This is a genomic window from Pseudomonas salicis (assembly GCF_057128705.1).
The window spans coordinates 113,467-225,204 of sequence record NZ_JBSKHU010000006.1 but is presented as its reverse complement, the minus strand read 5'-3'; the positions used below and the strand labels follow the sequence as shown (position 1 = coordinate 225,204).

Annotated in this window: 109 protein-coding genes, 1 other RNA gene and 1 pseudogene (1 of these 111 only partly in view); 61 read left to right on the top strand and 50 right to left on the bottom strand. The window is 60.2% G+C overall.

Going from position 1 to position 111,738, the window contains the following annotated elements; genetic code table 11:
• Positions 1-15 precede the first annotated feature (15 nt).
• The gene (locus ACWKWE_RS22475; protein ID WP_483851741.1) at positions 16-1,941 is read left to right on the top strand and encodes an acetyl-CoA hydrolase/transferase C-terminal domain-containing protein; all 1,926 of its coding nucleotides are present in this window, start codon (positions 16-18) and stop codon (positions 1,939-1,941) included.
• Between the two features lie 161 nt (positions 1,942-2,102).
• Here ACWKWE_RS22475 and ACWKWE_RS22470 read toward each other — a convergent pair whose 3' ends face one another.
• The 4 genes from ACWKWE_RS22470 to rep all read right to left on the bottom strand — a co-directional run bounded on the left by ACWKWE_RS22470 (position 2,103) and on the right by rep (position 6,771).
• Positions 2,103-2,918, bottom strand: coding sequence for a sulfite exporter TauE/SafE family protein (locus ACWKWE_RS22470; protein WP_483851740.1), 816 nt, complete (start codon positions 2,916-2,918; stop codon positions 2,103-2,105).
• Positions 2,919-3,119: 201 nt separating this feature from the next.
• Positions 3,120-4,004 carry an MBL fold metallo-hydrolase gene (locus ACWKWE_RS22465; protein ID WP_483851739.1) on the bottom strand — a complete coding sequence of 295 codons (885 nt, stop codon included), beginning with the start codon at positions 4,002-4,004 and terminating at the stop codon, positions 3,120-3,122.
• Positions 4,005-4,152: 148 nt separating this feature from the next.
• Positions 4,153-4,722: a xanthine phosphoribosyltransferase gene (locus tag ACWKWE_RS22460; protein WP_483851738.1), complete on the bottom strand. Its 570-nt coding sequence runs from the start codon at positions 4,720-4,722 to the stop codon at positions 4,153-4,155.
• A 39-nt stretch (positions 4,723-4,761) separates the two neighbouring features.
• Positions 4,762-6,771: a DNA helicase Rep gene (gene rep, locus ACWKWE_RS22455; RefSeq protein ID WP_483851737.1), complete on the bottom strand. Its 2,010-nt coding sequence runs from the start codon at positions 6,769-6,771 to the stop codon at positions 4,762-4,764.
• A gap of 202 nt (positions 6,772-6,973) precedes the next feature.
• Between rep and ACWKWE_RS22450 the strand changes: the two genes are divergently transcribed.
• Positions 6,974-8,641: a putative bifunctional diguanylate cyclase/phosphodiesterase gene (locus ACWKWE_RS22450; RefSeq protein WP_483851736.1), complete on the top strand. Its 1,668-nt coding sequence runs from the start codon at positions 6,974-6,976 to the stop codon at positions 8,639-8,641.
• Between the two features lie 166 nt (positions 8,642-8,807).
• Here ACWKWE_RS22450 and ACWKWE_RS22445 read toward each other — a convergent pair whose 3' ends face one another.
• Positions 8,808-10,190: a NorM family multidrug efflux MATE transporter gene (locus ACWKWE_RS22445; RefSeq protein ID WP_483851735.1), complete on the bottom strand. Its 1,383-nt coding sequence runs from the start codon at positions 10,188-10,190 to the stop codon at positions 8,808-8,810.
• A gap of 166 nt (positions 10,191-10,356) precedes the next feature.
• Between ACWKWE_RS22445 and ACWKWE_RS22440 the strand changes: the two genes are divergently transcribed.
• The 3 genes and pseudogenes from ACWKWE_RS22440 (at position 10,357) to ACWKWE_RS22430 (ending at position 13,662) form a co-directional block, all read left to right on the top strand.
• On the top strand, positions 10,357-11,277 hold the full coding sequence (locus tag ACWKWE_RS22440; RefSeq protein ID WP_483851734.1) for a LysR substrate-binding domain-containing protein: 921 nt from the start codon (positions 10,357-10,359) through the stop codon (positions 11,275-11,277).
• A gap of 408 nt (positions 11,278-11,685) precedes the next feature.
• Positions 11,686-12,807: pseudogene (locus tag ACWKWE_RS22435) on the top strand (Cache 3/Cache 2 fusion domain-containing protein); the annotation flags it as partial.
• Positions 12,802-13,662, top strand: coding sequence for a methyl-accepting chemotaxis protein (locus ACWKWE_RS22430; RefSeq protein ID WP_444860716.1), 861 nt, complete (start codon positions 12,802-12,804; stop codon positions 13,660-13,662). The pseudogene ACWKWE_RS22435 and the gene ACWKWE_RS22430, both read left to right, overlap by 6 nt.
• Before the next feature lie 132 nt (positions 13,663-13,794).
• On the opposite strand, the gene ACWKWE_RS22425 is transcribed toward ACWKWE_RS22430, so the two are convergent.
• Together ACWKWE_RS22425 and ACWKWE_RS22420 are read right to left on the bottom strand one after the other, a co-directional pair.
• Positions 13,795-15,288 (bottom strand): YifB family Mg chelatase-like AAA ATPase, encoded by a 1,494-nt coding sequence (locus ACWKWE_RS22425; protein ID WP_483851733.1) that lies wholly within the window; start codon positions 15,286-15,288, stop codon positions 13,795-13,797.
• Positions 15,289-15,460: 172 nt separating this feature from the next.
• Positions 15,461-15,724: an accessory factor UbiK family protein gene (locus ACWKWE_RS22420; RefSeq protein ID WP_166594082.1), complete on the bottom strand. Its 264-nt coding sequence runs from the start codon at positions 15,722-15,724 to the stop codon at positions 15,461-15,463.
• A gap of 413 nt (positions 15,725-16,137) precedes the next feature.
• Between ACWKWE_RS22420 and glnK the strand changes: the two genes are divergently transcribed.
• The 4 genes from glnK (at position 16,138) to sutA (ending at position 18,951) form a co-directional block, all read left to right on the top strand.
• A complete protein-coding gene (gene glnK, locus ACWKWE_RS22415) occupies positions 16,138-16,476 on the top strand; it encodes a P-II family nitrogen regulator (protein WP_002555808.1) in 339 nt (112 codons plus the stop codon).
• Positions 16,477-16,510: 34 nt separating this feature from the next.
• Complete coding sequence (locus ACWKWE_RS22410) at positions 16,511-17,857, top strand: ammonium transporter (RefSeq protein ID WP_166594083.1); 1,347 nt, start codon at positions 16,511-16,513, stop codon at positions 17,855-17,857.
• A gap of 239 nt (positions 17,858-18,096) precedes the next feature.
• Positions 18,097-18,528, top strand: coding sequence for a secondary thiamine-phosphate synthase enzyme YjbQ (locus ACWKWE_RS22405; RefSeq protein ID WP_483851732.1), 432 nt, complete (start codon positions 18,097-18,099; stop codon positions 18,526-18,528).
• Positions 18,529-18,621: 93 nt separating this feature from the next.
• Positions 18,622-18,951, top strand: coding sequence for a transcriptional regulator SutA (gene sutA / locus ACWKWE_RS22400; RefSeq protein ID WP_166594085.1), 330 nt, complete (start codon positions 18,622-18,624; stop codon positions 18,949-18,951).
• 150 nt (positions 18,952-19,101) lie between these two features.
• Here the strand turns inward: sutA and ACWKWE_RS22395 are convergent, their stop codons facing one another.
• The 6 genes from ACWKWE_RS22395 to lptM are packed head-to-tail and all read right to left on the bottom strand — an operon-like array spanning position 19,102 to position 23,698.
• Positions 19,102-19,797, bottom strand: coding sequence for an HAD family hydrolase (locus ACWKWE_RS22395; RefSeq protein WP_483851731.1), 696 nt, complete (start codon positions 19,795-19,797; stop codon positions 19,102-19,104).
• Positions 19,794-20,690, bottom strand: coding sequence for a tyrosine recombinase XerC (gene xerC / locus ACWKWE_RS22390; RefSeq protein WP_483851730.1), 897 nt, complete (start codon positions 20,688-20,690; stop codon positions 19,794-19,796). Before xerC ends, ACWKWE_RS22395 begins: the two co-directional genes overlap by 4 nt.
• A gap of 2 nt (positions 20,691-20,692) precedes the next feature.
• Positions 20,693-21,427: a DUF484 family protein gene (locus ACWKWE_RS22385; protein WP_483851729.1), complete on the bottom strand. Its 735-nt coding sequence runs from the start codon at positions 21,425-21,427 to the stop codon at positions 20,693-20,695.
• A 13-nt stretch (positions 21,428-21,440) separates the two neighbouring features.
• Positions 21,441-22,271, bottom strand: coding sequence for a diaminopimelate epimerase (gene dapF, locus ACWKWE_RS22380; protein WP_401145634.1), 831 nt, complete (start codon positions 22,269-22,271; stop codon positions 21,441-21,443).
• A gap of 5 nt (positions 22,272-22,276) precedes the next feature.
• A complete protein-coding gene (gene lysA / locus ACWKWE_RS22375; RefSeq protein ID WP_483851728.1) occupies positions 22,277-23,524 on the bottom strand; it encodes a diaminopimelate decarboxylase in 1,248 nt (415 codons plus the stop codon).
• Between the two features lie 9 nt (positions 23,525-23,533).
• Positions 23,534-23,698 (bottom strand): LPS translocon maturation chaperone LptM, encoded by a 165-nt coding sequence (lptM, locus tag ACWKWE_RS22370; RefSeq protein ID WP_166594091.1) that lies wholly within the window; start codon positions 23,696-23,698, stop codon positions 23,534-23,536.
• 238 nt (positions 23,699-23,936) lie between these two features.
• Here lptM and cyaY point away from each other — a divergent pair, with 238 nt between their 5' ends.
• Complete coding sequence (cyaY, locus tag ACWKWE_RS22365; RefSeq protein WP_483851727.1) at positions 23,937-24,296, top strand: iron donor protein CyaY; 360 nt, start codon at positions 23,937-23,939, stop codon at positions 24,294-24,296.
• Positions 24,293-24,511: a DUF1289 domain-containing protein gene (locus ACWKWE_RS22360; RefSeq protein WP_483851726.1), complete on the top strand. Its 219-nt coding sequence runs from the start codon at positions 24,293-24,295 to the stop codon at positions 24,509-24,511. Before cyaY ends, ACWKWE_RS22360 begins: the two co-directional genes overlap by 4 nt.
• A 332-nt stretch (positions 24,512-24,843) precedes the next feature.
• Here ACWKWE_RS22360 and ACWKWE_RS22355 read toward each other — a convergent pair whose 3' ends face one another.
• From ACWKWE_RS22355 to ACWKWE_RS22345, 3 genes are all read right to left on the bottom strand, one after another.
• The gene (locus ACWKWE_RS22355) at positions 24,844-27,693 is read right to left on the bottom strand and encodes a class I adenylate cyclase (protein WP_483851725.1); all 2,850 of its coding nucleotides are present in this window, start codon (positions 27,691-27,693) and stop codon (positions 24,844-24,846) included.
• Between the two features lie 184 nt (positions 27,694-27,877).
• The gene (locus ACWKWE_RS22350; RefSeq protein WP_166594095.1) at positions 27,878-28,126 is read right to left on the bottom strand and encodes a TIGR02647 family protein; all 249 of its coding nucleotides are present in this window, start codon (positions 28,124-28,126) and stop codon (positions 27,878-27,880) included.
• Positions 28,127-28,490: 364 nt separating this feature from the next.
• Entirely contained in the window at positions 28,491-28,781 is a 291-nt protein-coding gene (locus tag ACWKWE_RS22345) for a hypothetical protein (protein WP_341960780.1), read from the bottom strand.
• Positions 28,782-28,963: 182 nt separating this feature from the next.
• Between ACWKWE_RS22345 and ACWKWE_RS22340 the strand changes: the two genes are divergently transcribed.
• On the top strand, positions 28,964-29,632 hold the full coding sequence (locus tag ACWKWE_RS22340; RefSeq protein ID WP_483851724.1) for a glutathione S-transferase family protein: 669 nt from the start codon (positions 28,964-28,966) through the stop codon (positions 29,630-29,632).
• Between the two features lie 62 nt (positions 29,633-29,694).
• Here the strand turns inward: ACWKWE_RS22340 and argH are convergent, their stop codons facing one another.
• Entirely contained in the window at positions 29,695-31,089 is a 1,395-nt protein-coding gene (gene argH, locus ACWKWE_RS22335) for an argininosuccinate lyase (RefSeq protein ID WP_483851723.1), read from the bottom strand.
• 126 nt (positions 31,090-31,215) lie between these two features.
• On the opposite strand from argH, the gene ACWKWE_RS22330 reads away from it, so the two are divergent.
• The 8 genes from ACWKWE_RS22330 to rsd all read left to right on the top strand — a co-directional run bounded on the left by ACWKWE_RS22330 (position 31,216) and on the right by rsd (position 38,886).
• Positions 31,216-32,298 carry a sensor histidine kinase gene (locus ACWKWE_RS22330; RefSeq protein WP_483851722.1) on the top strand — a complete coding sequence of 361 codons (1,083 nt, stop codon included), beginning with the start codon at positions 31,216-31,218 and terminating at the stop codon, positions 32,296-32,298.
• The gene (locus ACWKWE_RS22325) at positions 32,295-33,041 is read left to right on the top strand and encodes a LytR/AlgR family response regulator transcription factor (protein ID WP_074754601.1); all 747 of its coding nucleotides are present in this window, start codon (positions 32,295-32,297) and stop codon (positions 33,039-33,041) included. Before ACWKWE_RS22330 ends, ACWKWE_RS22325 begins: the two co-directional genes overlap by 4 nt.
• A gap of 278 nt (positions 33,042-33,319) precedes the next feature.
• Positions 33,320-34,261, top strand: coding sequence for a hydroxymethylbilane synthase (hemC, locus tag ACWKWE_RS22320; RefSeq protein WP_483851721.1), 942 nt, complete (start codon positions 33,320-33,322; stop codon positions 34,259-34,261).
• Complete coding sequence (locus ACWKWE_RS22315; RefSeq protein ID WP_166594101.1) at positions 34,258-35,031, top strand: uroporphyrinogen-III synthase; 774 nt, start codon at positions 34,258-34,260, stop codon at positions 35,029-35,031. The genes hemC and ACWKWE_RS22315 overlap by 4 nt, the downstream gene beginning before the upstream one ends.
• 51 nt (positions 35,032-35,082) lie before the next feature.
• Positions 35,083-36,225: a uroporphyrinogen-III C-methyltransferase gene (locus ACWKWE_RS22310; protein ID WP_483851720.1), complete on the top strand. Its 1,143-nt coding sequence runs from the start codon at positions 35,083-35,085 to the stop codon at positions 36,223-36,225.
• Positions 36,222-37,469: a heme biosynthesis HemY N-terminal domain-containing protein gene (locus ACWKWE_RS22305; RefSeq protein ID WP_483851719.1), complete on the top strand. Its 1,248-nt coding sequence runs from the start codon at positions 36,222-36,224 to the stop codon at positions 37,467-37,469. The genes ACWKWE_RS22310 and ACWKWE_RS22305 overlap by 4 nt, the downstream gene beginning before the upstream one ends.
• A 247-nt stretch (positions 37,470-37,716) precedes the next feature.
• On the top strand, positions 37,717-38,244 hold the full coding sequence (locus tag ACWKWE_RS22300; protein WP_483851718.1) for a disulfide bond formation protein B: 528 nt from the start codon (positions 37,717-37,719) through the stop codon (positions 38,242-38,244).
• Positions 38,245-38,427: 183 nt separating this feature from the next.
• A complete protein-coding gene (rsd, locus tag ACWKWE_RS22295; RefSeq protein ID WP_166594283.1) occupies positions 38,428-38,886 on the top strand; it encodes a sigma D regulator in 459 nt (152 codons plus the stop codon).
• A gap of 57 nt (positions 38,887-38,943) precedes the next feature.
• On the opposite strand, the gene ACWKWE_RS22290 is transcribed toward rsd, so the two are convergent.
• Positions 38,944-39,621, bottom strand: coding sequence for an FKBP-type peptidyl-prolyl cis-trans isomerase (locus ACWKWE_RS22290; RefSeq protein ID WP_166594105.1), 678 nt, complete (start codon positions 39,619-39,621; stop codon positions 38,944-38,946).
• Positions 39,622-39,801: 180 nt separating this feature from the next.
• Between ACWKWE_RS22290 and ACWKWE_RS22285 the strand changes: the two genes are divergently transcribed.
• On the top strand, positions 39,802-40,923 hold the full coding sequence (locus ACWKWE_RS22285; protein WP_483851717.1) for an AlgP family protein: 1,122 nt from the start codon (positions 39,802-39,804) through the stop codon (positions 40,921-40,923).
• Here the strand turns inward: ACWKWE_RS22285 and ACWKWE_RS22280 are convergent.
• Positions 40,920-41,387, bottom strand: coding sequence for a TIGR02444 family protein (locus ACWKWE_RS22280; protein ID WP_166594107.1), 468 nt, complete (start codon positions 41,385-41,387; stop codon positions 40,920-40,922). The two genes, ACWKWE_RS22285 and ACWKWE_RS22280, sit on opposite strands and share 4 nt — an antisense overlap.
• 46 nt (positions 41,388-41,433) lie before the next feature.
• Between ACWKWE_RS22280 and ACWKWE_RS22275 the strand changes: the two genes are divergently transcribed.
• The 3 genes from ACWKWE_RS22275 (at position 41,434) to ACWKWE_RS22265 (ending at position 44,695) form a co-directional block, all read left to right on the top strand.
• The gene (locus ACWKWE_RS22275; protein WP_166594108.1) at positions 41,434-43,344 is read left to right on the top strand and encodes an ATP-binding cassette domain-containing protein; all 1,911 of its coding nucleotides are present in this window, start codon (positions 41,434-41,436) and stop codon (positions 43,342-43,344) included.
• Positions 43,344-43,949 carry a mechanosensitive ion channel family protein gene (locus ACWKWE_RS22270; protein ID WP_166594109.1) on the top strand — a complete coding sequence of 202 codons (606 nt, stop codon included), beginning with the start codon at positions 43,344-43,346 and terminating at the stop codon, positions 43,947-43,949. Before ACWKWE_RS22275 ends, ACWKWE_RS22270 begins: the two co-directional genes overlap by 1 nt.
• Before the next feature lie 119 nt (positions 43,950-44,068).
• A complete protein-coding gene (locus ACWKWE_RS22265) occupies positions 44,069-44,695 on the top strand; it encodes a LysE family transporter (protein ID WP_401145683.1) in 627 nt (208 codons plus the stop codon).
• A gap of 133 nt (positions 44,696-44,828) precedes the next feature.
• Here the strand turns inward: ACWKWE_RS22265 and ACWKWE_RS22260 are convergent, their stop codons facing one another.
• From ACWKWE_RS22260 to ACWKWE_RS22245, 4 genes are read right to left on the bottom strand one after another with little or no spacing between them, the layout of a single operon-like run.
• The gene (locus ACWKWE_RS22260; RefSeq protein ID WP_483851900.1) at positions 44,829-45,572 is read right to left on the bottom strand and encodes a penicillin-binding protein activator LpoB; all 744 of its coding nucleotides are present in this window, start codon (positions 45,570-45,572) and stop codon (positions 44,829-44,831) included.
• A gap of 2 nt (positions 45,573-45,574) precedes the next feature.
• Positions 45,575-46,165 carry a penicillin-binding protein activator LpoB gene (lpoB, locus tag ACWKWE_RS22255; protein ID WP_483851716.1) on the bottom strand — a complete coding sequence of 197 codons (591 nt, stop codon included), beginning with the start codon at positions 46,163-46,165 and terminating at the stop codon, positions 45,575-45,577.
• Between the two features lie 35 nt (positions 46,166-46,200).
• Positions 46,201-46,572 carry a YcfL family putative periplasmic lipoprotein gene (locus ACWKWE_RS22250; RefSeq protein ID WP_166594112.1) on the bottom strand — a complete coding sequence of 124 codons (372 nt, stop codon included), beginning with the start codon at positions 46,570-46,572 and terminating at the stop codon, positions 46,201-46,203.
• A gap of 13 nt (positions 46,573-46,585) precedes the next feature.
• Positions 46,586-47,989 carry a COG3014 family protein gene (locus ACWKWE_RS22245; RefSeq protein WP_483851715.1) on the bottom strand — a complete coding sequence of 468 codons (1,404 nt, stop codon included), beginning with the start codon at positions 47,987-47,989 and terminating at the stop codon, positions 46,586-46,588.
• A 15-nt stretch (positions 47,990-48,004) separates the two neighbouring features.
• Here ACWKWE_RS22245 and ACWKWE_RS22240 point away from each other — a divergent pair, with 15 nt between their 5' ends.
• From ACWKWE_RS22240 to ACWKWE_RS22230, 3 genes are all read left to right on the top strand, one after another.
• Complete coding sequence (locus tag ACWKWE_RS22240; RefSeq protein ID WP_483851714.1) at positions 48,005-48,259, top strand: hypothetical protein; 255 nt, start codon at positions 48,005-48,007, stop codon at positions 48,257-48,259.
• 78 nt (positions 48,260-48,337) lie between these two features.
• A complete protein-coding gene (locus ACWKWE_RS22235) occupies positions 48,338-50,233 on the top strand; it encodes an FTR1 family protein (RefSeq protein ID WP_483851713.1) in 1,896 nt (631 codons plus the stop codon).
• 36 nt (positions 50,234-50,269) lie between these two features.
• On the top strand, positions 50,270-50,737 hold the full coding sequence (locus tag ACWKWE_RS22230) for a YaiI/YqxD family protein (RefSeq protein WP_166594116.1): 468 nt from the start codon (positions 50,270-50,272) through the stop codon (positions 50,735-50,737).
• A 265-nt stretch (positions 50,738-51,002) separates the two neighbouring features.
• Here the strand turns inward: ACWKWE_RS22230 and elbB are convergent, their stop codons facing one another.
• Complete coding sequence (gene elbB, locus ACWKWE_RS22225; RefSeq protein ID WP_166594117.1) at positions 51,003-51,680, bottom strand: isoprenoid biosynthesis glyoxalase ElbB; 678 nt, start codon at positions 51,678-51,680, stop codon at positions 51,003-51,005.
• A 188-nt stretch (positions 51,681-51,868) separates the two neighbouring features.
• On the opposite strand from elbB, the gene ACWKWE_RS22220 reads away from it, so the two are divergent.
• Entirely contained in the window at positions 51,869-53,107 is a 1,239-nt protein-coding gene (locus ACWKWE_RS22220) for a sterol desaturase family protein (protein WP_483851712.1), read from the top strand.
• Here the strand turns inward: ACWKWE_RS22220 and ACWKWE_RS22215 are convergent.
• The gene (locus ACWKWE_RS22215) at positions 53,085-53,708 is read right to left on the bottom strand and encodes a DedA family protein (protein WP_256665079.1); all 624 of its coding nucleotides are present in this window, start codon (positions 53,706-53,708) and stop codon (positions 53,085-53,087) included. The two genes, ACWKWE_RS22220 and ACWKWE_RS22215, sit on opposite strands and share 23 nt — an antisense overlap.
• A 343-nt stretch (positions 53,709-54,051) precedes the next feature.
• On the opposite strand from ACWKWE_RS22215, the gene ppk1 reads away from it, so the two are divergent.
• Complete coding sequence (gene ppk1 / locus ACWKWE_RS22210; protein WP_166594119.1) at positions 54,052-56,274, top strand: polyphosphate kinase 1; 2,223 nt, start codon at positions 54,052-54,054, stop codon at positions 56,272-56,274.
• On the opposite strand, the gene ppx is transcribed toward ppk1, so the two are convergent.
• From ppx to ACWKWE_RS22185, 5 genes are all read right to left on the bottom strand, one after another.
• On the bottom strand, positions 56,261-57,763 hold the full coding sequence (ppx, locus tag ACWKWE_RS22205; RefSeq protein WP_166594120.1) for an exopolyphosphatase: 1,503 nt from the start codon (positions 57,761-57,763) through the stop codon (positions 56,261-56,263). The genes ppk1 and ppx overlap by 14 nt on opposite strands.
• A 262-nt stretch (positions 57,764-58,025) precedes the next feature.
• A complete protein-coding gene (locus ACWKWE_RS22200; RefSeq protein ID WP_166594121.1) occupies positions 58,026-58,760 on the bottom strand; it encodes an amino acid ABC transporter ATP-binding protein in 735 nt (244 codons plus the stop codon).
• Complete coding sequence (locus ACWKWE_RS22195) at positions 58,747-59,397, bottom strand: amino acid ABC transporter permease (RefSeq protein WP_178115704.1); 651 nt, start codon at positions 59,395-59,397, stop codon at positions 58,747-58,749. The genes ACWKWE_RS22200 and ACWKWE_RS22195 overlap by 14 nt, the downstream gene beginning before the upstream one ends.
• Entirely contained in the window at positions 59,394-60,059 is a 666-nt protein-coding gene (locus tag ACWKWE_RS22190; RefSeq protein WP_166594123.1) for an amino acid ABC transporter permease, read from the bottom strand. Before ACWKWE_RS22190 ends, ACWKWE_RS22195 begins: the two co-directional genes overlap by 4 nt.
• A gap of 40 nt (positions 60,060-60,099) precedes the next feature.
• Positions 60,100-60,885 (bottom strand): transporter substrate-binding domain-containing protein, encoded by a 786-nt coding sequence (locus ACWKWE_RS22185; protein ID WP_166594124.1) that lies wholly within the window; start codon positions 60,883-60,885, stop codon positions 60,100-60,102.
• Between the two features lie 266 nt (positions 60,886-61,151).
• Between ACWKWE_RS22185 and ACWKWE_RS22180 the strand changes: the two genes are divergently transcribed.
• From ACWKWE_RS22180 to ACWKWE_RS22140, 9 genes are all read left to right on the top strand, one after another.
• The gene (locus ACWKWE_RS22180; protein ID WP_166594125.1) at positions 61,152-61,856 is read left to right on the top strand and encodes a FadR/GntR family transcriptional regulator; all 705 of its coding nucleotides are present in this window, start codon (positions 61,152-61,154) and stop codon (positions 61,854-61,856) included.
• A 306-nt stretch (positions 61,857-62,162) separates the two neighbouring features.
• The gene (trxA, locus tag ACWKWE_RS22175) at positions 62,163-62,492 is read left to right on the top strand and encodes a thioredoxin TrxA (RefSeq protein ID WP_166594126.1); all 330 of its coding nucleotides are present in this window, start codon (positions 62,163-62,165) and stop codon (positions 62,490-62,492) included.
• A gap of 227 nt (positions 62,493-62,719) precedes the next feature.
• Positions 62,720-63,979 (top strand): transcription termination factor Rho, encoded by a 1,260-nt coding sequence (rho, locus tag ACWKWE_RS22170; protein ID WP_110948772.1) that lies wholly within the window; start codon positions 62,720-62,722, stop codon positions 63,977-63,979.
• 101 nt (positions 63,980-64,080) lie between these two features.
• Positions 64,081-66,045 carry an acyltransferase family protein gene (locus ACWKWE_RS22165; RefSeq protein ID WP_483851711.1) on the top strand — a complete coding sequence of 655 codons (1,965 nt, stop codon included), beginning with the start codon at positions 64,081-64,083 and terminating at the stop codon, positions 66,043-66,045.
• 73 nt (positions 66,046-66,118) lie between these two features.
• Entirely contained in the window at positions 66,119-67,585 is a 1,467-nt protein-coding gene (gene ubiD, locus ACWKWE_RS22160) for a 4-hydroxy-3-polyprenylbenzoate decarboxylase (protein ID WP_166594128.1), read from the top strand.
• Positions 67,585-68,553 carry a CDP-6-deoxy-delta-3,4-glucoseen reductase gene (locus ACWKWE_RS22155; RefSeq protein WP_341960741.1) on the top strand — a complete coding sequence of 323 codons (969 nt, stop codon included), beginning with the start codon at positions 67,585-67,587 and terminating at the stop codon, positions 68,551-68,553. Before ubiD ends, ACWKWE_RS22155 begins: the two co-directional genes overlap by 1 nt.
• Positions 68,554-68,740: 187 nt before the next feature.
• Positions 68,741-69,415: a gamma-glutamylcyclotransferase gene (locus tag ACWKWE_RS22150; RefSeq protein WP_483851710.1), complete on the top strand. Its 675-nt coding sequence runs from the start codon at positions 68,741-68,743 to the stop codon at positions 69,413-69,415.
• Positions 69,416-69,490: 75 nt separating this feature from the next.
• Complete coding sequence (gene relB / locus ACWKWE_RS22145; protein ID WP_483851709.1) at positions 69,491-69,685, top strand: type II toxin-antitoxin system RelB family antitoxin; 195 nt, start codon at positions 69,491-69,493, stop codon at positions 69,683-69,685.
• Entirely contained in the window at positions 69,675-69,944 is a 270-nt protein-coding gene (locus ACWKWE_RS22140) for a type II toxin-antitoxin system RelE/ParE family toxin (RefSeq protein WP_483851708.1), read from the top strand. The genes relB and ACWKWE_RS22140 overlap by 11 nt, the downstream gene beginning before the upstream one ends.
• 53 nt (positions 69,945-69,997) lie before the next feature.
• Here ACWKWE_RS22140 and glpT read toward each other — a convergent pair whose 3' ends face one another.
• Complete coding sequence (gene glpT, locus ACWKWE_RS22135) at positions 69,998-71,347, bottom strand: glycerol-3-phosphate transporter (protein ID WP_166594132.1); 1,350 nt, start codon at positions 71,345-71,347, stop codon at positions 69,998-70,000.
• Positions 71,348-71,612: 265 nt separating this feature from the next.
• On the opposite strand from glpT, the gene ACWKWE_RS22130 reads away from it, so the two are divergent.
• The gene (locus ACWKWE_RS22130) at positions 71,613-72,011 is read left to right on the top strand and encodes a TonB family protein (RefSeq protein ID WP_483851707.1); all 399 of its coding nucleotides are present in this window, start codon (positions 71,613-71,615) and stop codon (positions 72,009-72,011) included.
• Positions 72,008-72,658 (top strand): energy transducer TonB, encoded by a 651-nt coding sequence (locus ACWKWE_RS22125; protein ID WP_483851706.1) that lies wholly within the window; start codon positions 72,008-72,010, stop codon positions 72,656-72,658. The genes ACWKWE_RS22130 and ACWKWE_RS22125 overlap by 4 nt, the downstream gene beginning before the upstream one ends.
• A 45-nt stretch (positions 72,659-72,703) precedes the next feature.
• Here ACWKWE_RS22125 and ACWKWE_RS22120 read toward each other — a convergent pair whose 3' ends face one another.
• Positions 72,704-73,681 (bottom strand): NADPH:quinone oxidoreductase family protein, encoded by a 978-nt coding sequence (locus ACWKWE_RS22120; protein ID WP_483851705.1) that lies wholly within the window; start codon positions 73,679-73,681, stop codon positions 72,704-72,706.
• Positions 73,682-73,816: 135 nt separating this feature from the next.
• Here ACWKWE_RS22120 and ACWKWE_RS22115 point away from each other — a divergent pair, with 135 nt between their 5' ends.
• The gene (locus ACWKWE_RS22115; protein WP_166594136.1) at positions 73,817-74,224 is read left to right on the top strand and encodes a flagellar basal body-associated FliL family protein; all 408 of its coding nucleotides are present in this window, start codon (positions 73,817-73,819) and stop codon (positions 74,222-74,224) included.
• A gap of 126 nt (positions 74,225-74,350) precedes the next feature.
• On the opposite strand, the gene ACWKWE_RS22110 is transcribed toward ACWKWE_RS22115, so the two are convergent.
• The gene (locus tag ACWKWE_RS22110) at positions 74,351-74,800 is read right to left on the bottom strand and encodes an EVE domain-containing protein (RefSeq protein ID WP_166594137.1); all 450 of its coding nucleotides are present in this window, start codon (positions 74,798-74,800) and stop codon (positions 74,351-74,353) included.
• A gap of 195 nt (positions 74,801-74,995) precedes the next feature.
• On the opposite strand from ACWKWE_RS22110, the gene ACWKWE_RS22105 reads away from it, so the two are divergent.
• Positions 74,996-75,145, top strand: a complete 150-nt coding sequence (locus tag ACWKWE_RS22105; RefSeq protein WP_166594138.1) for a hypothetical protein — start codon at positions 74,996-74,998, stop codon at positions 75,143-75,145.
• Between the two features lie 126 nt (positions 75,146-75,271).
• Here the strand turns inward: ACWKWE_RS22105 and ACWKWE_RS22100 are convergent, their stop codons facing one another.
• The 4 genes from ACWKWE_RS22100 to ACWKWE_RS22085 all read right to left on the bottom strand — a co-directional run bounded on the left by ACWKWE_RS22100 (position 75,272) and on the right by ACWKWE_RS22085 (position 76,741).
• Positions 75,272-75,898: a 5-formyltetrahydrofolate cyclo-ligase gene (locus ACWKWE_RS22100; protein ID WP_341960727.1), complete on the bottom strand. Its 627-nt coding sequence runs from the start codon at positions 75,896-75,898 to the stop codon at positions 75,272-75,274.
• Between the two features lie 109 nt (positions 75,899-76,007).
• Positions 76,008-76,186: non-coding RNA, 6S RNA (gene ssrS, locus ACWKWE_RS22095), on the bottom strand.
• A 31-nt stretch (positions 76,187-76,217) separates the two neighbouring features.
• The gene (locus ACWKWE_RS22090) at positions 76,218-76,535 is read right to left on the bottom strand and encodes a cell division protein ZapA (RefSeq protein WP_166594140.1); all 318 of its coding nucleotides are present in this window, start codon (positions 76,533-76,535) and stop codon (positions 76,218-76,220) included.
• Entirely contained in the window at positions 76,532-76,741 is a 210-nt protein-coding gene (locus ACWKWE_RS22085) for a TIGR02449 family protein (RefSeq protein ID WP_062379587.1), read from the bottom strand. The genes ACWKWE_RS22090 and ACWKWE_RS22085 overlap by 4 nt, the downstream gene beginning before the upstream one ends.
• Positions 76,742-76,891: 150 nt before the next feature.
• On the opposite strand from ACWKWE_RS22085, the gene ACWKWE_RS22080 reads away from it, so the two are divergent.
• The 8 genes from ACWKWE_RS22080 to gcvH all read left to right on the top strand — a co-directional run bounded on the left by ACWKWE_RS22080 (position 76,892) and on the right by gcvH (position 86,073).
• Positions 76,892-77,443, top strand: coding sequence for a YecA/YgfB family protein (locus ACWKWE_RS22080; RefSeq protein WP_166594141.1), 552 nt, complete (start codon positions 76,892-76,894; stop codon positions 77,441-77,443).
• 77 nt (positions 77,444-77,520) lie between these two features.
• Entirely contained in the window at positions 77,521-78,855 is a 1,335-nt protein-coding gene (gene pepP / locus ACWKWE_RS22075; RefSeq protein WP_341960723.1) for a Xaa-Pro aminopeptidase, read from the top strand.
• Entirely contained in the window at positions 78,852-80,039 is a 1,188-nt protein-coding gene (gene ubiH / locus ACWKWE_RS22070) for a 2-octaprenyl-6-methoxyphenyl hydroxylase (protein WP_483851704.1), read from the top strand. The genes pepP and ubiH overlap by 4 nt, the downstream gene beginning before the upstream one ends.
• A gap of 71 nt (positions 80,040-80,110) precedes the next feature.
• The gene (locus tag ACWKWE_RS22065; protein WP_483851703.1) at positions 80,111-81,331 is read left to right on the top strand and encodes a 2-octaprenyl-3-methyl-6-methoxy-1,4-benzoquinol hydroxylase; all 1,221 of its coding nucleotides are present in this window, start codon (positions 80,111-80,113) and stop codon (positions 81,329-81,331) included.
• A gap of 249 nt (positions 81,332-81,580) precedes the next feature.
• On the top strand, positions 81,581-82,582 hold the full coding sequence (locus ACWKWE_RS22060; RefSeq protein ID WP_483851702.1) for an extracellular solute-binding protein: 1,002 nt from the start codon (positions 81,581-81,583) through the stop codon (positions 82,580-82,582).
• Positions 82,583-82,764: 182 nt separating this feature from the next.
• Positions 82,765-84,381 carry an ABC transporter permease gene (locus ACWKWE_RS22055; RefSeq protein ID WP_483851701.1) on the top strand — a complete coding sequence of 539 codons (1,617 nt, stop codon included), beginning with the start codon at positions 82,765-82,767 and terminating at the stop codon, positions 84,379-84,381.
• Between the two features lie 155 nt (positions 84,382-84,536).
• Positions 84,537-85,619: a glycine cleavage system aminomethyltransferase GcvT gene (gcvT, locus tag ACWKWE_RS22050; RefSeq protein ID WP_166594147.1), complete on the top strand. Its 1,083-nt coding sequence runs from the start codon at positions 84,537-84,539 to the stop codon at positions 85,617-85,619.
• Positions 85,620-85,689: 70 nt separating this feature from the next.
• The gene (gene gcvH / locus ACWKWE_RS22045; protein WP_166594148.1) at positions 85,690-86,073 is read left to right on the top strand and encodes a glycine cleavage system protein GcvH; all 384 of its coding nucleotides are present in this window, start codon (positions 85,690-85,692) and stop codon (positions 86,071-86,073) included.
• Positions 86,074-86,145: 72 nt separating this feature from the next.
• Here gcvH and ACWKWE_RS22040 read toward each other — a convergent pair whose 3' ends face one another.
• The 4 genes from ACWKWE_RS22040 to ACWKWE_RS22025 form a co-directional block, all read right to left on the bottom strand.
• Positions 86,146-86,463, bottom strand: coding sequence for a DUF2388 domain-containing protein (locus tag ACWKWE_RS22040; RefSeq protein WP_166594149.1), 318 nt, complete (start codon positions 86,461-86,463; stop codon positions 86,146-86,148).
• A gap of 123 nt (positions 86,464-86,586) precedes the next feature.
• Positions 86,587-87,033: an NfeD family protein gene (locus tag ACWKWE_RS22035; protein WP_483851700.1), complete on the bottom strand. Its 447-nt coding sequence runs from the start codon at positions 87,031-87,033 to the stop codon at positions 86,587-86,589.
• Between the two features lie 3 nt (positions 87,034-87,036).
• Complete coding sequence (locus tag ACWKWE_RS22030) at positions 87,037-87,990, bottom strand: SPFH domain-containing protein (protein ID WP_166594151.1); 954 nt, start codon at positions 87,988-87,990, stop codon at positions 87,037-87,039.
• Positions 87,991-88,101: 111 nt separating this feature from the next.
• Positions 88,102-88,995: a LysR substrate-binding domain-containing protein gene (locus ACWKWE_RS22025; protein ID WP_483851699.1), complete on the bottom strand. Its 894-nt coding sequence runs from the start codon at positions 88,993-88,995 to the stop codon at positions 88,102-88,104.
• A gap of 162 nt (positions 88,996-89,157) precedes the next feature.
• Here ACWKWE_RS22025 and ACWKWE_RS22020 point away from each other — a divergent pair, with 162 nt between their 5' ends.
• Together ACWKWE_RS22020 and ACWKWE_RS22015 are read left to right on the top strand one after the other, a co-directional pair.
• Positions 89,158-89,928: a glucose 1-dehydrogenase gene (locus ACWKWE_RS22020; protein ID WP_483851698.1), complete on the top strand. Its 771-nt coding sequence runs from the start codon at positions 89,158-89,160 to the stop codon at positions 89,926-89,928.
• A 14-nt stretch (positions 89,929-89,942) separates the two neighbouring features.
• Positions 89,943-90,992, top strand: a complete 1,050-nt coding sequence (locus tag ACWKWE_RS22015; RefSeq protein ID WP_483851697.1) for an L-idonate 5-dehydrogenase — start codon at positions 89,943-89,945, stop codon at positions 90,990-90,992.
• A gap of 120 nt (positions 90,993-91,112) precedes the next feature.
• Here ACWKWE_RS22015 and tfpB read toward each other — a convergent pair whose 3' ends face one another.
• Positions 91,113-92,897: a type IV pilus assembly ATPase TfpB gene (gene tfpB / locus ACWKWE_RS22010; protein ID WP_483851696.1), complete on the bottom strand. Its 1,785-nt coding sequence runs from the start codon at positions 92,895-92,897 to the stop codon at positions 91,113-91,115.
• A 112-nt stretch (positions 92,898-93,009) separates the two neighbouring features.
• The gene (locus ACWKWE_RS22005) at positions 93,010-93,354 is read right to left on the bottom strand and encodes a hypothetical protein (protein ID WP_166594156.1); all 345 of its coding nucleotides are present in this window, start codon (positions 93,352-93,354) and stop codon (positions 93,010-93,012) included.
• A gap of 151 nt (positions 93,355-93,505) precedes the next feature.
• On the opposite strand from ACWKWE_RS22005, the gene ACWKWE_RS22000 reads away from it, so the two are divergent.
• Positions 93,506-93,976: an Lrp/AsnC family transcriptional regulator gene (locus tag ACWKWE_RS22000; protein WP_166594157.1), complete on the top strand. Its 471-nt coding sequence runs from the start codon at positions 93,506-93,508 to the stop codon at positions 93,974-93,976.
• 127 nt (positions 93,977-94,103) lie between these two features.
• On the opposite strand, the gene ACWKWE_RS21995 is transcribed toward ACWKWE_RS22000, so the two are convergent.
• Positions 94,104-95,471: a CYTH domain-containing protein gene (locus ACWKWE_RS21995; protein WP_483851695.1), complete on the bottom strand. Its 1,368-nt coding sequence runs from the start codon at positions 95,469-95,471 to the stop codon at positions 94,104-94,106.
• 184 nt (positions 95,472-95,655) lie between these two features.
• Here ACWKWE_RS21995 and argE point away from each other — a divergent pair, with 184 nt between their 5' ends.
• Both argE and argA read left to right on the top strand, forming a co-directional pair.
• Positions 95,656-96,804, top strand: coding sequence for an acetylornithine deacetylase (gene argE, locus ACWKWE_RS21990; protein ID WP_401145768.1), 1,149 nt, complete (start codon positions 95,656-95,658; stop codon positions 96,802-96,804).
• 129 nt (positions 96,805-96,933) lie between these two features.
• Positions 96,934-98,232, top strand: coding sequence for an amino-acid N-acetyltransferase (argA, locus tag ACWKWE_RS21985; protein ID WP_166594160.1), 1,299 nt, complete (start codon positions 96,934-96,936; stop codon positions 98,230-98,232).
• 123 nt (positions 98,233-98,355) lie between these two features.
• Here argA and gshA read toward each other — a convergent pair whose 3' ends face one another.
• From gshA to ACWKWE_RS21970, 3 genes are all read right to left on the bottom strand, one after another.
• Positions 98,356-99,942: a glutamate--cysteine ligase gene (gene gshA / locus ACWKWE_RS21980; protein WP_341960702.1), complete on the bottom strand. Its 1,587-nt coding sequence runs from the start codon at positions 99,940-99,942 to the stop codon at positions 98,356-98,358.
• A gap of 210 nt (positions 99,943-100,152) precedes the next feature.
• Positions 100,153-100,539, bottom strand: coding sequence for a PaaI family thioesterase (locus ACWKWE_RS21975; protein WP_166594162.1), 387 nt, complete (start codon positions 100,537-100,539; stop codon positions 100,153-100,155).
• Positions 100,539-102,863 (bottom strand): Tex family protein, encoded by a 2,325-nt coding sequence (locus ACWKWE_RS21970; protein WP_483851694.1) that lies wholly within the window; start codon positions 102,861-102,863, stop codon positions 100,539-100,541. Before ACWKWE_RS21970 ends, ACWKWE_RS21975 begins: the two co-directional genes overlap by 1 nt.
• 279 nt (positions 102,864-103,142) lie before the next feature.
• Here ACWKWE_RS21970 and ompR point away from each other — a divergent pair, with 279 nt between their 5' ends.
• The 3 genes from ompR (at position 103,143) to ACWKWE_RS21955 (ending at position 106,044) form a co-directional block, all read left to right on the top strand.
• Positions 103,143-103,883: an osmolarity response regulator transcription factor OmpR gene (gene ompR / locus ACWKWE_RS21965; protein ID WP_166594164.1), complete on the top strand. Its 741-nt coding sequence runs from the start codon at positions 103,143-103,145 to the stop codon at positions 103,881-103,883.
• Positions 103,884-104,048: 165 nt separating this feature from the next.
• Complete coding sequence (locus tag ACWKWE_RS21960; RefSeq protein WP_166594165.1) at positions 104,049-105,362, top strand: ATP-binding protein; 1,314 nt, start codon at positions 104,049-104,051, stop codon at positions 105,360-105,362.
• A gap of 151 nt (positions 105,363-105,513) precedes the next feature.
• Complete coding sequence (locus ACWKWE_RS21955) at positions 105,514-106,044, top strand: hypothetical protein (RefSeq protein ID WP_483851693.1); 531 nt, start codon at positions 105,514-105,516, stop codon at positions 106,042-106,044.
• 188 nt (positions 106,045-106,232) lie between these two features.
• Here the strand turns inward: ACWKWE_RS21955 and rimK are convergent, their stop codons facing one another.
• Positions 106,233-107,138, bottom strand: coding sequence for a 30S ribosomal protein S6--L-glutamate ligase (gene rimK, locus ACWKWE_RS21950; RefSeq protein WP_093465889.1), 906 nt, complete (start codon positions 107,136-107,138; stop codon positions 106,233-106,235).
• Positions 107,135-107,617, bottom strand: a complete 483-nt coding sequence (rimB, locus tag ACWKWE_RS21945) for a retropepsin-like aspartic endopeptidase RimB (RefSeq protein ID WP_166594166.1) — start codon at positions 107,615-107,617, stop codon at positions 107,135-107,137. The genes rimK and rimB overlap by 4 nt, the downstream gene beginning before the upstream one ends.
• Positions 107,618-107,878: 261 nt before the next feature.
• On the opposite strand from rimB, the gene ACWKWE_RS21940 reads away from it, so the two are divergent.
• Entirely contained in the window at positions 107,879-108,280 is a 402-nt protein-coding gene (locus tag ACWKWE_RS21940) for an RNA-binding S4 domain-containing protein (protein WP_166594167.1), read from the top strand.
• Positions 108,281-108,355: 75 nt separating this feature from the next.
• Here the strand turns inward: ACWKWE_RS21940 and ACWKWE_RS21935 are convergent, their stop codons facing one another.
• On the bottom strand, positions 108,356-109,165 hold the full coding sequence (locus ACWKWE_RS21935) for a phosphatase PAP2 family protein (protein ID WP_166594168.1): 810 nt from the start codon (positions 109,163-109,165) through the stop codon (positions 108,356-108,358).
• 99 nt (positions 109,166-109,264) lie between these two features.
• On the opposite strand from ACWKWE_RS21935, the gene hslO reads away from it, so the two are divergent.
• A complete protein-coding gene (hslO, locus tag ACWKWE_RS21930; protein ID WP_166594169.1) occupies positions 109,265-110,167 on the top strand; it encodes an Hsp33 family molecular chaperone HslO in 903 nt (300 codons plus the stop codon).
• Positions 110,168-110,370: 203 nt separating this feature from the next.
• Positions 110,371-111,738 carry the 5' portion of a phosphoenolpyruvate carboxykinase gene (locus ACWKWE_RS21925; RefSeq protein ID WP_483851692.1) on the top strand. The gene runs 174 nt beyond the window's last position, so the window shows 1,368 of its 1,542 coding nt (coding positions 1-1,368); its start codon is at positions 110,371-110,373; its stop codon lies beyond the right edge, outside the window.

Genomic DNA, 111,738 nt, shown 5'->3' with positions numbered 1-111,738 from the left:
ACCAGGAGAGGCCGGATGCCGCATTCCTGCTCGATCGAGCAAGCCGTCGATCACGTGTTGGCCGAGCTGCCGACGCACATTCGCATGGGGATGCCCTTGGGGCTGGGGAAGCCCAATCGCTTCGCCAACGCGCTGTATGCCCGCATTAAATCCCTGCCGGACCGGCAACTGACGATTTACACCGCGCTGTGTCTGGGGGGCCCCAAGGCGGGCGATGGTTTGCAGGGACGTTTTCTTGAGCCTTTTCTGGAGCGCGTGTTCGGCGATTACCCCGAGCTGGATTTCCTCGCCGATCTGCACAAAAGCAGCCTGCCGCCGAACGTCCAGGTCGAGCAGTTTTTCATGCAGCCGGGCAGTCTGCTGGGCAGTGCGCAGGCGCAGCAGGACTACGTCAGCAGCAACTACAGCCACGCCGCGCGGGACATCAACGCCAGCGGCTTGAACCTCATTGCGCAATTGATCGCCCACGACCCCGCGCGCCCTGAGCACATGAGCCTCAGCTGCAACCCGGACATTACCCTCGACCTCTTGCGGATGCTGGAAAAGCGCCGCGCCGCAGGGGAAACCATTCTGGTGCTGGGTCATGTGCATGTCGATCTCCCCTATATGCCGGGCAGCGCCGAGGTCAGTGCTGACACATTTGACCTGCTGATCGAACACGAAGAGCGCAGCACGCTGTTCTCGACACCGAACATGCCAGTGGGCGTTCAGGATCACTTTATCGGCCTGTATGCCAGCACGTTGGTGCGCGATGGCGGCACGTTGCAGATCGGCATCGGTTCGATGGGCGACGCATTGACCGCAGCCTTGCTGGCGCGGCAGGCCAACAACGAAACCTATCGCGCGTGCCTCGCCGAGCTGGACGGCATTTCCACTTGGAGGCCGTTGATCGAGGCCGAAGGCGGGGTCATGCCGTTTGCGGCCGGTCTGTACGGCTGCAGCGAAATGCTGGTTAACGGCCTGTTGGTCTTGCTCGACGCGGGCATCATTCGGCGCAAGGTCTATCCCACTGTCGAACTGCAGACGCTGGCCAACGAGGGCGAGCTGGACGAATCAATCCATGAGAATGGCGTGCTGATTCACGGCGGCTTTTTTCTGGGACCGCGCAGTTTTTATGAGCGCCTGCGCGAGTTTTCGCCCGCGCAGATGGCGCAGATCGACATGACGGCGATCAGCTACATCAACGAGCTGTACGGCAATGAGACCCTGAAGCGCCTGCAACGGCGGGATGCGCGGTTCATCAACAGCGCGTTCACCGTGACGCTGTTGGGTGCTGCGGTCTCCGATCAACTGGAGGACGGTCGCGTCGTCAGCGGCGTCGGCGGCCAGTACAACTTTGTCGCTCAGGCCCATGCGCTGGAGGATGCGCGTTCGATCCTGATCCTGCGCAGCTGGCGAGAATCCGGCGGCGAGGTCAGCTCCAATATCGTCTGGGAGTACGGCCACACCACCATTCCCCGACATCTGCGGGACGTTGTCATCACCGAATACGGCATTGCGGATTTGCGCGGCAAGACTGACGCGGCTGTGATCGAAGCGTTGCTCAACATTACTGATTCACGCTTTCAGCCTGCGCTGATCGATCAGGCGCAGAAGGCCGGAAAGCTGCCGAAGGGCTTTCGTCTCGACCCGCTGTTTACCCAAAACACGCCGGAGCGCTTGAAAGACATTCGCGACCGTTTCCCGGCGTTGTTCGTCGAATACCCGCTGGGCAGTGATTTCAGTGCTGAAGAGCGTGATTTGCTGCGGGCGCTGAACTGGTTGAAGAGCAAGTTCAAGCTCACGGAGATTATCGAATTGGGCAAGGCGACCCTTGAGGCGCCGGAGCCGAAGGCGTTTCCTGAACACCTGCGGCGCATGGGGCTGGATGATCCACAAGGGCTGCGGGAGGAGCTGTATCAGCGGCTGTTGCTGGCGGGGTTGCAGGCGACGGTTGGTTAGCTATCCGACGTCACATGCGATCCTCCTGTAGGAGTGAGCTTGCTCGCGATAACGCGTGGTCTGGCGCTTATTCAGTGACTGACACACCGCAATCGCGAGCAAGCTCACTCCTACATGAAGTTGCGTCAGGCGCGATAGCTAAGTGCATTCCTGCAGGGGCGTTAAGCGACAGACTTGATGATCAACAACGCCGCCGCGCAGAACCCGCTGATCGCGAACAGCTGTTGCAAGCGGGGCCCTGCCAGAAATCCTGCCACCTGCCGCCCCGCCATCAACCCAACCACGGCGCCTATCGCAAACGGCAGGCCGACGGCCCAATGCATCGCGCCAGTGACGCTGGCCGTGATGACACTGCCGGTGGAGACCAGCGCGATAACGGCCAGTGAGGTCGCGACGATGCTTTTCAGGTTCAGGTCGGTGTAGCGGGTCAGTGCCGGGACGATCACGAAACCGCCGCCGACGCCCAACAGTCCCGAGAGCAAACCGGACAGCATCCCGGTGATCGCCAGAAAGCGGGCGCAGGGCAGGGTCCAGCGCAGACGGCCTTCGAGGGGGTTGAGCACGCAAGGCAGAAACGCCGCGCGTTCGGCAGGCTTCCCGTGGTGCAGTTCAAGCGTGGCCTTTCTGAAAATACGCCCGCAGGCGTACAGCAACACCAGCGAGAACCCAAGCGCCAGGGGCGTGTTGGGCAGACGATGCGCGAGCCACAACCCGACCGGCGAAAGGCAGATGCCGATCCCGGCGATGAACAACGCTGCGCGATACCGCACGATGCCCTGACGCAACCCAAGCAACGCGCCCACCGCTGCCGCCAGGCCAACCGCCAACAGCCCGACCGGCGCGGCTTCAACCATCGTCAGACCCAGACCAAACACCAGCAACGGCACCGCAAGAATGCCACCGCCCGCACCTGTCAGCGCGAGTACCGCTCCAATGACCGTACCGAGGCCGGCTCCGATCAGTTCGTGTTCATTCATCTGGGAAAAGCGCCTTCTAGCAGGTCCCGACGGGAGCGAATCTGTGGTGAGGGTTCAGCGCTGGGTGCACCGAACGGAGATTTCCTGTGGGAGCGAATTTATTCGCGAGACGTACGTACAGTCGATAGGGATTTGCCGACTGCACCGGCCTTTCGCGAATGAATTCGCTCCTACAGGTCAGGGTTGCGAGCGCATCAGCACTCACAACGCATTGATCGGCACTTTCAGATACCGCATGCCGTTGTCTTCCGGCTCCGGCAGGTGGCCGCCGCGCATGTTGATCTGCACCGATGGCAGGATCAGCACGGGCATGTCGAGGGTGGCGTCGCGGGTTTCTCGCATCTGCACGAACGCGTCTTCGTCGATGCCTTCGCGGATGTGAATGTTGTTGGCACGCTGCTCGGCGACGGTGGTCATGTACATCAACTCGCGCCCGTTGGGCAGGTAGTCGTGGCACATGAACAGCCGTGTTTGCGGCGGCAGGGTGAGGATCTTGCCAATTGAACGGTAAAGCATGCGCGCATCGGCGCCGGGGAAGTCGCAACGCGCCGTGCCGTAATCCGGCATGAACAGCGTGTCGCCGACAAACGCCACCGTCTCGCCATTCACTTCGATCAGGTAGGTCATGCACGCAGGCGTGTGGCCGGGGGTGTGCATTGCTCGGGCCTGCAGGGTGCCGATCTGGAAATGCGCGTCATCCTCCAGCAGCCGGTCAAACTGGCTGCCGTCGCGGGCGAACTCGCCTTTGGCGTTGAACAGCGTGCCGAAGACTTTCTGCACGCGGGTGATGTGGCTGCCGATGGCGACCGTCCCACCCAGCTGTTCCTTCAAGTACGCCGCTGCGGAGACATGATCGGCGTGGACGTGGGTTTCCAGAATCCACTCCACCGAGACGCCCAGTTCACGCACGCGGGCGATCAGCTTGTCCGCCGACTCGGTCTTGGTGCGCCCGGATTTGTGATCGTAATCCAGCACGCTGTCGATTAGCGCGGCCTTGAGGGTCGAGCGGTCCACGACCAGGTAGCTGATGGTCCAGGTGTGCGGATCGAAGAACGCTTCTACGCTCAGCTTTTCACCGATGTTCATGCTTCTCTCCGTTTGTTGGCAGCTACCTGTAGGAGTGAGCTTGCTCGCGATCAAGGTGTGCCAGTTGATGAAGACGTGTCTGGTAAACCGGAATCGCGAGCAAGCTCACTCCTACAATGACTAATGCATGCCGCCCATGGGCCAGTGTTTAGACGAACGTCACCACGCCGCCGTTCAGCGATTTCACCCGTGCCAATGACTCTACACGATAGCCCTGCGCGTCCAGCTCCGCGCGGCCACCCTGGAAGGACTTCTCGATCACGATGCCCAAACCGGCCACGGTCGCGCCAGCCTGTTTGATGATCGAAATCAGCGCCTGGGAGGCTTTTCCGTTGGCCAAAAAGTCATCGATGATCAGCACGCGGTCGCTGCTGTTCAGGTGCCGGGTGGAAATGGCGATGGTGCTTTCGGTCTGCTTGGTGAACGAGTAAACCGTCGCCGAGAACAGGTTTTCGGTCAGGGTCAGCGACTGGTGCTTGCGCGCGAAGATCACCGGAATGCCCAGTTTCAGACCGGTCATCACCGCCGGGGCGATGCCCGATGCTTCAATGGTGACGATCTTGGTAATGCCCGAATCGGCAAACAACGTGGCGAACTCGTCACCGATCTGCTGCATCAGGACCGGGTCGATCTGATGGTTCAGAAACGCGTCGACCTTCAGGACCTGGTCGGAAAGTACGATGCCTTCCTCGCGAATTTTCTTGTGCAGTGCTTCCACGTTGCTGTTCCTCAGGGCGCAAATGCGCGAAATGTCGGTTTATCTTTTCAGCATGGCGCGAATGTCCGCCAATGCCGTATTGCCGCGAACGGCTTTCACTTCGGTCGGTGTGTCGTCGTTGCCTTCCCAGGCCAGATCATCCGGGGGCAGTTCGTCGAGGAATCGGCTGGGCAGGCAGTCGATGATCTCGCCGTATTGCTTGCGCTTGGCCGCGAAGGTGAACGCCAGCGTCTGACGGGCGCGGGTGATGCCCACGTAGGCCAGACGGCGCTCTTCCTCGATGGTGTCGGCCTCGATGCTGGAGCGGTGCGGGAGGATTTCCTCTTCCATGCCCATGATGAACACGTAAGGAAATTCCAGACCCTTGGAGGCGTGCAGCGTCATCATTTGCACGCCTTCGGCGCCGTCCTCTTCTTCCTGCTGACGTTCGAGCATGTCGCGCAAGACCAGCTTGCCGATGGCCTCTTCGATGGTCATGCCGCCTTCTTCGTCTTTCTCCAGCGTGTTCTTCAACGCTTCGATCAGGAACCACACGTTGCCCATGCGGTAATCGGCGGCCTTGTCGCTGGAGCTGTTCTGACGAATCCAGTTCTCGTAATCGATGTCCATGACCATGCTGCGCAGGGCCGCAATCGGGTCTTGGGTCGCGCACTGCTGGCGCACGCCGTCCATCCAGTGCTTGAAGCGCTTGAGGCGGTCGGTGAAGCGACTGTCCAGATGTTCGCCCAGACCGATTTCGTCAGTGGCGGCGTACATCGACACTTTGCGCTCAGTGGAGTAGTTGCCGAGCTTTTCCAGCGTGGTCGAGCCGATCTCCCGGCGCGGCACGTTGATCACGCGCAGGAAAGCGTTGTCGTCATCCGGGTTCACCAGCAGGCGGAAATAGGCCATCAGGTCTTTCACTTCCTGACGCCCGAAGAAGCTGTTGCCGCCCGAAAGGCGATACGGAATCTGGTGGTGTTGAAGCTTCAGCTCGATGAGCTTGGCCTGATAGTTACCGCGATAGAGGATCGCGAAATCGCTGTAAGGCCGGTCGGTGCGCAAGTGCAAACTGAGAATCTCAACCGCCACGCGCTCGGCTTCGGCGTCTTCGTTCTTGCAGCGGATGACGCGGATTTCGTCGCCGTGACCCATCTCGCTCCACAGCTGTTTTTCGAACGCGTGGGGGTTGTTGGCGATCAGCACGTTGGCGCAGCGCAGAATGCGGCTCGTGGAGCGGTAGTTCTGCTCCAGCATCACCACTTTCAGCGACGGGTAATCGTCCTTGAGCAGCATCAGGTTTTCCGGCCGCGCGCCGCGCCAGGCGTAAATCGACTGGTCGTCGTCGCCCACCACGGTGAACTGGCAGCGGGTGCCGATGAGCATCTTCACCAGCAGATACTGACTGGCGTTGGTGTCCTGGTATTCGTCCACCAACAGGTAACGGACCTTGTGCTGCCACTTTTCGAGGATGTCGGCGTGTTCCTGGAACAGCTTCACCGGCAGCAGGATCAGGTCGTTGAAGTCCACCGCGTTGTACGCCTTGAGCGTGCGCTGGTAGTGGGTGTAGACGATGGCGGCGGTCTGCTCCTTGGGGTTGCGCGAGTTGGTCAGGGCCTCCGCAGGGAGGATCAGGTCGTTTTTCCAGGAATCGATCATGTTCTTGATCTCGTCGACGCCGTCGTCGCCCGAGTATTCCTTCTGCATGATGTCGGTCATCAGCGCCTTGACGTCGGTCTCGTCGAAGATCGAGAAACCCGGCTTGTATCCCATGCGCGCATGTTCCTTGCGGATGATGTTCAAGCCCAGGTTGTGGAACGTCGAAACCGTAAGGCCACGTCCTTCACCGGCTCGCAGCAGGGTGCCGACCCGCTCTTTCATTTCTCGCGCCGCCTTGTTGGTAAAGGTCATGGCGACGATGTACTGCGCACGGATGCCACAGTTCTGAATGAGGTGAGCGATCTTGCGGGTGATCACGCTGGTCTTGCCGGAGCCAGCACCGGCGAGCACCAAAAGAGGGCCGCCGACGTAGTTCACGGCTTCTTGTTGCCGGGGATTGAGTCGGGACATGAGGAAAAGGGGATCGCTTGCAAAATGGGCGGGCATTTTAACAGGGTCGAAGGATTGTGCAGCGACCGTCCGACACTGTGATGCGTCACGCTATCTATATTTCGCCGTTTTGTTACATTTGCGCAGCACGCGATGAATCAACGCGTTTGACGCCCCTCGTTTGAATGGGCGCCGATGTCTTTTGTTTGTGTGGGGAGCTAGCTTGTCTACGCCTGTCGAACCCTTGCGTTTGCTGCTTCTGGCGGACACGCCGGAATGGCCAGCGATATTGCGCGAGTGCCTGGCCCCCTTGGGGGAAGCCGTTTTTCTCGACTGCGCGTCGAGCTGGGACGCTATTGGCCAGCCTGATGACCCCTCGCATTCTTTTATCCTCTTCACCACCCCCGCCTTGCAGCCTGCGGCCGGTCAGTGCAGTTGGCCGACGGTGCTGTTGCTCGATGTCGAACCTGATACTGACCCTGTGGGCGTCAGTGATTGGTTGATTCGTGAAGCCCTGAATACCCAAAGCCTGCGCCGCTGCCTGCGTCATGTGCGCGAACGGGGGCTGCTGGAAAACACCCTGCAACGTCTCGCTGAGCAAGACCCGCTGACTGGCATCGCCAACCGTCAGGGGTTTCAGACGTTGCTCGCGGCGCGCCTGGTCGAGTTCGATGGGCGAGGGCTGGCGCTGGGACATCTGGACCTCGACAATTTCCGTCGAGCCAACGACGCGCTGGGCCATCAGGCCGGGGACCGCTTGATTCTGCAGGTCGTGGCGCGGATGAAGAGCCAGCTCGAAGCCTGCGATCAACTGGCCCGTCTGGGCAGCGATGAATTCGCCCTCTTGATCGATACCCGCCGTGCGCCGGATCGCGCTGAATGGATGGCCGAGCGCATCACCGAAGCGCTGTCCGAGCCTTACTGGGTCGATGGCGAAAGCCTGCTGATCGGTTGCAGCCTCGGGATCGCCCATGCCCGCGCTGACGCCGGGGCTGATCCGCTGATGTGGCATGCGCACATCGCGATGCAGCAGGCCAAAGGCATTCAGGGCTGCACCTTCCACGTCTTCAACGAACGCATCAATCGCAACGCTCGCAGCCTCGCCGATCTGGAAAGCGAGCTGCGCCGGGCGTTGCGGCGTGACGAGCTGGAGCTGCATTACCAGCCGCGTCTGTGCCTGAGTACCGGGAAAATCCTCGGCCTTGAAGCCCTCGTGCGTTGGCGCCATGCCGAGCGCGGGCTGTTGCCGCCCAGCGAATTCGTGCCATTGGCCGAGCAGAGCGGGTTGATCGTGCCTCTGGGCTACTGGGTGATTTCCCGCGCCTTACGCGACATGCAGACGCTGCGGGAAAAAGGCCTGCCGCCGCTGCACATGGCGATCAATCTGTCGTTCCGCCAGTTCCAGGACAATCAGCTGCTGCCGACCCTCGACCGCCTGATCAGTGATCGCGGCGTGGATGCGCAGTGGCTGGAGTTCGAACTGACTGAAACTGCGGTCATGCGCCGTAGCGATCTGGTGAAGCAGACCATGGATGCGCTGGGACGCTTGGGCGTGCGGTTCTCGCTGGACGACTTCGGCACCGGCTTTTCATCATTCGTGCACCTCAACAGCCTGCCGATCACGTTGCTCAAGATCGACAAGAGCTTCGTGGGCGAGATGGAGCAGCGCGAGGAAAACCGCAAGCTGGTGCACGCCATGATCAATCTGGCGCACAACCTGAGTCTGGAAGTGGTGGCGGAAGGGGTCGAGACGCCGGAGCAATTGGCGTTGCTGCGCAGCTTTGGTTGCGATCAGGCGCAGGGGTATCTCATCAGCCACCCGCTCGCGCTGCCGGAATTGCTGGATTACCTGATGTTCGATCAAAAAGGGCGGGTGGCGCAGGGGCTGTGAAGTGCCCCCGACCTTACCTGTAGGAGCGCGCTTGCCGACGGTGGCGGTTTCACGCTTCATCTGTAGGAGTGAGCTTGCTCGCGATGGCGGTGTGTCAGGCACTGATAACGTGACAGACACGTCGCCATCGCGAGCAAGCTCACTCCTACAGAAGCCGGGGTGTGTGTCAGCCCATCACCACAACGCCCGTCGCTTCTTTACGCAGCAGCTTGGCGACCTTGTGTTCGAAGGCGTAGGTCAGTGCGACTGCCGAACACAGCAACCCGACCGCCAAGCCCCACCACACACCTTCCGCCCCTTGATTCGCGAGAAAACCCAAGCCCCACGCCAAGGGTGCGCCGACGACCCAATAGCTGGCCAAACCGATGAGAAACGTTGTCTTGGCATCCTTGAAGCCGCGAATGGCGCCCATCGCGATGGTCTGCGTGCCGTCGAGAATCTCGAACCACGCGGCAATCGCCAATAGCTTCACGGCCAGTTCGACGACGTCCTGATATTTCGGGTCGTTCAGGTCCACGAACAGCCCGATCACCAAGTGCGGCGCCACCCAGAACAGAACCCCGAACGCCAGCATCAGCAGCCCTCCGAAGGTGATGCCCACGCGCCCGGCTGTACGCGCCTGCAGCAGATTGCCGCCGCCGTAATGCAGGCCGATGCGCATCGTCACCGCGTAGGAAATCCCGACGGGAATCATGAATGCCATCGACACCGACTGCAGCGCGATCTGGTGCGCCGCCATCTGCGTGCTGCCCATCGCGCCCATGCAGAAGGCTGCGAAGGTGAACAGTCCGACTTCCACCGCGTAGGTGCCGCCAATCGGCAGGCCCAGCCGCCACAACTCTTTGAGGCTGGCGCGCGACAGGCTCATCAGGCCTACGTGTAAAGGGTACGCGGCGTACACCTTGTGGTAACGAATGTGCAGCCAGAGTGCCAGCGCCATGCTGTTGGTGACGATGGCGGTGACCAATCCGATCCCCATCAAGCCCCAGTGTGGCAAACCGAACAGGCCGTGAATGAAGGCGTAGTTGAGACCGAAGTTGGCCGCGACCCCGACCAGACTCACCACCATCACCGGCGTCGCACGGCCCAACGCGCTGGTGAACCCGCGCAACGCCATGAAACTCAGCAGGCCCGGCAGCGCCAGCGGCAAGGTCAGCAGGAATTGGCTGGCCATGTGAACGTTGGCTTCGGCCTGGCCGAAGTGCAGCAAAATCGGCGTCAGGTTCCAGAGAATCAGCGCGGCGACCAGCGCCATGCCCCATGCGAGCCAGAGGCCTGCTTGAGTCAGCCGGGTCGCGCCGAGATCATCATTGGCGCCTTTGCGAATCGACACCAGCGTGCCCACCGCGGCCATCACGCCCACGCAGAAAAACGAAACGAAGTTATAGCTCGCCGCCCCCAGCCCACCGCCCGCGAGAGACTCCGGGCCGAGCTTGCCCATCATCACCGTGTCGGTGAAGACCATCAGCATGTGCGCCATCTGCGACGCGATCAGCGGCCCGGCCACGCGCAGGATGATCCACAGTTCTTTGAAGGCTTTCTGTTGCATGTTCGCGGCGCTCGGGAGGGGTGAGGCATTGATGAGCAGGTCATTGTCGTGATTCGAGGCGTAATGCACAAAGGGATAAATACGATCATTGGCATGAGTAAAACTCATCCTGACGATTTTGCAGTACAGTGCCGAGATCGCCATCACGCCAAGAGGAATGAGCCCGATGCCTCGTAGTCTTCCGCCTTTGTATGCGCTCCGTGCATTTGAAGCTGCAGCGCGGCACAGCTCATTTACCCGCGCCGCCGAAGAACTGTCGATCACACAAAGCGCGGTCAGTCGGCACATTCACACCCTTGAGCAGCACTTTGCCTGCCGATTGTTTCGCCGCAACGGGCGCAATCTGCAACTGACTGAAGCGGCTCGGGAGCTGTTGCCGGGGGTTCGTGAAGGGTTCTCGGCACTGGAGCGCGCGTGCAGTGCGCTGATGGCCGAAGAGGGTATTTTGCGCATGAAAGCACCCTCGACGCTGACCATGCGCTGGTTGCTGGCGCGGCTCAGCCGGTTTCGTCATTTGCAGGTGGGCAATGAGGTGCAACTGACGAGCGCGTGGATGGACATCGATAACGTCGATTTCGCTCAGGAGCCGTTTGACTGCGCGGTGTTGCTGAGTCGTGGGCATTTCCCCCCGGAATGGGAGGCGACCTATCTGTTTCCGGAACTGTTGATTCCGGTGGGATCGCCCAGCCTGCTTGATGACGTGCCTTGGGATGTTGCGCGACTGGCCAGCGCCGAATTGCTGCACCCCACGCCGGATCGCCGGGATTGGCGCAGTTGGCTTGAGCGCATGGGTTTGTCGGATCAGGTCTCGCTCAAGGGCGGGCAGGTGTTCGACACGCTGGAGCTGGGGATGATCGCGGCGGCGCGGGGATATGGGGTGTCGATGGGCGACCTGCTGATGGTGGCCGAAGACGTTCTCCAAGGCCGGCTCAGTCTTCCGTGGCGTACGGCGGTGGTCAGCGGCGAGAACTACTACCTCGTCTGGCCCAAAACCCGCCCGGGGGGAGAGCGGTTGCGCCGCCTGAGCGATTTCCTCCAGGGCGAGGTGCAGGCGATGGAATTGCCGGATGTGACGATATTGGAGTAGCTATTGCCGGTTTTGCTTTTGGCCGCAGGCCTTAGGAGTGCCGGGGGCGATGCGGTCTGGCTTTTGGTCCTGGCCGAAGGCCGTGGGAGTTGGCTTGCCTACGATCTGGCGCGTAGCGGCAGTAAAGGCGAGGTCTGAGGTGTGTCAGGCATATTGAGTCTTCAGGTATTGCTACTGCTTTGCAGCAGATCGCAGGCAAGCCAGCTCCCACGGCCTGCGGCCAGAAGCGGCTGTCCGTTGCCTTCCGTCCTAAGACCCCGTGTAGGACTCAAGTATTTTCGGTGTCAGCCGAAGGTGTTATTACAGAGCCGACAACAATCGATCGGCCTATCGATACCCTCTATTAGAAATCAGCCCGAACGGTACACCTGAGGTCAGGACGATCCGGTCGTTTGGCAAGGAGTTTTCATGCCTCAACCCCGTGCCCGCATTGCCTCGCAGCTTGGCATCGCCCTGGCCGTCATCCTGGCGGTCGTCATCAGCGGCAGTACCCTGTTCGCCCTGCGTTCGCTGGATTCGGCGAACCTCGTTATCCGCGAAGAGCATATGGGCAGCGAAGCGCGGTTGTTGGCCGATCAGCTCAATACGTTCCACAGCACTTTGCGTGACAGCACTCAACGTTTGAGCGGGCTGTTCGAGAAGCGCTTCAGTGGCGGCCTGACGTTGCAGCCCGAGCAACAAATCACCGTTGCCGGGGTACAAACGCCTGCGCTCCTGCTCAATGGCAACCCGCTGAACAATGACTTCGCCGAAGTCGACGACTTCAAGAAAATGACGGCAGGCGTCGCGACAGTCTTCGTGCGCAACGGCGACGACTTCATCCGGGTCAGCACCTCATTGAACAAGCAGGACGGTTCCCGCGCCATCGGCACCGTGCTGGACCACAAACACCCGGCGTACGAAAAATTGCTCGCTGGGCAGAGTTACGTGGGTCGCGCGCTGTTGTTTGACCGGCTGTACATGACCCAATACACCCCTGTGCGGGACGCGGGCGGCAAGGTCATCGCCGTGCTGTTTGTGGGTTTCGATTACACCGACGCGCAGAAGTCGCAGTTCGACAACCTCAAAAGCTTCCGCATCGGCTCGACCGGCTCGTTGGCCCTGCTCGACGAACAGAATAAATGGCTGGTGCCGCCTGCGGGCGTGAAGGATCTGGATCAGGCGAGCAAAACCTTGGCCGAATTCGTCAAAACCCCGAACAAAGGCCGTTTCTGGCAAGACGCAGGGGATGATTTCTACACGGTCGCGGAGCCGTTCTCCGGTGGACCATGGGTCGTGCTCGCCACCATGCCTAAAGCGGAAATCAGCGCCGTGACCTGGAGCGTGGGCACTCAACTCGCCATCGGCAGCCTGTTGGCGATGCTGATCGCAGTTGGCTCGGCGATCTGGCTGTTGCGCAGCAAATTGCAGCCGCTGTCGGACCTTGTGAATCAGGCCGAAGCCCTCGGCGCCGGTGACCTGAGCGCGCGCCTGAATATTACGCGCCACGACGAAATCGGCCAATTGGCCAGCAGCTTCAACCAGATGGGCCAGGCGCTGGAAACCATGGTCTCGCACATTCGTATCGCGGCCCAAGAAGTCAGCGGTCGAGCGCAGGCCTTGTCCGGCCTGTCGGGCGGCGCGTATGAAGGCATGGAGCAACAGTCCGGTGAGATCACCAGCATGGCGGGGGCCGTCGAAGAGTTCAGCGCCACGGCCCTGACCATCGCCGACAACATGGGCAACACCGAGCGTCTGGCCCAGGGCAACGCCCAGCAAACCCGCATCGGTCGCGCCTCGATGGAAGAAGCCTCGGCGTCCCTTGAGCAGATCGCCGGGTCGCTCGGCAGCACCGCCGCCGTGATCGACACCCTTGGTCAGCGTTCGCAGGAAATCGGCGGCATCGTCAGTGTCATCACCTCCATCGCCGAGCAGACCAACCTGCTTGCCCTCAACGCCGCCATTGAGGCTGCGCGGGCAGGGGAGCAAGGTCGCGGGTTCGCGGTGGTCGCTGATGAAGTGCGTAATCTCGCCTCTCGCACCCGTCAGGCCACAGACGAAATCTCCGGCATGATCGCCAGCATCCAGCAGGAAACCGGCAACGCCATCAGCACCATGGAACAGGGCAATACGCTGATGCAGGAAGGCCTGTCGCGTAACGCCAAAGTGGCCGCCGCACTGGCCCATATCGACGAGCAAAGCCGCTCTGCGGGCGAGCAATTCGCGTCGATCACCACCGCGACCCAAGAGCAAAGCAACACCGCGACGCTACTCAGTGCCAATTTGCAGAGCATCGCCCTCGCCAACAGCGAACAGCGCGAAGTGGTGTCGAACCTGGCGGTGACGGCGCAGGAGTTGAATGCGCTGGCGGCGGATCTGCGCAAGGAAGTGGATCGGTTTCGGTAAGGATGAGCAGGTCTAACAGCCTACGCCGATCCCCTGTAGCAGTCCGGCTTGCCGGCGGCATCGATCTCAAATAGGCCACCGCCGGCAAGCCGGACTGCTACGGCCTGAGGCCAGAATCAAAAGCTTGAACGCTCATCCCGACGACGGCCGGTACTGCAACGCTTCGGCAATATGGCTTCTGGAAATCGCCTCGACCCGCTCTAGATCCGCCAGCGTGCGCGCGACTTTCAGCAGTCGATGGGCCGAACGAAGTGACAGGCTCAAGCGCTCGCACGCGGTTTCGAGCCAGTCTTCGTCTTCTGGCAGCAAGGCGCAGTGTTGGCGTAAGGCGGGAAGGTCAAGGAAGGCGTTGGCGCAGCCTTGGCGCTTTTGCTGACGGTCGCGAGCTTCGGAGACCAGCCGTGCGGCGCTGGCACTGCTTTCGCCGGTTTGAGCGGTGGCGGCCAGCGACGTCGCTTCGCGGGCGACGGTCAGGTGCAGGTCGATGCGATCCAGCAACGGCCCGGACAGCTTGTTGCGATAACGCTGAATCTGATCGGTGGAGCAGCGGCAACGCCCGGTCGGCTCGCCGTGATAGCCGCACGGGCAAGGGTTCATGGCGGCGACCAATTGAAAGCGCGCCGGAAAGCGCACACGATCCCGGGCGCGGGAAATCACGATATGGCCGGACTCCAGCGGCTCACGCAGCACCTCCAGCACGCGCCGATCAAACTCGGGCAATTCATCGAGAAACAGCACGCCGTGGTGAGCCAACGTGATTTCGCCGGGTTGCGGACGACTACCACCGCCAACCAGCGCTGGCCCGGACGCCGAATGATGGGGTTGTCGAAACGGCCGCTGGGGCCAACTGGTGAGGGGCGCATGACTGGCCACCGATTGAATCGCTGCGACCTCCAGCGCCTCACGCTCGTCCAGCGGTGGCAAAAGACCGGGAAGACGACTCGCCAGCAGGGTTTTGCCCGTCCCCGGCGGACCGCTGAACAGCAGGTTATGCGCCCCGGCAGCGGCGACCAGCAACGCACGTTTGGCGGCGGGCTGGCCCTGAACCTCGCTCAAGTCCGGATAAGGCTGGGTTTGCAGAATCAGGCCGTTGGATTTATACGGCGCAATCGGGGTATGGCCGTTGAGGTGAGACACCAATTCCAACAGATGACTGACCGCAATTACCTTCAAACCCGACGCCAGACACGCCTCTTCAGCGTTCACCGCCGGGACGATCAGCGTATGCCCCGCCTCCCGCGCCGCCAACGCCGCAGGCAACACACCCTGCACCGGACGTATCGCGCCCGACAGCGCCAGCTCGCCCAGACATTCCACGCCATCGAGGGCCAGCGTGGGTAGCTGCCCACTTGCCGCCAGCAAGCCCAATGCAATCGCCAGATCGAAACGCCCGCCGTCTTTCGGCAGATCGGCGGGCGCCAGATTCAACGTGATCCGCCGCGCCGGAAAGTCCAGTCGACAATTCAGAATCGCCGAACGTACCCGATCCTTACTTTCCCTCACCGCCCCCTCCGGCAACCCCACCAGCGTCAACGCCGGCAGGCCGTTGGCGAGATGAGTTTCGACGGTCACCGCAGGGGCTTCGACCCCGACTTGAGCGCGGCTGAGAACGATGGCGAGGGACATGACTGATCCTTGAAGGCAGCACCGCTTCCTGCGGCGTGCTGAAGGATAGTCAGGGGAGTGGGGTGAGGGAGGGGGTAAGTTCTACGGGGTATTTCCGCAGATCGTCTCAGGACATAAAGCCAATCAGGCAAACGATCGTGCCCCTGAGCGGGGCACCGGGAGGGCGAATGGTTTATTCCTTCGGCTGCCCCGCCAACTGCGCTTCCATCTCTGCCATCTTCGCTTCCAGTGCCTCAAGACGGGCACGGGTTCGGGCCAGGACGACCATCTGGCTGTCGAATTCTTCCCGGCTGACCAGATCCAGTTTGCTGAAGCCGCTTTGCAGCAGGGCTTTGAACTGGGTCTCGAATTCGTTGCGGGGCAGTGGGGTCTCGCCGTTGAACAACCGCGAGGCGTGGCCGCTCAGGGCATCTAGAAAGGCTTTTGGCGGGAGCATCTTCGTCTTCCGGAATCAGAGGGGCGGCAGTGTATCACGCAGCGTCTATAGTCATTTCACGCTGGCGCGTTGCACGCTTTTCGAGCATTTGGTCGTGCACGTTCGCACTGTTGTTGTGCGGCGGGATTGAGTGATGGCGATCTGAAGTCGCGTGGAGTGAGCTGAGGGGCCGTAATTCGCGGGTTTTCACGAGATGGCAAGGTTTCTGCTTAGTGGCATATGACCCATGCACTGATGCAGTCGCTGTGACGAATGCAGTGCGGCAGGCGGAGCGGGGAAGTGTTTCGTCAGAAGCGGTTTTCTGGAGTTGACCTGTTTCGGGCCAACGACGCGTTACAAAGCCAGACACTGCGCTTAGACTTGAGACGGGTTTGTTTTCCTGGGGCAAGTCCACCAATTCGGGAGAAAGTTTCATGAAGCTAGTCACTGCCATCATCAAGCCGTTCAAGCTGGACGACGTACGCGAGTCGTTGTCGGAAATCGGCGTGCAGGGCATCACGGTAACTGAAGTCAAAGGCTTCGGACGTCAGAAAGGCCACACCGAGCTGTATCGCGGTGCGGAATACGTTGTCGACTTCCTTCCCAAGGTGAAGATCGACGTTGCGATCGATGACAAGGATCTGGACCGCGTTATCGAAGCGATAACCAAAGCGGCCAACACCGGCAAGATCGGTGACGGAAAGATCTTCGTGGTCAATCTGGAACAGGCTATTCGCATCCGTACCGGCGAAACCGATACCGACGCAATCTAAGCCGCCAAACCCCAACGCCCCAGGAGAAAACAATATGACTCTGCGTCAATTCGCAGGGCTAGGAGCCCTGTTGTCCCTCGTAACCCCTGGCTTGGCCATGGCGGCAGACGAAGTGGCAGCCCCCGCAGCACCTGTACTCAACTCAGGCGACACCGCCTGGATGCTGACGTCTACCGCGCTCGTACTGTTCATGACCGTTCCCGGTCTGGCACTGTTCTACGGCGGCATGGTTCGTCAGAAAAACGTGCTTTCCGTGATGATGCAGTGCTTCGCCATCACCGGCCTGATCAGCATCCTGTGGTGCATCTACGGTTACAGCCTGGCCTTCGACACCACGGGAATGGAAGCCAACGTCATCAATTTCAACTCCTTCGTCGGCGGTCTGTCGAAGGCGTTCCTGGCGGGCATCACGCCTGCCAGCATCACCGGTGCGACGGCGCTGTTTCCTGAAGCCGTGTTCGTCACCTTCCAGATGACCTTCGCCATCATCACCCCGGCTCTGATCGTCGGTGCCTTCGCAGAACGCATGAAGTTCTCCGCGATGCTGATCTTCATGGCCATCTGGTTCACCCTGGTCTATGCGCCCATCGCGCACATGGTCTGGAGTGGCGTGGGTGGTCTGCTGTGGGACTGGGGCGTTCTCGACTTCGCGGGCGGCACCGTTGTTCACATCAACGCCGGTGTGGCTGGCCTGGTAGCGTGCCTGGTACTGGGCAAACGCAAAGGCTTCCCGACCACCCCAATGGCTCCGCACAACCTGGGTTACACCCTGGTCGGCGCAGCAATGCTGTGGGTAGGCTGGTTCGGCTTCAACGCAGGCTCGGCTGCTGCAGCCAACGGCACTGCCGGTATGGCGATGCTGGTCACTCAGATCGCAACCGCCGCCGCTGCACTGGGCTGGATGTTCGCCGAGTGGCTGACCCACGGTAAGCCAAGCGCACTGGGCATCGCCTCGGGCGTGGTTGCCGGTCTGGTTGCCATCACCCCGGCGGCCGGTACTGTCGGCCCAATGGGCGGCCTGATCATCGGTCTGGCGGCGGGCGTGGTCTGCTTCTTCTGCGCCACCACCCTGAAACGCAAACTGGGCTACGACGATTCGCTGGATGCCTTCGGCGTTCACGGTATCGGCGGTATCCTCGGCGCGATCTTGACCGGTGTCTTTGCAGCCCCTTCGCTGGGCGGCTTCGGCACTGTGACTGACATCGCGGCACAAGTCTGGATTCAGTGCAAAGGCGTTGGTTTCACGATCATCTACACCGCGATCGTGACCTTCATCATCCTCAAGGTGCTGGACGCTGTCATGGGTCTGCGTGTCACTGAGGAAGAAGAAGCGGTCGGCCTCGACCTCGCGCAACACAACGAGCGTGGCTACAACCTGTAATCACGACTCTGAAAAAAATGCCCGGGTTTCCGGGCATTTTTTTGCCTGGCGTTTGTCGATAGGCAAGACCGCTGACGAGTGATGCGCGAAGCCTGTTCCGGCCCCGTTTCAGGGCGTCCTTTGCAATGTTTGCAACGGCTTGCAGTTCCGGGCTTTCGGCTTACAAAAAACGTCACTCATTACGCGCTTTGTTTTTTTTTCCAGCGCGTTAGAATGCGCGCCGAAGGGCGGAGAACGGTATGTGGCAACAGACCAGAATCACGCTGCGGGCCAGGCCTCGCGGATTCCATCTGGTAACCGACGAGATCGTGGCAGGGCTTCCCTGGCTGCGTGAATGCCGAGTGGGCCTGCTGCATGTGTGGCTGCAACATACGTCGGCCTCGTTGACCATCAACGAGAACGCCGACCCGGCGGTGCGCCGTGACTTCGAGCGTTTTTTCAACCGGCTCATTCCGCAGGATCAGGCTGGTTTTGAACACGACGACGAAGGACCCGACGACCTGCCCGCGCACTTCAAAGCCAGTTTGCTAGGCTGCCAGCTGACCCTCCCGATAACGGATGGACGGTTGGCACTCGGGACTTGGCAAGGTGTTTATTTAGGAGAGCATCGCGATTCAGGCGGTGCGCGTAAAGTCCTCGCAACCCTTCAGGGCGAGCCGTACGACCGCTGAGGGTTGGCGGTGGTTGAATTTTTTCTGGCTGTCTTAGAAATTATGTGCAGCTGGGCTATAACTAATCTGCTTTCGCAAGTCATGAGGTAGAACATGAGCGACGACGACAACGACGATCTGGTTGAAGACGGTCTGGAAGACGAGGATGACGGTGAGGAGCTTGCAGCTGCTCCCGAAGACGACGGCTCCGAGATAGACGACAGTCCTGAAGCGGCGGCCACCCCCACCAAAGGCAAGGCCAAGGCTGCGGTCTCGGTCGATGAGCTGCCTAGCGTTGAGGCCAAGAACAAAGAGCGTGATGCTCTGGCTCGCGCGATGGAAGAGTTCCTCGCCCGTGGCGGCAAGGTGCAGGAAGTGGAGGCCAACGTGGTCGCCGATCCGCCCAAGAAGCCTGACAACAAGTACGGTAGCCGCCCTATCTAAAGGGTGTCAGATACCTGCTGAAAAAAGCCCGCTGTCGCTGCGGGCTTTTTTTTTGGCTGGGGTTTGACCTGGAATACTTACTCTGATGCCCTGCGGGCCTGATCGCGATCAGGCCCGCAGGGCATCAGAGTAAGAATCTCCAGCCAAGCGTCACCCCCAACGCGCCAGAACCCCAGGCAAATCCGTCAAGCTCCTGATCTCCGCATCCGGCAATTTGTCGGCCTCCCACGCCTTGCCACTCGGGTTGTACCAGATGGCGCGCAAGCCAGCCTGCTGGGCGCCTGCGATGTCGTCGCCGGGGTGATCCCCAACATGCGCGGCATGGGCGGCTTCGGACTTTCCGCGTTTCAGCGCTTCGAGAAATGGCGCTGGGTCGGGTTTGCCGATGCCCAGGTCTTCCGCGCACAGCGCGAACGCGAAATAATCGGCCAGCCCCAGTCGGCGCACGTCGGCGTTGCCGTTGGTGACCACACCCAAAGTGTAGGACTTGGTCAGAATCTCCAGCGTTGGCACTACCTCCGGGAAGATGTCCAGCTTGTGCCGCCCTTGAAGGAACACTTCGAAACTCTGCTCGGCCAGGTCTTCGGCTTCGGCATGGCCGTAACCGGCATCCTCCAGCGCGTGAAACAACACGCGACGGCGCAATGCACTGATGCGGTGCTTGAAGCTCGGATCAGCCTCGACCAGCCGTGAACGAATCTCCCACAGGTGCTCGACCGGCACCGGGCCCAGTTTCGGGGCGTTCTCGGCCAGCCAATCCCGCAACATGGCCTCCGCGCTCACGATAGCCGGTGCGGTTTCCCACAGGGTGTCGTCCAGGTCGAAGGTGATCAGCTTGATGCTCATTCGGAAGAATCCTTGCGTTTGGCCCTTGGATGGGCGCTGTCGTACACCGTCGCCAGGTGCTGGAAATCCAGGTGGGTGTAGATCTGAGTCGTTGTGATGTCGGCGTGGCCGAGCAATTCCTGTACGCCACGCAGGTCTTGAGAGGACTCCAGCAAGTGGCTGGCGAACGAGTGCCGCAGCATGTGCGGGTGCAGATTCTGCCCCAACTCGCGCTCACCTGCCGCCTTGACCCGCAGCTGAATCGACCGCGGCCCGAGGCGTCGGCCCTGTTGGCTGATGAACACAGCATCGTCTTTGGGATTGGCCAACTCGCGTTGTTTCAGCCATGCCTCCAGCGCCTGGCGGGCTTTGCGGCCCACGGGCAACACGCGGGTCTTACTGCCCTTGCCAAGCACTTCGACCAGCCCATCGGCCAAGTCGAGTTGGGCGCAGTTCAGCCCTGTCAGCTCAGAGAGGCGCAGCCCTGACGAGTAAAACAGTTCGAGGATTGCATGGTCGCGGCGGGCGAGAAATTCGTCCTCAACGCCGCCTTCCAGCAGCTGCAAGGCGCGGTCGGCGTCCAGCGTCTTCGGTAACCGGCGTTCGCCTTTGGGTGGCGACAAGCCGTTGGCCGGGTCGTGCTCGCACAGGCCTTCGCGATTGAGGTAGTGATAGAAGCCGCGCACCGCCGACAGGAGTCGGGCAATGCTGCGCGATGACTGACCGTCCTGATGCAGACGCGCAACGAGGCTGCGCATGGACTGAACGTCCAAAGCTTTCCAGCTCTCGATGCGTTGTTTTTCACAGAACCCAAGCACTTTGCTCAAGTCACGACGATAGGCTTCCAGCGTGTGGCCCGACACTTGACGCTCACTGCGCAGGTGCGTGCAGTAAGCGTCCAGCTGCCGTTCCATGACTAGCGAACCGAGCGCAGGGCGTTGGTGAAACGCGGCAGCAGGCGGCTCAGCACATCGGCGATGTAAGTGAGAAACAGCGTGCCCACCGAGCTTTTGTAGTGCTGCGGATCGCGGCTGCCGATGGCCAGAACGCCGTGCAGGCCCTGATGGTTCAGCGCGACGATGGCGGTAGAGCCGACCTCCTTGCTCTGCTCGGCGCCAAACAGAAACTCCAGCTCATGCTCGCGTAACGCGCCGCACACTGTCTTGCCGCCAGAGATCAGGCCGCCGATGGCTTTTTGCGCTTCGGCACTGCTGACCCAGCGGCCCACGGTCATCGGGTTGTCGCTGAACAGAATCAGGCTCACGAAGGGCACTTGGAATTCCTGACGCAGGCTGTCTTCTACAGCGATGACAATCTCTTCCAGGCTGGTGGCGTCCATGAGGTCGAGGATCAGGCGACGGGTCTTCTCGAACAGACGGTCGTTGTCCCGCGCGACGTCCATCAGCTGCGACAGGCGATGGCGCATCTCGATATTGCGTTCACGCAGAAGTTTGAGCTGGCGCTCGACCAGCGAAACGGTATCGCCGCGCTGGTGAGGGATGCGCATCGCGGTGAGCAAATCGTCGTGCTCGGCGAAGAAGTCCGGATGTTGTTGCAGCCAGGCCGCAACGGCCTCGGCTTCAAGGGCAGGCACTTTGGTATCGGCAGGTTCGCCGGGCGTGTCGGTTGAAGTCTGAGGCAAATCGGTCATCGGATACTCTCACTCATAGACGTACTTGGCCTTCGTAGACCCGGACGGCCGGGCCGGTCATCACGACCGGATGACCCGGACCCGCCCACTCGATGGACAGACGCCCACCTGGCAGATCGATCAGCAGTGGCGAATCCATCCAACCCTGGCTGATGGCGGCGACGGCAGCGGCACATGCGCCGGTGCCACACGCCTGGGTTTCGCCCGCGCCACGTTCCCACACGCGCAATTGTGCACGCTGGCGATCGACAACGTGGAGGAAGCCCACGTTCACCCGCGCCGGGAAGCGCGGATGGTGCTCGATTTTCGGACCGAGGCTGTGAACCGGCGCATTGTTAATGTCGTACACCCGGAGCACGGCGTGGGGATTGCCCATCGACACGGCGGCCAGTTCAACGCTCTCGCCCTCGACATCCAATGTGTAACTGAGTGCCTGTTGCGGCGCCTCGAAGGGGATGTCCGCAGGGACCAGACGCGGTGCGCCCATGTCGACGCTGATCTGGCCGTCGTTACGGATGTCCAGCTCGATGATGCCGCCTTTGGTCTCGACGCGGATCTGCTTTTTGGCCGTCAGGCGCTTGTCCAGCACGAAGCGGGCAAAACAGCGCGCGCCGTTGCCACACTGTTCGACTTCAGAGCCGTCGGAGTTGAAAATCCGATAGCGAAAGTCCACGTCGGGGTTGCTCGGCGCTTCAACCAACAGCAGTTGATCGAAACCGATGCCGGTGTGCCGGTCGCCCCATTGCTTGGCGTGCTTGGGCAGAATGTGCGCGTGCTGGCTCACGAGGTCCAGCACCATGAAATCGTTGCCCAGGCCATGCATCTTGGTAAAACGCAGCAGCATGGGGATTACTCCGGCAGCAGGCTTTCGCCGGCATACAGCTCAGTCACGGTTTCACGACGACGCACTTCGAACGCCTGATCGCCATCGACCAACACCTCGGCGGTGCGGCCGCGCGTGTTGTAGTTGGAGCTCATGACAAAGCCATAGGCGCCTGCGGAATGCACGGTCAGCAGATCGCCTTCGGCCAGTGCCAGTTCGCGCTCTTTGGCGAGGAAGTCACCGGTCTCGCAGATTGGGCCGACGATGTCGTAGCTGCGCGCAGCGCCGTCGCGGGGCTGGACGGCCTTCACGTCCATCCAGGCTTGATACAGCGCTGGGCGGATCAGGTCGTTCATCGCCGCGTCGACGATGGCGAAGTCTTTGTGTTCGGTGTGCTTGAGGTATTCGATGCGGGTCAGCAACACGCCAGCGTTGGCGACGATGAAACGGCCCGGTTCGAACATCAGCGCCAGGTCGCGACCGGCGATGCGTTCACGCACGGCCTTGATGTAATCGCCCGCCAGTGGCGGCTCTTCATCGCGGTAACGCACGCCCAGACCACCGCCCAGATCAAGATGGCGCAGATGAACACCGCAATCGCTCAGGCGATCAACCAGATCCAGCAGGCGATCCAGCGCATCGACGAACGGGGAAAGCGTGGTGAGTTGAGAGCCGATGTGGCAATCGACGCCGATCACTTCCAGGTTCGGCAACTGCGCGGCGCGAATGTAAACGTCTTCGGCGTCAGCGATGGCGATGCCGAATTTGTTTTCTTTCAGGCCGGTGGAAATGTACGGGTGGGTGCCCGCATCGACGTCCGGGTTGACGCGCAGGGACACCGGGGCGCGTTTGCCCATCTCGGCGGCCACGATCTGCAGGCGTTCGAGCTCGTCGGTGGATTCGACGTTGAAGCAATGCACGCCAACTTCGAGTGCGCGGCGCATGTCGTCACGGGTCTTGCCGACGCCGGAGAACACGATCTTGTCCGCCTGGCCACCTGCGGCCAGAACACGCTCCAGCTCGCCACGGGACACAATGTCGAAACCGGCGCCGAGGCGCGCCAGGACATTGAGTACACCCAGGTTGGAGTTGGCCTTGACCGCGAAGCAGACCAGGTGCGGCATGCCGCTCAACGCGTCGGCGTAAGCGCGGTACTGGGCCTCGATGTGGGCTCGGGAGTAGACATAGGTCGGCGTGCCGAAACGCTCGGCAATGGCAGACAATGCAACTCCTTCCGCGAACAGCTCACCGTCGCGGTAGTTGAAGGCGTCCATGGTCAATCCCTAGTAGGTCGAGGTCTGATGCTTGTGCGAGTGCGATGAGGTCTCGCTGCCAGGCGCATTGGACGTTTCGCCATCGGGCAGGTACAGCGGACCTTTTTGACCGCAGGCAGAGACCAGGCACGCAACAGCGAGGAGCGCGGCCAGGGAGGAAATCAGGCGCTTCATGGCGAAATCCTTTGTATAAGCATTAATTGCGCCCGAGTATACCGACCACCCGACAGATTGCCTATGCGCCACGGCTCCCGTCCGGCGGGGCTTTGACGCAACTGCCGGATATGTTGGCGATGGTCGCGCATTTTTTGGCGCGTCGACCTGCAAATGGGCGGGTATGCTTTGCAATTGGCTGGAAGCGACCGTATCTTGCGTCGCTGCGCCGTCCGTAGACACTTTCGAGGTTCCTGCAATGAGTTTGACCGAAGCCCGCTTTCACGACCTGGTCGATGCGACCCAAGAAAAGCTCGAAGACATCTTTGACGAGAGCGATCTGGACCTGGACCTTGAGAGTTCGGCCGGCGTGTTGACCGTCAAATTCGAGAACGGCACGCAATTCATCATCAGTCGCCAGGAGCCGCTGCGTCAGTTGTGGTTGGCGGCGCCTGCCGGTGGTTTCCACTTCGATTACGACGAAGAAGCAAAACGTTGGGTCTGCGACAAGAGTGAAGAGCTGTTGGGCGAGATGCTTCATCGTCTGGCGTTGAAGCAGGCCGGTGTCGAGATCGAGTTCGGCGATGTTGACGGTCATGAAGACGGAAACCGCCAGTGACCAACGCTGCACCTGCCAAAGCACCCAAGCCGTTGTTCAGCAACGTCAGCCCTGCCGTACCGTCGCCCTGCATCAGCGTTTGCCGGCTCGATGAGCAGAAGGTCTGTACCGGCTGTCATCGCCATGTCGAAGACATCCGCGAATGGCGTGCGGCGACGGATGAGCGCAGACGCGAGATTGTGAGTCAGGCCAATCAACGCCGGGCTCAATGCTGATTCAAGGTTGAAGCCGAACGGCCGCGGGAGCGAACTGGCTCCAGATTGGGCGTTACAGCCGATACGTCTCCGCCGCCTGATCTACCTTCGCGAATGAATTCGCTCCCACAGGATTCGCAGGCACCTCAAATCTCCGGCCTGCGACAGGTGCCATCTGTGGGAGCGAATTCGCAGGCACCTCAATTCTTCGCTCTGCCACCGGAGCCATCTGTGGGAGCGAATTTATTCGCGATTCGCCAGTACAGCCGATACATCTCTGTGGTCGGTCTACTTTCCCGAATAAATCCTCTCCCACAGGGGTCAGCGTTCCCGGATATCGACGCCCTGGCCGCTCACGCCTCTTCCATCGCATCATTCAGTGACTTCTCAAGCTCGGCCTTGTACCGAAGGAATAGAATCGTCTGCCCCCGCGTATCCGCCAGAATTCCCGACAAATCCAGGTCTGTGATGTAGCAGCGGTAGCGTTGCGGCTCCCGGCGCTGATCGAGAATCTGCCGCGCCACGACGCTGAACAGTTGCTCACCAAACTCCAGCTCCGAAAACTCCATGCCGTCGCAATACAGCGTGACGCTCACCTGACCCGGTGACGCCTCTTCGACGATGGCCTGCACGTCGTAAAACGGCTTGTCGGTGGACATGACCGGCCCCAGCCGTTGCTCGATGCGCCGCGCCCGACCCGCGCCATCCGGCATCACGCGGTAATACAGGGTTTCCAGGTTTTGCGGCTCAAGCGGGTTGTCCAACGGTAACAGCGCACCACGCCGAAACATCAGCGATTGCAGAAAACGTTGCAGCGGCACCAGCAGGCTTGGCTCGTCGTGATACGGCAAACGCTGATGCCACAGCGCGTTGTGCTCATCCAGCACGTACAGGTCCGCGTTGGGTTCGTTGATCCGGTAGAACACTTGAATGCATTCCGGCTGACCATGGGGAATGATCAGCGAGAGGTCACTGTCATTCAGCGCCTGCGGGTCCAGATGAATCGGGCTGTAAGCGGGCAGCTCTTCGCCGAGGTATTCGTAGAGCGCGGGCAGGTCATGGAGCGTGACATGGGCGACCTGGCCGGGCTTCATCTCCATGACGCAGTAGTGGTGCTCCACCTGAATCAGATAGCGATGATTCAACCCGCGAGCCAACAGCAGTTGCGCCGTCTGAATCAACTCTTCGACCCGTTGGGCGATGGCGGGCGCGCGGTTGTGGCAGAAGCAGCGCACGCTGATCACCGGTTTTGGCAACGTCGCGGGCAGGTTGTTGAGCAAGTCGGTCATGCAATCCAGCAACGCATCGGGCCCGTCGAATCGATTGACCAACACTTCGTTCCAGCTGTTGAGCGTGATCTGGTCGAAGGTCAGCACCAGGTTCTCCCGGACCCCGGCGTAACTCAGGGAGTCGGTCCGCTCGGTGGTCATCAGGATGTTCAGGTCCTTGTGGTGTTTGAGCGGATCGACGCCAACGTTCACCAGCAGCAGGATTTCGCTCGGCACGCTGGGGCGCAGCAGCACGTCTTCGGCCACCGTGCCCAGCGGCATGGGGATGCTGTGCTGCAGCGCGCCCTGGAGGTTGAACAGCTCGAACTCGGTCAGGTCGCTGCTGCCGGGGTGCAAGGCCAGGCGGGTGCTGCTGTCGATCACGTTATTGCGGTGGCACCACGCGAGCAGCTCCAGCAACTCGCGGCTGCGCTTGATCGGCGCGAAAGATTCCCACTCGTGGGCGCCAAGATTGCCGTTGTACAGGCCCCACTGATATTTGCCAGGCTCGCGTTTGTTCGGCGACTGCACCAGCGTCAGCGTGTCTTCGGCCAGGTCCGGCGAAATCCCGGGATTGATGAATTCGACCTTGCCCGCCTTGCGTTCAAACGCGGCGTACAGCCGACGACCCAGGATGTTGAGGTCGCGTTTGTTGATCGAGTTAACCGTGTTTTGCTCGCGGGCAAATTGGGTCAGGAAGCGGTAGCTGTAATTCAGCTCGCTGACCAATGCGCGGCGTTCGCTGGCCACCTGACGCACCTTCCACTGGCTGCGGCTATCGAGCAACGCCAGTTGGCGCTCATCCCACTTCCATTCTTTCGCCAGACGCTCCAGCAACAGACGCTGCCAGCTCGTGGTGCGCTGGCGGGGCAAGCCGGTGAGCTTCTTGTTCACTTTCAGGTACAGGCTGCGGCGCACCAGTTCGAGTCGCTCCGGTTCGCCTCGGGCCAGCAGATATTCCTCAATCCGGCGATACACCATCATGTACGGGTCAAGCTCGTCGAGGTCCACGCGATTGGCGAACACCTCTTTTTTCAGGCGCATGCTCAAGCACTGCACCTGTGGGTGCTCACTGGCGTAGGCCTCAGTCAGCAGCAGCTTGAGGACGGACTTGTAGGGCGATTCGATCCCTTTGAACAGCTGCCAGAGGCCTGCGCCGAGGAATTCCCCCGGCGGGATGTGGGACAGGTTGCCAAGGTCCAGCACTTCATCCTCCCGGATGAAACGTTTGGACAGCAGCGTGTGGGTGTATTCCGCGTAGCGCGTTTCTTCGTAGACCGGCACCAACCACCAGATGGGGGTGCGCCCGGCCAGCCAGATCGCAGTGCGGTAGAACTCGTCGAGCAACAGGTAATGCTGAGTCGTTCCGCAATCCTCGCCACTGAGCTGCGCATCGCGCTCGCCGAGCACGAAGCGTTCAGGGTCGATCAGGAAAAAATGCGCTTCTGCCCCCATCGTGGCGGCCCAGACTTCCAGCGCGTGGCACTTTTTGCGCAGCTCCAGAATGTCTTCGGGCGAGAGGTTCGTGTCGTGGCAGATCCACACGTCCATGTCGCTGTCGTCAGCCTGCGCCAGTGTGCCCAGGCTGCCCATCAGGAAAATGCCGTGGATCGGCTGCGGCGGGTTGCCTCGGCGGGGCTTGTAGGAAAACGAGCGCGTCAGCCGTTGCGCTTCGGCGAGGGCCTGGGCGTCCGGTTCGTAATGTGAAACCCCGGCCGGGGTTGCGCCGGAAACGTAGCCAGGCAACAGCGGATGGTTGACGTGGAAAAACAGCGGCAGCAGCGCCAAAACTGATTGTTGGCGGGTGGACAGCCCTTCGTTGGCGCGGCCGAGCCGCCCTTCGTTGAGGGTCAGAAATCGGTTGCGCAACTGGCTGAGGACCTTACGGTCGATGCCCTCATCCAGATCGGGGCGGATCTCGAAACTACGGGTCATCGTGACTCAAGGCCGACGAACGGCACTGCTGGGGAACAAGAAGGGCGACGGCAAGAAGACCCAGCATCAGGCGGCTGTGAGTTTTTATGGCGCCAATTTTTTATCGGCGCAGCATCTTACAAATGAAGGGTTCGCGAAACCTTTATTTGATGCCTCTTGGTAAAGGTTTCGCGAGGCGACGATGTCAGGCCGCTTCCTGGGTCGTGGCAAGGATGATCAGCAGGGATTGCGCGTGTTCGGCGGCATCCAGTCCCAGACTGGTGAGGTAGCCCCCGTCGACCTGAGTCGTCAGGCCTTTCTCGAAAAGACGTTTGGCGGCGGCAACGGCAGAAGGCGCGGCCACGTGATGGACCTTGAGGCCCTCCTGGGTATTGCGCAGATTGAACAGTGACAGGATTTCCAGTTCGGCAACCAACTCAGGGGTATACGACATAGAGGCTCCAGACTTTTTGTAATGGATGACGCGGCGAAGGAATCGCAGACGTGACAGCCCCGTAGGTCAAGCGGCAGCGAGGCCTCTGCAGTGTAGTTAGGGTCTGGGGATTTTGCAGGAAGTATCTGGCCGGTCGTCAGGTGAAGCTTAGAGCGCATGTATCTGTAGGAGCGTGGCTTGTCCCGCGATCGACGGGGAACCCGTCGTAAACCCTGCGCATTCGGTGTATCAGGTATACCGCGTTAATCCGATTGGCTGCCGCTTCGCGGCAGGCCGCGGGACAAGCCACGCTCCTACAGACCTGCGCAATTAGCGATTTCAATGACATCGCTGTCGGCAAGCCGGACTGCCACGGGGCTGGATGTCATTCTTCTTCCAGCTTCACGCCCGGTGGCAGTTCTGGCAGGGCGCGAAGGGCTTTTTCATACCATTCGGTGTTGAACGGGCGGTCTTCTTCGAGAATGCCGTCAATCTCGACGGCCAGCACGTGAGCCATCATTTCCAGAATGTCGTCACGTTCGTAACCCACCAGTGTCAGCTTGTTGAACGTGGCTTTGGCGGCAGGCGGGTTGTCGCTCTCGATCTGGTTTTCGATGGCCTGGATCAGGGTCGATTCAGCGAACTCTTCTTCGTCGTTGTCGATGCGGTCGCTCATGGCGGACTCCTCAGGAAAGGCCGGCAGTTTAACTGCAATCGGGGGTCAGGTGATCGTCAGTGCGCATGATGCACGTCAAGCCCGACGACGTAACCGGTTGTTAGGGTTCCTCCGCTCAGGTCCGGCAACGCGTGTCGGACAGGGCTGAAATGACCGCTTCAAAAGGCCAAGGAGGCCTGCCAATGCTCAAGCTTTACGGATTCGCCTCAAGCAACTATTTCAACATGGTCAAACTGGCGCTGCTGGAGAAGCAACTCCCGTTTGAAGTCGTGTCCATGCACGGCTGCCAGAACCCGGACACCCTCGCCGTCAGCGCGCGGGGCAAGGTACCGGTTTTGCAGACGAACGAGGGGTTCATCAGCGAAACCGACGTTATCCTGCGCTACCTCGAAGACACACACCCTCACATCCCCTTGTTGCCCGCTGACCCGTTCCTCCGTGCTCAGGTCTGGACGACCGCAAAGGAAATCGAGCTCTACATCGAACTGCCCGCACGGCTGTGTTATGTCGAAGTGCTGTTCGGCGGACGGGCAACGCCGGATGCGCTGAAGGCCAAGGCCAAACGGGATCTGATCAAAGGCTTTGCCGCGCTGGCGAGGCGGGCGCGATTCGCCCCCTATCTGACGGGCGCCGACTTTACGCTGGCGGACATCTATTTCATGTACAGCGTGGATCTGGCGCAGCAGGTGGGCGAGCGCCTGATGGGCTTGAACCTGCTGGATGAGATGAAAGGGGCGAGGGAGTTGCTGGCGCGACTGAATGACCGGCAGAGTGCGCGCATCGTGGCGGCGGATCGGGAGGTGGATTATCCGGTGTTTCTGGAAAGGGTCAGGCCCACAGGGGTAGCGTAGCGGGGCCTTTGAGGAGCGCGTTTGCCCACATCTTGGGCAAGCGCGCTCCTACTGAGCTAGGGTCAGCGGGTAGCGAGCAGTTGCGTGCCGCGTCCGACTGCCGCTTTTACCTGCGCAGGCGCAGTGCCACCGATGTGGTTTCGGGCGTTGACCGAACCTTCCAGCGTCAGAACAGCGAACACGTCCTGTTCGATCTGATCGCTGAATTGACGCAGTTCTTCCAGCGTCATTTCCGCCAGGTCCTTGCCGGTTTCCACGCCGTATTTAACGGCATGGCCCACGATTTCGTGGCAGTCACGGAACGGCAGGCCACGGCGAACCAGGTAGTCGGCCAGGTCGGTCGCGGTCGAAAAACCACGCAGGGCCGCTTCACGCATGATCGCGTGTTTAGGCTTGATCGCAGGAATCATGTCGGCGAAGGCTCGCAGCGAGTCGCGCAGGGTATCGGCAGCATCGAACAACGGTTCTTTGTCTTCCTGATTGTCCTTGTTGTAGGCCAGCGGTTGGCCCTTCATCAAGGTCAGCAGGCCCATCAGCGCGCCGAACACGCGGCCGCTTTTGCCACGGACCAGCTCCGGCACGTCAGGGTTTTTCTTTTGCGGCATGATCGAGCTGCCGGTGCAGAAGCGGTCCGGCAGATCGATGAACTGGAATTGCGCGCTGGTCCACAGCACCAACTCTTCGGAGAAGCGCGACAGGTGCATCATCGCCACGCTGGCCGCCGAGCAGAATTCGATGGCGAAGTCGCGATCGGACACGCTGTCCAGCGAGTTGCCGCCCACGGCTTCGAAACCCAGCAACTGGCAGGTCAGTTCGCGATCAATCGGATACGTAGTGCCGGCCAGCGCCGCGCTGCCCAGCGGCATGCGGTTGGTGCGTTTGCGGCAATCGACCAGACGTTCGTAGTCGCGGCTCAGCATCTCGAACCAAGCGAGCATGTGATGCCCGAAGGTCACAGGCTGTGCGGTTTGCAGGTGGGTGAAGCCCGGCATGATGGTGTCGGCTTCGCGTTCGGCCAGACCCAGCAGGCCTTCTTGCAGGCGAGTGATCTCAGCCAGAATCAGGTCGATTTCATCACGCAGCCACAGGCGAATGTCGGTGGCTACCTGATCGTTACGGCTGCGACCGGTGTGCAGCTTCTTGCCGGTGATGCCGATGCGGTCGGTCAGACGCGCTTCGATGTTCATGTGCACGTCTTCCAGGTCCACGCGCCAGTCGAACGCACCTGCTTCGATTTCGCCCTGAATAGTCTTCAGGCCATCGATGATGGTGTCGCGTTCGGCATCGGTCAGCACGCCTACTTTCGCCAGCATCGTGGCGTGGGCGACGGAGCCCATGATGTCGTGGCGGTAAAGGCGTTGATCGAAGGTGACGGAGGCGGTGAAGCGTGCGACGAAGGCGTCGACGGGTTCACTGAAGCGGCCGCCCCAGGACTGGTTGGTCTTGTCGGTGCTCATGGTTTCGCTCGCTGCTCTGCTGATGGCTGTGCTGATTTGAAAAAGGCGCGGGCGATGATAACAGCATTGCCGCTTTTTTATCCCGGACAGCTTGCCCACCGGGGTGCGAGCGCAGAGACTGGGCCCATGCAAACCGAGCGCAACAAACCGGGCCAGAGCGCTTCTCCCGGCAAAGAGTTCTTCCTTCCGGAACTGTGCCTGCCTCAGGCGCTGCTGGTGCTGGTCGTACTCGCCGAGCTGCTGGTGCTGGTCCTGGTGCTGGTGGAACCGATGCATCCGGGCTTCGATTGGGTACGGCTGGCGCTGATTTCACTGTTCGTGCAGTGGATCGTGTTGCTGTCGGCGGCGCTGCTGTGCGGTTTGCGCCCTTGGTTGGCGCGTCTGAAACCCGGCGTGGCGGGAGCGATAGGGTGTTTGTTAGTGGTGGCAGTCACGCTGGCTTGCACGGCCGTGACTGACTACTGTCAGTTGGACGGAGCCTTGCCGGTCGACAGCGACATCGAACGCTACCTTCGTTATTCATTGATTGCGCTGATCATGTCAGCGCTGATGTTGCGCTACTTTTACTTGCAGAGTCAGTGGCGCAAACAGCAACAGGCCGAATTGCGAGCCAGGATCGAGTCGTTACAGGCCCGCATCCGGCCGCACTTTCTGTTCAACACGCTCAACAGCATCGCGAGTCTGGTCACCAGCGACCCGCTCAAGGCCGAGCAGGCGGTGCTGGATTTGTCGGACCTGTTCCGCGCCAGTCTGGGCAAGCCCGGCAGCCTGACGACATGGGGGGAAGAACTGGAGTTGGCCAGACGTTATCTGTCGATTGAGCAATATCGACTTGGCGAGCGTCTACAGTTGGACTGGGACGTCAGCGCAATTCCCGACGACTTGCCGATTCCCCAGCTAACCTTGCAGCCATTACTTGAGAACGCGTTGATCTATGGCATCGCTCCCCGTGTGGAAGGTGGCGTGGTCAGGGTCGAGGCGAACTATGAACGGGGAGTATTTATATTGCGCGTCAGTAATCCCTATGACGAAGTCGCCCTCCGGCAGACTTCAAACGGCACTCAGCAGGCCTTGGCAAACATCGGCGCTCGAATCACGGCACTTTTTGGCCCTCTCGCGAGTCTGAGCGTGGAGCGCCGTGACGGTCGTCACTTCACCTGTCTACGCTATCCTTGTGCGAGACTCACGCAGGAAGCCAGAGCAATATGAATGTCCTGATCGTTGATGACGAACCCCTAGCCCGTGATCGCCTGAGCCGTCTGGTTGGCGACCTTGAGGGTTATCGGGTCCTTGAACCCAGCGCTACCAATGGCGAAGAAGCCTTGACGCTGATCGATAGTCTGAAGCCCGACGTGGTTTTACTCGACATCCGCATGCCGGGCCTGGATGGCCTGCAGGTTGCGGCCAAATTATGCGAACGCGACACACCACCAGCCGTGGTTTTTTGCACGGCTCACGACGAGTTTGCCCTGGAGGCATTTCAGGTCAGCGCCGTGGGGTATCTGGTCAAACCGGTGCGTCCTGAAAACCTGCTTGAAGCACTGCGCAAGGCCGAGCGCCCGAACCGCGTGCAGCTGGCGGCGATGACCCGTCCGGCCGCCGAGAGCGGGAACGGCCCACGCAGCCACATCAGTGCTCGCACCCGCAAGGGTATCGAGCTGATCCCGCTGGACCACGTGATCTATTTCATCGCTGACCACAAATACGTGACCCTGCGCCATGAAGATGGTGAGGTCTTGCTCGATGAGCCACTCAAGGCGTTGGAGGATGAGTTCGGGGATCGCTTCGTGCGCATCCACCGCAATGCGCTGGTGGCTCGCGATCGCATCGAGCGTTTGCAGCGCACGCCTTTGGGGCATTTCCAACTGTTCCTCAAAGGGCTTAATGGCGATGCCTTGATCGTCAGCCGTCGGCACGTGGCCGGTGTGCGCAAGATGATGCAGCAGCTGTAGCCCGCGTCTGTCTGGCGTGCAGGGATTTTCTGTGGGAGCGAATTTATTCGCGAAAAATAGTCCAGGCGACAACGATGTGTTGAATGTACCGCCGCTTCGCGAATGAATTCGCTCCCACAGGTCTAGGTGCAGTGAGGCGAGCAGTGGAAAGCGACACGCCGTCGCATGGCTTCCGTGCATCGATTGAGAACATGATGCGAGCAGATTGACGACAGTCATTCGGCCCGATTGGGCCGAGCTGTTATTATCCGCCGCATTCACTCAGTACGGATTGATCCATGTCCACTCGCGAAATCCGCATCGCTACGCGCAAAAGCGCGCTGGCACTCTGGCAAGCCGAATACGTCAAGGCTCGCCTGCAGGAAGCTCACCCCGGTCTGACTGTAACGCTGGTGCCCATGGTGAGCCGGGGCGACAAGCTGCTGGACTCACCGCTGTCGAAAATCGGCGGCAAGGGCCTGTTCGTCAAAGAGCTGGAAACCGCGCTGCTGGAAAACGAAGCGGACATCGCCGTTCACTCGATGAAAGACGTGCCGATGGATTTCCCGCAAGGCCTGGGACTGTTCTGTATCTGCGAGCGCGAAGACCCTCGCGACGCATTCGTCTCCAACACCTTCGCCAGCCTCGATGAGCTGCCAGCGGGCAGCATCGTCGGCACGTCGAGCCTGCGTCGTCAGGCGCAATTGTTGGCGCGGCGTCCCGACCTGAAGATCCATTTCCTGCGTGGCAACGTCAACACGCGTCTGGCCAAGCTCGACGCGGGCGAATACGACGCGATCATTCTGGCAGCCGCAGGCCTGATCCGGCTGGGCTTCGAAGACCGCATCACGTCCGCTATCAGCATTGAACATAGCCTCCCGGCAGGCGGGCAGGGCGCCGTCGGCATCGAGTGCCGCAGCGTCGACACTGAGCTGCACGCCCTCTTGGCCCCGCTGCACCATACCGACACTGCCCTGCGCGTTACGGCCGAGCGCGCACTGAACAAGCACCTCAATGGTGGCTGCCAAGTGCCTATCGCCTGTTACGCCGTGCTCGAAAACGACCAGTTGTGGCTGCGTGGCCTGGTGGGCGATCCGGCCGGCAGTTTGCTCTTGCACGCCGAGGCCCGTGCACCCCACGCTGATGCCCAAGCGTTGGGCGTGCAGGTTGCCGAAGCGTTGTTGGCACAGGGCGCCGCAAAAATTCTCAAAGCAGTCTACGGCGAGGCGGACGAGGAGTGACGGGCTGGCGCCTGCTGCTGACGCGGCCAGCCGAAGAGTCGCAGGCGTTGGCCGAGACCTTGGCGCAAGCGGGCGTTTTCAGCGCCAGTCTGCCGTTGCTGGACATCGAACCGTTGCCGGTCTCGGAAGAAAATCGCTCGATCATTTACGACCTCGCGGCCTACTGCGCGGTGATCGTCGTCAGTAAGCCCGCCGCGCGACTGGGGCTGGAAATGGTCGACGAAATCTGGCCGCAGCCGCCCATGCAAACGTGGTTTACCGTCGGCGCCGCCACAGGGCAGATTCTCGACGACTATGGCCTTCGCGTGTTCTTCCCCGAACACGGCGACGACAGCGAAGCGCTGCTCGATTTGCCTCAACTTCAAGACGCCATTTCCGGTTACGACCCCAAGGTGCTGATCATGCGCGGCGAAGACGGCCGCGAATTGTTGGCCGAGCGCTTGCGCGAACGGGGTGTTAGTGTCGATTATCTGCCGCTGTACCGCCGCAACCTGCCGCAATACCCGGCGTCTGTCTTGCCACAGAGGGTGGCGGCGGAACGCTTGAACGGGCTGGTGGTCAGCAGTGGACAGGGTTTTCAACATCTGCGTGATTTGGCGGGCGATGCATGGCCGTCCCTGGCGCAGATGCCTTTATTCGTACCGAGCCCTCGAGTCGCTGAACTGGCGCGTGAAGCCGGGGCTCTGACCGTAGTGGACTGCCGTGGCGCCAGCGCTTCGGCCTTGCTGGCAGCGTTGCGGGCTCAGCCTGCACCTGCCTCTCAGGCGTAATGATCGACGGGTCGGATTACGCGATTACGCCCAAATGCAAAGGATGGATACGTGAGCGAAACAGTCTTGCCAAAAGATGACGTTGAACCGGTACTGGTCAAACCTGAGCCGCTGCCTGATTCCGCGCAAAAAGAACCTTCTCCCCGCCGTGCCAGCAACGGGCTGGCCGTTTTGGCACTCTTGTTGGGTGCGGCAGGCGTGGCAGTCGGTGGCTGGAGCGTGTGGCAACTGCGCGCGATCCAGGCCGGTCATCAGCAGCAGTCAGGGGAGCTGCAGGATCTTGGTTCGCAAACCCGCTCCCTCCAGCAAAGCGAGCAGCAATTGTCGGCACGTCTGGCGCAACTGCCGCCTGCGCAGGAGCTTGAAGACCGCCGCCGTCTTGTCACTCAATTGCAGGGCGATCAGCAGCGTTTGAGCCAGCGCGTCGAGACCGTGCTGGGCGCTAGCCGCAAGGATTGGCGTCTGGCCGAGGCCGAGCATCTGCTGCGTCTGGCAAGCCTGCGATTGTCTGCGCTGCAGGACATCAACAGTGCCCAGGCGCTGGTGCAGGGTGCAGACGAAATTCTGCGCGAACAGGATGATCCGGGCGCCTATGCCGCACGTGAGCAGTTGGCGAAGAGCCTGGCGGCTTTGCGCAGCGTCGACCAACCGGACCGCACCGGGCTGTTCCTGCAACTGGCCGCCCTGCGCGATCAGGCTCTCCAATTGAACGCATTGGCGCCGGAGTACAAAGACAAGGGCGAGTCGTTGCTGGGCCTGACCGATGGCAGCGAAGACAGCTACTGGGCGAAATGGTGGGACAAGATTTCCCAGTACATCCGTCTCGACTTCCACGCCGACAAAAACATTCGTCCGCTGTTGGCGGGCCAGAGCCTGACCCAAGTACGACTGGCGTTGAGCCTGACGCTGGAACAGGCGCAGTGGGCCGCGCTCAATGGCGAGCAGTCGGTTTACGCCAAAGCCGTTGCCGAAGCGCGTAGCGTGCTGGACGCCAACTTCAATCAGGACAACCCACAAAGCAAGATGCTGGGCGAGCGTCTGGACGAACTGGCCAAACAGCCTGTGGCTGTCATCACGCCTGACCTGACGCAGAGCCTGAGCTCCGTGCAAGCCTACTTAGAGCAGCGCCACACCCCGGTGGGCGGAGCACTGGAGCAACCTGCTGAAGGGGCGCAGCCGGGGAGCAAACCATGAAGCGCGGCTATGTGATCGTCTTCGTCCTGATCGTCGTCGCGGCATTGGTCGGCCTGGCGATTTCCCGTCACGCCGGTTACGTGCTCATCGCCTATGACACCTTCCGCTACGAGTCCAGCCTGTGGGCTGCCTTGGCGCTGTTGGTCGCCATTGCGATCGTGGTCTGGCTGGTGCGGGGTCTGATACGGCTGCTGACGACCTCGGGCGGTGTGGTCAATCCGTGGTCGCGCCGTAACCGCAGCCGTCGTGCGCAGATTGCTATCGAGCGTGGTCAGATGGACCTCGCCGAGGGGCGTTGGGCCAGCGCTCAGCGTCACCTGCATCGCGCGGCGGAGGCTGAACATCAACCGCTGCTGTATTACCTCGGTGCCGCCCGTGCGGCGAACGAGCAAGGCCGTTATGAGGAGAGCGACAACCTGCTTGAGCGCGCCCTTGAACGTCAGCCTCACGCCGAGCTTGCGATTGCCCTGAACCATGCGCAGTTGCAGCTCGACCGTGGAGACAGCGACGGTGCGCTGAGCACCCTGCAGGCGATGCACGAACGCCATCCGCACAACCCTCAGGTGTTGCGTCAGTTGCAGCGTCTCTATCGTCAGCGCGGCGAATGGTCTGAGCTGATTCGACTGATGCCTGAGCTGCGCAAGGACAAGGTGTTGCCAGCGCAAGAACTGGCTGAGTTGGAAAAGCGCGCCTGGGGCGAGAACCTGTCGCTGGCGGCTTATCGCGGAAACGATAGCGAGACGGGTCCGGCGGGTCTGCCAGCGCTGGAAACGGCTTGGCAGCAACTGACCTCGGCCCAGCGACAAGAGCCAGCGTTGATCCTGGCGTACGCCGAGCAGCTGCGTCGCCACGGCGCTGACGTGCAGGCCGAAGAGGTGCTGCGCAACGCGATGAAGCGTGACTACAACAGTCATTTGGCGAGACTCTACGGCCTCGTCAGAGGGAGTGATCCCGGCAAGCAATTGCAAACGGCGGAGGGCTGGTTGAAGCAGCACTCAGACGATCCTGGCCTGTTGCTGACGCTGGGGCGCCTCTGTTTGCAGAGCAGCCTGTGGGGCAAGGCGCGGGATTATCTTGAAGCGAGCCTTAAGCTACAACGCAATCCCGAAGCCTGCGCCGAGTTGGCACGGTTGCTCGGTCAGTTGGGGGAAACCGACCGCAGCAATCTGTTGTTTCAGGAAGGTTTGGGCTTGTTGGACGAGCGTTTATTGGCGCGACCGCTTCCCGCACTCGCGCGCGCCTGATCCTCGGCAGGTTTGCCGTAAAAGGCCCGCTCTGCGGGCCTTTTTGTTGGGTTGTCGCCAATTTGTGTAGGGCGTTTCTCAAAATGCGACAGGATTTTTTCTCGCTTGATGCCAGTTAGCGTAAATTCCTATTTGTGTGGTCGGTAAATCCTTACTCACGCTAAGAAATATCCTCCTCTGGTTGCCTTGAAAGCGAGTCTCGCTTTCCTCTACCGTAACCGCCTTCGTCTTTTGTTACGGATTTTCCATGCATCTGGCCCGCACCCGCACCCTGTTCTTTCTGGCGTTTATCGCCTGTGCGTTGATCGTGTGCGCGACGTTTTATCTGGAGCGTGTGGTGGGAAATGCCCCATGCCCACTCTGTTTTGCTCAGCGCGTGCTGTTGCTCAGTTGCTCGGTCGTTTGTCTGGTGGCTGCGGTCCACGGGCCTCGCGCGCTCGGTTGGCGTATCTATTCCGGCGTTCTTCTGCTGGCTTCCTTGACGGGAGCGGGGCTGGCAGGACGGCAAGTCTGGCTGCAGGCTTCACCGCCAGAAAACCCTGCCGCTTGCCTCGTGAACCTTCAATACCTGCTCGATACACAGCCTTGGCTGAAGGTGTTGGCCATGATTTTCGCAGGCCACGCCGGATGCTCGGAAATCACCTGGTCGTTGTTCGGCATCAGTCTTCCGGAGTGGAGCCTGCTGGCATTTTCGGGTGTCGCGCTGTTCGCGATGTATTACGTGTTCATCGAATTTTGCCGATTCAGATCAATGGATACGGAAATGACAGATTAAACACTTGTATGAACTTTATCGTCTGCGTACCTTGAAGGCCTGGTCGCACGGGCATAATCTGGCCCGCACGCGTCATCGGAATAATGCTGCTGTCGACGTATTTCAGAGCCGGTTTTCATACGCATCCGGCCGTATCGCCAAGCGATTACAGGCAGCATGCCCCTGAAGGGAAGAGAGAACATCATGCTCGAAAGTTGTCAGAACGCTCAGGAACGCTGGGGTGGGGTTCACAAGCTGATTGATCGTTGGTTGCTGGAGCGCAACGAACTGATCAAGGCTTACGATGTTCTAGGTGCCGAGCCGAACGCGTTGTCTGAAACCACGAAGCAGCTGCAGGAATTTTGCGGCACGCTCGTCGACTATGTGTCGGCCGGTCATTTTGAAATTTATGAGCAGCTTACAGGCGAAGCCAAGGCGTTCAATGACCAACGTGGGCTTGAGCTGGCGGACACCCTTTACCCTCGCATTGATGTGATCACCGAGAAGCTGCTGGCTTTCAATGATTTGTGTGATGAAGGGAAGTGTGTGGCGGAGAAGTTCAAGGAGCTGGGTGGTTTGCTCCATGAGCGCTTCGAGCTGGAAGATTGCCTGATCGAAGTGCTGCACAACGCGCACAAAGAACAGGACGCGGTTCAGGCCTGATTCGGTTCAGGTTAAAAAGGGCGCCATCGAGGCGCCCTTTTTTATTGCGTGGGGTTTCTACTGAGAGACCGCCAGCAGTTCGATCTCGAACACCAACGGGGTGTAGGGATCGATCAAGTCGCCTGCGCCCTCTGCGCCGTAGGCTTGTGCGGAAGGGATCACCAGTCGCCATTTCGCACCGACCGGCATGTCCACCAACGCGGTGGTCCAGCCCGCAATGACGCTGTCCAGACGGAACCATTGAGGCTGTTGGCTCTGATCGAAGATCGTGCCGTCAGGCAGGCGTCCGACGTATTTCACTTGCACGCGGCCATTGATATCGGGCTTGGCACCGCTGCCGGGTGTCAGTTCGGTCATCAGGATGCCGTCGGCCAACTGGCGAACGCCAGGCTTGGCTTTTTCGGCGTCCATGAATTTGCGTTCTTCTTTCAGCGCGGCTTCGGTCTGGGGTTCGGACTGCCCGGAATTTTCCGCTTGCGCGAGCGCCGCATCGTGATCGCTGAGGATTTGCTCCATGCGCTCCGGCTTGATGGCGAGCGGTTTGTTTTGATACGCCTGTTGCAGGCCTTCGATCAGCGCAGGCAATTGCAGGTCCGGCGCTTCCTGACGCAGCCGTTCACCCAGGCTCGCCCCCAGGCTGTACGACAGATCGTGGGCGTTGTCGGAAGCGGGAGCGTCGGTCGCGTGGGCAAGGTTTACCAAGAGGAACAACGACATTAACAAATAGCGCGACATGAATGCTCTCCGGCCTGGGAAGTGGCGATTATGCCAGCGCCGGCTGCCAAATGTGATGACGATGTGAAGGGATTTTGGCCGAACTGCAACAGAGCCCGATTTGTAGTGTCAAGATGCCCTAGCGGCGGTGCGGGCAGAGGTCTAGTATGAGCCGCATTCAAATCAGCCAGGAGGTAAGTCATGTCGGCCACCAAGAAGCCAGTAAACACTCCGTTGCATTTGCTCCAACAGCTTTCGAGCAGCTTGCTCGAACACCTTGAAGATGCCTGTTCCACAGCGTTGGCTGATGCCGAGAAGTTGCTCGCCAAGCTTGAGAAACAACGCGGCAAGGCGCAGGAAAAACTGCACAAGTCCCGCATCAAATTGCAGGACGCCGCTGCCGCTGGCAAAGCCAAGGCGCAAACCAAGGCGAAGGGCGGCGTCGCGGAGCTCGAAGCTCTGCTCGACGCGTTGAAAGATCGTCAGACCGAAACGCGCGCCTACATTCTCAACCTCAAACGCGATGCCCAGGAAAGCCTCAAGCTGGCGCAAGGCGTGGGTCGTGTGAAGGAAGCGGTAGGCAAAGCACTGAGCGATCGTGCAGCCAAGGCACCTGCCAAAGCGACCAAGCCAGTTGCTAAAGCGGCTGCCAAACCTGCCGCGAAAGCTCCGGCGAAAGCGCTTGCCAAGGCCGCTGCCAAACCAGCCGCCGCTGCCAAGCCCGCTGCGAAAACCACTGCTGCCAAGCCTGCCGCAGCCAAAGCGTCTGTGAAAGCTGCCGCTGCGAAGCCAGCTGCGAAAACCGCCGCCGCTAAACCGGCTGCCGCCAAAGCGCCGGTTGCTGCCAAGCCAGCGGCTAAGCCAGCTGCCAAGGCTGCGAGCAAACCTGCTGCAAAACCCGCCGCGAAAGCACCTGCCGCTGCGAAGGCGCCTGCTAAAACTGCAGCCGCAAAACCTGCTGCCAAACCTGCGACCGCTGCTGCCAAGCCAGCGGCTAAAGCTCCAGCTGCAAAAACTGCCGCCGCCAAGCCTGCCGCCAAGCCAGCGGCTGCTGCTGCCAAACCGGCCGCTAAGCCCGCCGCTGCCAAGCCCGCTGTCGCCAAACCAGCGGCTGCAAAACCAGCCGTGAAGCCAGCGGCCAAACCTGCCGCCGCCAAGCCTGCTGCGAAACCAGCGGCCAAGCCTGCCACTCCGGCAGCGGCTGCGAAGCCTGCGACTTCGGCTCCGGCAACGTCCGCTTCGACCACGCCAGCCGCCCCTGCTGCGCCGACCGCGCCAGCGGCTACGCCAGCGACCGGTTCGACGTCGAACAGCGCGTCCTAAGTAAGATCCTCCCCGACGCGTTGCAGCACGTGCAGCGCGTCGGGAGCTTCTTTTCCAGCGTCACCTGCGAGCGCATTCAGCCAGACAGCAGCGTGCTCTGCGTCATGCTCAGGCCAGTCCTGAATCAGCCGCTGCAATCGCACCAGCAATTCCCGCTCGGCATCCAGCTCCAACCCCTTCACACGTTCCCGCAGCGCACTGAGTTCTTCGTCCGTCACTGCGGCGGCTTTCCATTGCGTGCGCACAGACCGTAGCGGCCCAACGACCTGGTCGTGCCAAGGCGTCGCCAACTGTCTGATTTCTTCTGCCCGTTGCGGATTGAACGAGATGTTGCGCTGATCCAGCCAGACGCCACACAGCAAGGCGCAGACGTTGCCGCCCCTGGCCTGCAGCGCCAGACACGCCTGCTCGACGCCCGGTCGGGCATAGAAATCGAGGGTGAAACTCCAAAGGTCGGAAGGCATAGTCATCTACCTGTTTTGGACGAAGCTGGTAGACTCCGCCGCCATTATGATCAGACTTCAAAGCCTTACCTTACAGCGTGGTCCGCAACGTCTGCTAGAAGACGCCGAGCTGACCCTGCACGCTGGCCAGAAAGCCGGCCTGATCGGTGCCAATGGCGCCGGCAAATCCAGCCTGTTCGCCTTACTGCGGGGTGAACTGACCCCCGACAACGGCGACTGCTCGCTGCCCGCCGATTGGCGCATCGCGCACATGCGCCAGGAGGTCGATACCCTCGAACGTCTGGCAGTGGACTACGTGCTCGATGGCGACCTGCGCCTGCGTCAGGTGCAGCATGACCTGGCGGCGGCCGAAGCGGCTCACGACGGTGCGGCTCAAGCACGTCTGCACTCGGAGCTCGACAGCGCCGATGGCTACACCGCCGACGCTCGTGCCCGCAAATTGCTCGCGGGCCTGGGCTTCACCAACGAGCAGATGGAGCGTCAGGTCGGCAGTTTCTCCGGTGGCTGGCGGATGCGTCTGAACCTTGCGCAGGCCCTGATGTGCCCGTCCGACCTGCTGTTGCTCGACGAACCGACTAACCACTTGGACCTCGACGCCATTCTCTGGCTAGAAGACTGGCTCAAGGGTTATCCGGGCACGCTGCTGCTGATTTCCCACGACCGGGATTTCCTCGACGCCGTGGTCGATCAGATCGCTCACGTCGACCAGAAAAAGATCACGCTCTATCGCGGCGGTTACAGCGCATTCGAACGTGCCCGCGCCGAACGCCTGGCACAGCAGCAGCAGGCCTACGAGAAGCAGCAGGCGCAGCGTGCGCACATGGAAAAGTACATCGCCCGCTTCAAGGCGCAAGCCACCAAAGCCCGGCAGGCGCAGAGCCGGATCAAGGCACTGGAGCGGATGGAAGAGCTGTCGGCCGCCCACGTCGATTCGCCGTTCAACTTCGTTTTCCGCGAGTCCGACAAGATTTCCAGCCCGCTGCTGGACCTGTCTGACGCACGTCTGGGCTACGGCGACAAAGCCGTGCTGCAGAAGGTCAAACTGCAACTGACGCCGGGAGCGCGGATCGGTCTGCTCGGCCCGAACGGTGCCGGTAAATCCACCCTGATCAAAAACCTCTCCGGCGAGCTTGAGCCGTTGAGCGGGCGCTTGGTGAGGGGCGAAAACACGGTCGTTGGCTACTTCGCGCAACACCAGCTCGATTCCCTCGACGCCAAGGCCAGTCCGTTGCTGCATTTGCAGCGCATCGCGCCGACCGAGCGCGAGCAGACGCTGCGCGATTTCCTCGGTGGCTTCGACTTCCGTGGTGCGCGTCTGGAAGAGCCGGTGCTGAATTTTTCCGGCGGCGAGAAGGCTCGTCTGGCGTTGGCCCTGATTGCCTGGGACAAACCGAACCTGCTGCTGCTCGATGAACCGACCAACCACCTGGATCTGGAAATGCGCCTGGCCCTGACCATGGCGTTGCAGGAATTCAGCGGCGCGGTACTGGTGGTTTCTCACGATCGTCATTTGCTCAAAAGCACGACCGACAATTTCCTGTTGGTCGCTGATGGCGTGGTCGAAGAATTCGACGGCGATCTGGACGACTACACTCGCTGGCTTGCCGATTACCGTCAGCGCAACGCGCCGGTCAGCAACACCCCGGCCAACGCCGACAAGACCGACAAGAAGGCCCAGCGGCAGCAGGCTGCGGCGCTGCGTCAGCAACTCGCCCCGCACAAACGCGAAGCCGAGAAGCTGGAAAAGGAACTCGGCACGGTCCACGAAAAACTGGCGAAAATCGAAGCGGCCCTTGGCGACAGCGCGATCTACGAAGCGGCCAACAAGGACAAACTGCGTGATTTGCTGGCCGACCAGGCCAAGCTGAAAACCCGCGAATCCGAGCTGGAAGAGGCGTGGATGGAAGCCTTGGAGCTGTTGGAATCGATGCAGGCCGAGCTGGAAGCGTTGTCCTGATGGAGGCGTTGGCGCTACCGGTTCCGGCGTACTGGATCGAGCCGATCCTGATTGGCTTGCAGATTCTGTTGATCCTGCTGATCGGCTACACCTTGCAACGATTCGTCGCGCGTTTCCTGACCCGGATGGCCGAGCGTTATCCGCTGCTGCCGCCCGAGCTTTTGGTGATGGTTCGCGGCGGGTTGCGCTGGTTGATCATGGGCACGGCTTTCGTGGCTGTCCTCGGCCGTCTCGGTGTTTCGGCTTCGGTGTTGTGGGCGGCGCTTTCGGGGTTCGTGGCCGTGGCAGCTGTGGCGTTCTTTGCCATGTGGAGCGTGCTGTCGAACCTGCTGTGTGCGGTGTTCATCTTCACCATGGGGCCGTTTCGCATTGGCGACGTGGTCGAACTGGTGGACACCACCGACAAGCCCGGCATCAAAGGCCGCGTGACAGCCATCAACCTGATGTTCACCACACTGGTCGAGCCCGCCGAGTTGGGCGGCACATTGGTGCAGGTGCCTAACAGCCAGTTCTTTCAGAAGTCGATCCGCCGCTGGCGGGGCAACGACGGCATGGCGATCATCTCTGGCGAAAAGCGCTCAAGCGACGGCCCCGCGCCGAAATAGCCTCACAGCTGCGTGCAAAACAGCTATTCGTGAATCTGGCGTAACAGTTAGAAATCATTGGTCTTTGGGCCGCGTAAACACTAGGTTAGACGGAGTTTCCGTTCTGCCAGAGGTGCGTCATGTCGCTCGAAACGTGGTTGGCCTTTTTCGCCGCCTGTTGGGTCATCAGTCTTTCTCCGGGTGCCGGTGCCATTGCATCAATGTCCAGCGGTCTTCAATACGGATTCTGGCGCGGTTACTGGAACGCGCTCGGCCTGCAACTCGCGTTGATCGTCCAGATCGCGATTGTTGCCGCGGGCCTCGGCGCCGTGCTGGCGACGTCGGCATTGGCGTTTACGCTGATCAAATGGTTTGGTGTCGCGTACCTCGTGTACCTCGGCGTCAAACAGTGGCGCGCCCTGCCGAGCGATTTGTCTGACGATGCAGCCATCCGCCCGATCGGCAAGCCGCTGGCGTTGGTCACCCGTGGCTTTCTGGTGAACATCAGCAACCCCAAGGCGCTGGTATTCATGCTCGCGATCCTGCCGCAGTTCATCGACACCCACCTGCCGTTGCTGCCGCAGTACCTGACGATTGGCGTGACGATGGTCACCGTGGATTTGATCGTGATGGCGGGCTACACCGGGCTGGCGTCGAAAGTGCTGCGCGCGCTAAAGACGCCGAAGCAACAGCGCCGGATGAACCGCACGTTTGCCGGATTGTTCGTGAGTGCGGCGGCGTTTCTCGCGACGTTGCATCGCGCGTAACGTTGGATCATGAAGGACCTGTGGGAGCGAATTCATTCGCGAGAGGCCGGAACATCCGAAAGAGATCGATTGGATGTACCGCCGCATCGCGAATGAATTCGCTCCCACAGTTGATTTGCGGAGGCCTTTAAGCTCAACGTAAAATCTTCGGCGCTTCATCTCGCGGCAGATTGTTCCGAGGCGCAGGCTGCTCTTGCGAATACTCGATCTCTCCCCGGAGTTGCTCTCGCAGCTGTCGCGCTACATCCAGTCCGATGGACTTCGACACTTCCTTCACCACCCGACCCCGATTCGGCGTGACGCGTACGTCATTGCCATTCACCAGCTTGGTGTCCTGGCCTTCGCCCATCGCCGTAAACGCCGAGGTGATTTCGAAGGTGCGAGTGTTGATCAGGCTGAAGTCGCCCACCAGCGTGAGGCCCAGCACCGCAGAGTGGACGTTGGTGTTGGCGATTTCGTTAACGTCCTGACGGAAGTCGATGTCTGACACGGTGCCGAACAGCACGTAGTCAGCCCCTTTGAAGTTGCCATTCTTGATGCGCTTGATCACGTCGTACACGTCTTCCTTCGCACTGGCGGTGTAAGGCGTGCCCTGCACCAGCTGGAACATCCCGGACTTGAGAATCTCGCCCTTGATGTCGCCGCTGAATTTTCGCAGCTCGCTTTGTTCGATGTACGTGGTGCGTGCTTCGTATTCGTTGTAGCTCGACGAGCCGCTGGCACCGTAGCGATTGACCTGAACGTTGGTCTGCGCCGACACCGTGTGGATGTATTCCTCCACCTGTTGCTCGAACGCCAGATCGGTGACCGCGATTTTCGGTGCGGCCTGGGCGCCGAACGCGCACACCAGACCCAAAATGCCGATCCATGCACGCATCATCAGCGCTCCGTAGTCTTGCGGATTTCTTTCTCGTCCATCCACTCGGCCAGACCGCTTTCGACATCGATCAATTGCAGGCTGAATTTGTAGAAGACGTCTTTGTAGTCGCTGCTGCGCTTGACGATGGAGCTGATCGAGCCTTCAAGGCGGTATTTGGCCGCGACCATGTTGCCGGTTTTGCTGACCGTGGACTGTTTGTACAGGCCACTCTGGTTTTGCAGCTTCAGTTGATCGACCTGGCTCTGCATGTCGGTGTTGTCGCTGGCGAAACGCGCGGTGCCGGACTTCATGAGCTGGGTCTTGATCGACGTGGTGATTTCCCGCGTGTCGATGTATTCGCTGGTCTTGTTCTTCACGTCATAGACCTGCACCACCGGGCGCCCCTGCAAAGTGCCGGACTGCGCCAGTGAGCGGGTCATGCTCTCTGCAATCATTTGCAGGTCGGTGGAGCCGAATTCGTTGGTCACGGTTTCAACAGCCTTGGTGTCGCCGTAGCTGATGTTCTTGCTGCCCAACTTGGGCGAGTTGTTGGCGCAGCCGGTGGCCAGCAGGGCGACGGCAGCGAGCAGGGAAAGGCGAATGAATGGCATGAAAGGGGTCTCTTTTGCTGAGCGAATAAGGGGCATCAAGGGGTTTTGACTTCGAGGCGGAAGTCCGTGGCCCTGGGCACGGGCGCGATGGCGGGGAGGAAACTGCTCTGCGAGCCATACAGCGTCAGGCTTTTCCAGGTCTCGGGCTCAGCGACCGGGAAGCCGTCATTACCCAGCCAGGCGAAGCGGTAGTACATCGTCTTGTTGTAGCGGCTGGTGTTGTTCAGCGAGACATTGACGGTCAGGAAGCCGTTTTCACGGGCGACCCGCATTGGCCCGATGTCGATGTTTTTCAGGTCACCCAAGGCGACCACCTTGCTGGCGGCGCTGCCCGGGGCGGGTGGCGGCGGGGTGGCGCAACCGGCGAGCAACGCCAGGGCCATCAGGGCGCAGATCTTGCGAAGCATGTTGTGTCTCCGTTCAAGGGGTGTTGAGGGCCACGGCTTGCGGCAGGGTCGACGGGATCACCTGCGCGGCCAGGCCGCTGGTGAACACCTGATTGCCGATGGCACGCAGGGTGACCACTTGGTAAGGGCGGTCGATGTTGAGTTGCACATGAGTACCGCCCAGCGAAGAGGGCAAAGTCACCTCGTGCGCCCCCGGTTTGAGGCGCATGCGTGCCACCAGGGTGTGGTCCGGTAAGGTGCGCCAGGTGCGGGTGTCGGCACCTTCCGTGACGGCGGACGCGATGCCGACGGCCAACCCTGCTAGCGGATTGACTTCGTTGAGCTTCTTCTGCGCGACACCCCGGCTGATGGCCCGCACGGTGGTGCGCAGCAAAATGCCCGGCATGTCGTCACGCAGGGCGCGGCGGGACATGGCGGTGGTGCTGTTGAGCGACGTCAGGTTGACGGGCTGACCGTCCACGCCGACCTGATTGAAGAGCGGCGTCGAGTTGTCGGCTTTGACGACTGGAAACGACAGGGTGGTGATGACCAGATTGTTGTCGATCGGCAATGGAAGCGGGATACGAATAGAGTCACGCGCAGGTGCGAGGCCGGTCTGCACCACCAGCAACACATCACTGCCGTCGGTGGCGGTGTTTTTGCTGCCAGCGGCATCGAGGTCCATCAGGGCCTGATCCAACAGCGGTGTGTTGGGACGTAGCTCGGCCGCCTGACGATAGCCTGGCGCTGCCAAGTCTTTTTCGCCCAGCGCTTCGTACACGAAACCGGCAAGGTAGTGGCTGAAGGCGCTCTGATAGCTGTTCTTCAGGTTTATGACTTCCGGCGCGTCGAGGGTTTCGACCGGATAGCCCTTGAGGTCTTTGTACTGAAACGCCATGCCTTGGCTTCGGGCGTCGTCTTCGCTCTTGAGGTACTGTTTGTCGCGCAGTTCGGCGATCACGGCTTCGCGCTCGTGGGTTCGCTTGATGTCAGTGCGGGCGCCATCGAAGTCGTTTTCCGCCAGCCGGTTCAGTGCCATTTGCGTGGTCAGCATGACTTTTTCGTAGTCGTAGCCTTGGTAGCGCCGCACTTTGTCGTTCACCAGGTAGCTGCCGAACTGCGCCAGATATTTGCCGCTGTCCAGCTTGACGGCGTCTTCCCAGGCGATGACGGTCTGGTCAGCGCGGCCCCACGCCAGCTGGCTACCCGCGAGATCGCCTTTGGAGCGCAGCAGTTCGCCTTTCTCGAAGTAGTAGAGAAGGTCCTTGTCGTCCCCGGTGTTGTGTTTTTCCAGCAATAGCAGGGCGCCATCGACGTTGCCGCTGGCAAGCTGCTGATTGGTCTGCTGCAGCTCGGTGTCATAGCTGCGAAACGCAGCGCAGCCGGTCAGTTGCGCGGCAATGATCAGCACCAGTGTGCCGAGGGCGCGAGAGCACATCGAATCTGTCCTTGAGTGAGCCAGCCGGTTTCCATGACGCTCGGCTGTGCAATTCCTTTTTTGAGAGCGGGGGCTTCCAGCGGGGCCAGCCATCAAGCGATAGCTGTGTGCCAAGAAGCGGCGGCGGGGGATTATAAGGACCGAGACGCTTTAAACAATGGCTTTTTGATGGCGCACGGGATTTTCGGACACGTCTTACACAGCCTCTATGCCGCGCTGTTTTCGAAAAAAATTGATGCGTCGCAGCTTGGCCTGCAAAAAACGGCGTGAAAGATGCCGTAAAACTTGAGTGCAAGTCTCTCAACATGAACAATGACAACCCTTCGCATTCCTGTTTGAGATCCACTCATGTTTTCCCCTTCACGTTTCATGGCTGGCTTGGGTCTGGCGCTGCTGATCCTGCTCAGCGTGACCGCTCGCGCGGATTCCGTTGATGGCGCCGCGCAAGCCCTTCACCTGTTCAACTACGTCAGCGCCGACTACCCGGCGACGGTGGCGGACGGCAAGGTGATCGACGAGGCTGAATATCGGGAGCAACTCGAATTTCTCGGCGCTGTTCAGGGTTTGATCGCGGGCTTGCCCGAGCGGCCGGAGCGTGCCGAACTCACGCAAGGCGCGAAGGCGCTGCTGTCGGCTGTCGAGCAAAAGGACGATGGCGCGCAGGTCGCGCATCAAGCGCGGCAGTTGGGGGCGAAGCTGGCCGTGGCGTACGAAGTGAGCCAGGCACCGATCATCACCCCAGACGCGACACGCGGTGCGCCGCTGTACGCGCAGTATTGCTCGGTCTGTCACGGTAATGCGGGAGCGGGTGATGGTCCTGCGGCTGTCGGCATGTCGCCACCCCCTGCGAACATGCGTGATGCGTCGCGGTTTGATCGCCTGAGCCTGTATGACGTCTACAGCACGTTGGGCCTGGGCATCGAAGGCACGGACATGCCGTCGTTCGCCGACCAACTGGATGACCGTCAGCGCTGGGATGTGGCGACCTACATCGCAAGCTTCACGGCCGACCCCAAATCCGAAGCGGTCAAGACGTTCAACCTCGCGGATCTGGCCCGCCAGACTCCGACAGAAGTGCTGGTTGTGGAGGGCCCGAAAGCCGCTGCGGCTTTCCGCGCCCAGCGTGCCCAGCCACCGCAGGTCCAGCGGGGTCCCTCGCAACTGCTCGATTACACCAGCTCGACGCTGGACAAGAGCCTGGCGGCGTACCAGGCCGGTGATCGCGAGCAGGCCTATGACCTGTCGGTGGCGGCGTATCTGGAAGGCTTCGAGTTGGTCGAAAGCTCGCTGGACAACGTCGACGCCACGGTGCGCAAGGACACCGAGAAGGCGCTGATGGCCTACCGTCAGTCGTTGCAGGACGGGCTGCCCGCTGCAGAAGCGGCTGAGAAACTGGCGGCGGCGAAGGCAAAACTCAAAGTATCTGCCGATCTGCTTGGCAGCGATGGCCTCAGCACGTCCCTGAGTTTCATATCGGGCCTCTTGATTCTGTTGCGCGAAGGGCTGGAAGCGATTCTGGTGCTGGCGGCGATCCTGGCGTTCCTGCGCAACACCGGCCAGCAATCGGCGGTGCGCAGCGTCAACGTGGGTTGGGGTTTGGCGCTGCTGGCAGGCTTGGGAACGTGGGCGCTGGCAGCGTACGTGATCGATGTCAGCGGTTCGCAGCGGGAATTGCTGGAAGGCGCGACGGCGCTGTTCGCCAGCGTCATGGTGCTGTGGCTGGGCGTGTGGATGCACGACCGTCGTCACGCGGCGGCGTGGCAGGACTACATCAAGAGCAGCCTTGTGGGCGGTGGCGGTCGGTTCGGCTTCGCAGTGCTGGCATTCTTCTCGGTGTATCGCGAGCTGTTCGAGGTGATTCTGTTCTACGAGACGTTGTGGCTGCAGGCAGGTCCCGCCGGGCATAACGCCGTGCTGGCTGGCGGTGCCACGGCGCTGGTGCTGTTGGTGGGCCTTGCGTGGGTGATTCTGCGCGGCTCGGCGAAACTGCCGTTGGCGATGTTCTTCGGTATCAACGCTGCGCTGCTGTGCGCGTTGTCGGTGGTGTTCGCCGGGCATGGCGTCAAGGCGCTGCAAGAGGCTGGCATCTTTGGCACGCGGCCCGTGCCGTTCTTCGAGTTCGATTGGTTGGGCATTCACGCCGATGCGTATTCGTTGGGCGCGCAGGCGGTTGCGTTGCTGGCGATTGCGGTGCTGTATGGTCGCAGCCGGTGGGCGGAGAAGCGTCGGATCGAAGCGGCGTAACCCACTCCTACAACGGCAGATTGATGGAGTTCTAACATGCGCGTCTGGATCGATGCCGATGCCTGTCCGAAAGCGGCCAGGGATCAAGTGGTCAAATTCGCCCTCAAGCGCCAGTTCGAGGTCGTGCTGGTGGCGGGGCAAGCGGTGCCTCGGCCTGCGTTCGCGCTGGTCAAGCTGATCGTGGTGCCCAGCGGCCCTGATGCGGCTGACGATTACCTGGTCGAGCATGCAGCGCCGGGCGAACTGGTGATTTGCAGCGACGTGCCGCTGGCGGATCGGCTGGTGAAAAAGGGCGTTGCGGCGCTGGACCCGCGTGGCAAGGAATTCGACGAGCAGAACATGGGTGAGCGACTGGCGGTGCGCAATCTGTTCACCGACCTGCGTGAGCAGGGTCAGGCTGGAGGCGGGCAGGGGGCGTATGGTGATCGGGAGAAACAGGCATTCGCCAATTCGCTGGACCGGATTCTGACCCGGTTGACGCGAGAGAGGAATGCACGCGGTTGAAGCTGTGGGACCGAATTCATTCGCGAAAGGCCGGTACATCCGACACATCCCTGATGCCTGGAACATTTTTCGCGAATGAATTCGCTCCCACAGAGGTCTTGCGTCAGCAGTGATAGCAGCGTGTCCGGCAGACACGGACTCCCTGTAGGCGCGAATTTATTCGCGATTGGCCGGAGCAGGCGACACATCGCTGCGGTCTGACCCATCTTCGCGAGTGCGTCGCTCCCACAGATTGAATCCCCTGAAGTTTCGGTCCAGCGGTGTATCAGGCCGAAACTTCCTCACTTTCCTGCACCAACTCCAACACCCGATCCACCAGCTTGTTGATCCCCGACGCTGCTTCGCCAATCGACTTGGCAACCATGTACGCCGGGGTGCTGACCAGCTTGCGGGCCTTGTCTTCAACGATGTCCGTGACGTCGCATTCTTCGTGCTGGCCACCCATCTTGGTGATTTTGGCGGCAGTTTCGGGGCAATTGCCAACGGTGCAGGTTACGCCCGGGCCGTAGATCTTGGCCGCCAACGCGGGCGACACACAGATCAATCCAATGGGTTTGCCCGCCATGGCGAAGGCTTCTGCCATGGCCAGCACTTCCGCTTGAACCTTGCAGCCTGACCCTTCTGAGGCGAAGTTCGACAGGTTCTTCGCCGCGCCAAAGCCGCCCGGGATGATCAGCGCATCGAACTCAGTGACGTCCGCCTCACGGATGTCCTCAATGGCGCCCCGCACGATGCGCGCTGATTCCACCAACACATTGCGGGTTTCGGGCATTTCTTCGCCAGTGAGGTGATTGATCACGTGGTACTGAGGGATGTTTGGCGCGAAGCACTTCACCTCGGCGCCGCGTTGATCCAGACGCAGCAGGGTGAGCACGCTTTCGTGAATTTCCGCGCCGTCCTGGACGCCGCAACCGGAAAGAATGACGGCCACTTTTTTGCTCATGCCTGTGTTCCCTCTCTTGAGCGATCCGGGCTAGACCGGGTACGCCGGTGATGTCGTGTTCCCTGGCGCTTACGAGCGGCTCGTCGCGCCAACGATGTCCTCAAATGTCTACTAATTTGTCATCTGTTGCCATAGGGTTTTGCCGTGGTGACGCCTAATCTTCGAGGTTTCGTTGTCGGGTGGCGTCGATGAATTTCATTCTGTACGCAGTGCCGTTTTTCTTCGTGCTGATCGCTGTCGAGCTGGTCGCCGACCGTTGGCGCAAGGTCAACAATTACCGGGTCGCCGATGCGATCAACAGCCTCAGCACGGGCGTGTTGTCGACGACGACGGGCCTGCTGACCAAAGGCGTGGGGCTGGTGACCTACGCCTTTGCGCTGGAGCATCTGGCCTTGTGGCGGCTGTCTGCCGAGAGCGCCTGGGTCTGGGTGTTCGCCTTCATCTTTTACGACTTCTGCTATTACTGGCTTCATCGGATGGGGCACGAGCGCAACATCCTCTGGGCCGCGCACTCTGTGCATCACCAGAGCGAGGACTACAACCTCTCGACCACCTTGCGCCAGACCAGCACCGGCTTTCTGCTGAGCTGGATTTTCTATCTGCCGCTGGCCGTGGTCGGCGTGCCGCTGGTGGTGTTCGTGGCGGTCGCCTCGCTCAATCTGCTTTATCAATTCTGGGTCCACACTCGGCACATTCCCAAGCTGGGCTGGTTCGAATGGTTCTTCGTGACGCCTTCCAATCATCGCGCTCACCACGCGCAGAACCGTGTCTACATGGATCGCAACTACGGCGGGGTGTTCATTGTTTGGGACCGACTGTTCGGCACCTTCCAGGAAGAGCTGGATGAGGAACCGCCGATTTTCGGGGTCACAACCCCTTTGAGAAGCTGGAACCCGCTGTGGGCGAACGTGCAGTTCTATGCTCAATTGGCAGCGGATGCGCGACGGGCCGAATCGACGTGGGACAAATGGCGGATCTGGTTCATGCCGACCGGGTGGCGGCCTGCGGACGTGGCGCGGAAATATCCGATCAGCAAGCCGGACCTTGTGCAATTCCGCAAATTCGAGGTGCCGTTGAGCCTGACGCAGCAGCTGTACATCGGCGCACAGTTTTCGCTGTACACGCTGCTGGGGAGTTATCTGCTGTCAAACGGCGACATGTTGCCGTGGGCTGCGCTGATCGTCGGCTGGTCATGGGTGGCGTTGGGGCTGTTCGTGTTTGGCGCGGCACTGGAAAACCGGCCGGCGGCGTTGAAGCTGGAAGGGGTGAGGCTGGTGGCGAACCTGCCGTTAATGGCGGTGGCTCCGGCAGTAGGCCTGTGGCCCGCGAGTGCGTTGGGCTGGACAGTGTTGCTGACTTACACGCTGCTGAGCGCAATCGCTGTGTATTGCGCTCGGGGTCGATTCACTCGTCTGGCCGGTCCTTGACCTCGACGGGGGCCACGGCTGAAACCGCCAGTTTGGCCTCGCGCGCAATACGGGCGTTTTTGATACGACGTCTGATCCAAAGCAGGCCACCAATCACCAGCAGGGCGCCCAGTACCCACAACTCGTATTTCTTGACGTTGCCCAGCAAACCTTCAAGCACCGCGCCGAATTTGTAGGCCGCCGCGCCCAGCGCCGCCGCCCAGACCGCAGCACCGATGCCGTTGAGCAGCAGGTAACGTCCCGGCGGATACCCGGAAAGGCCGATGGCCACCGGCATCACCGTGCGCAAACCGTAGACAAATCGGAAGCTCAGCACCCAGATGTCGGGGTGCCGACGAATATGTTCCAGCGCGCGATCGCCCAGCAGTTGCCAGCGCGGCTTGCGTGCCAAAAGCTTGCGGCCATGCTTGCGCCCCATGAAATACCAGAGCTGATCGCCTGCGTAGCTGCCGAAGAAGGCAACCACCACGACCAGATTGATGTCCATGTACCCTCGGAATGCGAGAAATCCAGCGAGAACCAAAATGGTCTCACCTTCAAAAAAGGTCCCGAGGAAAAGGGCGAAGTAGCCAAATTCTTGTAAAAAATGCTGGAGCATCATATGGGTGCTGGCGAAATGAACGCGCAGCCTAACGCGCCGGACACATTCAGGAAAGTGTCGAAATGTGTCACTAGGTTAAAGTTTCTTACGACTTACGCAGAATTGTCGTCTAGGAAGCGTGTTTTAGTCCCACACGGTATGGTGGACATCTAGCTGTCATGTGTCAGTCACAATGCTGGCTTATAACTGTCACGTTTGCCCGCGCGCTCGGGCCCGCAGGCATCCGGTGTGACCGGTCTGCGCCGCTGATCGTCCCTTCTGTCGTGAAGGGACCGACAGATCGATCTCTTCGGCCGTTCTCCCGGCCCAACTGTTACAGGGCAACAGCCTTACAGGATTATTCATGAGTACCGAAGGAAGCACCGAAGCCTCAATTGAACTTGAACCCGAAGTCTCTTCTGCGGAAGTCACCGCCGTGGTCGAACCGACTATCGAGGTGCTGCCCGCCGTCGAGCCGCAGCAGCCTGCCAGCCCGGCGATCGTGATCCCCAACCTGGATGACAGCAGCCTTTATATTCACCGCGAGCTGTCGCAGCTGCAGTTCAATATTCGCGTACTTGAGCAGGCGCTGGATGAATCCTACCCGCTGCTCGAACGCCTCAAGTTTCTGCTGATCTTCTCCAGCAACCTGGACGAATTCTTCGAAATCCGCGTCGCGGGCCTCAAGAAACAAATCACCTTCGCCCGTGAGCAGGCCGGTGCCGATGGCTTGCAGCCTCATCAGGCGCTGGCGCGCATCAGTGAGCTGGTGCACGGCCACGTGGACCGCCAGTACGCCATCCTCAACGACATCCTGTTGCCCGAGCTTGAAAAGCATCAGGTGCGCTTCATCCGTCGTCGTTACTGGACCACCAAGCTGAAGACGTGGGTCCGTCGTTATTTCCGCGACGAAATCGCACCGATCATCACACCGATCGGCCTCGACCCGACGCACCCGTTCCCGTTGCTGGTCAACAAATCTCTGAACTTCATCGTCGAGCTGGAAGGCATCGACGCCTTCGGTCGCGATTCGGGTCTGGCGATCATCCCGGCCCCGCGCCTCTTGCCGCGCATCATCAAGGTGCCGGAAGACGTCGGCGGCCCGGGCGACAACTACGTTTTCCTGTCGTCGATGATCCACGCCCACGCCGATGACCTGTTCCAGGGCATGAAGGTCAAGGGCTGCTACCAGTTCCGCCTGACCCGTAACGCCGACCTGGCGCTGGACTCCGAGGACGTAGAAGACTTGGCCCGCGCCCTGCGTGGCGAGCTGTTCTCCCGTCGCTACGGCGATGCGGTGCGTCTGGAAGTGGCCGACACCTGCCCGAAACACCTGTCCGACTATCTGCTCAAGCAGTTCAACCTGAGCGAGACCGAGCTGTATCAGGTCAACGGTCCGGTGAACCTGACGCGTCTGTTCAGCATCACCGGCCTGGACAGCCATCCGGAGCTTCAATACTTGCCGTTCACCCCGGCGATTCCAAAGCTTTTGCAGAACAGCGAAAACATCTTCAACGTGATCAGCAAGCAGGACATTCTGCTGTTGCACCCATTCGAATCCTTCACGCCGGTGGTGGATTTGCTGCGTCAGGCCGCAAAAGATCCTCACGTTCTGGCTGTGCGTCAGACGCTGTACCGCAGTGGCGCCAACTCGGAAATCGTTGATGCGCTGGTGGATGCCGCGCGTAACGGCAAGGAAGTCACGGCAGTCATCGAGCTGCGCGCGCGGTTCGACGAAGAGTCCAACCTGCAACTCGCCAGCCGCTTGCAGGCGGCCGGTGCGGTGGTGATTTACGGTGTGGTCGGCTTCAAGACCCACGCGAAGATGATGCTGATCCTGCGTCGCGAAGCGGGCGAGATCGTGCGTTACGCCCACCTCGGGACTGGTAACTACCACGCGGGCAACGCCCGTCTGTACACCGACTACAGCCTGCTGACCTCCGACGACGCCTTGTGCGAAGACGTCGGCAAACTGTTCAGTCAGTTGATTGGCATGGGCAAGACGCTGCGCATGAAGAAGTTGCTGCACGCGCCGTTCACACTCAAGAAGGGCATGCTCGACATGATTGCCCGCGAGACGCAGTTCGCGACCGACGGCAAACCTGCGCACATCATCGCCAAGTTCAACTCGCTGACTGATCCGAAGATCATCCGCGCGCTGTACAAAGCCAGCCAGATGGGCGTGAAGATCGATCTCGTGGTGCGGGGCATGTGCTGCCTGCGTCCGGGGGTTCCGGGCGTGTCGCACAACATTCAGGTGCGCTCGATCGTGGGTCGCTTTCTGGAGCACACCCGCGTGTTCTACTTCCTGAATGGCGGCGACGAGCAGATGTTCCTGTCCAGCGCCGACTGGATGGAACGCAACCTCGACAAGCGCGTCGAGACCTGCTTCCCGGTGGAAGGCAAGAAGCTGATTCTGCGCGTGAAGAAGGAGTTGGAGGGGTATCTGACCGACAACACCCACGCGTGGCTGCTGCAGCCGGACGGGCGCTACCTTCGCAGCACGCCAACCGGCAACCAGAACGCCCGCAATGTGCAGGCGTCGCTTCTGGAGAAGTTGAGCAACCCGGTCCTCAGCGTACGCTGAGGTTGATGTTGACTCGGGTCAGCCACTCCGCTTCCAGCGCGAAGTCGGCCTGAGTCAGCTGGTTGTTTTCCAGCCAGCCATCCGGGAACAGGATGTCGAGGTCGTTGCCATTGGCGGTCAGCACAGGTTGCGGCATCTCTTGGGTGCCGCGAATGTGGTGGAACAGGATCGCGAAGCGTAGCAGCACGCACAGACGAATCAGCTTCACGCCTTCATCGCCAAATTCGGCGAACTTGTCCTTTGGAATGTTCCGACGATGGCCGCGCACCAGCAGCGCGAGCATCTGTTGGTCTTCCCGCGAGAAACCCGCCAGATCCGAGTGCTCGATCAAGTACGCGCCGTGCTTGTGGTAGTGATAGTGGGCGATGTCCAGACCCACTTCATGCACCTTGGCGGCCCAGCTGAGCAGCTCGCGATACAGATCGTCTTCCAGCTCCCACGCCGTGGCGACCTGCTCCAGCGCTGACAACGCCTTGCGCTCGACCCGTGCGGCCTGTTCCAGATCGACGTGATAACGGTCCATCAGCGAGCTGAGGGTGCGTTCGCGCACGTCTTCGTGGTGATGACGGCCCAGCAGGTCATACAGCACGCCTTCACGCAGCGCGCCTTCGCAGTGGTCCATGCGTTTCAGTTCAAGAGCGTCGAAGATCGCTTCGAGAATTGCCAGACCGGCCGGAAAAATGGCGCGACGATCGGGCTTGAGGCCGTCGAAGTCGATCTTGTCCACTTCGCCGAGCTTCATCAGTTTGCGCTTGAGCCAGGCGAGGCCTTCGGCGTTGACTTCGCCGGTGCCATGGCCGCCTGCTTTCAGGGCCAGGCCGATGGCGCGGATGGTGCCGGACGAGCCAATTGCCTCATCCCACGTCAGACGATGCAACGCGTGCTCGATACTCATGATCTCCAGCCGCGCGGCCGTGTAGGCCTGGGCATAACGGGCCGGGGTGATCTTGCCGTCTTTGAAATAGCGCTGGGTAAAGCTCACGCAACCCATTTGCAGGCTTTCGCGCAGCAACGGTTCGAAGCGCTGGCCGATGATGAATTCGGTACTGCCGCCACCGATGTCCGCCACCAGGCGTTTGCCCGGTGTGTCGGCGAGGGTGTGGGACACGCCGAGGTAGATCAGGCGCGCTTCTTCACGGCCGGAAATGACCTCGACAGGGTGGCCAAGGATTTCTTCGGCGCGGTGGATGAATTCGTTGCGATTGCGCGCTTCGCGCAGGGCGTTGGTGCCGACGATCCGCACGGCGCCCGGTGGCATGCCGTTGATCAGTTGGGCAAAACGCTTGAGGCAATCGAGCCCCCGCTGCATGGATTCTTCGTTGAGCTTGCGCTCGTCGTCGATCCCGGCGGCCAACTGCACTTTCTCGCCGAGCCGCTCAAGAATGCGGATTTCACCCTGATTCGCTTTGGCGACCACCATGTGGAAGCTGTTGGAGCCCAAGTCGATCGCGGCGATCAGCGAGAGGTTTTTGGCTGTGGATGGCGACATGGTCAAAAGGTCTCGGTCGTTAACCCCGACATCGTGCCACGAACCATCACTGCCGCCAAACGCGCATTTAAGCGTTGGGCGTGACGTGATGGTTCCCACGCTTCACGCGGGAACGATCATTACGTTCCACCGCCATAACTGTAGGAGTGAGCTTGCTCGCGATAGCGGTGATCAGCCACCACAGCTTTGTCTGATCCCCCGCTATCGCGAGCAAGCTCACTCCTACAGATGCGCGTTTACAGGTCGATGGCAAGCGACATGTTCAAGCGTGTTCCACCGACCCAATGAAATTCGCCAGTTCCGGTGTTTTTGGATTGGCCATCAACTCTTTCGGGTCCCCCACCTCATGCACCTTGCCCTGATGCATGAACACCAGCTTGTCGCCCACTTCCCGAGCGAAACGCATTTCGTGGGTCACCATGATCAGCGTCATGCCGTCTTTCGCCAGCTCGCGCACGACGCTGAGCACCTCATTCACCAGCTCCGGGTCCAGCGCCGAGGTGATTTCATCGCACAGCAGCACTTTCGGCGACATCGCCAAGGCCCGCGCAATTGCCACGCGCTGCTGCTGGCCTCCCGACAAACGATCAGGGAACGCGTCGAATTTCTCCCCGAGTCCGACGCGATGCAGCATTTCCTTGGCGAGCTTCGTCGCTTCAGCCTTGGAGACCTTTTTCACCACCTGCGGCGCGAGCATCACGTTTTCGCCGACGGTCAGGTGCGGGAACAGGTTGAACTGCTGAAACACCATGCCGACTTTCTGCCGCAGGCTGCGCAAGTCGGCCCGCGCTGCGTCGAGGTATTCGCCATCGACCTCGATCACACCGTCGTTGATCGATTCCAGCCCGTTGAGCGTGCGCAGCAACGTGCTTTTGCCCGAGCCGCTGCGGCCGATGATCGCCACGACCTGGCCTTCCTCGACGCTGAGGTCGATGCCTTTGAGCACGTGGTGATCGCCGTAGTATTTGTGCAGGGCAGAAATTCTAAGCAGAGGCATGAAGTCTCCTTTCCAAATAACGGGCGCTGAGCGACAGCGGATAACACAGCAGGAAGTAGCCCAGGGCGACGAAGCCGTAGACCATGAAAGGCTGGAACGTGGCGTTGGCGAGCATGCCGCCGGTCTTCGTAAGTTCTGTGAAACCGATGATCGACGTCACGGCTGTGCCTTTGACGACTTGCACCGAAAAGCCCACGGTCGGGGCCACGGCGATGCGCAACGCCTGGGGCAGAATCACGTAGCGCAGTTGCTCGAAGGGGGTGAGGGCCAGGCTTGCCGACGCCTCCCACTGACCGTTGGAAATCGACTCCACGCAGCCCCGCCAGATTTCAGCCAGGTACGCGCTCGTAAACAGTGTCAACGCGAGGGCGGCCGCGACCCAAGGCGAGATGTCCACACCCATCAGCGCGACACCGAAAAACACCAGAAACAGCTGCATGAGCAGCGGCGTGCCCTGAAACAGCTCGATGTAGCAGCGGGCGAGCCTGCGCCAGAAACCCTTTTCAGAAATGCGCATCGTCATGACCAGCAAGCCGATCACGCCGCCGCCGATGAACGCGACCAGCGACAGCGCCAGCGTCCATTGCAGGCCTGTGAGCAGGTTGCGCACGATGTCCCATAGCGTGAAATCCATCAGCGGCTCCTCGCGATGTAGCGACGTCCGATCCACCCCAGCAACTGACGAATCATCAGCGCCATGAACAGGTAGATCAGCGTGGTAATGATGTACGTCTCGAAGGCGCGGAAGTTGCGCGACTGAATGAAGTTCGCGGCGAAGCTCAATTCTTCCGTCGCAATCTGAGAGCAGACCGCCGAGCCGAGCATGACGATGATGATCTGGCTGCTCAGCGCGGGCCAAACCTTGCCCAAGGCCGGAATCAACACCACATGGCGAAACGTCTCGAAGCGCGTCATCGCCAGTGCCGCTGAGGCTTCCAGCTGCCCACGAGGAATCGCCTGAATGCCTGCGCGAATGATTTCGGTCGAGTACGCCCCGAGGTTGATCACCATCGCCAGCACCGCTGCTTGCCATTCGGAAATCTGCACCCCCAGCGACGGCAGGCCGAAGAAGATGAAGAACAGCTGCACCAGAAACGGCGTGTTGCGTATCAGCTCGACGTAGACCCCAAACAGGGCCGAGAACGGCTGGATCTTCCAGGCCCTGACGATGGCGCCGACAATACCGACGCTGACGCCCAGCAGAGTGCCGATGGCCGTCAGCTCAAGGGTAAACAAGGCCCCACGCAGCAGCAGGTCAGCGTTTTGCAGGACCGGAATGAAGTCGAACTTATAGGCCATCTGAAAACCTCAACCAGACGCAGTGACTAAAGCGAGGCGATCAGAGATCGGCAGGCAACGGCTGTTTCAGCCAGGTCTGCGAGTTCTTCTCCAGCGCGCCATCTTGCTTCGCCGCTTCCAGAATCTCGTTGACCTTGGCCAACAGCTCCGGCTGGCCCTTGTTCACGCCGACGTAGACCGGCGAATCCTTGAGCTTCACTTTCAGCGACGGGATGCGTTTCGGGTTCTTTTCGCTGATCGCGACCATCACCACGTTGCCGCTGGCAATCAGGTCGGTCTGGTTGGCGAGGTAAGCGGCGATGGTCGAGTTGTTGTCTTCGAAACGCTTGATGGTGGCTTCTTTCGGTGCCACGGCAGTCAGCTCGATGTCTTCGATGGCGCCACGGGTCACGCTGATGGTTTTGCCTTTGAGGTCGTCCACGCCGCTGATGGCAGCGTCAGGTGGACCGAACACGGCGAGGTAAAACGGCGCATAGGCACGGGAGAAGTCGATGACTTTCTCGCGATCCGGGTTTTTGCCCAGGCTGGAGATCACCAGATCGACCTTGCCGGTGGTGAGGAACGGGATGCGGTTGGTGCTGTTCACCGGGGTGAGTTCCAGCTTCACCTTGAGCCGGTCGGCGATCAATTGCGCGGTGTCGATGTCCAGGCCGCGTGGTTTCAGGTCCGGGCCTACCGAACCGAAGGGCGGGAAGTCTTGCGGTACGGCGACTTTCAGCGTGCCGCGCGCGGTCACATCATCCAGCCCGTTGGCGTGGGCAGGGGCCTGGCCGAGCAGGAAGCTGGCAAACAGGGCGGCAAGCAGAGCGCTGTAACGCTGGGTCATGGGACGTCTCCGAATCGAACAAGGGTGAAGGCAATGCATGGGTGATGTTCAAGGGCCAGTGCACAGCCCATGCCATCGCTGCGTTTGCGACCGTGGAATGAGGGCTGGCGCACTGATCCGGTCTAACTGGTCTGAACAGTTGGGCGCCGGGTCGCCCCGCTTTGGCGCGCCTGAAAGCCTCGCCGCCCTTCACTTGGGCGTCACTTGCCGAATCAGCGGGATGACTATAAAAGAAGGTTTTCCACGGTCATTGCGCCTGAAAACCCATGCACACGAGCCCGATTGCAGTACCCGAAGCCGCCTTCCAGGCGATCCGCAAATTGATCGCCGAGCAAGGCTATGGCCCTGGCGACAGCCTGCCCTCGCAGCGGGATCTCGCGGTTCGTCTGGGGGTCAGTCGCGCTTCGTTGCGCGAGGCGCTGTCGTCGTTGAGCGCGTTAGGTGTGGTCAGCGTGCAGCCCGGCAAGGGGGTTTTCGTTCAGGCGATTTCTGAACCACAACAGCGCACGAGTGGTTTTTCCTGGCCTTTTGCGGCCCACGCTTCGCCGTCGGAGACGTTTCAGCTGCGTTACGCGCTCGAAGGTTTTGCGGCAGGGCTGGCGGCTGTGACCCTGACGGCAGATGAGCGCGATGTCCTGGAGGATAACGTTGAAGCCATGCGCCTCGAACTCAAGGCCGGTGATTTCGACGGCGCCGCCAAACTGGACTTCGATTTCCACCGACGGATTCTTGTGGCGAGCGGCAATCAGGCGATTCTTGGGATCATTACGGCCAGCGCCGACATTTTTCTGGAGAGCCAGAAGCTGCCATTCATTCGCGCGGGCAGGGCGATGGAAACCTGGCAGGAACACCGCAAGATTCTCCGCGCCCTCGCTCGCAATGCGTCAGGCCCGGCGCAGAAGGCCATGCAGGAACATATAAGAGGCGCTGCGTTGCGTACGGGGATTGTGTTCGTGGCGCCTTCGGCCTGATTTCGGTCCCAAACGGGGCGCTTGTCTTGAATTCGAACGCATGACCTGTGGGAGCGAATTCATTCGCGATGCGGTGGCACAACCGATGGAGATCCGTCGGATGCGCTGGCCAATCGCGAATGAATTCGCTCCCACAGGGATCGTGCCCCACGCGCCAACGGGGCCGGCTCCTACCTGATGGGGGTCACTTCAATAAAGCTAGTCATCCAAACCCATAGCAAGAGACAATCGCCTCTACCTTCCTGTCACGACCCGACACAGTTATGATGGTCCACGTTTTTTTGCCTATGACCTCGGAGAAATCTCATGAGTAGCGACCTTATCAAACACGTCAGCGACGCGAGCTTCGAAGCCGATGTCCTGAAGGCACAAGGCCCTGTGCTGGTAGATTACTGGGCTGAGTGGTGCGGCCCTTGCAAAATGATCGCCCCGGTTCTGGACGATATCGCTGGCACCTACGAAGGCAAACTGACCATTGCCAAGCTGAACATCGACGAAAACCAGGAAACCCCGGCCAAGCACGGCGTTCGTGGTATTCCGACCCTGATGCTGTTCAAGGACGGCGAAGTCGCTGCCACCAAGGTTGGCGCTCTGTCCAAGTCCCAGTTGCAAGCGTTCCTCGACGCCAACATCTGATGGCGCAAAGGCCCCGCAAATTGCGGGGCTTTTTTCTGGCGTTGTACTAGACGCTTCGAAAATCAAGTGGTACATTCGGCCCCGCAACGGCTTCTCCGTTGCCCCCTGCTAGCCGTCGCCGACGCTCTCCTTTCGATTTGTACGCGATCCTGTCGCCTTCTCTGCGGCGCGGCCTCATTAAGCCAAAAGCTTAATTTCCCCCTCATACACGATTACGTCATTCCTATATGAACCTGACTGAACTCAAGCAAAAGCCTATTACCGATCTGCTCGAAATGGCCGAACAGATGGGCATAGAAAATATGGCCCGTTCGCGCAAGCAGGATGTGATCTTCTCCCTGCTGAAAAAGCACGCTAAAAGCGGCGAGGAAATCTCGGGTGATGGCGTGCTGGAGATCCTCCAGGACGGCTTCGGCTTCCTCCGCTCTGCAGACGCTTCCTACCTCGCGGGCCCAGACGACATCTACGTCTCGCCTAGCCAGATCCGCCGCTTCAACCTTCGCACGGGCGATACCATCGTTGGCAAGATCCGCCCGCCGAAGGAAGGCGAGCGTTACTTCGCACTGCTCAAGGTCGACACCATCAACTTCGACCGTCCAGAAAACGCGAAGAACAAGATTCTGTTCGAAAACCTGACGCCGTTGTTCCCGACGATTCGCATGAAGATGGAAGCCGGTAACGGCTCCACCGAAGACCTCACCGGTCGTGTCATCGACCTGTGCGCCCCTATCGGCAAAGGTCAACGCGGTCTGATCGTTGCCCCGCCGAAAGCGGGCAAGACCATCATGCTGCAGAACATCGCGTCTAACATCACCCGTAACAACCCTGAAGTTCACCTCATCGTTCTGCTGATCGATGAGCGTCCGGAAGAAGTGACCGAAATGCAGCGCACCGTGCGCGGCGAAGTGGTTGCCTCGACGTTCGACGAACCGCCAACCCGTCACGTGCAAGTCGCCGAAATGGTGATCGAGAAGGCCAAGCGCCTGGTCGAGCACAAGAAAGACGTGGTCATCCTGCTCGACTCCATCACCCGTCTGGCTCGCGCCTACAACACTGTGATTCCGAGCTCCGGCAAGGTACTGACCGGTGGTGTTGACGCCCACGCGCTGGAAAAACCAAAGCGCTTCTTCGGTGCGGCTCGTAACATCGAAGAAGGCGGCTCGCTGACCATCATCGCCACCGCGCTGGTTGAAACCGGTTCGAAAATGGACGAAGTGATCTACGAAGAATTCAAAGGCACCGGCAACATGGAGCTGCCTCTGGATCGTAAGATCGCCGAGAAGCGCGTCTTCCCGGCCATCAACATCAACCGTTCCGGCACACGCCGCGAAGAATTGCTGACGGCTGACGACGAGCTGCAACGCATGTGGATTCTGCGCAAGCTGCTGCACCCGATGGACGAAGTCGCTGCCATCGAGTTCCTGGTCGACAAGCTGAAACAGACCAAGACCAACGATGAGTTCTTCCTGTCGATGAAGCGTAAATAACACGCTCAACGGCACGCGCTGAACGGCTGTAGAAAAATGGTGTCCTTTTGGGGCACCATTTTTTTTGACTTTTTTTAACAAGAAAGCGGACAAGGAGCGTCATGCACACCTTTGGCAATCGTCGGGACATCGACGGACTGCGCGCGTTGGCCGTCATTCCCGTGGTGCTTTACCACTTCGGGTTTGGCCTGTTCAGCGGCGGGTTCGTGGGTGTCGATGTGTTCTTCGTGATCTCCGGCTTCCTGATCACCTCGATCATCTTTCGGGAAATCAGCGCCGGGCGCTTCAGCTTTGTGGATTTCTGGGCCCGCCGCGCCCGACGCATCATTCCCGCCCTGAGCGTCATGATGCTCGCCGCCTTGCTGGTCGGCTGGGTGCTGATGCCCGCCAACGACTATTCACAACTGGGCCGGGCCGTCCGGTATCAGGCGATGTTCGCGTCCAACATCCTGTTCATGCGTCAGGACGGGTATTTCAACCCCGCCTCCGATTTCAAACCGCTGCTGCACACCTGGTCCCTGTCGGTGGAGGAGCAGTACTACATTCTGTTTCCCCTGCTGATGGTTTTGTTGACCCGTTACCTGCGGCAGTGGCGCTGGATGCTGTTCGGGCTGTTGGTGGTGTCGTTCGCGCTTAACGTCTGGGTGATCAAGCGCAACCCTGATGAGGCGTTTTTCCTGCTGCCGATGCGGGCGTGGGAGTTGTTGTGCGGCGCGATGCTGGCGGTGCTTCCGGTCTCGGATCGCAAGATGCCGCATTGGATGTATGAGGCGGTGAGCCTGGCGGGGCTGCTGGCGGTGCTGTACGCGATTTTCGGTTTCGACAAATACACGCTGTTTCCGGGATGGGCGGCGCTGTATCCGGTCCTTGGTGCGACGGCGATGATCTGGGCAAATGGACAGGCCTCCACCGTCGTCGGCCGGTTGCTGAGCGTGAAAGGGATGGTTGGGGTGGGGCTGATTTCCTATTCCTGGTATCTCTGGCACTGGCCGGTATTTGTCTACGCGAATGCGGTGTCCATTGACGGCATGCAGGCGCTTGAGGCCGCAGGGTGGGTCGTGCTCACGCTCGTGCTGGCGTGGCTGAGCTGGCGTCTGGTCGAGCTGCCGTTTCGCGAAAAACGGGTGTTGGCTGGGCGCAAGCCCGTTTTGTTTGCGGGTTTGGCGACGCTGTTGATTATCGGTTTGGCCGGCCAGTTGATACGCACCACCGACGGGGTGCCGAAACGGGTCTCAGGGCAAGCGCTGCAATACGCCGAAGCCCGCGACTGGCAGCGCGGGCAGATGGACTGCCTGTTGCAACGCGACAGCCCGGACATGAGCAAAATCTGCCGCTTTGGAGGCAATGAGCAAACCGCGCCAGTGCAGCTCGTGTGGGGAGACAGCCATGCGGCGGCTTTGCTGCCAGCCATTGAGGCTGACGCTAATCGCTACGGCATCCCGGTCTGGCTCGCCAGTCTTTCGGGTTGCCTGCCGATCCTCGGGCATGAAACCCGCCAGCAATGTCAGGATTTCAATCAGGCTACGCTGCAATCCATTCGCGAGCACAAGATTCGCGACGTCGTGCTGGCGGCACGTTGGAGCCTGTATCTGTACGGCGAAGAGGACGGCGACATGCAGCACGTTCTGTATCCGGACGACAGCCGCCCCGTCGCCGAGCAGGAGGTGGCCAAAGACCTGACCGCGATGGTCCACAGCCTGCGCGACGCGGGTGCGCGGGTATGGATTTTCAAGGAAGTCCCGCTGCAACGGCAGGGCACGGTGGCGCGGTTGGCGAGCCTGGCGATGGTCGGGCGTTCTGCCGAGCGACTGGGACGACCCATCGCCGAGCACCTGGCGCGCCAGCAGTTTCTGAACACGCTGTTTACAGAGCTCAGCCAGCAGGACCCGAACGTGCGCGTCCTCGACCCTGCGCCCTTGATGTGTCCCGGCGGGATTTGTCGCGCCGAATTCGACGGCTATTCGCAATACATGGATGAAAATCACCTGTCGGATAAAGGCGGTGAGCGCATGAAGCCTTTGCTGGCGCCGATTTATCTCAGCGAAAACGCCGCTCAGGGCAGATGAATCCGCGTTCGGCTGCTGCCGTTGCCCGCCAGAGCAGGTAGGATGTGCATCTATTTGTTAAGTGGCCGGGTTAATGAAATTCAAGGATCTACGGGATTTCGTGCAGCAGCTTGAGCAGCGCGGAGAGTTGAAACGCATTCAAGTGCCTATTTCTCCTGTGCTGGAGATGACCGAAGTCTGCGACCGGACCCTGCGCAACAAGGGGCCGGCCTTGCTGTTCGAAAACCCGACGGGTTTTGACATTCCTGTGCTTGGCAACCTGTTCGGCACGCCAGAGCGCGTGGCCATGGGCATGGGCGCCGAGTCCACCGAAGAGCTGCGGGAGATTGGTAAACTGCTGGCGTTCCTCAAGGAACCCGAGCCGCCGAAAGGCCTGAAAGACGCCTGGTCGAAGCTACCGATCTTCAAGAAAGTCATCTCCATGGCGCCGAAAGTTGTCAAGGACGCCCCGTGCCAGGAAGTGGTCGTCGAAGGCGATGACGTCGATCTGGGCATGCTGCCGGTGCAGACGTGCTGGCCTGGCGACGTCGGCCCGCTGATCACGTGGGGCCTGACCGTCACCAGAGGCCCTAATAAAGAACGCCAGAACCTGGGCATTTATCGCCAGCAGGTCATTGGCCGCAACAAAGTCATCATGCGCTGGCTCAGCCATCGCGGCGGCGCGCTGGACTTCAAGGAGTGGTGCGATAAGCATCCCGGCCAGCCTTTCCCGGTTTCCGTCGCACTGGGTGCTGACCCCGCGACGATTCTCGGTGCGGTCACGCCGGTGCCCGACAGCCTGTCCGAGTACGCTTTCGCAGGTCTTTTGCGTGGCAACCGCACCGAACTGATCAAATGCCGTGGCAACGACCTGCAAGTGCCGTCGAGCGCGGAAATCGTCCTGGAAGGCGTGATTCATCCGGGCGAAATGGCCGATGAAGGCCCTTACGGCGACCATACCGGCTATTACAACGAAGTCGACCGCTTCCCGGTCTTCACCGTCGAGCGCATCACTCACCGCATCAAGCCGATCTACCACAGCACCTACACCGGGCGTCCGCCGGATGAGCCCGCGATTCTGGGCGTGGCGTTGAACGAAGTGTTCGTGCCGATCCTGCAAAAGCAGTTCCCGGAGATCACCGATTTCTACCTGCCGCCCGAAGGATGCTCGTACCGCATGGCGGTCGTGACCATGAAAAAGCAATACCCCGGCCACGCCAAGCGCGTGATGTTGGGTGTGTGGTCGTTTTTGCGACAGTTCATGTACACCAAGTTCGTTATCGTCACCGACGACGACATCAACGCCCGTGACTGGAACGACGTCATCTGGGCGATCACCACGCGCATGGACCCCAAGCGCGACACCGTGATGATCGACAACACGCCGATCGATTACCTCGATTTCGCCTCGCCGGTCTCCGGGCTGGGGTCGAAAATGGGGCTCGATGCCACGCATAAATGGCCGGGCGAGACCACCCGTGAGTGGGGTCGCGCCATCGTCAAGGACGAAGCCGTCACCCGCCGGATCGACGATATCTGGAATCAGCTGGGAATAGATTGATGCGCGTAACCTTGCAGCCGTCGGGCGCAGTGCTTGAAACTTTGCCCGGCGAGCGGATTCTCGACGCCGCCCAGCGATTGGGGTACGAATGCCCGCAAAGCTGTCGCAACGGCAATTGCCATATCTGCTCCGCGCTGTTGGTCGAAGGCAGCGTCGAGCAGGGTGGTGAAGTGCGCGGGCATGGCGAAATCTACACCTGCCTGGCCGTGCCGCAAGAAGACTGCGTGGTGCTGTGGGACAGCGTGTTGCCTTTGGGAGAATTGCCCGTGCGAACGTTCGCGTGTCAGGTCACTGAATGCGTCGAGGTCGGCGGTGATGTCTGGCGCGTGATGCTCCGCGCCCCTGCAGGCAAGCCGCCGCGTTACCACGCCGGTCAGTACCTCATGATCGCCCGCGACGACGGCGAAAAGTCCGCATTCTCTATGGCGTCGGCGCCGGAAAGTGGCCGTGACCTGGAATTCCACGTCCTGGCCCGCGAAGCCAGTGCACAAAATCTGATCAAGCAGCTCCAGCGCGACGGCATGGCCCGCGTCGAGCTGCCCTTTGGCGACACTCATTTGGGCGAGTTGCCCGATGGCCCGCTGGTGCTGATCGCCGCTGGCACGGGCATGGGTCAGATGCACAGCCTCATCGAACATTGCCGTTCCAAAGGTTTTCCGTATCCCGTGCACGTTTATTGGGGCGTGCGACGTCCTGAGGACTTCTACGAACTGAAACACTGGGACGAGTGGAAAACCCTGCCAAACCTGCATTTGCACAAAGTCGTCAGCGATTTGTGCGGTTGGGAAGGGCGCTGCGGGATGTTGCACGAAGCCGTGTGCGAAGACTTCGCAGACCTGAAATCGATTCAGGTTTACGCCAGCGGATCGCCCAACATGGTGTACTCCACGCTGGACGCGCTGGTCGTCGCGGGTATGGACGCCCATCAAATGCGCGCGGACGTCTTCGCCTACGCGCCGCGTGCGTGACCGTCCGCCCGATGGCAGCTGCCGTGGAGAGCTAATTGCATCAGAATATGTGCAGGGTCGGTTTTAAGGCGTCACGACCTGCACATTGCTCAGAACCGTGAAAAGGTGTTGATTCACTGTTGCCTGAGCCGCTTCGACCGTTGTTCAGCACTGCACTGGCGTTATCACCGGCCAGTGAGGGAGCCAGATGGAGAACCAAATCAATAGCTTGGTGGAGGCCGTACATGACGGTCTTGGGCTGTCTTACCCACCTGTTATCGACCTCGGGCCAAAACTGACCCGCGAACAACTCCTTGCTTCCATGCACGCCACGATGAGCCTACACACTGGCGGCCCTGTCTGGCTGTTCGCGTACGGCTCACTGATCTGGCGCCCCGAATGCTCCGCCGTGGAGCGCGTGCGCGGCCGAGTGCACGGCTACCATCGCGGTTTGTACCTGTGGTCCCACGAACATCGCGGCACGCCCGAACAACCTGGGCTGGTGTTCGGCCTTGATCGCGGCGGCTCGTGCAGTGGCTTCGCCTATCGACTCCCCGAGGAAAATATCGAAGCCTCATTGCTGGCGTTGTGGGAGCGGGAAATGCCATTCCCGTCCTACCGACCCCACTGGCTCAGCTGCCGCCTTGAAGACGGCACCAAGGTTCAGGCCTTGGGCTTCGTGCTTGAACGGCATTTGCCCAGCTATGCGGGGAACCTGCCCGACAGCGTCCTGACCCAGGTCCTGGCCAGCGCCAGCGGTCGGTATGGCACGACGTGGGAATACGTCGAGCAGACGATTCACGCGCTGCGAAATCATGCGATGCCGGATGTGAGTCTGGAAGAGCGGTTCAAGCGGTGTAAGCCGATTTTGTTGGCGGTTTAACATCCGGTTGCCACGTCGCTGTCGTCTGCTGCCCGCGAAGCGTTAGACTTCGCTGACTTACACAGGAGGTATCCCGTGAGCGCTCAACTTTCTCCGATCGTTTCCGAGTTTGAATCAGAAGAACAGGCCGCGAGCTACGATGCTTGGTTCCGCACGAAGGTACAGGCGTCTCTGGACGATGAGCGACCTAGCATCTCTCATGACGAAGTGATGGCCGAGATGAAGATGAGGTTGGCAGCCAAGCGCGAAAAGCGTCGCAATGATCGTTGATTGGCGCCCGAAAGCACGCGAAGACCTCTGGGAAATCCTCGAATACATTGATGAGCGAAACCCGAATGCAGCTGACGCGCTACAGGCGGAAATAGAAAGAGCGACTTCCGCCCTTCCTGAACATCCTTATCTTTACCGAATGGGCCGAGTGCCGATGACCCGGGAGATAATTGTTCATCCCAATTATCTGGTCGTTTATCAAATCACTGATCGGATTGAAATCGTGAGTATTCTCCATGCTCGTCAGGAATATCCCTGAGCGGAGTTCGGCGCGATAGGCCCCAGGACCAACCGCGCCGTAGTTTTAGACCACTAAGCCGCAGTGTCACGCGACTGACTGGCCACGCGCGTATGCCGTAACGTCGGTGCCAGAAACACCATCGCCAGCACGCACGACGACACCAGGATCACGAAGCCACCGTCCCAGCCGAAATGGTCCACGGTGTAGCCCATCAGCGCACTGGCCGCGACCGATCCACCCAAATACCCGAACAGCCCTGTGAAGCCTGCCGCCGTGCCCGCTGCTTTTTTAGGCGCGAGTTCCAGCGCTTGCAGGCCGACCAGCATCACCGGCCCGTAAATCAGAAAGCCGATGGAGATCAGCGCGACCATGTCGATGGTCGGGTTGCCCGGTGGATTGAGCCAGTACACCAGCGTGGCCACGGTCACCAGCAGCATGAACACGATGCCGGTCAGGCCGCGGTTGCCACGGAAAATCTTGTCCGACATCCAGCCGCACAGCAGCGTCCCCGGAATGCCCGCCCACTCATAGAAAAAGTAGGCCCAGGACGTCTTGTCCACATCGAAATGCTTGGCTTCTTTCAGATAAGTCGGCGCCCAGTCGAGTACGCCGTAGCGCAGCAGATACACGAATACGTTCGCCAGCGCGATGTACCAGAGCATTTTGTTGCGCAGGACGTATTTGACGAAGATTTCCTTGGCGCTGAATTCCTCTTCGTGGCTTGCGTCGTAGCCTTCCGGGTAGTCGTTCTTGTACTCCTCCACTGGCGGCAACCCCACGGATTGGGGCGTGTCGCGCATGGTGATGAATGCGAACAGTGCGACGAACAGCGCGACCGCCGCTGGCACGTAGAACGCCGCGTGCCAATCGTTGGTCCAGCCCAGGCCGAGCAAGAACAGCGGGCCGATCAGGCCGCCGCCCACGTTGTGCGCCACGTTCCACACCGACACCACACCGCCGCGTTCTTTCTGCGACCACCAGTGCACCATCGTCCGCCCGCTCGGCGGCCAACCCATGCCCTGCGCCCAGCCATTGATAAACAGCAGGATAAACATGATCGCCACGCTCGACGTCGCCCAAGGCGCGAATCCGAACACGAACATCGTCGCTGCTGACACCAGCAATCCGAACGGGAGGAAATACCGAGGGTTGGAGCGGTCCGACACCAGCCCCATTAAAAACTTCGACAGGCCGTAGGCGATGGCAATCGCCGAAATCGCTAGCCCCAACTCACCTCGTGTGTAGCCCTGATCGATCAGGTACGGCATGGCCAGCGAGAAGTTCTTGCGCAGCAAGTAGTACCCCGCATAGCCGAAGAAAATACCGGCGAAAATCTGCCAGCGCAGGCGACGATAGGTGCTGTCGACACGCTCGGCAGGCAACGGGGCCTGATGCGCGGCAGGTTTGAAAAAGGCAAACATCGAGACACTCCGAGTTCTTATTTTGGTATGCGAATTCGAATATTACATTTTCATTACAGAAAATAGGAAGGCTTCTCGTCTGATGCACCGCCGAAATTTGGCTGTTTGACGTGTTGGAATATGAACATGGTGCAGGTGTGTAATCGGGAACAGAGGCTTTCGGATTCGTCCTACTTGAGAACCAGAATCGATCACCTTACTAACGAGCACGCAGACCCCTACCATCGCCGCCATCTGCCACAGGGCGTTGGGGACGAGGTAAAGGGTGAAATCACAATGGAAGGTGTCAGCCATTTTGAGTGGCTGTGCGCTGATGCTGAGCATGTCCGTCGGTGCGCGCGAGATGCACCCCCTCTTCGAGCGCTATGTCTCGCCAGCCTATCCCTCTGCGTTGCGCGGCGGGAAGCTGTTTTCAAGCGTGCGGGTCCACTACGACATCCACCATGACGGCACTGTCACTGACGTCAGGGTCGTGGAGCAAACCGATCAGAAAGCCGCGAACTCTGCGCTGTCCGCCGTCAAATGCTGGCAGTTCGAGCCGTGGGACGTGACCGAAGAAATGCCCGCCCGGATCGGTGAATCCGTGCATTTCGTTTTCGATCAGGAGCGGCTGGAGAAGCGATTGCGGATAGTGATCTCGTGGGCACGGAGGGATGTCTCATGAGCGGCCGGAAACGGTTCGCGCGATGGCTGCTGTGGTGGTCAGTGCTAATATCTGCCTCCTTGCACGCCAGCCAAAAGCCGGAATACGAACGCCAGATCCCACCCCCCTATCCCCGATCCTTGTACGAAGAAGGTCTGTCGGGGTTGGTTATCTTCGAATTTCTCGGGCACAACGACGGCTCGGTCACGGATGTGAAAATCATCGACAGCTCCCATCGCCATTTCGCCAAATCCGTTGAACGTACCGTCCCCAAATGGCGGCTCAAACCCTGGCAGGTCAGTGCGCAGGCGCCTGAAACGATGAGCTTTCGGCAAGAATTCTATTTCACCCACACCCGCGAGCGGAACGACCCGCACGGCTGGATGCGTCGATACCTGCGAACCCTGTCGTGCAACGCTTTTAACAAAGCGCTCGCGACCTTTGAAACCGAATCGCCCAGCCAGAACCTGCACGACCTGCACTACATCACCTATACCTTCAGGGTGTTGGGAAAGGCCGCCACGCGGCACAAGATGACAGACAATCAGCGAGCGGAATTAGGGGATGAGTTTGATCGGTCTATACCCGGGGTGGTCGAGCAATGCGCAGCGCAGCCCGGTCTTCGCTATAAGCAAGTGTTGCCGGAGAGTGTCCGTGCATTGCTCTGAGTCAGCCTTTATCAAGCCCCGAACTGAGCCGGGGCTTGGGAGCAATCATCTGACCCCAACCACCACCTTCCCAACCGCCTTTCTCTGCCCCAACGAATCAATCGCTTCACCTGCCTGTTCCAGCGGATAAACCTTCGACACTAGAGGCTTCAACTTCCCCTCAGCGAACCACGTGAACAGCTGCTGGAAGTTCGCCGCATTGTCTTGCGGCTGGCGCTGTGCAAACGAGCCCCAGAACACGCCAACGACCGAGGCGCCTTTTAGCAGGGCGAGGTTGACGGGCAGTTCGGGAATGCGGCCGCTGGCGAAGCCGACGACGAGGAGGCGGCCGTTCCAGGCGATGGAGCGGACGGCCTGGTCGAAGAGGTCGCCGCCGACGGGGTCGTAGATGACGTCGACGCCGTTGCCGTTGGTGAGGCGTTTAAGTTCGTCCTTGAGGTTGGTTTCGCTGTAGTTGATGAGCTCGTCGGCACCGGCGTTTTTGGCGACTTCGAGCTTGTCGGCGTTGCTGGCGGCGGCGATGACGCGGGCGCCCAGGGCTTTGCCGATTTCAACCGCAGCCAGGCCGACGCCGCCGGACGCCCCGAGGACGAGCAGGGTTTCGCCGGGTTGCAGGTTGGCGCGCTGTTTGAGCGCGTGCATGGATGTGCCGTAGGTCATGCTGAAGGCCGCGGCGGTGGTGAAGTCCATGGCTTCGGGAATGGGCAGGACGTTGTACCCGGCGACGGCGATCTGCTCTGCGAAGCTGCCCCAGCCGGTGAGGGCCATGACCCGGTCGCCGACTTTCAGGTGACTGACTTTTTCACCCACGGCGGCCACGACACCCGACGCTTCGCCCCCTGGCGAAAAGGGGAAGGGCGGTTTGAACTGATATTTGCCCTCGATGATCAGCGTGTCGGGGAAGTTGACCCCGGCGGCGTGCACGTCCAACAGAATCTCGTTTTTCTTGGGTTCTGGCGTCGGAACGTCTTCCAGCACAAGGTTTTCGGCAGGGCCGAAGGCTTTACAGAGCACGGCTTTCATCGGGGACTATTCCTTTTCCAGTGATGGCCGATAAGTGTAGGTAGAGGGGGTGTGGGGTCAATGAGCATGCCCCGGCCTGATAGGCGTGCATAAGCTGGAGTAAGCTATGGCGCGAACCGGACGAGGAGTGGGACTGTGAAAGCGTGGATTCTGATGTTGTTGGCGCTGTCGGCGCCTGTGCTGGCCAATGAAGAAGGCGGCGAGAAAGATGACCCGAACAAGGTCTCATATGTGGCGTTAACGCCGCCGTTCGTGGGCAACTACGCGCTGGACGGCAGCCCCAAGCTCCACGTGTACAAGGCTGACGTGGCGTTGCGTGTGACCGGCGCCGAAGCGCAGAAGCTGGTCAAGGCGAACGAGCCGTTGATCCGCAATCAGTTGGTGGCGCTGTTCACTCAGCAAACCCTCGAAAGCATGAGCAACGTCGACGCTAAAGAAAAACTGCGTCAGGAAGCATTGAAGCAGACCCAGCAGGTATTGAGCCAGGAAACCGGCAAGCCTGTGGTGGATGACCTGCTGTTCAACAACTTCATCGCCCAGTAAATATTGGCCTGAATTTGTAGGGGTGAGCTTGCTCGCGATTGCGGCGAGTCAGTTAGCAAATCTATCGCTGACACAGTGCAATCGCGAGCAAGCTCACTCCTACAAGAGCAGTCGGCGGTCGTGAATTCAACGCAACGCCAACACCGCTGCCCACTGTTCGGGCGTGACGGACATGACGGAAAGCCGACTGCCCTTTTGAACCAGCGGCAGTTGTTCCAGCGCGGTCTGCTGTTTCAAATACCCTAGGCCCAACACTTTCGGAAACGTCTCTACGAACGCCACATCAATGGCGCTCCATGGATTTTTCTCGTCATTGGCTTTGGCGTCGAAGTAGTGGCTGTCTTTGTCTAGCGCGGTGGGATCGGGATACGCCGTCCTGGTGATTTTCCCGATGCCCGCGATCCCCGGTTCAGGGCAGCTGGAGTGGTAAAAGAAAAACTCATCGCCTTCAGCCATGGCCCGAAGAAAGTTGCGCGCCTGGTAATTTCGAACGCCATCCCAGCGGGCTTGGCCGAGAGTTTGCAGGCCAGTGATCGACAGCTCGTCGGGCTCGGATTTCATCAGCCAATAGGCCATGGATTGGGGCTCCTGAAGACGTAATGGACAGGTTGTCCGACGCTTTTATGACAAACCGACGGTCGGTTGACGCCAGCATTTGCGTGTTGCATCACGTTAACGCAGAATGCCGCCATTTTCAGCGCTACACCGTTTCGCGGCCTATAGAAACATGTCGTGAACGACAGCTTTTGATTTGCCAAAGGGGGGCAATCAATGCAACGCAAGCCGGATTTACTATGGATTTTGGTCATTTTGTTCGGCTTGGGCATTGTCACCACGGGTTACGCGCAAAGTTTGTGGTCCGCGAAGCCGGATGCACCGGTTGAAGTCACGCAGCAACAGCCTCAACAGACGCGTCGTTGATCGCCTGACGCCTTCGCTTTAATGACTGTGGGGCTGAATTCATTCGGTACGGCCATGACGATGTGTCGGATATACCGGTCTATCGCGAATGAATTCGCTCCTACAGAGGGTTCCGCGCCTCAGCCTTCACGCCATATACCAACGCTTGTCAGACACCGTTCCCTGCAACGGCACATCCCAACTGGCCACCGCCAGTTTTCCAACCTTCTGACACTCATGCGCTAACCCAAGCAACACCGGTTTCTGCCAGGCTTTCCGACGTGCCTGATACGCCAGGCTGCGGTCGTAGAATCCCCCTCCCATGCCCAGCCGACCACCCTGATCGTCGAACCCCACCAGCGGCATCAGGATCAGGTCCAGCGCCCAGATTTTGCGCTGCTGGCGGGGGTTGATGTGCGGCTCGGGGATGCGAAACCGGTTGGGCCTGAATTTATCTCCCGGTCGAACCCGCTGAAACACCATCTTGGTCCGAGGCCATGCACTGAGCACCGGCAGATAGGTCGCCTTGCCCCGGCGTTGTGCTTCGCGCAGCAGCAGGCGTGGGTCGATTTCACCGTCCATCGGAAGGTACAGCGAAACATGCCGTGCGCGACGAAAAAGCGGGTTTTGCGCCAGTTGGTTGTACAAACCGCGTGCCGCCTGTCGCTGTTCGGCTCGATTAAGCGAGCGACGCGCCTTGCGCAACAAACGGCGCAATTGAGGACGGGAAAGGGTCGAGGGATCGTTCAGGGAAGCGGCGCCAGAAGAGGTCATGCAGGCGGGTCCGAGAGAGTAGGAGAGGGACCGTCTGGAATCAGGGCGATTCACGATGGTCCCCGGTTCCACCGCCAGACAGGACGTCTGGCAATGGCTTGAGAATTTGAGACTCCCCGACGAACCGCTGTCGGTGTAGCCCTTGAACCCGAAAGTTCAAGGTGGAGATTGCAGGAGGCTTTAAGGCTTTCCGTCGAGCGGACATGCACACCAACCCCAACGTGCAACCCCCGTGGTTGTGCGTATCGGCTCAGGGACATGACCGACTGGCAAGCACTCCAGGGAGCGGTCGCCAGTATAACGAATGATGCTCGAACAATCAGCCTTGTGCTTTTGGCTCATCCGTGGCAAGGACCAGGTCCACGCGGTCCAGCAGGTCACGCACTTGCTCACGAGTCGAGCCGCTGGTTTGAGTCTCGGGCAGTTCCTGTTTGTGCAGCAGGTCATGAGTAATGTTCAGCGCGGCCATCACGGCAATGCGGTCGGCACCGATGACTTTGCCGCTGCTGCGGATCTCACGCATCTTGCCGTCCAGATAACGCGCGGCGCTAACCAGATTGGTGCGCTCCTCTTGAGGACAGATGATCGAATATTCTTTGTCGAGGATTTGCACGGTGATGCTGTTGCCATTACTCATGAGTCTTGCTCCAGGGCCTTGAGGCGCGAAATCATGGACTCGACCTTTTGCCGGGCGATTTCGTTCTTTTCAATGAGGTGAGCGCGTTCCTCGCGCCAGGTTTTTTCCTGAGCTAATAGGAGTCCGTTTTGACTTTTTAGTTGCTCGACCCGATTGATCAATAATTCCAGTCGGGCCATCAACGCTTGCAGGTCGTTGTCTTCCATCGTTTTCCACTGATTATTTTCTGATGAGTGGTGCAGGAGCTGGCCTCAGGAACTGCCTTGAATGTCGCCTGGATAGCTTGGGCGCGTCTGCCGGTGCTACGATACAAGGCCTCCATTCTAGACATTGCGCCGCTTGGCGCCTAGTTGCCCATGCCTAATCAGAATTCCCCGTACAACGCATTCGCCACCCTGCTCACCAGCGGTGGTCATCCTGTCTCTCCTGCCGAGTTGCATGGCCTGTTGCTGGGCCGCAGTTGCGCGGGTGCCGGCTTCGACGCCGAAGGCTGGTTCGACGACGCGCACGAATTGCTGCAGACCGAGCCTGAGGCCAATGTCCGTCAGGCTTTGATCGGCTTGCAGGAGATGGTCAAGAACGAGCTGACCGGCGACGACATGGCTGTCGTGCTGCTGTTGCCTGGCGACGATGAATCGCTGACCGCCCGCACCACGGCGATTGGCCAATGGTGCCAAGGCTTCCTCCACGGCTTCGCGCGCGTCGGTGGACAGCCGATGAGCGACGATGCCAAGGACGTCTTGCAGGACCTGGCCGCCATCGCCCAGATTCAGGACTCGCTGGACGAGTCCGAAGACGGTGAAAGCGACTACATGGAAGTCATGGAATACCTGCGCGTCGCCCCGCTGCTCCTGTTCACCGAGTTCAACAAGAAAGCGGAACCTGAAGCGAAGCCTTCCCTGCACTGATTGCCATTGTTGTCGTTCGGTCATTGGCCTGCGTGCGCTGATGACCGGAGCGCCCACCCGGAGGACCGCACTTGCCCATGATCCATATCCCGAAAGCCGAATACGCCCGTCGCCGCAAAGCCTTGATGGCGCAGATGGAACCCAACAGCATCGCCATCCTCCCGGCAGCCGCTGTGGCCATTCGAAATCGTGATGTCGAACATGTGTACCGCCAGGACAGCGACTTTCAATACCTGAGCGGCTTCCCCGAGCCGGAAGCGGTGATCGTGCTGATCCCCGGTCGGGAATATGGCGAGTACGTGCTGTTCTGCCGCGAGCGCAATGCCGAGCGAGAGCTGTGGGACGGCTTGCGTGCCGGACAGGACGGCGCGATCAGCGAGTACGGCGCCGACGACGCATTCCCCATCACGGACATCGACGACATCCTGCCGGGCCTGATTGAAGGGCGCGACCGGGTGTATTCCTCGATGGGCAGCAACCCCGAGTTCGATCGCCATGTCATGGAGTGGATCAACGTGATTCGCTCGAAGGCGCACTTGGGCGCGCAGCCGCCGAAAGAGTTCGTTGCGCTGGATCACCTGCTTCACGACATGCGCCTGTATAAGTCTGCGGCGGAAGTGAAGGTGATGCGCGAAGCGGCGCAAATTTCTGCTCGCGCTCATGTACGGGCGATGCAGGCCAGTCGTGCCGGTCTGTACGAGTTCAGCCTCGAAGCCGAGCTGGATTACGAATTTCGCAAGGGCGGGGCGAAGATGCCGGCGTACGGCTCCATCGTCGCGTCGGGCCGCAACGGCTGCATTCTTCACTACCAGGAAAACGACGCGCCGTTGAAGGACGGCGATCTGGTGTTGATCGACGCGGGCTGCGAGATCGACTGTTACGCCAGCGACATCACGCGGACGTTTCCAGTCAGCGGGAAGTTTTCAGCGGAGCAGAAAGCGATCTACGAACTGGTGCTCAAATCCCAGGAAGCGGCGTTCGCAGCGATCAAGCCGGGCAATCATTGGAACCAGGCCCATGAGGCCACGGTGCACGTGATCACGGCCGGGCTGGTCGAACTGGGCCTGTTGCAAGGCGAGGTCAGTGAACTGATCGCCAGCGAGGCGTACAAAGCTTTTTATATGCACCGCGCCGGGCACTGGCTGGGCATGGACGTGCATGACGTCGGCGAATACAAGGTCGGCGGCGAATGGCGTGTGCTGGAAGTCGGCATGGCGCTGACCGTTGAGCCGGGTATTTACGTATCGCCGGACAATCAGAACGTCGCGAAGAAATGGCGCGGGATTGGTGTACGAATCGAGGACGATGTCGTGGTGACCAAAAAAGGCTGTGAAATCCTCACCGGTGGCGTGCCCAAGACGGTGGCTGACATCGAGGCCCTGATGGCCGCTGCGCGAACCGAAGCTGCATGAGCCGTTTCAATCTGGCGATTGTGGGTGGCGGGCTGGTCGGTGCGAGTCTGGCGCTGGCGTTGCAGGCGGGTGCCAAGGCGCGGGGCTGGAAGATCGTCATGATCGAACCCTTCGCACCGGGCGATACCTATCAACCGAGTTACGACGCGCGTTCATCGGCGCTGTCCTTCGGCGCTCGGCAAATTTATGAACGCCTGGGCCTGTGGCAGCAGATCAGCCGCCGCGCCGAGCCAATCCTGCAAATTCAGGTGTCCGACAAAGGCCGTTTTGGCGCAGCGCGTCTGTCTTCGATGCAGGAAGGCGTACCCGCGCTGGGCTATGTGGTGGAAAACGCCTGGCTCGGGCAATGCCTCTGGCAGGGTCTTGATAAAGACGTGATCACCTGGCGCGTGCCCGCTGAAGTCAAACAGATGCAGGCGCAGCCCGAAGGCTATCGCCTGACCCTGAGCGACGACACTCAATTGGACTGCGATTTGGCGATTCTCGCCGACGGTGGCCGGTCCAACTTGCGCGAACAGCTCGGCATCGGCGTGCGCGCCACGCCATACGATCAGAGCGCGTTGATCGCCAACATCACCCCCGGCGAGGCCCATTGCGGTCAGGCGTTCGAGCGCTTCACCGAAGAAGGCCCAATGGCGCTACTGCCGTTGCCGGAGAATCGCTGTGCGTTGGTCTGGACCCGCAAACCGGACGAAATCAAACGGCTGATGGCATTGGACGACCGCAGTTTCCTCAGCGAATTACAGAGCGTGTTCGGTTACCGACTCGGCGCGCTGAAGCAGGTCGGCGTACGCCACACTTACCCGCTGTCGTTGATCGAAGCGGAAGAGCAAGTGCGCTCGCATCTGGTGGTGTTGGGCAACGCCGCGCACAGCCTGCACCCGATTGCCGGGCAGGGCTTCAACCTGTCCCTGCGCGATGCCGCGTCGTTGGCCGAAGCGCTGCTGGCCAGCGATGCCGCACCGGGAGAGCTGGCGACTTTGCAGGCCTACCGCGACCGCCAGTTTATGGACCAGAAACTGACCGTGGGCTTTTCCGATCAGGTCACGCGCCTGTTCGGCAGCCAGCAGGCGGCGATCACGGCAGGGCGCAATATTGGCCTGCTCGGTCTCGACCTGCTGCCGTCGGCCAAAAGCTGGTTTGCTCGTCAGGCCATGGGCCTGGGAACGCGGGCTGATGTTTAACCCTTCTTTTATTCGTGGCTAATGCCGCACTTCATTCCGTGGCGCCAGCCACCAACGAGACGATTCAAAGCATGGAAACGCGCGCAGATCTGCTGATTGTCGGGGCCGGAATGGTCGGTAGCGCACTCGCGCTGGCGCTGCAAAACAGCGGGTTGAACATTCTGGTGGTCGATGGCAGCCCATTGAGCGTCAAGCCGTTCGACGCGAGCGCGCCTTTCGAACCGCGTGTCAGCGCGTTGTCGGCGGCGAGCCAGCGGATTCTCGAACGTCTGAAAGTCTGGGAAGGCATCGTTTCACGGCGCGTCAGCCCTTACGGCGAGATGCACGTGTGGGACGGCAGCGGCACGGGCAAGGTGCATTTCTCCGCATCCAGCGTGCACGCGCAGGTACTGGGTCATATCGTCGAAAACCGTGTGGTTCAGGATGCGTTGGTCGAGCGTTTGCACGATTCCGACATTGGCCTGCTGGCCAATGCGCGCCTGGAGCAGATCCGGCATTCCGGGGATGACTGGCTGCTGACCCTGTCCGATGGTCGCACCCTGCGTGCACCACTGGTGGTCGCTGCCGACGGCGCCAACTCCACGGTTCGACGCATGACCGGCATGGCCACCCGCGAATGGGACTACATGCATCACGCTATTGTCACCAGCGTGCGCACGGCACAATCCCACCAGAGGACAGCGTGGCAGCGTTTCACCGACGAAGGCCCTCTCGCGTTCTTGCCGCTTGAGCGTGAAGGCGAGCATTGGTGCTCCATCGTCTGGTCGGTCACGCCCGAAGAGTCCGAGCGCTTGATGAGGCTGGAAGATGACGCGTTCTGTCGCGAGCTTGAGAAGGCGTTCGAAGGCTGTTTGGGTCAAGTTATTTCAGCCGATCCGCGTTTGTGTGTCCCGCTGCGTCAGCGTCATGCCAAGCGGTACGTGGCGGACGGGCTGGCGTTGATCGGCGATGCGGCGCACACCATTCACCCATTGGCAGGCCAGGGCGTAAACCTGGGGTTCCTTGATGCGGCCGTGCTGGCCGAAGTGCTTCACAACGCCGTAGAGCGCGGCGAGCGTCTGGCGGACCAAAAGGTGTTGAGTCGCTTTGAGCGCCGTCGCATGCCTCATAACTTGGCGCTGATGGCCGCGATGGAGGGCTTTGAGCGTTTGTTCCAGGCCGATCCGTTGCCGGTGCGTTGGTTGCGCAATACCGGTTTGAAAATGGTGGATCAGTCAGCTGAAGCAAAGGCGATGTTCGTTCGCCAGGCGCTGGGGTTGACGGGGGATTTGCCGGAGCTGGCGAAGATCTGATCCAGCCTGTTTCGCGTTGGGAACGGGACTCTCTGTAGGAGCGAATTCATTCGCGAAGATGCGTCAGGCGCCAGAGGTGTGTCGGTTCTCATGCCCTCTCGCGAATAAATTCGCTCCCACAGGTGGCAGCGTTTTTTCAGACGGATCGGTTGTCATTTAGCGCTGCAACATCTGGTAACTGCTCGATCCGGACTTCGTGGATGCGATTCACTACCATTTCGCCTCATTTTGAAAACGTGAGATTTCAGCATGCAGGCGAGCAAGCGTCTTCTGGCTGTCCTGGCATTGTCCGTGCTCGGCAGCACCGCCCAGGCCGCTGATGAAGTGGTGGTGTATTCCTCCCGAATCGACGAGCTGATCAAACCGGTCTTCGATGCCTACACCGCCAAAACCGGTGTGAAGGTCAAGTTCATCACCGACAAGGAAGCGCCGCTGATGCAGCGCATCAAGGCCGAGGGGCAGAACGCGACGGCGGACCTGCTGCTCACGGTCGATGCCGGCAACCTCTGGCAGGCTGAGCAGATGGGCATTCTCCAGCCCTTCACCTCGCCGGTGATCGACGAAAACATTCCCCCGCAATACCGCGCTGCCAGTCACGCCTGGACCGGCTTGAGCCTGCGCGCGCGGACCATCGCGTATTCGACCGACCGGGTTAAGCCAGCGGAGCTGACCACCTACGAGGCGTTGGCTGACAAACAGTGGGAAGGCCGCCTGTGCCTGCGCACGGCGAAGAAGGTTTACAACCAGTCGCTGACCGCCACGCTGATCGAAACCCATGGCGCTGAGGCTTCAGAAAAAGTGCTCAAGGGCTGGGTCAACAACCTTTCCACCGACGTGTTTTCGGATGACATCGCCGTATTGGAAGCGATCAACGCTGGGCAGTGCGATGTGGGGATCGTCAACACCTACTACTACGGCCGCCTGCACAAGCAAAACCCGGATCTGGCCGTGCGCCTGTTCTGGCCCAACCAGACGGACCGTGGCGTTCACGTCAACCTGTCGGGCATCGGCCTGACTAAACACGCGCCACACCCCGAGCCTGCGAAAGCGTTGGTGGAGTGGATGACCGGGCCTGACGCGCAAAAGATTTTCTCGGGCATCAACCAGGAATTCCCTGCAAACCCGAAAGTGGCACCGTCGGAAGAGGTGGCGAGCTGGGGCGAGTTCAAGGCCGACACCATTCCTGTGGAAATTGCCGGACGCCGCCAGGCCGAGGCGATTCGCATGATGGATCGTGCGGGTTGGAATTGATTCTGCGCCGCATCGACATCTGATCGATCATCGACACTGCAGGTACACACGTTTCTGTGGGAGCGAATTCATTCGCGAAAAATGCGCCAGGCGATGGAGGTGTATGCGCCTTGGCGCCGCATCGCGAATGAATTCGCTCCCACAGTGATTCTCTACGACCCCCAGACTTTCTGAGACCCCCTTTGGCCCATCCCGCCCAGCGCCGCTGGTATCCACTCGTTTTTGCCATCGCTGCGCTCGTCCTTCTGCCGCTGAGCGTTTTGCTGCTCTCGTGGGAGACCGTGGATCATGAAATCTGGTCGCACCTGTGGGAAACCCAAATGCCGCGCCTGCTTGGCAACACCCTCACGCTGGTGATCGGTGTGGGCGTGGGCGTGACGATTCTGGGGGTGAGCCTCGCGTGGCTTACGGCGCTGTGCGAATTCCCCGGCCGTCGCTGGCTCGATTGGGCCTTGATGCTGCCGTTTGCCATCCCTGCTTATGTATTGGCCTTCGTATTCGTCGGCCTGCTCGATTTCGCGGGACCGGTGCAAACGCTGATGCGTGAATGGTTTGGCACCGGCATCCGCTTTCCTCGCGTACGCTCCACCGGCGGGGTGATCGTCGTGCTGGTGCTGGTCTTCTATCCCTACGTTTACCTGCTGGCGCGCACGGCGTTCCTCGCTCAAGGGAAGGGCTTGATGGAGGCGGCGCGGATTCTCGGACAGTCACCTTGGCAGGCGTTCTGGCGCGTGGCGCTACCGATGGCACGACCGGCAATCGGCGCGGGCGTCGCGTTGGCCCTGATGGAAACCCTCGCAGATTTCGGTGCGGTTTCCGTTTTCAATTTCGACACCTTCACCACCGCCATTTACAAGACCTGGTATGGATTCTTCAGCCTGTCGAGTGCGGCGCAGCTCGCGAGCCTTCTGCTGCTGGCGGTGATGCTGCTGTTGTACGGCGAGCATCGTGCGCGGGGCGCCAGTCGCACCAGCAACGAGCGGCCCCGCGTCCAAGCCCTCTATCACTTGCGTGGCCTCAAGGCGGTTGCGGCGTCCACCTGGTGTGGGCTGGTCTTTGCCTGCGCGTTTGTGGTGCCGCTGTTGCAACTGACGGTGTGGGTCTGGCAGCGCGGGCGTTTTGATCTGGACGACCGTTACACCGGGCTGATCCTGCACACGCTGTATCTCGGTGGCATCGCGGCGCTGGTGACGGTCAGCGTGGCGATGGTGCTGGTATTTGCTCGCCGACTGGCGCCGACCCGTGCGATTCGTTCGGGTGTCAGCCTGGCCAACATCGGCTATGCGCTGCCGGGTTCCGTGCTGGCGGTGTCGATCATGCTGGCATTCAGTTATCTGGACCGTGAGCTGGTGGTGCCGCTGTCCAGCTGGCTGGGGGGCGCGGGCAAGCCACTGTTGCTGGGCAGCCTGGCAGCGTTGGTGCTGGCATACCTGGTGCGCTTCATTGCCGTGGCGTACGGTCCGCTGGAAAACAGCCTGTCGCGGATTCGCCCGTCGCTCCCCGAGGCGGCCCGCAGCTTGGGAGTCAGTGGGCCACGTTTGTTTTTCAAGATTTATCTGCCGTTGTTGATTCCCGGCACCTTGAGCGCTGCATTGCTGGTGTTCGTCGACGTCCTCAAGGAAATGCCCGCCACGTTGCTGATGCGCCCGTTTGGCTGGGACACGCTGGCGGTGCGCATCTTTGAAATGACCAGCGAAGGCGAGTGGGCGCGAGCGGCTTTACCGGCGCTGACATTGGTCCTTGTCGGTTTACTCCCAGTGATTGGCCTGATCAGACGTTCGGCCAGACCCATCGGCTAGGTGCGGGGGCACGACCTTGCGGCTACAATGCGCCGCAATCGACGCGGTCTGTCAGACAATTCCGCACATTCGCAAAGGCTTCAGACCCCAAATTACGGGGGATTTGCGGTAATTGTGAGACGCCGCGTCTTCGCCAAGCCCGGAAGGAGACACCCATGGGACAGCGCACACCGCTCTTCGACCTGCATCTCGCCCTAGGCGCGAAGCTGGTCGATTTTGGTGGTTGGGATATGCCGTTGCACTACGGATCACAAGTTGAAGAGCACCATCAGGTGCGCCGCGACTGTGGGATTTTCGACGTGTCGCATATGCACGTCATCGACATCACCGGCAGCCAGGCCAAAGCCTGGCTGCAACACCTGCTGGCCAACGACGTCGGCAGGTTGCAGCACACCGGGCGCGCGCTCTACAGCGCGATGCTCGACACCCAAGGTGGGATCGTCGACGACATGATCGTCTACCTCACCGACTCGGGTTATCGATTGGTGGTCAACGCAGCCACCGGCGCCAAGGACCTGGCCTGGATGAACGCCCACCTTTCCGGTTTCGACGTGCACCTGACGCACCGTTCCGAGTTGGCCATGCTGGCCATTCAGGGGCCGCACGCCCGACAGAAAATCGCCGAACTCGTCACACAAGCCCGGACTGAGCTGATCCACACCTTGCGCCCGTTCGAAGGCCAGCAGGAGGGCGACTGGTTTATCGCGCGCACCGGATACACCGGTGAAGATGGGCTAGAAATCATCCTGCCAAGCGACCAGGCCTGCAGCTTTTTCAACGACATGGTGGGCGCAGGCATCCCGCCAATTGGTCTGGGCGCTCGTGACACGCTGCGTCTCGAAGCGGGGATGAATCTCTACGGTCAGGAAATCGACGAACAGGTCTCACCGTTAATCTCCAATATGGCCTGGACAGTCGCATGGACCCCAGAGGATCGCGATTTTATCGGACGCGGCGCGTTGGCGGCTGAACGAGCGAAAGGGGCTGCCTCAAAGCTTGTAGGGCTTGTCCTGGAGGAGCGTGGTGTTTTGCGCGCACATCAGGTCGTCCGAATAGCGGAAGTTGGCGAAGGAGAGATCACCAGTGGTAGTTTCTCTCCTACGCTAAGCAAGTCGATTGCCTTGGCACGTGTGCCGGTTGCGACCGGTGACCGCGCCGAGGTGGAAATTCGCGGCAAGTGGTACCCGGTTCGCGTGGTTCAGCCGACCTTTGTGCGACACGGCAAGACCCTGGTTTAACCCGGTTTTCAAGAACAATTCCCTTTGGCGGGCTTTCCGCTGACCTGATGATGTAGAGAGGACAAAGACTATGAGCAACGTTCCCGCCGAGCTGCGTTTTGCCGAAAGCCACGAATGGGCCAAGCAAGAGGGTGATCTGATTGTTGTCGGTATTTCCGATCATGCGCAGGAAGCGCTGGGTGACGTGGTGTTCGTCGAGCTGCCGGAAATTGGCAAGGTGTTCGCGGCTGGCGACGCTGCAGGTGTGGTTGAGTCCGTCAAAGCGGCTTCTGACATCTACTCGCCGGTTGCCGGTGAAGTGGTAGAAGTGAACGAAGCGTTGGGCGACGCCCCGGAATCGCTGAACTCCGACTCTTATGGCGCATGGATCTTCAAGGTCAAGCCAAGCAATGCGCAAGGCGATCTTGCCAAACTGCTGGACGCTGCCGGCTACAAGACTGCCATCGGCGAATAAGCCACCGCAGAGGCAATTGTAGGAACGCGCTTGGTCCGGGTCGTACGTGACCAAGCACGCTCCTGCACAGTCTTACTGCTCAGCCACCAGATTCTTCGCCAGAATCGCGTTGGCCAGATCCATGTCCGACGCGTTCAGGCTCGGATTGTCCTGACGCACTTGATTCAGCGCCGCTTCCAGATACGGACCACGAATGGCACCGTTGCTGGCGACGAAACTGCCTGCGTCGTCTTGAGCTGCGACAATCAGTTTGTGATGACGGAAGGTCAGGTAGGTCGAACCGGTGGTTGCGCCAGACGACAGAACGTCGCGCAGGAAACCGTCAGCCATTGCTGAACCGACCGGCAGGGAAAGCAAAGCTAACGTGGCTACAGCAAGTTTTAGACGCATGACGGGGTACTCCGACTTTGGTTGTTCTGAAACGATTTGATACGCCGCGTCCTGATCTAGTTCCACAACCTCCGTTAAAACCTCGCGGCAGTCACTCCTCTAGCGCCTTCTCGATTCGACAAATCACGCTGCTTCGACCTTCAAAATCGCGCCGTCCTGCGCAATCACGCGTACATGATCCCCAGCAGGTGTGTCTGGCCCGACCACCATCCACACCCCGTCACCGACCTTGATCTTGCCGCGCCCGCCGACGATCGCGTCATGCACGACGAAGGTCCGGCCAATCAGCTCCGAGCCCCGCATGTTCAGGCCTGGCTGATCCGATTTGCGCAACACGTTACGCTGTCGCCGCCACCAGTACAGCGCCGTGAGCACCGACAGCACGGCGAACAGCAGAAACTGCACTTCCCAGCTCATGGCCGGGATGATGTACGTGAGAATGTCGACACCTGCCGCTGCCACGCCGATCCAGAGCAGATAGCCGCCCGCACCAAAGACTTCCAGAATCAGCAGCACCGTGCCCAGTCCCAGCCAGTCCCAGAACGACAGGTCTTGCAGGTAATCCCACATGGCTCAGACCCGCTTGCCGGTGTCGGGTCTGCTCTTGTCGAGCGGTCCCTTGTCGAACGTCGCTTTGACGATTTCCCCGATTCCGCCAATGGCGCCGATCATTTGGCTCGCCTCCAGAGGCATCAGGATGACCTTGCTGTTGTTCGCCGACGACAGCCTGCCCAGCGCGTCGATGTATTTTTGCGCGACGAAATAATTGATGGCTTGCACGTCACCGGCGGCAATGGCTTCGGACACCACTTGCGTCGCACGGGCCTCGGCTTCTGCCTGACGTTCCCGGGCTTCGGATTCGAGAAACGCGGCCTGACGCTCACCTTCGGCTTCGAGGATCTGTGCCTGTTTCTTGCCTTCGGCGGTCAGAATGGCCGAGGCGCGCAGGCCCTCGGCTTCAAGAATCTGTGCGCGCTTGATCCGCTCGGCTTTCATCTGCCCGGACATGGCCGCCATCAAGTCGGCGGGCGGGCTGATGTCCTTGATCTCGATTCGTGTGATTTTGATGCCCCACGGGGCAGTCGCCTCATCGACGATGCGCAGCAGGCGTTCGTTGATGCCATCGCGCTGGCTGAGCATCGCGTCCAACTCCATTGAGCCGAGCACGGTGCGGATGTTGGTCTGCAGTAAGTTGCGGATCGCATGCTGCAGGTTGTTGACCTCGTACGCCGCCTGGGCGCAGTTGACCACCTGATAGAAGCACACTGCGTCAATTTGCACCGTCGCGTTGTCGGACGTGATGACTTCCTGCGGCGGGATGTCGAGCACGGTTTCCATCATATTGATCTTGTGCCCGATGCGATCCACCACCGGCACGATGATGTTCAAACCCGGCTTGAGGGTGTTGGTGTAGCGACCGAAACGCTCGACGGTCCACTGATACCCCTGCGGCACGACCTTGAACCCCATGAACACGATGGCGATGGCCAACGCGACGAAGAGTAAAACCACACTACCGATTTGCATAACCTGTCCCTGTCGATTGCTGAGTGAAGAATGCGGCGAAGAGTACGGGGATCGGAATCCGTTCTGCGAATATTTCTTGTAACAGCCCCGCTCACGGCGCCAGCGTATGGATCACGCAAGCGGCTGATTGAAGAATAGCTCGCGCATCAGGTTGAAGACCGTGGTCTTCACAGCGGTGTCGAGCGAGGTCCACGCAAGTCCGGTCACGGCACGGTAATCGCCAAGCTGCAAAGGTCGCGACACGACGTTGGGCGGCAGCGCCCGTCCCGCGTGATAGGGCAGCAGGCCGATGCCCAGCCCTGCGGACACGAGGGCGAGCATCGTCGTGAATTCGCCCAACTCTTCCGCCACCTCAAGCTTGCCGCCCTCATGAGCAATCGCCCGCAACAGCCCGTCGTGAAAACCTGCCGCGTAGCGCCGGGCAAGCATCAGGACCGGCAGATGCGCCAAGGCTTGCACGTCGAGGCTTTCCAACGCCGTCAGCGGATGATCGGCGGGCAGGGCGACGATGATGGGTTCGTGCAGCACCACCAGCGTCTGCACACCGGCATGGGGCGCGGGCAGGCGCATCAGGCCGAAGTCGAGCTGTCCGCTTTTGAGGGCGTGCACCTGATCCGGCCCCGGCATGTCCTTGAGTTCCAGCTGAATGCCGGGATAACGCTGGTGCGACTGCCGAATGAGCATCGGCAGCAACTCGGGCAGCACCGAGGACACGAACCCCAGACGAATCCGCCCCGTCTCGCCCCGGCCAAGCCCGCGCGCCACATCGGCTGAATGCTGCGCCTGATGCAGCGTTGCCCGGGCTTCGTCGAGGAACAGCTGTCCGGTCTCGGTCAGCGTCACCGAATGCCGATTGCGGTCGAGCAGGCGAACGCCCAGCCACGTCTCCAGTGACTTGATCTGCATGCTCAAGGCGGGCTGAACAATGGCCAGCCGCTGGGCAGCTCGACCAAAATGCAGCTCCTCCGCCAGCGTCACAAAGGCCCGTAGATGCTTGAGTTCCAAGGCGACTCCGTTGGTGATCAAAAATAATGATCAGCCGATCATCAACGACCATTGGACCCGGTACGAAGGATGCGCTGAAGTAGCGGCTTTTACGGATGATGGACGTTGACGCGACTCATCACAACGGATGATTCGATATCGGTCCGACACGAGGAGAACACCATGGCCGTTCTGGAAAGCTTTCGCCTTGATGGAAGAGTGGCGCTCATCACCGGGTCCAGTGCGGGTATCGGCCTGGCGATTGCGCGGGGGCTGGCAGAGGCGGGCGCGCGCGTCGTCCTCAATGGGCGCAACGTCGAAACGCTGCAATCGGCGGCTGCGGCGCTGGCTGCTGAGGGGCACGAGGTCCACACTCAGTCTTTCGACGTCACCGACAGCACAGCAGTGAGCGCGGCGGTTCAGGACATCGAACAGCGCGTCGGCCCGCTGGAAATTCTAGTCAACAACGCAGGCATTCAGCGTCGTGCGCCATTGGCCGAATTCAGCGAAGCGAACTGGAGCGAGCTGATGCGGACCAACCTCGACAGCGCTTTTTTTGTCGGGCAGGCCGTCGCCCGCTGCATGATTCCTCGCGGGCGGGGGCAGATCATCAACATCTGTTCGGTTCAGAGTGAGCTGGGACGCCCAAATATCGCCCCTTACGCTGCGAGCAAGGGCGCGCTGAAAATGCTGACCAAGGGCATGGCGATCGATTGGGGCCCGCACGGGCTGAACGTCAACGGGATCGGGCCGGGGTATTTCAAAACCGAGCTCAATGCAGCGCTGGTCGCGAACCCCGAGTTCAGCGACTGGCTGGTGCAGCGCACGCCGAGTCGTCGCTGGGGTGAAGTCTCTGAGCTCGCAGGGGCTGCGGTTTTCCTCGCGTCCGATGCCTCCAGCTTCGTCAACGGCCACATTCTTTATGTCGACGGCGCCATCACGGCGTCGTTGTGATTCGGAGAGCTTCCATGCAAGCCATTGTCTGCCACGCCCCGAAAGACCTGCGCGTCGAAGCCGAGGAGCAAGCCTCCGCGCTGACCTCTGGTCAGTTGCGCGTGCGCGTCGCCCGGGGCGGGATCTGCGGTTCGGATCTGCATTACTACCAGCACGGCGGTTTTGGAGCAGTGCGCCTGAAAGAGCCGATGGTGCTGGGCCATGAAATTTCAGCGGTCATCGCAGAAGTCGGGGGTGACCAGAACGGCTTCAGCGTCGGCCAGCGTGTCTCGGTCTCGCCTTCACGCCCCTGTGGCGGCTGCAAATACTGTCACGAAGGGCTGCCCAATCACTGCCTGAACATGCGGTTTTACGGCAGCGCGATGCCATTCCCGCATATTCAGGGTGCCTTTCGCGAAACCCTGGTGATCGACAGCAGCCAGGCGCACCTGTTGGCCCCGACGACGACCTTGGCTGAGGGCGCACTGGCCGAGCCGCTGTCGGTGGGATTACACGCGATCCAGCGTGCGGGCGGCGTGTTCGGCAAGCGCGTGCTGGTGACCGGCTGCGGACCGATCGGCAACCTGTTGATTGGCAGCTTGCGCGCCGCCGGTGCATTGCAAATCGTGGCGGCAGACCTGAGCGACAGCGCTTTGGCCTGCTCACGCCGAATGGGCGCCAGTGAGGCGCACAATCTGAAAGACGAGCCTGAAGCACTGAGCCGCTATAGCACCGAGAAAGGGCATTTCGACGTGATGTTCGAAGCCTCCGGCAGCGCTCAGGCCCTACGCGACGGCCTGACCTGCGTACGCCCCCGCGGCGTGGTCGTGACAGTCGGACTCGGTGGCGATGTGTCGATCCCGTTGAATCTGGTGGTCGGCAAAGAGATCGACTTGCGCGGCACTTTCCGCTTTCACCCTGAATTCGCGCAGGCGGTGGATTTGTTGAACCGGAAAGTGATTGACGTGAACCCGGTGATTTCTCACACGATCCCGTTCAACGACGCGGTTCAGGCGTTCGAATTGGCGGGGGACAAGCAGCAAGCAATGAAAGTGGTGCTGGATTTTGGGGTCAAGGATCTGTGAACACCTGTTGTGGGAGCGAGTTATTCGCGAGAAATGGCATGACCGATACGGCTTTATCGTCTGGTCTGCCGCCTCGCGAATAAATTCGCTCCCACAGCGAGGGGGGCGCTAATCCCGGTGCTATCGCTGTTCGCTCTGCGGCGTCACGCGCAGCACTTCTTCGATGGTGGTCAGTCCCGCCGCGACTTTTTGTGCGCCTGAGAGACGCAGGCTGCGCATGCCGTCCTTGAAGCCCTGCCGACGCAACGCGGTGAGGTCGAGGTCGGCCGTGATCAGCGTCTTGATGGCGTCCGACATCAGCATGATTTCGTACACCCCCGCACGCCCTCTGTAGCCCGTGTCCCGACATTCCGCACAGCCTACCGCCCGATGCGCTCCGCTCGGTACGCCTGCTTGCCACGGGCGGGTCAGGGCCTGCCAGTCCGCTTCGTCGATTTCCACCGGCGCTTTGCAATGCGGGCACAGCGTTCGCACCAGACGTTGCGCCATGACCCCCAGAATCGTGGCTTTGAGCAGGTAATGCGGCACGCCCAATTCCAACAGGCGACTGATGGCACTCGGCGCGTCGTTGGTGTGCAAGGTCGATAACACCAGGTGACCGGTCAGTGCCGCCTGAATCGCCATTTCAGCGGTTTCCAGGTCGCGAATCTCGCCGATCATGATGATGTCCGGGTCTTGCCGCATCAGCGCGCGCACACCACTGGCGAAGGACAGATCGATGTTGTGCTGCACCTGCATCTGGTTGAACGCAGGCTCGACCATCTCGATCGGGTCCTCGATGGTGCAGAGGTTCACCTCCGAGGTCGCCAGTTTTTTCAGTGTCGTGTACAGCGTCGTGGTCTTGCCGGAACCCGTCGGCCCGGTCACCAGAATGATGCCGTTGGGCTGGTGGGTCATGCCTTCCCAGCGCCGCAGGTCATCACCGGAAAAACCCAGTTGGTCGAAGTCCTTGAGCAGCACCTCCGGGTCGAAAATCCGCATCACCATTTTCTCGCCGAACGCGGTGGGCAAGGTCGAGAGACGCAACTCCACTTCGCCGCCATCGGGGGTCTTGGTTTTGACGCGGCCGTCCTGAGGTTTGCGCTTCTCGGCAACGTTCATCCGGCCCAGACTTTTCAGGCGGCTGGTGACCGCCATCGTCACCTGTGGCGGGAATTGATAGACGTTGTGCAACACGCCATCAATGCGAAAGCGCACGGTGCCCGCTTCGCGACGGGGCTCGATGTGAATATCGCTCGCGCGCTGTTGATAGGCGTACTGGAACAGCCAATCCACGATATTGACGATGTGCGCATCGTTGGCGTCTGGCTCCTGATCGCTGGCACCGAGCTTGAGCAACTGTTCGAAGTTGCCCAGATTGCTCACTTTTTGATCAGTTGCGCTGGCCCCGCTGACCGATTTTGCCAGCCGGTAAAATTCCACGGCCAGTTTCTGAACATCGACCGGGTTGGCGACCACGCGCTTGATCGGCATTTTCAGCACGTGCATCAGGTCGGCTTCCCACGCCTTCACGTACGGCTGGGCGCTGGCGATGGTCACGCATTCCCGGTCTACGGCGACGGCGAGAATCTTGTGGCGCTGGGCGAAGGCGTAGGACATCAGCGGCGTGACGGCGGCCACGTTGATTTTCAGCGGGTCAATGCGCAGGTAGGGCTGACCCGCCTGCTCGGCGAGCCAGGCGGTGAGGGATTCGAGGTCGAGTTTTTTGCCGGGGCGCTTGAGGTTTTCAAACTGCTGCGCGGCGATGAATTCAAGAGGATGGGTTTGCAGGTTCTGCGCGGTGCGGCGCAAGGTCAGTGCGTATTCGGCATTGTCCTGATCGAGATAACCCTGTGCGACCAGATCGCGCAGAACTTCATTGAGATCCAGCCAGCGGTCCTGGGACGAGGGGGCAAGGACGGACATGCGGGCTCCTTTGGACGAGACGGCTTACTTCGTAGGTAAGCAAGAGTAGTCCCAAGCGTGCCAGTTGTTGCGTCCTGCAGGTAGTAAAGCGTTGCCAATATTTTCGGCGTTCTCAACCGACAGCCAGTGAGACGGGCTCGGATAGGACGTGAAAATCGCCGATGGGTTCCAGCTCCACTGAACAAACATTGATCAAATTGCGCATTTTTTCGCCAATCACCTGCGCGCGATGCCACGTCATGCCGTCCACTTCCACCTCGATCATCAGCATGCCTTCCTGCTGCAAAACGCTGACCTGTTGCGGGGTCAGGTACTGCATTGCGAAGTAATTCAGCACCCGGCAGATCAGGTCTGGCTCGGCTTCGGCAAGAATCTGGTAACGCGAGCGGCAGTGCGCGTTGTTGGCCGACCAGGCGTCATGACGATGCGGGGCAGGAACGGCTTCGAGGTGCGGCATGCTGAACTCTCCTGTTTCGTCTATGAAATGAGTTGGCTGACGAGTGGAAGAGAGTTTTACATGCGGAAAAAGAAATATCTGGTCGGTCTTGGGCTGTATTAAACTTATTTCGACTTGTTAATGCGGCATCAAACGTTGCTGAGAATAAATTATGCAAACCGAGCTGGATGCCTACGACCGTAAGATTCTGGCGCTGCTGCAAGAGGACGCGTCGCTCTCCAGTGCGCAGATCGCCGAAGCGGTCGGACTGTCGCAATCGCCGTGTTGGCGCAGGATTCAGCGACTCAAGGACGAAGGCGTGATCCGGCGGCAGGTCACGCTGCTGGACCGCAAGAAAATCGGGTTGAACACGCAGATTTTCGCCGAGGTGAAACTCAACGCCCACGGCCGCTCGAACTTCACGGAATTCACCGAAGCGATTCGCGGGTTTCCGGAGGTGTTGGAGTGTTACGTGTTGATGGGGTCGGTGGACTTCTTGCTGCGCATCGTCACGCCAGACATCGAGGCGTATGAGCGGTTTTTCTTCGAGAAACTGTCACTGGTGCCGGGGATTCAGGAGGTGAATTCGACGGTGGCCTTGTCGGAAATCAAATCGACAACGAGTTTGCCGATTGTGCGATGACGCAGATCCTGTAGTAGTGAGCTTGCTCGCGATTGCGGTATGCCATTCAGCATCTCCATAGCTGACATATAGCTATCGCGAGCAAGCTCACTCCTACAGGCTCCTACAGTAGGGATTGCGATGTTGCTTAAAGCTTCAACAGCGTCTTCCATGCCCGGCTTTGCAGTACGGTGATGGTCTGTTGCACGCGGGCGTCGAGGATTTCGTCGCTGATGTCCAGGTGTGCCAGTTGCTCCAGCTTGTTCAGCTCGCCGTATAAACGGTCCAGCTCAGGCAGTTCAACGGTCTGGCGGGCGTAGTGCAGCCAGACTTGAATGCGCTCGATGCGCGGCAGTTGCTCGGCCAGGTCTTCCGGCTGCTGCTGATAACGCGCGAGATTCAATGCAATGGCCTCGTCACCGAGGAAGCGTGGCACCCAACTGCTCAGCATCGCGTTGCCCTGACGATTGCCGCGGTTGTTACGCTCGGCGGTCCAACTGCGTTCCATCAGCCAGCGCGAGGTCGTCAGCGAGAACAGGCCCCAACGCGGGTCTTCCAGCTCTTCGATGAATTGCTCGTGGGCAGCGGCGCGAACATCCGCGTCTTCCTGACCGGCCTGAACCAGCGTGCGCCAGTCTTCGAGCAGGGCGTCCAGCGCGGCGCGCAGGTCATGGGTACTGGCGCGTGGGGCGGCCTGGCCGAGGCTGCCGGTCAAGGCGCGCAGTTCGGCGAGCACTTCCACCCACTCCTGCAACAGGCTCCAGTGGCCATTGAAGCGATATTGCTCGGCCAGACGCTGGCTGCTGCCCAACAGATACCAGGCCAGCGCGCTGTAGGCGTCGTCCACGGATGTTTCGGCATGCAGCTCTGGCAGCGGCAATTTGACCGAGTAGCTGCTGGCATCGAACAGGCGATAGCCGCGCTCGGCCTTGCTGATGTCACACGGCATCAGCGCCAGTTTTTCAGCCAGCTCGGCGGCCAGTTCCAACAACGCGGCAGGCTCACCTTCGCGCAGCTCGAGTTCCAGCTCGCAGATTTCTTCCTTCTGCTTGCCGACGATCACGTTGCCCAAGTCGAGCGCCGCTTCGATCACGACCTTGGATTTGCCACGGCCCCAGGCGATTTCGGCTTTTTCACGCACGAAATCGGTGGTGAACAGCGGCTTGATGGTTTTCTTGTCCAGATCGGCCAGTTGCTCGGGCCAGCATTCGCCGTCGAGTTTTTTCAGGTCCAGCTTGGCCTTGGGCAAGTCCCAGTTGTACTCGTTGCGCTCGGACAAACCGGCCACGCTCTGGCCACGGGTTTTCAACGTCTGGATGATCGCGTCGCCGTCACGGCGCAGGCGCAGGGCTACTTTGGCGTGGGCCAGTTCGCGCTCGGGGGTGTCGAAGTACTGGTTGAACAGCTCAAGCCGCTCCCAGCCACTTTTGTTGCGTTTTTTCAGCAGCGGGTGATCGCGCAGGGCAGTCAGGGTTTCGCGGCTGACGCGGAGTTTGATTTCGGTTTCTTTCTGCATGGCCGGGAATCCAGGCGCGCTATCGCGGATAGGCGCTCTATCTCTTGAACAAGGGGACGCAGCCGGAATCGACACAGCCGCGCGGGTCGTGCAGTGTACAGGACATCACCCGTGACAGTTTATTCCTGCGGTCCAATCACCCTATGATGGTTCGCACATTGCGCCTGCATTAGAGGACACGCCTATGCCGTTGCCGTCCATGAAAGACCAGTTTGCAGCTTTGATCGCCGCGCCATCGGTGAGCTGCACGCAGCCTGCGCTGGACCAGTCCAACCGCACCGTTATCGACCTGTTGGCCACGTGGCTGGGCGATCTGGGTTTCGCGTGTGACATCCAGCAAGTCAGCCCCGGCAAGTTCAATCTGCTGGCGACCTACGGCACTGGCCCTGGCGGTCTCGTGCTATCGGGCCACAGCGACACCGTCCCGTATGACGACGCGCTGTGGAAGACCGATCCGCTGAAGCTGACAGAAGTGGACGGCAGTTGGGTGGGACTCGGCAGTTGCGACATGAAAGGCTTTTTCGCGCTGGCCATCGAAGCGTTGCAGCCCTTGCTCGACAAACCCTTCAAGCAACCGCTGATCATCCTCGCGACCTGTGACGAGGAAAGCTCAATGGCGGGCGCCAAGGCCCTCGCGGCAGCGGGAGGCGTGTTGGGGCGTGCCGCAGTGATCGGCGAGCCGACCGGCCTCAAGCCGATTCGCCTGCACAAAGGCGTGATGATGGAGCGCATCGACATTCTCGGGCGCAGTGGCCATTCGTCGGACCCCAGCCTGGGACACAGCGCTCTCGAAGCGATGCACGACGCGATTGGCGCGCTCAAAGGTCTGCGTCAGCAATGGCAAACCCAGTTCAACAATCCCCAATTCAGCGTGCCGCAGCCGACCATGAACTTCGGCTGCATCCACGGTGGCGACAACCCCAACCGCATTTGTGGCCAGTGTTCGCTGGAATTCGACCTTCGTCCCCTGCCGGGCATGGACCCGGAAATGCTCCGCGCTGCGATTCGCCAGAAGCTGCAACCGCTGGCCGAGCAGCATCAGGTGAAGATCGACTACGCGCCGCTGTTCTCGGAATGCGCGCCGTTCGAACAGAGCGCCGATGCGGAACTGGTGAGGGTCGCCGAGCGTCTGACGGGTCATACGGCCGAAGCAGTGGCATTTGGCACCGAAGCGCCTTATCTTCAGCGCCTTGGTTGCGAAACGATCGTGTTGGGGCCGGGCGACATTGCTTGCGCGCACCAGCCGGGCGAATATCTCGAAATGTCACGTTTGCAGCCTACAGTGCGTCTATTGCGTCAATTGATCGAACATTACTGCCTGACTCCGATGTGAGTTGGCACTACAGCCCAAACCCATCCAGAAGGAGAGTACGCGTGTTGCGATGCCTGTTCCGACGATAAAGCTCATGCCGCTGTGAGTGTTTTCACCCTTCGTCCCTCTTTATTACAGGCTCATTCGGATATGCCCGATTACGTCAATTGGCTCCGCCACGCGTCTCCCTACATCAATGCCCACCGGGATTGCACCTTCATCGTCATGCTGCCCGGCGACGGCGTTGAACACCCGAACTTCGGCAACATCGTCCACGACCTGGTGCTCTTGCACAGCCTGGGCGTACGTCTGGTGCTGGTTCACGGCTCTCGTCCGCAAATCGAAAGTCGCCTTGAAGCCCGAGGCCTGACGCCGCACTTTCATCGCGACATGCGCGTCACCGACGCTGCCACGCTGGAATGCGTGATCGACGCCGTGGGCGCGCTGCGGATTGCCATCGAAGCCCGTCTGTCGATGGACATGGCCGCGTCGCCGATGCAGGGCTCGCGGCTGCGCGTCACTGGCGGCAATTTCGTCACGGCTCGCCCGATTGGCGTGCTGGAAGGCGTCGACTATCAACATACCGGCGAAGTCCGTCGGATCGACCGCAAAGGGATCAATCGCCTGCTCGACGAACGCTCCATTGTGCTGCTGTCGCCTCTGGGCTACTCGCCGACGGGAGAAATCTTCAACCTCGCCTGCGAAGACGTCGCCACCCGCGCCGCCATCGACTTGGGTGCGGAAAAGCTGCTGCTGTTCGGCGCTGAATCCGGCCTGATGGACGAGCAAGGGCGTCTGGTGCGCGAACTGCGGCCACAACAAGTGCCAGCGCACCTTCAGCGTCTTGGCAGCAATTACCAGGCGGAATTACTGGACGCTGCGGCGCAGGCTTGCCGTGGCGGCGTGGCGCGCAGTCATATCGTCAGTTACGCCGAGGATGGTGCGCTGCTGTCCGAACTCTTCACCCGCGCGGGCGGCGGTACGCTGGTGGCGCAGGAGCAGTTTGAGTTGGTGCGCGAAGCGTCGATTGGCGACGTTGGCGGCTTGATCGACCTGATCACGCCGTTGGAAGAGCAAGGCATTCTGGTGCGTCGTTCACGCGAAGTGCTGGAGCGCGAGATCGAGCAGTTCAGCGTGGTCGAGCGTGAAGGGCTGATCATTGCCTGCGCGGCGCTGTACCCGATTGCCGATTCCGAAGCGGGCGAGCTGGCGTGTCTGGCGGTGAATCCCGAATACCGTCACGGCGGGCGCGGCGACGAGCTGCTTGAACGCATCGAAGAGCGCGCCAAGGCTCAAGGCTTGAAGACGCTCTTCGTCCTCACGACTCGTACCGCCCATTGGTTCCGCGAGCGTGGTTTCGAGCCAAGTAGCGTTGACCGTCTGCCGAGCGCCCGTGCGTCGCTGTACAACTATCAGCGTAATTCGAAGATTTTCGAGAAGGCGATTTAGTGCTGCATGCAATGCGCTCTTGATTCTGGCCGGAGGCCGTGGGAGCGCAGCTTGCTCACACGGCCTCCGGCCAGAATCAAAAGCAGATGCGCCGAGTCAGTGGATGATTCGGCGCCAGCTCTTTCAGTTACTGATCGCCAGAATACTCGCCTGATAGGCCCCGACGAAGGTGTCGAAATCCACCGGCTCTTCGGCCTGTTCCAGCTCGGATTGTTGAGCCAGGGATTCGCGGGCGCGGGTTTCGAAATCCGTTTGGTCGTCGACGCTCAGCGGGCGGCTGCGGAAGTATTCCGCGTGAACCTGCGCCTGACGCAGTGAGAACGCCGTAAAGCCTTCCTTGCGCTCCGTCATGGCAGCCAGTACTTGTGCCGACGGCGTCAGTGACGCATCCGCGACTTTGGCCCGTTGAACGGCCAGCGATTCTGCGTGTTCAGCGATCCCTTGGCTCTTGTCCAGCAGTGCGATGATCGGTTCGATTTTGTCCAGCAACTCATCCGCCCAGACTTTCAGGTCGATGGTGGACGTGTTACGGCTCAGTTGCAGGCCAGGACGACGGCCTTCCTTGACCACGGTGAGGAAGTTGCTGCTGGCATTGCCGCATTCGCAGTCAGCCAGCTGCGGGCTTTCCTGCAGGGCACAGAACAGAATGAAGGCGTCGATGAAACGCGACTGTTGCAGGTCGATCCCGACCGGCAGGAACGGGTTGATGTCCAGACAACGGACTTCGACGTACTGAACGCCGCGGGCCATCAAGGCCTGAATCGGACGCTCGCCGGAGTAAGTCACGCGCTTCGGACGGATCGTCGAGTAGTACTCGTTTTCAATCTGCAACACGTTGGTGTTGAGCTGAATCCACTCGCCATCCTTGTGCGTGCCGATTTCGGTGTACGGCGCGTAGGGCGTTGCCACCGCTTTGCGCAGGCTGTCGGTGTAGGTCAGCAAATCGTTGTAGCACGGCGTCAGGTCGGCCTGGGCGTTGCTCTGATAACCCAGATCGCTCATGCGCAGGCTGGTGGCGTAAGGCAGGTAGAGCGTGTCGGCGTCGAACTGCTCCAGCTGGTGCGAGCGACCGCGCAGGAAGCTGGCATCCAATGCAGGCGAGGCGCCGAACAGATACATCAGCAGCCAGCTGTAACGACGGAAATTGCGGATCAGGCCGATATAGCTTTCGGACTGGAAGTCGCGATCGGTGCCGTCGAAATCTTCGGTCTGCCGCAGAACGGACCAGATGTCTTCAGGCAGCGAGAAGTTGTAATGGATGCCTGCGATGCATTGCATCGTCTTGCCGTAACGCAAGGCGAGGCCTTGGCGGTATACGTACTTGAGCTTGCCGATGTTCGACGTGCCGTAATAGGCGATCGGGATGTCTTCCTCGGCCGGCAACGGGCACGGCATCGAAGGGCTCCAGATGTACTCGTTCCCCAGCTTGCTATAGGCGAAGCGGTGGATCTTTTCGAGGCTGTCGAGGGTGTCGGCAGGATTGGCCAGTGCTGGCGTGATGAACTCCAGCAACGACTCCGAATAGTCGGTGGTGATCTGCTCGTTGGTCAGTGCAGAACCCAGGCTTTCAGGGTGTGGCGTCTGGGCTAGGCGGCCCTCGCCCGTAACGCGCAGGCATTCACGCTCGATACCGTGCAGGCACTTCTCCAGAAGGGAGAGGTGAGATTGCTCGCCGAGCAGAGCCAGGCGGCGATTGAGAAGTTCGCTCAAGTTGGATTCCTTCACGCGTCAGTCGGCCCTATATGGGGGCGATATGGCGATCTACAAGGGTGAAGAAAGGAACTGGCGTTTTCGCCTCGTTTTCGGTCCGAACGCCGATGCCCGTCACTGATCATTCCCACAAGCTGTCATGTGGGAATGACCAGAAAATTTCGACACTGATACACAGCGCCGAAATTAACCCATATCCCTATCGGACAGCTACACGATCGCGAATGTGCCTTGTGCTTTCGCGACCAGTTTGTCGGCCTGATGCACGGCAGCTTCGACCACCAGCGTGCGACGACCGGCGTGCAGCACCGTTGCGACACAGATGACTTCGCCATCCGCCACGCCGCGCATGTAGTTGATCTTGCACTCGACCGTCACGCTTTGCTTGTCGAAGCCATGAGCGCTGGAGCAGGCCAGCCCCATGGCGATATCGACCAGACTGAACAGCGCGCCGCCGTGCATGACATTGCCGCGATTGCGCAGGTGTGGCTCCAGCGCCAACGCCACCTCTGCGACGCCTTCCTCACTGAGCCGCACGACACGGCAGCCCAGGGTCTTGAAGTAAGCGCTTTGTGTCAGCTCGTCCGGGATATCCATCAGCGTTTCTTCAGTTGCTTGGCGTTGGCGAACAGCGAAGCCATGGCGTTATTGGCCGGGGCGGCTGTCGCGGTTTCTTTGCGCGGCGCGCTGGTTTGTTGCTGCCGTGGTGCTGCCCCAGGCCGTGCACCACGGGCGCCGTCGATTTTCTCGCCCGGCGTGTCGCTCATGCGCATCGACAGGCCGACGCGTTTGCGCGGGATGTCGACTTCCATGACCTTCACTTTCACCACGTCACCGGCTTTGACGGCTTCGCGAGGGTCCTTGATAAATTTCTCCGACAGCGCAGAGATATGCACCAGACCGTCCTGGTGAACGCCAATATCGACGAACGCGCCGAAGTTGGTCACGTTGGTGACGACACCTTCGAGGATCATGCCCAGTTGCAGGTCTTTCAGGTCTTCGACGCCGTCCTGGAACTCGGCGGTCTTGAATTCCGGGCGCGGGTCGCGGCCTGGTTTCTCAAGTTCCTGAAGAATGTCGGTGACGGTTGGCAGGCCAAAGGTCTCGTCGGTGAATTTCTTCGGGTCCAGACGCTTGAGGAAGCTGGCGTCGCCGATCAGCGAGCGAATGTCGCGGTCGGTTTCGGCAGCAATGCGTTGTACCAACGGGTACGCCTCAGGGTGAACGGCGGACGAATCCAGCGGGTTGTCGCCGTTCATGACGCGCAGGAAGCCTGCGGCCTGTTCGAAGGTTTTCTCGCCCAGACGCGCGACTTTCTTCAGCGCGGCGCGGGTTTTGAAAGCGCCGTTCTCGTCACGGTGGGTCACGATGTTTTGCGCCAGTGTCGTGTTCAGACCGGAAATGCGGGCGAGGAGGGCGACCGACGCCGTGTTCACATCGACGCCCACGGCGTTCACGCAGTCTTCGACCACGGCGTCCAGACCACGGGCCAGCTTGAGCTGCGACACATCGTGTTGGTACTGGCCGACGCCAATGGATTTCGGATCGATCTTCACCAACTCGGCGAGCGGGTCCTGCAGGCGACGAGCGATGGACACCGCGCCACGGATCGACACGTCCAGATCCGGGAATTCCTTGGCGGCCAGTTCCGACGCCGAGTACACCGATGCACCGGCTTCGGAGACCATGACTTTGGTCATTTTCAGTCCTGGGTATTTTTTGATCAGCTCAGCGGCCAGTTTGTCGGTTTCGCGACTGGCGGTGCCGTTGCCGATGGCGATCAGGTCGACCGAATGTTTGGCGCACAGGGCAGCCAATACGGCGATCGTCTGATCCCACTGGTTTTTCGGCACGTGCGGATAAACCGTGGCGTGGTCCAACAGTTTGCCGGTGGTATCGACCACGGCCACTTTGCAACCGGTGCGCAGGCCAGGGTCGAGACCCAGTGTGGCGCGCGGGCCCGCCGGGGCGGCCAGCAGCAGGTCATGCAGGTTGTGGGCGAAGACGTTGATCGCCTCGGTCTCGGCGCCATCCCGCAGCTCGCCCAGCAGGTCGGTTTCCAGATGGGAATACAGCTTCACCTTCCAGGTCCAGCGCACCACTTCACCCAGCCATTTGTCCGCCGGGCGGTTCTGATTCTGCAGGCCGAAGCGCTCGCTGATCATCATCTCGCACGGGTGCAGCGTGCCTGGCAGCTCTTCACCCACTTTTAGCGCAGAGCTGAGAATGCCTTCGTTGCGGCCGCGGAAAATGGCCAGCGCACGGTGGGACGGCATGCTTTTCAAAGGCTCGTCGTGTTCGAAGTAGTCGCGGAATTTGGCGCCTTCTTCTTCCTTGCCGGCCACGACGCGGGCGCTGATCACGGCTTCCTGCTTGAGGAAGCTGCGCAGTTTCTCCAGCAGCGTGGCGTCTTCGGCAAAACGCTCCATCAGGATGTATTTGGCACCTTCCAGCACGGCCTTGACGTCAGCGAAGCCTTTTTCGGCATCGACAAAGCGCGCGGCTTCGGTGTCCGGCGTCAGGCTCGGATCGTTGAACAGGCCATCCGCCAACTCGCCGAGACCTGCTTCAAGAGCGATCTGGCCTTTGGTGCGGCGCTTCTGTTTATAAGGCAGGTACAAGTCTTCGAGGCGGGTCTTGGTGTCGGCGAGCTTGATGTCGCGCGCCAGTTCCGGGGTCAACTTGCCTTGCTCTTCGATGCTCGCAAGGATGCTGATGCGACGCTCGTCCAGTTCACGCAGATAGCGCAGACGCTCTTCCAGATGACGCAGTTGCGTGTCATCGAGGCTGCCAGTCACTTCTTTACGGTAGCGAGCGATGAACGGCACGGTAGAGCCTTCATCCAGTAACGCGACGGCCGCTTCGACCTGTTGCGGGCGGACGCCGAGTTCCTCGGCGATGCGGCTGTTGATGCTGTCCATAAAACCACCTGGCAAATGTGTGTGCAAAAAATCCGGCTGCTGGCGAAGGCCTTGAGCGAGTGGTGCCTGATCTTGAGGGCGGCGCATTATACCCAGTGAACCCGGATTAGGGGATTGCCTCGTCGGAGGGCTTGTCAGGACTGCACGGCTACTCTGTAGATATCTGTAATGCCCCGCGCAGAGCATCAGTGTGACCCCAGGAAAAATCTGCTAACAATGCACACGGTGCACATAACAGCAGCTACGCCATAATGCGCGCCGAGATCAAAGGAGCTTCCAATGAGCAGCACTGCACAAACGGCTGAAGGCGAGAAAATCCTCATCGTTGATGATGACCCGGGTCTGAGCAGCCTGTTAGAACGTTTTTTTACCAGCAAGGGCTACCGCGCCCGTGCTGTGCCCAATGTCGAGCACATGGATCGTCTGCTGGCTCGGGAAGTGTTCCATCTCGTCGTGCTGGATTTGATGCTGCCCGGCGAAGACGGCTTGTCTGCCTGCCGCAGACTGCGTGCCGCGAACAACCAGGTGCCGATCATTATGCTGACGGCCAAGGGCGACGAGTTGAGCCGCATCAAAGGGTTGGAACTGGGCGCCGACGATTACCTGGCCAAGCCATTCAACCCCGATGAACTGATGGCCCGTGTCAAAGCGGTCCTGCGACGCCAGTCCGCGCCGGTGCCCGGTGCGCCTGCCAGTGAAGACGAAACCGTCACGTTCGGTGAATACGAGCTTTCGCTCGCCACTCGCGAGCTGAAAAAGGGTGATCAGGTTCACATGCTCACCACCGGCGAGTTCGCTGTTCTCAAGGCGTTGGTCATGCACGCTCGGGAGCCGCTGACCCGCGACAAATTGATGAATCTTGCCCGAGGCCGCGAGTGGGACGCGTTGGAGCGATCCATCGATGTACAGATTTCACGCCTGCGCCGTTTGATCGAAGTCGATGCCGCCAAACCGCGTTATATCCAGACCGTCTGGGGTGTGGGTTATGTATTCGTGCCAGACGGTGCCAACAAGCAGTAAGCACATCGACAGGTTGCCTGTTGGGCGCTTTGATCGCCTGCTTACGCCAGCCAGTCATTTCGCGCCTCCCAAGAGGGGGTGTCGAGGTGGCTGGTTTTGCTGTCTCTTGCCATCCGCGACATCTCGCGAGTTTGCCTCGCTCCTGCAAAGTGTATAGCCACCGTTATGAAGACTCCGCTCTGGTTCCCGCAAAGCTTCTTTTCCCGCACCCTGTGGCTGGTGCTCATCGTCGTGCTGTTTTCCAAGGCGCTGACGCTGGTGTATCTGCTGATGAACGAAGACGTGCTGGTCGACCGTCAGTACAGCCACGGCGTCGCGCTGACTTTGCGGGCGTATTGGGCGGCAGATGAAAGCGACCGGCAGACGATCGCCGATGCGGCGGGGCTGATTCGTGTCGTCGGCGGTGGGGTACCGGAAGGCGAGCAGCACTGGCCTTACTCGGAAATTTATCAACGCCAGATGCAGGCCGAGTTGGGAGCCGACACCGAAGTACGGCTGCGGGTTCACGCGCCGCCAGCGCTGTGGGTGCGGGCACCGAGTCTGGGTGATGGCTGGCTCAAGGTCCCTTTGTATCCTCATCCGTTACGCGGTCAGAAAATCTGGAGCGTACTCGGCTGGTTCCTCGCCATCGGTTTGCTGTCCACCGCGTCGGCCTGGATTTTCGTCAGCCAGCTGAATCGGCCACTCAAACGCCTGGTGTTTGCGGCTCGCCAATTGGGGCAGGGGCGTAGCGTCCGTTTGCCCGTCAGCGACACCCCCAGCGAAATGACCGAGGTGTACCGCGCCTTCAATCAGATGGCGGAGGACGTCGAACAGGCAGGGCAGGAGCGGGAGCTGATGCTGGCCGGGGTTTCCCACGACTTGCGCACGCCGCTCACGCGATTGCGCCTGTCGCTGGAATTGATGCCCAAGGACAACGAATTCATGGATGGCATGGTCCGGGACATCGAAGACATGGACGCGATTCTCGATCAGTTCCTGGCGTTCATTCGTGATGGACGCGACGAAGAAGTCGAGGAAGTCGATCTGGTCGAACTGGTTCACGAAGTGGTGGCGCCGTACAACAGCCCGGTCGAGCAGGTGCGTTTATGCCTGGAATCCATCCCGCCGTTTCCGCTGCGTCGCGTCTCGATGAAGCGCTTGCTCGCCAATCTCATCGGCAACGCCATGCACCATGCGGGAGATGGCGTTGAAGTAGCAGCTTATGTGTCAGGTGACAGTGGCGCGCCTTATGTTGTGCTCAGCGTGCTGGACCGAGGCATGGGCATTGACCCCTCCGAGCTGGAAGGCATCTTCAACCCCTTCATCCGCGGCGACCGTGCCCGCAGTGGCAAAGGCACCGGGCTGGGCCTTGCCATCGTCAAACGCATCGCTGCCATGCACGGCGGCAACGTCGAACTGCGCAATCGATCGGGAGGCGGGCTGGAGGCGAGGGTTCGGCTGCCGTTAGGGTTGATGCTGCCGAGGGATGCGGACTGATTCGTGTTGGCGCTGCCCGCATGAGTCTCAAGGTCAATTCTCTAAGGCGATGCTGGTTGGAATGATTGCAGCGCTCAACAGGGCCGATGCGATCATGCTCACCTGAATCAATCAACGAAGCGTAGGACAAGGTATTGGTACGGAGACCCATTTGGCAGTTTATTTTCCACCGCTCACCATCGGTGCGCTTACCTATACCTTTGATCATCTCAATCCCTTCACTTTCATTTTCCACAGCCAGATGGCGAAGCGGGAGTTGAGCGTCCACGTCACGTTTTCCAACCACTGCTTTTCAAAAGCCTACCTCCCAGCGAGTCATCCGGAAGGTGAGCCGATCATCGACTATGGCGCGAAAGCCAGGTCGTTCTGTTCTACCCGTTATCGCCTTTCGCTCCAGTTGCCAGCAATAGTGACGAGTCTGAATCAGCCCCATATCAAGGTCTGGCAGACGGCTACTCAAAGGAATTGGGCATATTCGATCAGAGTCGAGGACCCGGCGGGAGCCTATCACCTGTTTTTTGAAATTCGTCGGGCTGCTCAGCTCACGCCTCAAAACCTGAATCTTGTGGTCGAGAGTGCCTATCATCAAACTGAGTCGCCGCCCAAGCTGTTTGGCCGCATCGGGTTTCAGCTCTTGTGCAGCAAGGTTTACTTGCGCAGAGCTATTGCGACCAGATGTTAAGCATCAAGAAACGAAAAAAGACGCACAAGGCGTCTTTTTTTGTTAACGGTAAAGCAGATCCGGACACCACTTGCGAGCCGCCTTGCGCGACTACGGTTTTCACCGCTGGGAAGCGCTCGATCTCATCCGGTCAGTCGCTTCGACAGGGCTGATGGTATTGGAAACCCTGGACGGGGTCAATTTAGGCGTCACCCTTTCCCTTTCGTGCGCGTCATGTGCGGGCCGCCGTTTTTTTCGATGTATTGGATGATCATCCCCGCCACGTCCTTGCCGGTCGTGGCTTCGATGCCTTCCAGGCCCGGCGATGAGTTCACTTCCATCACCAGAGGCCCGTGGTTCGAGCGCAGGATGTCGACGCCCGCGACGCTCAGGCCCATGACCTTGGCGGCGCGGATGGCAGTCATGCGTTCTTCCGGCGTGATCTTGATCAGGCTGGCGGTGCCGCCCCGGTGCAGGTTGGAGCGGAATTCACCGGGTTTGGCCTGACGCATCATCGAAGCGATCACCTTGTCGCCCACCACGAAGCAGCGAATGTCCGCGCCTCCGGCTTCCTTGATGTACTCCTGCACCATGATGTCCTGCTTGAGCCCCATAAAGGCTTCGATCACCGATTCCGCTGCCGTTGCCGTTTCGCAGAGCACGACGCCGATGCCTTGGGTGCCTTCCAGCACCTTGATCACCAACGGCGCGCCGTTGACCATCTGGATCAGGTCGGGGATGTCGTCAGGGGAGTGAGCGAAACCCGTCACCGGCAGGCCGATTCCGCGCCGCGACAACAATTGCAACGAACGCAATTTGTCCCGGGAGCGCGCGATGGCGACGGATTCGTTGAGCGGGAACACGCCCATCATCTCGAATTGACGCAGCACGGCGCAGCCGTAGAAGGTAACGGAAGCGCCAATGCGCGGAATGACCGCGTCAAAGCCTTCCAGGGGTTTTCCTCGATAGTGAATCTGCGGCTTATGACTGGCGATGTTCATATAGGCGCGCAGGGTATCGATCACCACGACCTCATGGCCACGCTGAATGCCAGCTTCGACCAGACGGCGAGTTGAATACAGACGCGGGTTTCGCGAAAGCACAGCGATCTTCATGCAACACCTGTGGCAGAGGGATTGGAGGCCGGAAAAACCGGTTTGTCCTGAACGTAAGTAATGCCCGGATTGACCACCAGTTGGCCGTCAATCAAAGCCTTGGAACCCAATAGCAACCGGTAACGCATGGCCTTGCGGCAGGCGAGGGTGAATTCCACCGGCCAGACCCGATCTCCCAAGGCAAGGGTGGTGCGAATCACGTATCGCACCTGCGCCTGGCCGTTGGAGCTTTTGATGGTCTTCATCGCCACCAGCTGCGCTTCGCAACGGCGATGTCGTAACTGCACGACGGTCCCCAAGTGAGCGTTGAAGCGCACCCACTTTTCGCCGTCGCGTTCGAAAGGTTCGATTTCCGTGGCATGCAGGCTGGATGTGCTGGCCCCGGTGTCGATTTTCGCGCGCAAGCCTGCCACCCCCAAATTGGGCAGCGCCACCCATTCGCGAAGGCCGATGACTGTGAGATGGTCGAATGTTTTCAAAGCGATTCCGTCAAGTTGCGCGTTCTCCCTGACACCCGAAAAGCCGGGGACAAGGCTTGAAATGCAGGCTGCTCAATGCCAGCGCCGATGACTCTAACGGCCAACGCGGTCTGCTGTGTGACAATCCGGGAACGATAGCCGCACGAGCGATAAAGCGCATACCCCTACGCATGTGCGGGGAATTCTAATCAAGGTTTGAGATTACTGCGCGCCCGGCGTTGCGTAGTACAGTTCTGACTATTACCCGGTTGAGGAATTCAGATGGCACAAAAGGCAGAAGAGGACGACAAGGTTCGTCTGGACAAATGGCTCTGGGCAGCGCGTTTCTTCAAGACGCGCGCGCTGGCGAAAGCAGCGATTGAAAGCGGCAAGGTGCATTGCCGAGGCGAGCGTTGCAAGCCCGGGAAGGAGCCGCGCATTGGTGACGAGTTTCAGATTCGAGCCGGGTTCGATGAGCGCACGGTGGTGGTTCAGGCGCTGTCCATCGTTCGTCGGGGGGCGCCGGAAGCTCAGTTGCTGTACAGCGAAACACCGGAAAGCCTCGCGAAGCGGGAACAGGCGGCCGAGATGCGCAAGGCTGGGAGCCTGGGCGTGACCACGGACGGCAAACCGACCAAAAAGCAGCGACGCCAGCTGTTTCATTTTCGGTCGGGGGATGACTGAGTGCGCGTTCGCGGGGTGAACGTCTGGTCGCGGTGTGCAGGCGCCACCCCCGGCGGCCCTGCCAATGCGGATCTCTTACAATCGTGCGCCTGGCTTCATGATGCTCAGACAGCCCAGCAGCGGCACCTTGGCGAACAGGTTGAAAATCGGCGCCGTGACTTGCAACAGAAAGCGTGTGGCCACTGCCACGAACGGCGTGTAACAACTCCAGGCCAACGCCAGCAGGGCGATCATCACGCCGCCAATGTAATCGTCCTGGCCCCAATGAGCGCCAGCCACCAGGCGGGGCATCATGAACAGCAGCGCCAGCACCCAGATGATCACGCGCTGACCCACCGTACGGCTGAACACAGTCATGAACATCGCCCAGATCAGCAGCACCGAAGCGTGGTCGCCGGGAAAACTCTGGCTTGAGCGGTCCTTCAACTGCCATTTGTCTTCCAGTGTGGGGAAGATTTCGCTGAGCTTGATCGCGTCCGGGATCACCATGGAGGCGCTGTCATGTTGCAGGGAGGTGTGATCGATGATTTTGGAGAACACCGTGCGAATGATCAGCAACAGAATCAACGTCAGTACGAAGCCGATCAGCGCGGCGCGGGTTTGTACCGCTTTGAATACCCAGTCGCCCTTGATCAGCAGCACCAGCAAGATCAGCCCGACGACGATATCGAACGGGCGCATACTGGCAATCGTCCAGATCCACAACCACACTTTGTTTTGCTCAAGTGGGCGGTTCAGCACATGAAAAAGCCATTCGTCGAATTGGGTGAAAGCGGCGTGGCCTGTGGGCCAGATCCACACCAGCAGCAGTGCTAGCGCGATCAGATTACACAGCAGGAATTTTTTGGCGTTCCACTTGGCTTGGAACAACGCGGGATAGTCCATAAGATGCCCCCATCGGCATGACAGTGCACCCATCGGTGCTAAACGGCGTTTTATAAGCGCTTGTCATCACTTTGTCATTACTCAGATACCTTTCTTCATATGCAAAATTTCCCGGACATTGATTACACCCAACGTTTCATCTTCGACGAGAGCGACGTTCGCGGTGAGCTTGTGGCACTGGAGCGTAGCTACGCTGAGGTACTTGCCAAGCACCCTTACCCCGAACCGGTTGCGCAACTGCTCGGCGAAATGCTCGCTGCAGCTGCCTTGCTGGTCGGCACGCTGAAATTCGACGGCTTGCTGGTCTTGCAGGCGCGCTCGCTGGGGCCGGTTTCGCTGCTGATGGTCGAGTGCTCCAGCGACCGCGAAATCCGCGGCATCGCCCGTTATGACGAAAGCCTCATCACCCCGGCAGCCACGTTGCAGGAGCTGATGCCAGACGGCGACCTGACCATGACCATCGATCCTCGCCAGGGTAAACGCTACCAAGGGATCGTGGGGCTGGACGGCGTCGACCTGTCGGCTTGCCTTTCCAGCTACTTCGTGATGTCCGAGCAATTGCCTACGCGCTTCTGGATCAAGGCTGACGGCAAGCGAGCGCGCGGTCTTCTGCTTCAGCAACTCCCTCCCGCACGTCTCACTGACGCGGAAGAGCGCGAAGCCAGCTGGCAGCACGTCAACACCCTCGTCGATACCCTTACCGCCGAAGAGCTGCTGAGCCTGAACAACGAAACCGTGCTGCATCGTCTCTTCCATGAGGACGCCGTGCGCATGTTCGACATTCAGCCGCTGGTGTTCCGTTGCAGCTGCTCCCGCGAGCGCTCCGCTAACGCGCTGGTCAGCCTGGGCCTTGAGGATGCGCAGCAGTTGGTGATCGAACACAACGGCATGGTCGAGATCGATTGCCAGTTCTGTAATCAGCGCTACCTGTTCGATGCCGCTGACGTGGCGCAGCTGTTTGCAGGCGGTGGGATCGATACCCCTTCTGATACCCGTCATTAATGTAGTGTCGATGTAGTGCCAAGGTGGGGCTGAATGGTTTCCGCCCGGCCTGCTTGGCTCTGGATTATGTAGTTCTGACAGTTGGCCCCTACCTTTTTTGGCCTTTTCTGGCATAATCCGGCCCACTTTTCAGCTGTAGTAGTTTGGGTTTTTCTACTACAAAACGTTTGGAGCACTCGGCCAGCGGGCCGACGGGGAATCTCATGACGCAAGCCAACAACGCCGTTTACACCGATCTCAGTGTCGACGAACTGGTTAAAGAAGCCCTCAAACGCGAAGAAGGCGTACTGTCCGACACCGGCGCGCTCGTCGTCGAAACCGGTCACCGTACAGGTCGCTCGCCAGCGGACCGTTTCATCGTCGATGAGCCGAGCACCTCGGCCGCCATCGCCTGGGGTCCGATCAACCGCAAATTCCCTGCTGACAAGTTCGATGCCCTGTGGGCGCGTGTCGAGTCGTTCAACAACGCTCAGGAACATTTCGTTTCTCACGTCCACGTAGGCTCGGCGTCCGATCACTACCTGGCCGTCAAGATGACCACTCAGACTGCCTGGCAGAATCTGTTCGGTCGTTGCCTGTTCATCAATCCGGCCCAGTACAACCCTGCTGGTCGCCAGGAATGGCAGGTGCTGAACGTTGCCAACTTCATCTGCGAGCCAGAACGCGACGGCACCAACTCCGACGGCTGCGTCATCCTCAACTTCGCACAGAAGAAGGTGCTGATCGCAGGCATGCGTTACGCCGGCGAGATGAAAAAAGCCATGTTCTCCGTGCAGAACTTCCTGCTGCCGGCCGCTGACGTGCTGCCAATGCATTGCGCCGCCAACATCGGCGAAGAAGGCGATGTGACCCTGTTCTTCGGTCTGTCGGGCACTGGCAAAACCACCTTGTCCGCAGACGAGAGCCGTTACCTGATCGGTGACGATGAGCACGGCTGGGGCGAAGGTGTTGTGTTCAACATTGAGGGCGGTTGCTACGCCAAGTGCATCGACCTGTCGGAGAAGAACGAGCCGGTCATCTGGAAAGCCATCAAGCATGGCGCTGTGCTGGAAAACGTCGTTCTCGACGCCAACCAGCACGCCGACTACGCAGACAGCAGCCTGACCCAGAACAGCCGCGCCGCGTACCCGCTGGAACACGTTGAAAAGCGCTCCGAGAAAAACTTCGGTGGCGAGCCAAACGCTGTGATCTTCCTGACCTGCGACCTGACCGGCGTTCTCCCGCCCGTGTCGATCCTCAGCGAAGAACAAGCGGCCTACCACTTCCTGTCGGGCTACACCGCGCTGGTCGGTTCGACCGAAATGGGTTCGGGCGCTGGCATCAAGTCGACCTTCTCCACTTGCTTCGGCGCACCGTTCTTCCCGCGTCCGGCCGGCGAATACGCTGAGTTGCTGATCAAGCGTATCCGCGGCTTCGGCTCGAAGGTTTACCTGGTTAACACCGGCTGGACCGGCGGCGGCTACGGTGTTGGCAAACGCTTCAACATCCCGACCACCCGTGGCGTTATTGCCGCGATCCAGAGCGGCGCGCTGATCGGTGCAGAAACCGAGCACCTCGACACCGTTAACCTG

Excerpts from the sequence above, each read along its gene's own strand:
- ACWKWE_RS21970 (WP_483851694.1), bottom strand. The coding sequence starts at position 102,863 with ATGGACAGCATCAACAGCCGCATCGCCGAGGAACTCGGCGTCCGCCCG.
- ubiH (WP_483851704.1), top strand. The coding sequence starts at position 78,852 with ATGAGCCGTTTCAATCTGGCGATTGTGGGTGGCGGGCTGGTCGGTGCG.
- ACWKWE_RS22440 (WP_483851734.1), top strand. The coding sequence starts at position 10,357 with ATGCCTCGTAGTCTTCCGCCTTTGTATGCGCTCCGTGCATTTGAAGCT.
- ACWKWE_RS22280 (WP_166594107.1), bottom strand. The coding sequence starts at position 41,387 with ATGCCTTCCGACCTTTGGAGTTTCACCCTCGATTTCTATGCCCGACCG.
- ACWKWE_RS22385 (WP_483851729.1), bottom strand. The coding sequence starts at position 21,427 with ATGACCGATTTGCCTCAGACTTCAACCGACACGCCCGGCGAACCTGCC.
- argA (WP_166594160.1), top strand. The coding sequence starts at position 96,934 with ATGCCCGATTACGTCAATTGGCTCCGCCACGCGTCTCCCTACATCAAT.
- rep (WP_483851737.1), bottom strand. The coding sequence starts at position 6,771 with ATGTCCCGACTCAATCCCCGGCAACAAGAAGCCGTGAACTACGTCGGC.
- ACWKWE_RS22410 (WP_166594083.1), top strand. The coding sequence starts at position 16,511 with ATGACTCTGCGTCAATTCGCAGGGCTAGGAGCCCTGTTGTCCCTCGTA.
- ACWKWE_RS22420 (WP_166594082.1), bottom strand. The coding sequence starts at position 15,724 with ATGCTCCCGCCAAAAGCCTTTCTAGATGCCCTGAGCGGCCACGCCTCG.
- ACWKWE_RS22355 (WP_483851725.1), bottom strand. The coding sequence starts at position 27,693 with ATGACCCGTAGTTTCGAGATCCGCCCCGATCTGGATGAGGGCATCGAC.
- ACWKWE_RS22065 (WP_483851703.1), top strand. The coding sequence starts at position 80,111 with ATGGAAACGCGCGCAGATCTGCTGATTGTCGGGGCCGGAATGGTCGGT.
- tfpB (WP_483851696.1), bottom strand. The coding sequence starts at position 92,897 with ATGTCCGTCCTTGCCCCCTCGTCCCAGGACCGCTGGCTGGATCTCAAT.
- lpoB (WP_483851716.1), bottom strand. The coding sequence starts at position 46,165 with ATGCCATTCATTCGCCTTTCCCTGCTCGCTGCCGTCGCCCTGCTGGCC.
- ACWKWE_RS22120 (WP_483851705.1), bottom strand. The coding sequence starts at position 73,681 with ATGAAAGCCGTGCTCTGTAAAGCCTTCGGCCCTGCCGAAAACCTTGTG.
- ACWKWE_RS22330 (WP_483851722.1), top strand. The coding sequence starts at position 31,216 with ATGCAAACCGAGCGCAACAAACCGGGCCAGAGCGCTTCTCCCGGCAAA.
- ACWKWE_RS22080 (WP_166594141.1), top strand. The coding sequence starts at position 76,892 with ATGCCTAATCAGAATTCCCCGTACAACGCATTCGCCACCCTGCTCACC.
- ACWKWE_RS22185 (WP_166594124.1), bottom strand. The coding sequence starts at position 60,885 with ATGACCCAGCGTTACAGCGCTCTGCTTGCCGCCCTGTTTGCCAGCTTC.
- pepP (WP_341960723.1), top strand. The coding sequence starts at position 77,521 with ATGATCCATATCCCGAAAGCCGAATACGCCCGTCGCCGCAAAGCCTTG.
- ACWKWE_RS22465 (WP_483851739.1), bottom strand. The coding sequence starts at position 4,004 with ATGAACATCGGTGAAAAGCTGAGCGTAGAAGCGTTCTTCGATCCGCAC.
- ACWKWE_RS22155 (WP_341960741.1), top strand. The coding sequence starts at position 67,585 with ATGCGCGTAACCTTGCAGCCGTCGGGCGCAGTGCTTGAAACTTTGCCC.
- ACWKWE_RS22445 (WP_483851735.1), bottom strand. The coding sequence starts at position 10,190 with ATGCAACAGAAAGCCTTCAAAGAACTGTGGATCATCCTGCGCGTGGCC.
- ACWKWE_RS22340 (WP_483851724.1), top strand. The coding sequence starts at position 28,964 with ATGCTCAAGCTTTACGGATTCGCCTCAAGCAACTATTTCAACATGGTC.
- ACWKWE_RS22275 (WP_166594108.1), top strand. The coding sequence starts at position 41,434 with ATGATCAGACTTCAAAGCCTTACCTTACAGCGTGGTCCGCAACGTCTG.
- ACWKWE_RS22220 (WP_483851712.1), top strand. The coding sequence starts at position 51,869 with ATGAATTTCATTCTGTACGCAGTGCCGTTTTTCTTCGTGCTGATCGCT.
- argE (WP_401145768.1), top strand. The coding sequence starts at position 95,656 with ATGCCGTTGCCGTCCATGAAAGACCAGTTTGCAGCTTTGATCGCCGCG.
- rimK (WP_093465889.1), bottom strand. The coding sequence starts at position 107,138 with ATGAAGATCGCTGTGCTTTCGCGAAACCCGCGTCTGTATTCAACTCGC.
- ACWKWE_RS22090 (WP_166594140.1), bottom strand. The coding sequence starts at position 76,535 with ATGAGTAATGGCAACAGCATCACCGTGCAAATCCTCGACAAAGAATAT.
- sutA (WP_166594085.1), top strand. The coding sequence starts at position 18,622 with ATGAGCGACGACGACAACGACGATCTGGTTGAAGACGGTCTGGAAGAC.
- ACWKWE_RS22285 (WP_483851717.1), top strand. The coding sequence starts at position 39,802 with ATGTCGGCCACCAAGAAGCCAGTAAACACTCCGTTGCATTTGCTCCAA.
- ACWKWE_RS22150 (WP_483851710.1), top strand. The coding sequence starts at position 68,741 with ATGGAGAACCAAATCAATAGCTTGGTGGAGGCCGTACATGACGGTCTT.
- ACWKWE_RS22300 (WP_483851718.1), top strand. The coding sequence starts at position 37,717 with ATGCATCTGGCCCGCACCCGCACCCTGTTCTTTCTGGCGTTTATCGCC.
- ACWKWE_RS22395 (WP_483851731.1), bottom strand. The coding sequence starts at position 19,797 with ATGAGCATCAAGCTGATCACCTTCGACCTGGACGACACCCTGTGGGAA.
- ACWKWE_RS22015 (WP_483851697.1), top strand. The coding sequence starts at position 89,943 with ATGCAAGCCATTGTCTGCCACGCCCCGAAAGACCTGCGCGTCGAAGCC.
- dapF (WP_401145634.1), bottom strand. The coding sequence starts at position 22,271 with ATGCTGCTGCGTTTTACCAAGATGCATGGCCTGGGCAACGATTTCATG.
- gcvH (WP_166594148.1), top strand. The coding sequence starts at position 85,690 with ATGAGCAACGTTCCCGCCGAGCTGCGTTTTGCCGAAAGCCACGAATGG.
- elbB (WP_166594117.1), bottom strand. The coding sequence starts at position 51,680 with ATGAGCAAAAAAGTGGCCGTCATTCTTTCCGGTTGCGGCGTCCAGGAC.
- ACWKWE_RS21935 (WP_166594168.1), bottom strand. The coding sequence starts at position 109,165 with ATGGACTATCCCGCGTTGTTCCAAGCCAAGTGGAACGCCAAAAAATTC.
- ACWKWE_RS22035 (WP_483851700.1), bottom strand. The coding sequence starts at position 87,033 with ATGTGGGATTACCTGCAAGACCTGTCGTTCTGGGACTGGCTGGGACTG.
- trxA (WP_166594126.1), top strand. The coding sequence starts at position 62,163 with ATGAGTAGCGACCTTATCAAACACGTCAGCGACGCGAGCTTCGAAGCC.
- argH (WP_483851723.1), bottom strand. The coding sequence starts at position 31,089 with ATGAGCACCGACAAGACCAACCAGTCCTGGGGCGGCCGCTTCAGTGAA.
- ACWKWE_RS22085 (WP_062379587.1), bottom strand. The coding sequence starts at position 76,741 with ATGGAAGACAACGACCTGCAAGCGTTGATGGCCCGACTGGAATTATTG.
- ACWKWE_RS22100 (WP_341960727.1), bottom strand. The coding sequence starts at position 75,898 with ATGACCTCTTCTGGCGCCGCTTCCCTGAACGATCCCTCGACCCTTTCC.
- ubiD (WP_166594128.1), top strand. The coding sequence starts at position 66,119 with ATGAAATTCAAGGATCTACGGGATTTCGTGCAGCAGCTTGAGCAGCGC.
- ACWKWE_RS21960 (WP_166594165.1), top strand. The coding sequence starts at position 104,049 with ATGAAGACTCCGCTCTGGTTCCCGCAAAGCTTCTTTTCCCGCACCCTG.
- gcvT (WP_166594147.1), top strand. The coding sequence starts at position 84,537 with ATGGGACAGCGCACACCGCTCTTCGACCTGCATCTCGCCCTAGGCGCG.
- ACWKWE_RS22180 (WP_166594125.1), top strand. The coding sequence starts at position 61,152 with ATGCACACGAGCCCGATTGCAGTACCCGAAGCCGCCTTCCAGGCGATC.
- lysA (WP_483851728.1), bottom strand. The coding sequence starts at position 23,524 with ATGGACGCCTTCAACTACCGCGACGGTGAGCTGTTCGCGGAAGGAGTT.
- xerC (WP_483851730.1), bottom strand. The coding sequence starts at position 20,690 with ATGGAACGGCAGCTGGACGCTTACTGCACGCACCTGCGCAGTGAGCGT.
- ACWKWE_RS22140 (WP_483851708.1), top strand. The coding sequence starts at position 69,675 with ATGATCGTTGATTGGCGCCCGAAAGCACGCGAAGACCTCTGGGAAATC.
- ACWKWE_RS22425 (WP_483851733.1), bottom strand. The coding sequence starts at position 15,288 with ATGTCCCTCGCCATCGTTCTCAGCCGCGCTCAAGTCGGGGTCGAAGCC.
- ACWKWE_RS22165 (WP_483851711.1), top strand. The coding sequence starts at position 64,081 with ATGCACACCTTTGGCAATCGTCGGGACATCGACGGACTGCGCGCGTTG.
- rho (WP_110948772.1), top strand. The coding sequence starts at position 62,720 with ATGAACCTGACTGAACTCAAGCAAAAGCCTATTACCGATCTGCTCGAA.
- cyaY (WP_483851727.1), top strand. The coding sequence starts at position 23,937 with ATGAGTTTGACCGAAGCCCGCTTTCACGACCTGGTCGATGCGACCCAA.
- ACWKWE_RS21975 (WP_166594162.1), bottom strand. The coding sequence starts at position 100,539 with ATGGATATCCCGGACGAGCTGACACAAAGCGCTTACTTCAAGACCCTG.
- ACWKWE_RS22200 (WP_166594121.1), bottom strand. The coding sequence starts at position 58,760 with ATGCCTCTGCTTAGAATTTCTGCCCTGCACAAATACTACGGCGATCAC.
- ACWKWE_RS22000 (WP_166594157.1), top strand. The coding sequence starts at position 93,506 with ATGCAAACCGAGCTGGATGCCTACGACCGTAAGATTCTGGCGCTGCTG.
- ACWKWE_RS22020 (WP_483851698.1), top strand. The coding sequence starts at position 89,158 with ATGGCCGTTCTGGAAAGCTTTCGCCTTGATGGAAGAGTGGCGCTCATC.
- ACWKWE_RS22475 (WP_483851741.1), top strand. The coding sequence starts at position 16 with ATGCCGCATTCCTGCTCGATCGAGCAAGCCGTCGATCACGTGTTGGCC.
- hslO (WP_166594169.1), top strand. The coding sequence starts at position 109,265 with ATGCAAAATTTCCCGGACATTGATTACACCCAACGTTTCATCTTCGAC.
- ACWKWE_RS22260 (WP_483851900.1), bottom strand. The coding sequence starts at position 45,572 with ATGCGTGCATGGATCGGCATTTTGGGTCTGGTGTGCGCGTTCGGCGCC.
- ACWKWE_RS22230 (WP_166594116.1), top strand. The coding sequence starts at position 50,270 with ATGCGCGTCTGGATCGATGCCGATGCCTGTCCGAAAGCGGCCAGGGAT.
- ACWKWE_RS22405 (WP_483851732.1), top strand. The coding sequence starts at position 18,097 with ATGTGGCAACAGACCAGAATCACGCTGCGGGCCAGGCCTCGCGGATTC.
- glpT (WP_166594132.1), bottom strand. The coding sequence starts at position 71,347 with ATGTTTGCCTTTTTCAAACCTGCCGCGCATCAGGCCCCGTTGCCTGCC.
- lptM (WP_166594091.1), bottom strand. The coding sequence starts at position 23,698 with ATGAAGCGCCTGATTTCCTCCCTGGCCGCGCTCCTCGCTGTTGCGTGC.
- glnK (WP_002555808.1), top strand. The coding sequence starts at position 16,138 with ATGAAGCTAGTCACTGCCATCATCAAGCCGTTCAAGCTGGACGACGTA.
- ACWKWE_RS22470 (WP_483851740.1), bottom strand. The coding sequence starts at position 2,918 with ATGAATGAACACGAACTGATCGGAGCCGGCCTCGGTACGGTCATTGGA.
- ACWKWE_RS22190 (WP_166594123.1), bottom strand. The coding sequence starts at position 60,059 with ATGGCCTATAAGTTCGACTTCATTCCGGTCCTGCAAAACGCTGACCTG.
- ACWKWE_RS22110 (WP_166594137.1), bottom strand. The coding sequence starts at position 74,800 with ATGGCCTATTGGCTGATGAAATCCGAGCCCGACGAGCTGTCGATCACT.
- ACWKWE_RS21995 (WP_483851695.1), bottom strand. The coding sequence starts at position 95,471 with ATGCAGAAAGAAACCGAAATCAAACTCCGCGTCAGCCGCGAAACCCTG.
- ACWKWE_RS22325 (WP_074754601.1), top strand. The coding sequence starts at position 32,295 with ATGAATGTCCTGATCGTTGATGACGAACCCCTAGCCCGTGATCGCCTG.
- ACWKWE_RS22290 (WP_166594105.1), bottom strand. The coding sequence starts at position 39,621 with ATGTCGCGCTATTTGTTAATGTCGTTGTTCCTCTTGGTAAACCTTGCC.
- ACWKWE_RS22125 (WP_483851706.1), top strand. The coding sequence starts at position 72,008 with ATGAGCGGCCGGAAACGGTTCGCGCGATGGCTGCTGTGGTGGTCAGTG.
- ACWKWE_RS22250 (WP_166594112.1), bottom strand. The coding sequence starts at position 46,572 with ATGCTTCGCAAGATCTGCGCCCTGATGGCCCTGGCGTTGCTCGCCGGT.
- ACWKWE_RS22265 (WP_401145683.1), top strand. The coding sequence starts at position 44,069 with ATGTCGCTCGAAACGTGGTTGGCCTTTTTCGCCGCCTGTTGGGTCATC.
- ACWKWE_RS22430 (WP_444860716.1), top strand. The coding sequence starts at position 12,802 with ATGGGCCAGGCGCTGGAAACCATGGTCTCGCACATTCGTATCGCGGCC.
- ACWKWE_RS22215 (WP_256665079.1), bottom strand. The coding sequence starts at position 53,708 with ATGATGCTCCAGCATTTTTTACAAGAATTTGGCTACTTCGCCCTTTTC.
- ACWKWE_RS22030 (WP_166594151.1), bottom strand. The coding sequence starts at position 87,990 with ATGCAAATCGGTAGTGTGGTTTTACTCTTCGTCGCGTTGGCCATCGCC.
- ACWKWE_RS22350 (WP_166594095.1), bottom strand. The coding sequence starts at position 28,126 with ATGTCGTATACCCCTGAGTTGGTTGCCGAACTGGAAATCCTGTCACTG.
- ACWKWE_RS22270 (WP_166594109.1), top strand. The coding sequence starts at position 43,344 with ATGGAGGCGTTGGCGCTACCGGTTCCGGCGTACTGGATCGAGCCGATC.
- ACWKWE_RS21940 (WP_166594167.1), top strand. The coding sequence starts at position 107,879 with ATGGCACAAAAGGCAGAAGAGGACGACAAGGTTCGTCTGGACAAATGG.
- ACWKWE_RS22245 (WP_483851715.1), bottom strand. The coding sequence starts at position 47,989 with ATGTGCTCTCGCGCCCTCGGCACACTGGTGCTGATCATTGCCGCGCAA.
- ppx (WP_166594120.1), bottom strand. The coding sequence starts at position 57,763 with ATGTCGCCATCCACAGCCAAAAACCTCTCGCTGATCGCCGCGATCGAC.
- ppk1 (WP_166594119.1), top strand. The coding sequence starts at position 54,052 with ATGAGTACCGAAGGAAGCACCGAAGCCTCAATTGAACTTGAACCCGAA.
- rsd (WP_166594283.1), top strand. The coding sequence starts at position 38,428 with ATGCTCGAAAGTTGTCAGAACGCTCAGGAACGCTGGGGTGGGGTTCAC.
- ACWKWE_RS22040 (WP_166594149.1), bottom strand. The coding sequence starts at position 86,463 with ATGCGTCTAAAACTTGCTGTAGCCACGTTAGCTTTGCTTTCCCTGCCG.
- ACWKWE_RS22105 (WP_166594138.1), top strand. The coding sequence starts at position 74,996 with ATGCAACGCAAGCCGGATTTACTATGGATTTTGGTCATTTTGTTCGGC.
- ACWKWE_RS22235 (WP_483851713.1), top strand. The coding sequence starts at position 48,338 with ATGTTTTCCCCTTCACGTTTCATGGCTGGCTTGGGTCTGGCGCTGCTG.
- ACWKWE_RS22345 (WP_341960780.1), bottom strand. The coding sequence starts at position 28,781 with ATGAGCGACCGCATCGACAACGACGAAGAAGAGTTCGCTGAATCGACC.
- ACWKWE_RS22060 (WP_483851702.1), top strand. The coding sequence starts at position 81,581 with ATGCAGGCGAGCAAGCGTCTTCTGGCTGTCCTGGCATTGTCCGTGCTC.
- ACWKWE_RS22305 (WP_483851719.1), top strand. The coding sequence starts at position 36,222 with ATGAAGCGCGGCTATGTGATCGTCTTCGTCCTGATCGTCGTCGCGGCA.
- hemC (WP_483851721.1), top strand. The coding sequence starts at position 33,320 with ATGTCCACTCGCGAAATCCGCATCGCTACGCGCAAAAGCGCGCTGGCA.
- ACWKWE_RS22005 (WP_166594156.1), bottom strand. The coding sequence starts at position 93,354 with ATGCCGCACCTCGAAGCCGTTCCTGCCCCGCATCGTCATGACGCCTGG.
- ompR (WP_166594164.1), top strand. The coding sequence starts at position 103,143 with ATGAGCAGCACTGCACAAACGGCTGAAGGCGAGAAAATCCTCATCGTT.